The sequence below is a fragment of the Streptococcus sp. ELY_137 genome, assembly GCF_058314515.1.
In genome coordinates, this window is record NZ_JBZFUL010000005.1 from 1 (window position 1) to 115,343 (window position 115,343).

The window sequence follows — 115,343 nt, forward strand, 5'->3', positions numbered from 1 at the left end:
TCGTCAGGCTCTCTAAATTTCTTTGAGTCGCTTAACGGCTTAGTATCTTGGTAATTGAACTCGCCTACGACTCTGTGAAATTAGACTCGCTTTCCTAGAATCTTCAGCGATTCTTCGTCAGGCTCTCTAAATTTCTTTGAGTCGCTTAACGGCTTAGTATCTTAGTAATTGAACTCGCCTACGACTCTGTGAAATTAGACTCGCTTTCCTAGAATCTTCAGCGATTCTTCGTCAGGCTCCCTAAATTTCTTTGAGTCGCTTAACGGCTTAGTATCTTAATAATTGAACACGGGCTGCGGCTTGTGCAAAAAAGATAGTTTCTTCCTAGACGCCAGCGTCTTCGTCGAACCTCCTATTTTTGCTTGATCCGCGGACGCTCTTAGTATCTTAATATAAGGAGGATGCCATATGTCAACACGCCAGAAATTTACCGATGCAGAAATGCGAGCGAATACGCCTTATTTCTCATCCTTGAAAACAATTATCGAGACAGCTTTTTACGAAAATCAGGTTAAGTCTGTTGAGAGTTTAGAAAAAGCTTATGAACTTGCTTCAAAAGCGGCAGGAACAGTCGTTTTAGACATGCCAGTAGCCCACACACAGGAGCTGGGGTTACCTTCTGATGCGCGTGTCTTGCTGACTAATTCTGGGGCTATTGTAGGCCGTACAGCGAGAGCCAGACGCATTTATGGCCGCGATTCCAAAGAGGATCAAACGCTGCAGCCTATTGTACGCGAGGCAGTTTGGCAGGCTCACAGGAAAGCCTTTTATCGTGCTGATGCTGTGGTAGGTCTGGATGAAGAATTTATGGTTCGTGCCCACCTTATGGTCCCAGAAGATGAGATTCCCAACCTCTATTCTTGGCTGCTCAACTTCCAAATATTAGATGAAGAATTTAATAAGCGTTTGACCGCTTCCAAGATCTATGATGAGGATGATATTTTTATCTTTTTTGATCCTGAATGGACTCACCCGGATTATCCAGATGGCTTAGTCTACTTTGATGTCCAGCACAACTGTGCTATAATTCTGGGCTTGCGCTATTTTGGGGAGTTAAAGAAGTCGACTTTGACTCTAGCTTGGAGTACAGCTGCTAGAAATGGCTATGTAGCCTGCCATGGTGGTTTAAAAATTTTCAGAGAAAAAGAAACTGGTAGCTCCAACAATTTTGTCGCTTCCTTCTTTGGTCTGTCAGGTTCTGGTAAGTCTACGCTGACCCATGCTAAGCATGATGATAAGTATGATATTGAAGTACTTCATGATGATGCTTTTGTTATCTCAACGGCAGATGGCTCTTCAATTGCCTTAGAACCTTCGTATTTTGATAAAACAAACGATTATCCGACAGGCCATAAGGAGCAGGATTACTTTATAACTGTACAGAATTGCGGTGTGACTCTGGATCAAGAAGGGCATAAAAAACTCGTAACAGAAGATATTCGCAATGGTAATGGACGGACTGTGAAGTCTCGCTACTCAACTCCTAACCGTGTGGACCGTATTAGTGACCCCATCAAGGCTATCTTTTGGATCATGAAGGATGATAGTCTTCCGCCATTGGTGAAAATTGATGACCCTGTCCTAGCGACGACTATGGGTTGTACTTTGATGACGAAACGCTCCAGTGCTGAAAATACCAAGGGCAATCAGAAGGACTTGATTATTGAGCCGTTCGCTAATCCTTTCCGCGTTTATCCTCTAGCAGAGGATTTTCAAAAATTTAGAACACTCTTTGAATCCGGTGTTGACTGTTATATTATCAATACAGGGCAGTACATGGGCCAAGCCATTCCTAAAGAAGTTTCGCTAGATATTATTGAACATGTTGTTGAAGGTAAAGGTGACTTCAAATCCTTTGGTTCTTTATCTGGCCTATCTTACCTAGAGCTAGAAGGCTATCAGGTACCAGATTTTGGTGATGATTACAAGCAGCTAATTCGAGAAAGAATGCAGGTCAGAAGAGACTTTTTAAGTTCCTTCAATCAAGAAAATCCTGAAAATGCTCTGCCAGCTCAAGCTATTTCTCAAATGGAAGCAGTACTGAAAAGTCTTAACTAGCTTTTGCTTCAGTTGAAAAAACTGTTATTATCGCTAACAAACCCAAGACAGTCCCCCCTATTAGTTTGGTGGGGGCTTTGTCATTTTCTGATAAAGAAGCCCCTCCTCTTCTGTCATGAGGCTATCCCGATGATTTTATATGTTTTTAAGATAATAGCGCTCAAGTTGATGTTTTTTTGAAAGGGCATACAAAAATTTCAAAAATTGAGTTATAATTATTGAAAGTGTTTACAATATGTGATAATATAAATCGTGAAAGCGTGATTTTCATATAGAAGGGAGAGCCCACATGAACACTGATGATACTATTACTATTTATGATGTAGCCCGTGAAGCTGGTGTATCCATGGCAACAGTCAGCCGCGTTGTCAATGGCAATAAAAACGTTAAAGAAAAAACTCGTAAAAAGGTCTTAGAAGTTATTGATCGCTTAGATTATCGGCCAAATGCTGTAGCGCGCGGTTTAGCCAGTAAGAAGACGACAACCGTTGGTGTTGTTATTCCCAATATCGCTAACAGTTACTTTTCTATTTTGGCCAAGGGGATTGATGATATTGCCTCCATGTATAAGTACAATATTGTACTGGCCTCCAGTGATGAAGACGATGATAATGAAGTTAATGTCATCAATACCCTTTTTGCCAAACAAGTAGATGGAATCATTTTTATGGGGCATCGTCTGACTGACAAGGTACGTCTGGAATTTTCGCGTTCCCGTACGCCAGTTGTCTTAGCAGGGACAATTGATTTGGATAAGCAATTTCCGAGTGTTACGATTGATGACGAGGCAGCAGCGGAGGATGTGGTTGCTAATTTGGCCAAGCGGCACCAGAATATCGCTTTTGTATCTGGTCCCTTAATTGATGATATTAATGGTAAGGTTCGTTTGTCCGGCTATAAATCCGGCCTTCAGGCAGCAGGATTGAAATTCCAAGAAAGTCTTATTTTTGAAGCCAAATATAGATATGAAGATGGCTACGCTCTGGCAGAACGTGTCCTTAACTCAGGTGCGACAGCTGCTTACGTTGGTGAAGATGAATTGGCAGCTGGACTCTTAAATGGTCTGTTTGCAGCTGGTGAATCTATTCCTGATGACTTTGAAATTATTACTAGCAACGACTCTCCGATTGTGAAGTATACCCGCCCCAATCTCAGCTCCATCAGCCAGCCTATTTACGATTTAGGGGCTGTTAGTATGCGTATGTTAACCAAAATTATGAACAAGGAAGAGCTGGATGAGCACGATATCACTCTCAATCACAGTATTACTAAGCGTGACTCTAGTAAATAACTCTATCAGATTAAAAAGCCGCTCATAGTGAACGGTTTTTTAATATCCTGTATTTTTATTTGGAATCTGCTATAATGGTCACAGCTTATCAGCTTATATAGGGGAGAAAATGATGATAAATAACACCTTAATGCAGTATTTTGAATGGTATCTGCCAGCTGACGGCAAGCATTGGCAGCGGTTGACCGAGGAAGCCCAGCATTTAAAAGAAATTGGCATTAGCATGGTATGGCTGCCGCCTGCTTTTAAGGGAACCGGCTTTAATGATGTTGGCTATGGGGTATATGATCTTTATGATCTAGGTGAATTTGACCAGAAAGGAACGGTTGTCACCAAGTATGGCAGTAAGGATGATTACCTTAAAGCCATTGAGACCCTTGAAAATTTGGGAATTAAAACCATGGCAGATATCGTCTTGAACCATAAGGCTGGCGGTGACAAGCGAGAGCGCTTTGATGTGATTCAGGTCAATCCTGACAATCGTATGGAAGAAGTTTCGGATACCTTTGAAATTGAAGCTTGGACCGGTTTTGACTTCCCTGGACGTGGCAATACCTACAGTGACTTTAAATGGCACTGGTATCATTTCACTGGTGTGGACTACGATGCCCGAAGCGCTCAGCGCGGTATCTACAGAATTCAGGGGGTTAATAAAGGCTGGGCGGATAGCCATCAAGTCGATGATGAAAATGGTAATTACGACTACCTTATGTTTGATGATATTGATTTTGAACATCCAGAGGTAGTGGCTGAGCTGAAATCTTGGGTTCGGTGGTTTTTGGAAACCAGTCAGGTCTCAGGTTTCCGACTAGATGCCGTCAAGCATATTAAGGCTGATTTTATGACTGATTTCATTGCTGATATTCAAAGGAATGTTAAATCGGATCTCTATGTGTTTGCAGAGTACTGGAAAAACGACGCTCAGGCTAACCTAGACTATATTACTGAGACGAAGGGAACTTTTGATTTAGTTGATGTCGTTCTTCACATGAATCTTTTTGAGGCCAGCCAGCAAAGGGAAAATTATGATCTTAGCCATGTTTTAGAAGGCAGCCTTATGCAGAATGCCCCAACCTTTGCGGTCACTTTTGTTGATAATCACGATTCCCAGCGTGGTCAAGCCTTAGAATCCTGTGTTGAGGAGTGGTTTAAACCTGCAGCCTATGCTCTTATCTTACTGCGCCAAGAGGGTCTGCCTTGCGTCTTCTATGGAGATTACTACGGAATCTCGGGTGATTTTGCCCAGCGATCCTTTGGAGATGAATTAGATACTCTGCTCTATGTCCGGTGCAGTCATGTTTATGGTGAGCAAGTTGATTATTTTGATGATGCCAACTGTATCGGTTGGGTCAACCGCGGTGATGATCGGCACCCTGAAGGAGTAGCTGTCGTCATCAGCAATGGTCCAGCCACCTCTAAACGCATGAATATGGGAAGCTACAATGCTGGTAAAAGCTTTGTTGATTTGATGGGCACCTACTGTGAACCTATTGAGCTTGATGAAGAAGGCTGGGCAGACTTCCCTGTTCAAGACCAGTCTTTATCCGTCTGGGTTAACCAAGAAACCTTTGTGTAAGCTAGTATTGGCCTGCCCTTCTTTCTATATTAACGGCTCATAATCAGCCTTTGGGCTGATTTTTTTAGTGGATCATGAATTTTACCTCAAAATAGGCTATAATAGAGACTATGAAAGTATTACTGTATCTTGAAGGGGAGAACCTGATTGGGAAATCAGGTATCGGTCGGGCAATCAAGCACCAGCAGCAAGCGCTGGAGATAGCTAGAATTCCCTACACGACCGACCCTAAAGATGGGGACTATGATATTGTCCACATCAATACCTACGGACCAAAAAGTCTGGCCCTTTTAAATACCGCTAAAAAGCAGGGGAAGAAAGTCATTGTCCACGGCCACTCGACCATGGAGGATTTTAGGAACTCTTTTATTGGGTCAAATCTAGTAGCCCCTGTGTTCAAGACATATCTAAAGCGCATTTATCAGGCGGCAGATTACATTATCACACCGTCAGATTATTCAAAATCACTGATTGAAAATTATGGAGTTACAACCCCTATCAGTGCAGTTTCAAATGGGATTAATCTGGCCAACTATCAGCCTGACCCAGAAAAGGAAAGAGCCTTCCGGGACTATTTTCACATTGAGGAAGGACAGAAGGTCGTTATCTCAGCTGGTCTTTATTTTAAACGCAAAGGAATCTTTGATTTTGTCAAAGTGGCTCAAGACATGCCTGAGGTTCGCTTTATTTGGTTTGGCAAGATCAATGAACTAGTGATACCAGCAGATATTCGTAAAGTTGTAGAAAAGGACCATCCCGATAATGTTCTATTCCCCGGCTATTTCAAAGGAGATATTTTTGAAGGAGCCATGAGCGGAGCAGATGTCTTCTTTTTCCCATCTTATGAAGAAACGGAAGGTATCGTTGTCCTAGAGGCTCTGGCAAGCTACCAGTCAGTAGTGTTACGGGATATTCCCGTCTATCGAGGCTGGCTCACTGAAGAAGCGGCTGAGCTATGTCACAGCAATGAAGAATTTGTTGACAGCCTCTACCGCACGATTAATGGTGATATTGATAAAACGGCAGCTGGCTACGAAGTTGCTAAAAGTCGTTCGATTGAAAATATTTCAAGAGAATTAGCTGCCGTTTATCAAAAGGTTATGGAGCTATAACATGAGAATAGGTTTATTTACTGATACATATTTTCCCCAAGTATCTGGTGTCGCCACTAGCACTCGCACCTTAAAAGAAGTCTTAGAGGCTATGGGGCATGAAGTTTACATTTTTACAGGGACAGATAAGGGGGTAAAACGTTATGAAGATCCCACGATTATCCGTCTACCTAGTGTCCCATTTGTGTCCTTTTCAGAGCGGCGGGTAGTCTACCGAGGCCTGATGACGACTTATAAAATTGCTAAGGAATATAATTTAGATATTATTCATACTCAAACGGAGTTCAGTCTTGGTCTTTTAGGAAAATGGGTTGGTTCTGCCCTGCATATTCCGGTTGTCCATACTTACCATACCCAGTATGAGGATTATGTTGACTATATTGCCAAGGGTAAGCTGATTCGTCCCAGCATGGTTAAATATATTATGCGCGGCTTTCTCAATGACCTAGATGGAGTTATTTGCCCCAGTCGTATTGTGCTTAACCTCTTGGATGGCTATGGTGTTAAAATCCCTAAACGCATCATTCCGACTGGAATCCCCTTGGAAAATTTTGTCTACGACAGTATCAGTAATGATGAGACGGCTGCTTTGCGGCAGGAGTTAGGCATTGCCAGCGATGAGACCATGTTGCTCAGCCTGTCACGAATCTCATCGGAAAAGAATATCCAAGCTGTTCTCGCTGCTCTGCCCCAAGTCTTGGCAGAAGATGAAAAAGTGAAGCTGGTTATTGTTGGTGATGGCCCTTATCTGGATGATTTAAAAAAGCAAACTGAAATCCTAAATATGACGGATGCTGTTATTTTTACTGGCATGATTCCTCATGAGCAGACGACTATTTACTACAGAGCAGCTGACTTTTTTATCAGTGCTTCGACTAGTGAAACTCAAGGCTTGACCTATATTGAAAGCCTGGCCATGGGAACACCGATTATCGCTCACGGCAATCCTTATCTGGATGATTTGATTACCAATCGGATGTTTGGCAGCTTGTTTTATCATGAGGTTGATCTGGCTGATACCATTTTGGATGCCATTGCTGTGACACCGGATTTAACGCCGGAACAGCTGGAGCGCAAGCGCTATGAAGTATCAGCCCAGCACTTTGGTAAGTCTGTCTATGAATTTTACCTAGATATGCTGATTTCCTACTCGACTCACCGTTCGAGCAAGTTCTCCCTAACGGTTGAGGGCAGTCCGACAGATCGCTCGATTCGTTTAGCTAAATCAGCTGTCCGCCTGCCTAAAAAAGCAGTACAGACCACCGTCAAGACATCGCGTAAGGCTGTCAAGGTCCCGAGCAAAATGGTCAAGTCAATCTGGGAATTTTTGAACTAGGTTTCTCATTAATATTTTGAGGTTCATAAAATGTATGACTTGTCTTGAAATAAAATCAATTCCTGCTATAATAAAGAGCGAAGATAAGTTTCTTGTGTTTGGTCTTCTAGCGAGCGCTTGGTTGGTGAGAAAGCGCAGACCTATCAAGGAATACTCCTTCCTAGATTTTATGCAAACATAAAAGGGTGGTTCCCTTATCGCCAAACATGAGGTTCATGACTTTTTGTCGTGAATAAATGAAGGTGGAACCACGTTGCGACGTCCTTTGAGGATGGCGCTTTTTTATATGATACAAAAAGGACGGTTCGTATATCGAAATTTCCCGACAAGAAAATAGAAATCTGCCCTAGGATGCTTGTATACAAGGAAGATTATCTTTTTCTCGAGGGAAATAGTCCCGAGTTCAAATGTATGATACAAAAAGAGACGGTTTGCACGGTGATTCTTTCAACAAAAATCACCACAAAAAATCGAGAGAAATTAACATGATTCATAAAAAAGGAGACCAAAATGGTAAAAATTACTTTTCCAGATGGCGCTGTGCGCGAATTTGAATCTGGTGTAACAACTGTTGAAATTGCTCAAAGCATCAGCAACTCTCTTGCTAAGAAGGCCTTGGCTGGTAAGCTCAATGGCAAACTGATCGATACGACCCGTGCGATTACCCAAGACGGCAGTCTAGAAATCGTGACACCTGATCACGAAGATGCTCTGCCAATTCTTCGTCACTCTGCTGCCCACCTCTTTGCCCAAGCGGCCCGCCGCCTTTTCCCAGATATTCATTTGGGTGTTGGTCCGGCTATTGAAGATGGTTTTTACTACGATACCGATAACGAAGCCGGCCAAATCTCAAACGAAGACCTGCCGCGTATCGAAGAGGAAATGAAGAAGATCGTTAAAGAAAATTTCCCATCTATTCGTGAAGAAGTAACTAAAGATGAGGCGCGTGAAATCTTTAAAAACGATCCTTACAAGCTCGAACTCATTGAGGAGCACTCAGAAGATGAAGGCGGTTTGACGATTTACCATCAAGGCGAATATGTCGACCTCTGCCGCGGTCCACACGTACCATCAACTGGTCGCATTCAAGTCTTCCACCTGCTCAATGTAGCAGGTGCTTACTGGCGCGGAAACAGCGACAATGCTATGATGCAGCGGATTTACGGTACAGCTTGGTTTGACAAGAAAGATCTCAAAGCTTACCTCAAACGCCTAGAAGAAGCTAAAGAGTGTGACCACCGTAAACTTGGTAAAGAACTTGATCTCTTCATGATTTCCCAAGAAGTCGGACAAGGTCTGCCTTTCTGGCTGCCAAATGGAGCGACTATCCGTCGCATTTTGGAGCGCTATATCACTGATAAAGAGTTGGCAGCTGGCTATCAGCACGTTTATACGCCGCCAGTAGCGTCTGTTGACCTCTACAAGACTTCTGGACACTGGGATCACTACCGTGAGGACATGTTTCCAACCATGGATATGGGTGACGGGGAAGAATTTGTTTTACGACCAATGAACTGCCCCCACCACATCCAAGTTTACAAAAATCATGTGCGTTCCTACCGTGAATTGCCGATTCGTATTGCGGAGCTGGGTATGATGCACCGCTACGAAAAATCTGGTGCCCTCACGGGTCTGCAACGGGTGCGGGAAATGACCCTCAACGATGGTCATACCTTCGTTGCGCCGGAGCAAATCCAAGACGAATTCAAGAAGACCCTTCAGCTCATCATTGATGTCTACGAAGATTTCAATCTGACGGACTACCGTTTCCGCTTGTCCTACCGTGATCCTAAGGATACCCACAAATACTATGATAACGATGAGATGTGGGAAAATGCTCAAAGCATGCTCAAAGGTGCCATGGATGACATGGGCTTAGACTACTTCGAAGCAGAAGGAGAGGCTGCCTTTTACGGTCCTAAGCTTGATATCCAAGTGAAAACTGCTCTAGGCAATGAAGAAACTCTCTCAACCATTCAATTGGACTTCCTCCTGCCAGAGCGCTTCGATCTCAAATATACGGGTGCTGATGGCGAAGAGCACCGTCCAGTCATGATCCACCGCGGGGTTATCTCTACCATGGAGCGCTTTACAGCCATCCTGATTGAGACTTACAAGGGTGCCTTTCCAACCTGGCTGGCACCGCAACAAGTAACGGTTATCCCGATTTCCAATGAAGCCCATGCCGATTATGCTTGGGAAGTGGCAAAGATTTTGCGTGACCGCGGTATCCGCGTGGAAGTGGACGAGCGTAATGAAAAAATGCAGTATAAGATTCGCCAAAGCCAAACCCAAAAAGTCCCTTATCAATTAATCGTTGGTGACAAGGAGATGGCAGACAAGTCGGTTAACGTCCGCCGTTACGGCAGCAAGCAGACCCATACCGAAGCTCTGGATGAATTTGTTGAAAACATCTTAGCGGATATCGCAAGAAAATCGCGTCCAAGCGAAGAAGCAAAATAAGATAAAGAAGAGAAGTCCTGCGGGGCTTCTCAAACTGAAGAAAAAGTCAATTTTTATCAAAAGAACTATTGTGTTATGATACTTTCCTTAGGTAGCGCGGACGGCAAAACCAAACGCCAACGCTATAGCTTTTGACTAGGTTTTGCATTAGATTGCCGTTAGAAATAGTATCGATTTCTAGCGGAAATCGTCGCAGCGACTTCCTTTGGAATTTGATACCTAAGTTCAAGATACAAAGGGCGTCTGCGGATAAAGGCAAAATAGGGAGTGCGCCGCGGAATCGTTAAGATTCTAGGCGGGCTCATCTTTTTGCCACAATCCGCAGCCCGTGTTCAATTAAGATTTTGAGCCCAAGTCTCAAAATCTCCGAACGCCAGAAATGACTCATTTCTGGCGTTTTTGCTACAGTGGAAAGTATCTGAGCCAGGCTCATTCAACTCGCCTATTTTTCTTATAGATTGTGAATTGATATTATCCCAAGATGTGTGTGCTTGTGAAATTCTAACTATAGAGTTTGTCTACAACCTGAGAAGTCCTGTGGGGCTTCTTTTTTTGCTATGATTTTTAACAAAAATTTCTTGTTTTGCCAGTCAACCTTGCTTGAAAGTCGAATAAATTGCCTCTATAATAGGCTTATAAAGAGGTGAGAAAAGTATGATTAGTGAAACGATTCTTCTACTGAGAAAAAAGTTAGGCTATTCTCAGGAAATATTAGCTGAAAAGGTGGGAGTATCCCGCCAAACCCTTAGTAAATGGGAACTGGGAGAGAGTTTACCAGATATTATTTCTTCAAGCCGTTTGGCAGAAATTTTTGACATTAGCTTAGATGAGCTGGTTAATGGTGATGATTCTTTTTTTGCCGGTAAACCTAAGGAAGGAAAGTATATCTTTGGAACGGTAACGGTTGGTGAAAAGGGACAAATTGTCATTCCTGTACGGGCTAGAAAAGTGTTTAACATTAAAAAAGGCGATAGCCTTATGGTTTTAGGTGATATCAATCAAGGTTTAGCCTTGTTAAACAGCGATTTCTTTATTCAGGCTTTTGAAGAAATGGGGTTAATGAATGAAAAAAATTAGCCAGTTTGAGCCTTAGTTTTGCAGCCTTGATATTCTTTTGGCATGTGATTGGCTGCTATGATTTTGTTTAGGCGGCCTATTGACAACTGGTCATGTTCAAAGAAGTTCGTGATAGTTTAAATGTTATAGATATTATTGCCAGTACTGTACCAAAGGAGGAAGAAAATGAAGGCTATTGTCACTAGACAGCTTACGAAAACATATTCTAATATAACTGCTGTAGATAATCTTGATTTAACGGTCGAACAGGGGGAATTGTTTGCCTTGCTTGGTGTAAATGGTGCGGGGAAGACAACAACGATTAAAATGCTGTCTTGTTTAGCCAAGCCCACCAGTGGAGATGCTTTCCTGCTTGGTGACAGTATTGTTTCAACCCCTCGTGCCGTCAAGGAAAAAATCAATATTTCTCCGCAGGAAACAGCAGTAGCCGCTAATTTATCAGTTCTTGAAAATTTGGAGCTCATTGCGGGACTATATGGTCAAAACCGTAAAGCGGCAAAGGAAAATGCCTATGAGATAGCCAAAAAATTTGGTTTGGCAAATGAATTGACCAAAAAAGCCAAACACTTATCAGGAGGAATGCAAAGGAGACTTTCTATTGCTCTGGCTCTCATTTCCAATCCACAAATTTTATTTCTTGATGAACCAACTTTAGGGCTTGATGTACTGGCTCGCCGTCAATTATGGACATCGATTAAATCCTTAAAAGGAAAGGTAACCATTATCCTTACAACTCATTATATGGATGAGGTAGAAATGCTCTCTGATCGTGTGGGTATAATGGCAAAGGGAAAATTAAGAGCAGTTGGGACAATCCCGGAGTTAACAGCAAAAACCGGAACCACAAAGCTGGAGGACGCCTTTGTTATGCTTTCAGGAGGTGTACTATGAGAATGTTTTTGTTTGCAAAACGGAATGCAAAAGAAATTTTGCGCGATCCCATCACTTTCTTTTTCGGTTTGGGATTTCCTATTGTACTGTTAGTTTTGCTGTCTATTATCAACGATGCTATTCCATCTGAAGCAGGCAACACGATGTTTCAAATAGAAAACCTTGCACCAGGTCTAGCAATGTTTGGGAGCGTATTTATGGCGCTATTTGCGGGGATGTTGCTATCAAAAGACCGCACATCATCCTTTTTAGTGCGGCTGTTTACCTCTCCTATGACAGCATTAGATTTTATTTTGGGCTATACTCTGCCCATGCTTGGGATGACAATGGCACAGGCAACAATCACCTTATTGGCAGCAGGAGCCTTTGGGCTTGAAATAACGATTAGTATCCTGTTTACGATTGTTATAACAGCCATGATTTCTTTGTTGTTTGTAGGAATAGGATTATTTTGCGGCAGTCTTGTGAATGACAAGGCGGTTGGTGGTATTTGCGGAGCTTTGCTGACGAATGTTGCTGGGTGGCTGTCTGGCGTATTTATTCCCATTGATTTAATAGGTGGTGCTTTCAAAAAAATAACAAGTATTCTACCGTTTTATCATAGCGTAGAGATAATACGGTCAGCTTTAAACGGTCATTTTAATCATGTACTTCCTCATTTATTGAATGTAATGATTTATACAGTAGCCATTTTTGTATTTGCCATTATTGTTTTTCAGTCTAACATGAGTGGTGATAAACTCTAAAACAAATCAAAAGTGGAACTGAAATTGCGCTGCATGTGAAATAGAGTCAAAGTGCTAGTAAACCTTATTATACAAGGTTTCATAGGATTTCGCCTACAACAGCTGCCAGCAATGGTGGCCTCTGACTTGAGAGTTTGCCCATAAGTCATGTCTGATAGAATCGTGAGTTGCTAAGGAACACTTTACAAGTAAAAATTTTTCCAAGTAAGCTAGCAAGGAGTGAAATAACCCCCTCTCTTATTTATAAGACAGTCGTCTCAAGTCTGAATTAAGATGGCCTAGTATTCTTGAAAGCCAAAAAGCCCTTGTGTTACCAGTTTATCAGTAACACGAGGGCTTTTTGTGATCTTCAATATTGTTCTCAAAAACGAACTAGTAGCCTAATCTTCATCTTCGATAAAGCGATAGCCAGCTACCTTAGTCAAAGCGAATACTACAAAGAAGGTAATCATGGCACTGACACAGACGTCAGATAAGAAGTGGGCTTGAACACGTACACGAGATACAGCCATGAGTGCACCGTAAGTCAGAGCAATCCATGTGGCAAGCTTTTGTCCCTTGATGTTATCGCGGCTGATAAAGAAGGGGAAAAACATAGCACTCATCCCAGCTAAGGTATGGCCTGAAGGAAATGACCGGTGCCCGTTTTCACCATTGATTTGCCACCAGTTGGTAAAATGGGCTCCCTCGGTCTCTTGAAAAACTTCGTAGGGTCTGAAACGTCCCCAAGTTTCTTTCATGCTATCAATGATACTTTCAGATAGGAAATGAAAGGCGATACCGATGAGAGCGATCTTGATCAGGTAGCTGATAGCCTTGGCGTCTTGCTTGATGAGCCATCTGAATTCGGGTAAGGTTCCGACTGCCCAGATAGGCAGGCTCAGGCCATATTTTAGGAGAGCCGAGTATTGAACAGCTCCACCAGTATCATTGTTGGCCGTAGCAATAGGGAGGTCTTGCTTGACGTTGGCTGCTGTACTGTATCCATAGTAAAGCCAATCATCAACCATATGAGAAATAGCCCAGAATGACAGGAGGAGTCCAGCTGCCATCAAAATTATTTTAAGGATATTGGAATGACTGTTACGGTAGCCTGCAAAAGCTAGAATATTAGCGGATAAAAAGAGAACCATAGGTTCTGGGAACATTCCAAAATTTTGAAAAAGTGTTCCAAAGATGGAGTTTTGGCTACTTAGATGCTGGGATATTTCTTGGTCGAAGAAGCTAGCGATAATCAATAAAAGAGCAGTGCAAGTATAGACAATAGTCAGTAAGCCTTTTTCCTGACGGTTAAGATTTAACATAGAATACCTCTCAAAAATTTGATAGTCCTAATATAGCAGAAGACTATCAAATGCTAATCAAGCTTATGTAAAGAAAAAGCAAATTATCACAAGTCCTACTCTTTGAGTGTCAAACTGCTATACCATTAACGCCGCTTTTTCCCTATTTCAGTGGTGCAAGCTGTTGCTTGTCTTATCTCCAGTTTTAAACTCTTCATTGGATAGTGTAAGCTGCTTGCAGCCCATCGCTTAGTTTGGTCTTTGATTTTTTGAGACTCACGTGATTTTACAAAAACTTTACAAAAATAAGGGAATAGATTTGATATTTGGTAAGTACAATTAGAATTGTTCAAGGAACAAATACACAAACGAGGAGAGACAGTCCATTATGAAGAAACGAATACGCCTTTTGCTTTTAGCAATAACAGGTCTAGCGAGTTTAAGCGTTCTGACTGCCTGCGGCGGTGGCGCTAAATCATCATCAAATCAACCGATCAATATCATTACCCGAGAAGACGGTTCAGGGACACGCGGTGCTTTTATTGAATTATTTGGTGTCGAAGAGAAGAAAGATAATGGCGATAAGGCTGATTTGACGACCAATCAAGCGACAGTCACCAACTCAACTTCTGTCATGCTGACAACGGTGGCTGGTGATGAGACTGCCATTGGATATGCGTCGCTCGGATCTATTGACGATAGTGTAAAAGTTCTTGAAGTTGACGGTACAAAGGCCAGTGCTGAGGCGGTCAAGGACGGTAGTTATAAGATTTCACGTCCGTTTAATATTGTGACTAAGGACGATGTTAGCGCTCAGGCTCAAGATTTTATCGATTATATTATGAGTGAAGATGGGCAAAAAGTTGTTGAAGAAAATGGCTATATTTCCCAATCCAATACAGGGGCCTACAAATCCTCTGGAGCAAGCGGAAAAATTGTTATTGCTGGATCGAGTTCGGTGACGCCCGTTATGGAAAAACTCAAGGAAGCCTACCTCAAGGAAAATCCCGATGTGACCATTGAAGTGCAACAAAGTGATTCCTCAACTGGTGTGACAAGCGCGGTCGATGGGACTTGTGATATTGGCATGGTTTCTCGTGAGCTTGATAAGTCTGAAACTTCCAAGGGTGTTAAATCAAGAGCAATCGCTCTTGATGGTATTGCTGTCATTGTCAACAAAAAGAACAAGATTGATGGCCTAAGCAGCGACCAAGTCAAGGACATCTATACAGGCAAGACAACGACTTGGGATGCACTCGCTAAATAAGGAGCTCTAGATGGCACAGACAAAAGAAAAAGTTATGCAAGCGGTATTCTTTCTTACCGCCTGTATTTCTGTTTTATCCGTCATTCTCATTTGTATTTTTCTATTTTCAAGTGGTCTCCCTGCTATTAGTAAAATAGGTTTTGGTAATTTTGTATTTGGGAGGGTTTGGCAGCCAGCCAATAATCTCTACGGTATTTTTCCTATGATCGTAGGCTCTATCTATGTGACTGCTGGGGCTTTGCTAGTGGGCGTTCCAATCGGTATTCTGAGCGCGATTTATATGGCTAAATTCTGCCCAGATAAAGTCTATAAGCCACTTAAAATGGCTATCAATCTTATGGCTGGAATCCCATCTGTTGTTTATGGTTTCTTTGGCTTGGTAGTCTTAGTGCCCTTTATCAGGCAGGAAACGCTTAGTCTGGGAACAGGAGTTTTGACCGCTTCGCTCCTATTAGGTCTTATGATTTTGCCAACCATTATCACGGTGTCAGAGACGGCTATTCGAGCTGTGCCGGATGCCTACTATGAAGGAGGTTTGGCGCTTGGAACCTCACATGAGCGCAGTATCTTCTTTATCGTGGTGCCAGCAGCTAAGCGCAGTATCTTAGCAGCCGTTATTTTAGGGCTAGGCCGCGCCATTGGTGAAACTATGGCCGTCATTATGGTAGCAGGGAATCAAGCGATTATTCCCACCTCTATCACCTCAGGTGTCAGAACCTTGACGACCAATATTGTCATGGAAATGGGCTATTCAACAGGCCTCCATAGACAGGCCCTGATTGGGACTGCTGTCGTCTTGTTTATCTTTGTTTTAATCATCAATGTTAGTTTTTCATTGATTCGTAAAGAGAAGTCCTAAGGATGAAAAGAAAACAATACAATCAACTTTACGAGAAGTGGCAAGCTTATAAAAATGATCCTGTGTCTATGCTCCTCAGTTTCTTAGTTCATCTAGGAATTGCAGTAACGACCGTTGCTATTGTATTTATCGTGGGGTATATTCTAATCAAGGGGATTCCCAACATCACGCCGTCTCTTTTTGCGATGACCTACAATACTAAGAATGTCTCCTTGATGCCAGCCTTGATCAATACTTTATTTATGACAGTCCTTGCCCTTCTGATTGCTATACCTGTGGCTGTTGGGGCTTCTATCTATTTAACGGAGTATGCTAGACGGGACAATCCTTTTGTAGCGGTCATCCGAATTGCCACAGAGACCCTAGCTGGAATTCCCTCCATCATCTACGGCTTGTTCGGTGCGCTTTTCTTTGTGAAATACGCGCATATGGGACTTTCTCTACTTTCTGGAGCCATTACGCTAGCTGTTATGGTCTTGCCGGTTGTTATGAGAACAACAGAAGAAGCCCTGCTGTCGGTGCCCGACAGTTACCGTGAGGGAAGTTTTGCACTAGGAGTCAGTAAGCTACGTACAATTTTTCAAATCGTCTTGCCCAGTGCAACAGCTGGGATTTTCTCAGGGATTATCCTAGCGATCGGCCGTATCGTTGGTGAATCTGCTGCCCTTATTTTTACAGCAGGCACTGTAGCCGAAGTTGCTAAGAGCGTTTTCAGTTCATCCAGAACATTAGCCGTCCACATGTACGCCATCTCAGGTGAGGGACTTTATATCAAGCAGACCTATGCAACAGCGGTGATTTTGCTGGTCTTGGTAATTATCATCAATCTCTTATCTGAATGGGTTTCCAAAAAACTAGAAAGAAGTATCAATGGTGAATAAATTAGTAATCGATCAGTTAAATCTCTACTACGGAGACCATCATGCTCTTAAAGATATCGGGCTAACTATTGCGAAAGGTGAGATTACAGCCTTCATTGGTCCTTCAGGCTGCGGAAAATCAACCCTCCTAAAGAGTCTCAATCGTATGAATGATCTAGTCAAAAACTGTCATATCCAGGGATTAGTAACATTAGATGGTGAGGACATTTACAAAGATGTTGATACCAATATCCTTCGTAAAAAGGTCGGTATGGTCTTTCAAAAGCCCAATCCATTCCCAAAGAGTATTTATGATAACATCGCTTTTGGACCTCGTTCTCACGGTGTTCACAACAAGGCTAAATTGGATGAGATCGTTGAACATTCCCTTCGTCAAGCCGCTATCTGGGATGAAGTCAAGGACCGCCTTAATAAGTCCGCCTTAGGTCTTTCGGGTGGTCAGCAGCAGCGTCTTTGCATTGCTCGTGCTCTGGCTATTGAACCAGAAATCCTCCTTATGGATGAACCAACCAGTGCACTAGACCCAGTTTCTACAGCTAAGATTGAAGAATTGGCCTTAGAGTTAAAAAAAGACTACACCATCGTCATGGTAACCCACAATATGCAGCAAGCAGTGCGCGTGTCTGATAAGACGGCCTTCTTCCTATCAGGAGAATTGATTGAATACGATAGGACTAGTCAGCTTTTCTCAGTCCCTAAGGATAAACGGACCGAAGACTACATCACAGGGAGGTTTGGTTAATGCGTTCAAAATTCGATCATCAGCTTAACGATTTAAATAAGAATTTAATTGTTATGGGGGCTCTATGTGAAGAGGCCATCACGACGTCATTTGAGATTCTAAAAGAGGATGAATTCCATCTCTCAGAACAAGTTGCAGAGACAGCGCGCCGCATCTCTGCAGCCCTCAAAATGGTCTACGATATGAAACGTGTCGGTGCCCAGTCAGGTGAGATGGCTTCCATTATCGCTCAGAAGCATATTATCTCTGGTCAAGAGGTTGATCTTCTTCAAGAGATGACAAAGTGTGTCACCAAGATGGTAACCGAGAGTATCGATGCTTTTGTAAATGAAGACAGGCACAAAGCCCAGCAAGTTATCGTCATGGATGAGCAGGTTAATCAACAATTTGATACAATAAAAGAAAGACTGATTACCTATTTTTCTCAGCCGGATGCTGATGGCGAGTACGCGGTCGATCTCCTGATGGTCGCCAAATATGTCGAGCGTATCGGAGATCACACGGTCAACATTGCCAAATGGGTTCTCTATTCAATCACAGGACAGTTAGATGGAGATACTGCATGATTTATTGCGTTGAAGATGATGAGGACATTCGTGAACTAGTGTTATATACCCTGCATACAGCAGGCTTTGAAGCTCAAGGATTTGCCAGTAGTGGTTCCTTCTGGGAAGCCATGAAAATCCAGAAACCCGAATTGATTCTATTGGATGTCATGCTGCCGGAAGAAGATGGTATTAGTATCTTAGAAAAGCTCAAAACAAACTATCAAACACAAGAGGTTCCGGTTATTATGGCGACAGCCAAAGGAAGAGAGTTTGATAAAGTGAAGGGATTGGATTTGGGGGCGGATGATTATTTGGTTAAACCGTTTGGCATGATGGAGCTGATTTCTCGAATCAAGGCCGTTTTGCGCCGGACTGCTCCCAAATCGTCCCTGCTGCAGCTGGGACAGATTAGCCTCAATCACCAAAGTCACACGGTTCTTATGAATCAGGAACGCTTAGAATTAACACGTAAGGAATTCGACTTGTTGGAGTTAATGATGCGCAACCCTAAACGTGTATTCGGCCGTCAGGAACTCTTGGATGCGGTTTGGGGGGCGCAAGCTATACTGGAAACTCGGACAGTTGATGTCCATATTGGGACTCTGCGCACCAAGCTAAAACAATGTGGAAGCTATATCCAGACCGTTCGCGGCGTTGGCTATCGCATGGAGGTAACTGATGACCCGTAAAATTTTTACATCTACCCTCCTAGCAGCTCTAGGAGTTCTTCTAGCCTCTCTGGCGATGATTTTCGGTGTACTCTATCGCTATTTCACAAACAACCAATTTGACCAACTGCGCACGGAGACAGCCTTGGTGGCACAAGGGATTGATCTTAGTGGCGCTGAGTATTTCGACAGGCTGGACACTTCTGCTATTCGGGTGACTTGGATTGACCAGTCAGGGGCTGTTTTATACGACAGCGAAAAAGAACCAGCAAAAATGGGAAATCACAGCAATCGAAAGGAATTTAAAGAGGCTCTAAAAAAGGGAGACGGAGAGAGCTCGCGCTATTCTTCAACCATGACCCAGCGTTCTCTTTACAGGGCCAAACGCTTAGAAGACGGAACCGTTATCCGTCTATCGGTAACTCAGAATACTGTTTTACTGCTCTTAATCCGTATGATTCAACCGATTTTCTTAGTCGTTTTAATAGCCTTACTCTTATCGATTGCAGTAGCTCGCTATACGGCCAATCGTCTAGTTGAGCCAATTAACAAATTGAACCTGGAAGCGCCCTTAGAAAACGATGCCTATGAAGAATTATCCCCTCTTCTCAGGCGTATCGACCATCACCAAAAAGAAATTCGTAAACGTGAAGATCTCTTGAACCAGCATCAGCAAGAGTTCGATACGATTATTTCTCGAATCAAAGAAGGCATGGTTCTCCTTGGTAAAAACCGCCGCATTATCAGTATCAATAGTGCAGCCCAACAGCTCTTTGAGACAGACGAAACCAGCATCAGCAAGGATATCATTGATCTGTCTCGTGACTACCAGCTTAACCAACTCATCGATCGTGGTCTCACAGGTCAAAAGGGAGATGGCTATCTCGAATTTGATCAGTCTGTTTACCGCATGTTGGTGAGACCTATCAAAGACAATGACCAGATAACAGGAGTGGTTCTCTTACTATTTGACATTACCGATCAACTTCAGGTTGAGCAAATGCGTCGCGAGTTTAGTGCGAATGTTTCCCACGAGCTGAAGACACCGCTTCATGTGATCTCAGGTTACTCAGAGATGCTAGCCAATAATATGGTAGCAGAAAGGGATATTCCTAAGTTTGCCGGTAAGATTCATCAAGAGTCACAGCGTATGATTCAGCTGGTCGAAGATGTTATCAAGCTCTCCCACCTGGATGAAGCTGATCAGGTCGAAACAGAACTGGTTGATCTTTACAAAGTGTCTGAGAGTGTTATAAAGACGCTGACACCTAAGGCCCAAGAAAGGAATGTTGACCTTCACTTAATAGGACAGTCAACTATTATCAAGGCCAACCTCCCTCTGATGGAATCCTTGCTCTACAATCTATGTGACAATGCTATAAAATATAACAAGCATGGCGGTAAGGTCGATATTCGCCTGAGTCAAAAGGCTCACCACACTATTCTAGAGGTTGAAGATAGCGGCATTGGCATGGAGGAGAAAGAACATTCCCGTATTTTTGAGCGTTTCTACCGTATTGATAAGAGTCGTTCCAAAAAAGTTGGTGGGACTGGCTTAGGGCTATCTATTGTCAAGCATGCCCTGCAGATCCATGATGCTAAAATTACGGTAAACAGTCAGCCTGAGAAAGGAACCAAAATGACAGTCGTCTTTAGCGCTAATTCCTAAAATTTGACACTGGTAGATAAACTAAACCGTTATGAATAACCAAGAAGCTAGCTAGATTCTGCTAGCTCTTTTTTTACAAGTCGTGTTATAATATGAGCGTAAAAATAGTTTTATTTTTTAAATACGGGGGTCTGGATTATGAAATACAACCAGCTTGGTGACACAGATATGAAGATCAGTGAAGTGAGCTTTGGAACTTGGGCACTTGGGGGAGACTGGGGAAATGTGGATGAACAGGCAGCCATAAAGGCCCTCCATCATGCAGTAGATAAAGGGGTTAATTTCTTTGATACTGCTGATGTCTACGGGAGTGGCCGCAGTGAGCGTTTGCTGGGACGGCTTTTAAAAGAGCGCTCAGAGACGATTTATATCGCTACTAAATTCGGTCGTCGCGATAATTTTGCAGACTTGTCCAACTATACTTATGATAAGGTGAAAGCTTACTGTGAAGACAGCCTGCACCACCTTGGAGCAGACAGTATTGATCTCTATCAGATACATTGTCCCAGTACCGAAGTTCTAGAAAATATGGGCGTGTTTGCTGTTTTGGAAGACCTGAAAAAAGAGGGTAAAATCCGTTATTACGGTGTCAGTGTTGAAACAGATGCTCAAGGGAAGTTTGTTTTGGAGCATACGGCTGCCAGCAGTTTGCAGGTGATTTTTAATATCCTGCGCCAAAAACCCTTGGATAACATGATTGCACAAGCAGACGCTAAGCATGTCGGTATTCTAGCCCGGGTACCCCTAGCCAGTGGCCTTTTGACGGGTAAGTACAATAAGAATAGCCGTTTTCCTGAAAATGACCACCGTAATTTTAATCGTGATGGAGCAGCCTTCAATGTTGGTGAGACTTTTGGCGGTTTGCCTTTTGCTAAAGCGATTGAATTAGTTGAGGACCTTGCATGGATAGCTGATGGTCGTGGTAGCTTAGCCGATGCAGCCCTGAAATGGATTTTACAGCAATCAGGTGTGACCAGTGTTATCCCCGGCTTCAAATCAGTGCAGCAGATTGATACCAATCTTCAAGCTGCTGATACCAAACCTTTTTCTGAGGACGAGCTCAAGAGAATTTCTGACTTTTATTGGTCCTCAGTTCATGAACATATTCGCGGTGCCTACTAAGGGACAGTGATTTAAATGCCAGTGAAGAAAAAGAGCCCTAGAGTTTGTACCGACCCCCAAAAGTTGGACGAAAAATCTAACGATTGGGGTGCGGTTCAAGTCTGTAAGGGGCTCTTTTTAGTAAGAGTAGGGCAAAAGTGTGGCAAAAGGTCACCTATTGGACTATTTCGCTAACAAATATGATAATATGGAATTAACCTATTTTGTCCAGTTGGCTCATGCTCTGAAGCAGTCTATTGAGCCTATTGAATACTTGAAACCCTAATCGGCTGCCGACAGCCTTAGTCTATACTCAAAATAGAATTCCTGAGGTTGCCCAGATTAACCATTAGGGAGTGACTTAACCCATATTTTCATAAAAGGGGGATAATCTGGGAGAGGACTGCCGATTCTCTGTGCTTAAAAATCAAAAATAAGGAGCTAAAAAAGGACAAAATCGCCCCCAGACAAAGTGCTGTTTTTTGTACATTCTCATTTTTGTCTGGATTGCTTAGTAGGCCTTTTAATAACTAAAATATGAACAGGAACTAGGGACGGTTTTAAAAACAGTAGTTCCCTAAGATTCTTCTTGCCCCTTCTCTTACCCTTGTTTGTGGCCCTACCCTTTTATGTTTTAATAAATGAGAAAGGACAGCGATGGCAAAGATTTATATAGCAGATGATGATAAAAATATTAGAAGTTTGTTGGAAACCTTTCTGTCCGATGCTGGTTTTGACAGTGCCAGTTTTGAAACGGGCGACCAGCTCTTTGTACACTTTATCGAGGAGCCCGCAGATATTGTTATCTTAGATGTTATGATGCCGGGCAGCAGCGGTTTCGACATTGCCCAAAAAATTCGCGAACGTTCTGATGTTCCTATTATTTTATTAACAGCGCGTGATAGTGACAGCGATTATATAGCTGGCTTTGATAGGGGAGCTGATGATTACTTTACCAAGCCGTTTTCTCCTGTTAAGTTAGTGCTGAGGGTCAAAGCCATCTTGGCGCGTCAATCGCAGGCCCTAGCGTCGTCACCAAGGACTATCTTATCCTTTGGCAGTCTGCGTTTATCTCTGGATGAACGTACAGCCTTCTGTCAAGATCATGCCATCAAGCTGACCAATACAGAATTCGAACTGCTCAGAATCCTGCTAGCCTCGCCTTTAAAAACTGTATCGCGCGAAGAGCTGCTAGAAGCCGTTTGGGGATACACTAGTGATGTGGAGACGCGGGTGACAGATGATACGGTCAAGCGTCTGCGTAAAAAATTAAGACAGGTGGAATGCGATGTCCGTATTGAGACAATTTGGGGTTACGGCTTTAAGCTGGTTAAAGATGAACAATCCCTTTAAAAGAAAAAAAGAGCATCGTTTAAGGACGGCTCTTTTCCTGCAGCCTTTAGCCATTATTATCGGAGCCTTTGCGCTGCTGTTTGTGATTTTTAATGTGACAGTACACTATATTATTGACCATGAGACAGAGGTAGCTGTTGAGAGCCGCTTTCATTTTTTAAATCAGTTGTACGTTGGTGAACACCCACATGACAGCGGCGGGGACAACCTTTTTCAAAGCACTTATCTCATCATGGATAATAATGAAAATGTGACCTACGTGTCCAATTCTATTGATGATGTATCAAGTACCCTAGATACTGAGGAACTTTTGGAGTATTTCCAAGAGCACGATGATAACTGGGAAATTTTTGATGATGATAACCATAAAAATTGGTTTATGGATGCTAATACAATGGCAGTCACCCTCAAGGGAAAAACGTATCATGTTATGATGGATAACTACAGGGGCACAATGGCTGACTACTATGTCAAGCAGACTGCTAGGCCGAACCAGGGACAGTCCTACTATATTTTTGTTTTTGTCAATACGACGCCCATGCAGCAGTTTCTGAGAATTATTAACCTTACCCTCCTTATCCTGATGCTCCTTGTCGCCTGCTGCACTTGGTTTTTCATCTATCTTATGGCCAGAAAGGTTGATATCTCCTTTGTTCACCTCAAGGAATACGTTGTCGGATTAGGCCAGCGTAAGCAAGAGTTAGCTCGTCCCCAGCTTGATTACAGCGAATTTAATCAGGTCGGTCAAACAGTTGAGGCCATGAATACCATGATTAACCGCAACCAATACAGCCAAAAGTTATTTTTTCAAAATGCTTCCCATGAACTGAGGACTCCCCTCATGTCCATACAAGGCTATGCAGAAGGCATCAAGGAAGGTGTCATGGATGGTTCCCAGGCTGCAGATGTTATCCTAGCAGAAAGTCTTAGAATGACCGACTTAGTCGATGATATACTAAGTATATCTAAGATGGAAATGATCCAAGGCCATTTTCAATTTGAACCTTTAGACTTAAAACAGCTCCTTCATGATACTAGCTGGCGTTTAAAGTCTAAAATAGATGAGAGAGGCCTCCAGATGATTCATGAATTCCCGCAAAAACATCTAGAGTTAGAGGGTGATGAAGGTTTGCTGGAGCGCGCCTTCCTCAATATTCTGGCCAATGCTGTCCGTTATGCTAGCTCAAAAATAAGAGTGACTGGCCGAGAAGCAGGAGCTAACGTCGTAGTAGAGATAGCCAATGATGGTGAAATGATTGCCAAAGAAGAGCAAAAGCATATTTTTGAGCGGTTTTATAAGGGTAGGGGCGGCCAACACGGCATCGGTCTGGCGTTGGCTAAGGAAATTATCGAAGGCCATAGCGGCAGCATCGCTGTGGATTCTGATGTGAAGCAGACGCTTTTTACAGTCACACTTCCTAAAAGAGGAGGAAACAAAAGTTGAGTCCTTTCGGTTTCACTTACTTTCTGGTTTTTTTAGTGTTCGCCCTGCTTTCCTTGTTTTTGAATTTTGGGCAAGAGCATTATCCATCTATCTTCAGGACTGATACTTTCGGTCCTTTATTTTTGCCCCAGTTTTGCCGCACTTTCCTTACACAAATACCGAGAAGTCCTACCTTTTTTAGACTATACTAAAGCTATAAAAAATAAAAAGAGGTCTGTTTATGAAACGAAAACCATTAGTTATCGTCCTTTCCTTATTAGCTTGTCTGCTTTTGGCAGGTGGTGCCGTAGTTGCCTACCGCCAATCGGGGTATAAGATTTCAGCTGCCCAAGCTAGACGTATTGCGCTTAAAAATGCTAACGTTTCAGCTGATGATGTGACTTTCACACGGACACAAAAAGAGCGTGATGATTGGCGTGCAACCTATGAACTGGAATTTTACACCGATAAGGCCGACTATGATTACACTATTGATGCTTTATCTGGTCATATTCTGGAAAGGGATACAGAAGTTCAGGAAAAAGCGGCAACCGACTCAAGTCCTTCTAGATCCGACTCTAAGACCGCAGACTCCTCATCGAGCTCGCCTGATTCGTCGTCCCAACAAATTTCCGCTGATGAAGCAAAAGCTAAGGCCCTCAAAGATGCCGGACTAGAAGAATCAGCTGTGTCAGACCTTGTTGTCCACAAGGAAGTAGACGATGGTGTGACAGTCTATGAGGTAGATTTTAACGATTTAGCGGCTGGTCTTGACTACGATTACACGATTAATGCTCAAACAGGGGCCATTATTGCAGGGAATTCCGAGCCGATTAATGATTAAAAGAATGGCAGCAAGTGCTAAGAAGGCATGTTTCTGTGAAAAACCGCTTGCGGCCTTTTCTTTTTGCTATAATAGGGCTATGGATTTTATCGTAACAACAAGTCTGAGGCAAGATCAATCTTTGGTGCAGCAGGCTAAGAAACTGGCACAGAAATTTTCGGTCACCTATGTAGAACGGCGCAAGCGCTCACTAAAGCAGCTTTTAGCAGACTACCGTACGGTTTTAATGATCTATCAAGATCAGCTGGTCTTGACATATTCGGATGGCAGTCAGCTCTATTTTCACCCAGATACAGCTATGCTGAGAAGCAAGGCAGCCTACGACCCTCTTGTAGATTTGCTGGCTCCTGCTCCTAAAAGTGTCCTGGATACAACAATGGGCTTAGCCAGCGATAGCATCGTGATGGCTGCAGCAGGCCATCAAGTAACGGCCTTAGAGGTTAACCCCCTGATTCATCTTATCGTCAGTCATGGTCTGCAAACTTTTAAGACCGCTAATGACCGGTTAAATAGAGCCATGCGTTCAATAAAAACGTTCAATCAAGAAGCCCTCTCTTATATGAACCAGTTGCCGAGTAAAAGCGTTGATACTGTTTATGCCGACCCCATGTTTTCACACCGTATTACTGAATCTAACAACCTCAGCGGTCTTATTCCTCTAGCAGATTTTAGGGGCTTATCAGAGCTCTTCATGCAGGAAGCCCAGCGAGTGGCTCGTCAATCTATCATCATTAAAGCCCATTTTCGCGACGATAGTTTCGAGCGTTTTGGCTTTGTACGCCAGATTAGACCCAACCAAAAATTCCACTACGGCATAAGGTATCTATCTTAGTATAAAAACCCAGCATCCATTTTGAATAGATGTTGGGTTTTTTGGGTGAATCGAGATGTCGTTGGCAGGAAAAAATTAATCACAAGCAGCGTTAATCCTGCTTGTGTTTTTCCCGTGCCCGTCTGCGAGCATGAAAATTGAGACGGGGAATAATAAAACAAGTAGCTGCAAGGATTAAGGCGATACCAATATTATAATGACGCAGGATCCACATGGCAATAATCCCCAAGATAACCACTCCGATATAGGGCAGATAGTTGTTTCGGGCAAAGCGGTAGAGACGGCGATTATAAATAGAAGTGGCATAAAGCGCTGGATAGAAGACCAAGAGTCCCAAGCTGAGGAGCATCAAACCGTAGTCAGTATGATGACTGTCAGCTAGACTTTCAATACCGCCAGTTACCATATTAATAGCAATAATGATAGCTAGGTGAGTGTAAATCAAGACTAATCCTCTAGTTTCCTGATGGTGGTTGATAGTGAGAAAGATCTGTGAAATATAAGCCACAAACATGAATGAAATCCCTGTAAAAAAGAGAATACCTAACACAGGTGATTTGTAAAGCGGAAAGGTTTGAATCAGTCCGACTACTGTCTCCCCAAAGGTAATAATCGTAATTAGCTGGAAGCGTTCAACCAGATGGGGAAAATTAAGTCGGCCAATCTCAACCTCCTGACTGAATAAGAAGGGGAAAATCCAAGGAACCAGCCAGAGAAGGAAGAATTTAGCATCACTCGTTTTAAAAAGGTGAAAGACCGTAGCAGCCAGTATTAAAGCTGTAAAATAAAACAGAATCAGCCCCAGTCGCTTCATAGATGCTATCATATCCGCATTAAAACCAATTTTACGTCCCCTCAGATAATACTGAAAGGCAATCAAGCCATGGGCCAGAATCAAAAGACTGTTGTAGAGCAGGTATTCTCGTGTCCCATAGTGATTTAACCCCAGCATAAGTCCGAAGTTTCCAGCGATAAACATGGCAGGAATATTTAAGTAAACATCCAGTCTATCTCTCTCTCCGTACTTATTAAGATAAATCGTCTGATACATCCAGATAGACATCAAAAGACTGCTTGAGACGAGAAAAGAAATCATGCTGTCCCCATCAAAACTGTTAGTATGTAAGAAACTAATTAAGCGTGAGACGGCTAAAACAAAGACAAGATCGTAGAACAATTCATAGTTCGATACTCGCTTAGCAATAATTTTTGACATATACCCTCCCTATTGTCGATGCTAAAAATAGATAGTAATAAAATAGAACTGCCATAATCTGCCAGTTCTTTTCATATGTGATAATTAAGCCCAAGAACAGTTTATTCCTGTTTATTCAAGAGCCTAGGGGTTTAACTCAGTGAGATAGTTTGCGGTCAGCTTCCAGATAAGAAGTGTCATTCCAAGACAGCAACTCAAAATGCTTGCCGTCTATGCTTTCTAAAGTGGTTACACTGCCGTTATCCAATCCGCCGTGATTGCGCAGCTGCCCTGATTCAAAACCTAGCAAGTAATTGACAGCAGCAGTGAAGCAGGCACCGTGACCAATTAATAGGACATTTTGATCATGGTCGTAGTCTAGATTGGCTACAAAGTCGGCAACCCTCTGTGTAGCATGATAAACTGATTCCGCTTCAAAAAAGGTATTATCAAACTTAGCGAGGTTATAGCGAAAAGCCTGCATTTGCTTAGGGTAGATAGCAGCAATAGTAGCTATCTTCTGCCCCTCTAAGCGTCCCAGGTCCCACTCCCGAATGGCCTTTTCTAGGAAAATTTCTGCTGGATACTGGTTTTCTTCCATGATAATAGCAGCCGTCTCTCTGGCGCGCTTAAGATCGCTGGAATAAACTTTATCGAAGTGGGTATCGGAGAGATAGCGCCCCAACTCTTTTAATTCTAGGATAGATTGCTTTAAGAGGGGAGAGTCTCCTTTAGAACCCTGAAAGCGGCCTTCTAGGTTCCACTGAGTTTTACCGTGTCTGACAAAATATAAACGCATATTTAAACTTCCTATTCTTAAATAGTTTTATAATCTGATGTTTAAAAAAGAAAAGCTGACAGTCCGAAAAAACGACTGGAAAAGCAAATCTTTATATGTGTAGAATAAGGGCTTGCCAAGTACTAGCACGCAATCTTTCTGCACGGGAAGGCTGAAATTAAAACACACTAATCTCTTTACTCTTTAATATCAGCAAACTCAGCTGAAACAAAATCAGCGAGCGCCTGGCTGTCAATACGAATAGAGCGCTTGAGCTCGCCAGCCGATACAATTATCTGTCCCAATTCGAGAGCGATATTATCAATATAGATAGGGAATTTATGCTTCTGGCGGATACCAACCGGATTGTTGGCGCCGTGAACATACCCTGTGGTCTTCTCCAGTTCTTTTTGCGGAATCATAGTGATCTTTTTATTGCCGGATACCTTGGCTAACTTTTTTTCTGAAAGATGTTCTGTAATAGGAACAATACCGATAATCGGACCAGTCTTATCTCCCTTCAAAGCTAAGGTTTTGAAAATATCAGAAGGTTCAATACCTTCAGGGTACTGAGCGTCCAAACCATTAAAGTCTAAAGAATCGTGTGGAACTTTGGCCTTGTCCAAAATCTGATCCACCAAGGTCTTTTTTACTTTCGTTTTTTTAGCCATACTTCCTAAAATCTCCAATTATAATCAGATTTATTATAGCATATTCCCTCTAATTAGAATAGGCAGACTACAAAGCTATTGCGCCCTGCACATGAACAGGGAGATCTTTGAATATTGAAATTCAAAAAATATTATTATTGCATAAAAACTTTCATAGATCTGTCCTGTAAAGACCTTGTCTGTATGAAAAAAGACTAGGCCATTTCCTAGTCCAACTACCAAGCTATTCCTTGATTTTTCCAAACAGCTTCTCAAAAGTCTTTCGAGCATCCTTATTAGGATTGATTTGATTCAGATCCAAAATATCATCAAAGCCAGGTAGGCTGCCTTGAGATGTATACTGATGCAAGTCGTAATCGACATCAGTTTGAGGCTGGGCTTCGTAGTAACCGGAATCTGAGCCATAGGTCGGTAACCAAACAGCATCAAATTTCTTAACGGAAATTTCCTGCTCAGTCATGAAGTAGGTACCGATGTAAATACCGACATGCTCGGCTCCCAAACGTTTGAGTTCTGCACGGAAAGCCTCGACCCCTCTGTCCATATTTCTCATCGTGTCCTCTTCGACATCGATCCAGTAATAAGTGGGTTTATAAGGAGAAGCACTGTTATAGAAAATCTTAGCCTCCTCCCTCATTTCCTTTTCAGATCGCCCTAAGGCATAACTGTAAACAGCAACGGGGATATCACGTTTTTGAAATTCCTTAATGTGGGTTTTAAAGGATTTATCGACACCAGTGGAGTGAGCGGCATTACTGTCTTTTGAAATTTGTGATCCTCCGTAAACACGGACGATAGCACCTGAAATATTTTTTGAGAGTGCGTCGTAATCAATTTGCTTAGGCAGCTGCCACCCCGAAATGTCGACAATCGGTTTTAATTCTAATTCGTTGTCTGACGAACTTGACGCAGATGTCTTTGGCAGGCTGGTGGAGCTAGCTGAAGGAATATTTTTCCTAGCTGTTTGCAAGGCTGTGCTGCGAGCATTCATTATCACTACAGACGCAATACTTAAAAAAAGCCCTACCAGAGCCAAAAAGACATAAACGACAATCGGTTTAATTCTTTTTCTCATTACATTTCATTTTAACGTAATTATGCGAAAAAAGCAAAACCGTAAGCCCGATATTCGGCTTGAAAGCTAAAAAACTAAAAATTATTAATTAGTAATATCTTTTTGAGCCCCTTGCTGCTTGCTGCAAAGTTTGACTGATGGGACAAATAAGAGCCAACTTGACTTTATCGCAGTAAAAGTGTTGCTAGCTAACGTATCATCGATTAACTCTGAAAGAGTTCCTCATAAACCAGCGATTGACCTTCTCTTAAACTGACAAGAGGATATAGAAAACAGTTATAAACAAGCATAGAAAATATATATTTTACAACTATAGTAACCGGTGTTAAAATAAAAGCGAGTTTTGAAAATTGTAGACAAAACTGGAAGTGAAACAGGACTGCCCACCCTTTTCGCCAGAACTCTGCGGTGTTCAGCGCTCTAAAGGCAGACTCTTGCTGCTTGATCCGCGGATATCTTTAGCGGCCCTTCATTTGGTTAATCAATTTTACTAACCAAACGAAGTTAGTGGGAGAGGTAGCCAATTCACCATAGTGATTGGCGTTTGTTATCAAGTGCGAAGCGCTTAGATAACAAACCTCTGCCGTATCTTAGTAATTGACCCCGCCTACGACTCTGTGAAATTAGACTCGCCCTCCTAGAATCTTCGGGGATTCTTCGTCAGGCTCCCTAAATTTCTTTGAGTCGCTTAACGGCTTGGTATCTTAGTAAAGGAGTAATATTATGTCTAAAATTCAGTACCATTTCGATCATGTCGGCAGTTATCTGCGTCCTGCGGCTTTGAAAGAAGCGCGTGAGCAATATGCTAAAGGAACTATCAGTCGTGCAGATTTACTGACCCTACAGGATAAACTGGTCGCCGAACTGGTTCAGCATGAGGTTGCTAGCGGTCTAAAAGTTGTATCAGATGGTGAGTTTGGACGTTCTTGGTGGCACCTTGATTTTCTTTGGGATTTAAACGGATTTGAAGCCTATGAGCAAGAGGATTCTTATAAGTTCCATGGGGCTAAAACAAGGACAACGAATGTGCGGCTGACAGGTAAGGTAACTGAAAATCCTGACCACCCTTTTTACCGCGATTTTGCTTATCTTAAGTCTATTACACCTGCTGGTGTTCTACCTAAGGTCACTATTCCCAGTCCTTCTCTGGTTATTAACCGCGACCACCGCTCAGACTTGGCGCTGGACTACTATGAAACATGGACAGACTTTCTGGACGACTTAGCTCAGGCTTATCACGATACTATCAAACATTTTTATGATTTAGGAGCTCGTTATGTTCAACTAGACGACACAACATGGGGCTATCTTATTCAGCAGTTTGAAGACCACAAGGATGATCCAGAAAAAACAAAAGAACTGCAGCAAATCGCCCAAGATGATGTTTATACCATCAACAAGGCCTTGGCTGACTTACCATCTGATCTGACTGTGGCTACTCATGTCTGTCGTGGCAATTTTAAATCGACCTATCTTTTTGAGGGAGGTTACGATTCGATAGCCAAATACTTAGGTCAGCTAAACTATGATCTTTTCTTCCTCGAATATGATGATACCCGCAGTGGCAGCTTTGCTCCTCTTACTGATATTTGGAATAATCGCAAAGGCGTTGAAATTGTACTTGGATTGATAACGTCTAAAGATCCTGCTTTAGAAGATGTAGACCAAGTCATTGCCCGCATCAAAGAAGCTGCCCAACTAGTGCCGCTGGAAAATTTGGGACTTTCAACCCAGTGCGGCTTTGCTTCGACAGAAGAGGGCAATACCCTAACAGAAGCCGATCAGTGGCAGAAACTCCGACTCATCGGCACGATTACGGATAAAGTGTGGCAGTCCTGAGGGCTGTCATATGAAAAAACATAAGACAATTAAGAGAGTCCCAGTAGGCTCTCTTTTAATTAGTCCAGAAAGGTAAACTGCTCTGGTTACAATAGCAGAGCTTACTGGGTTTATTCACACTTTGGATAAGGCTTACCAAATGCCGGTCATAAATTGTTTTGGCGGCTTCATCTGCGAATTGATAGAGCCCACTGTGCTGTAAGCATTGTTTCTCCTAACCGTTTACCAAGCTGTTAAATCAACCATGATGATAAGACGTTATTGCTGCGCAAAAGCTAGACCTTGAATCGCTTATGTCAAGGTCTTTTTTATTGGGGAATTTTTTTCTTTCAGTAATCTGCCTAGTCTATCAAATATCAGAGGGCACATTTTTGAACACTCAAATGTGTGAGTCTTGGTCTTTTGTAAAAGCGCTTACATTGTTAGAATGAAGCCATAAGGAAAAACAAATTATTAGATAAAGGAGTAGGATTATGGCTATACTGCTTGATATTCTGAACTGGTTTTCGCAAAACATTTTGCAAAAACCAGCCTTCTTTGTAGGTATCTTAGTTTTGATTGGATATCTATTATTGAAAAAGCCGCTGCATGATGTATTTGCAGGTTTTATCAAAGCCACCGTCGGCTATATGATCTTAGATGTTGGATCTGGCGGCTTGGTAACAACTTTCCGACCAATCTTGGCGGCTTTAAACTACAAGTTCAAGATTGGTGCTGCTGTTATTGACCCTTATTTCGGATTGACAGCTGTCAATGAAAAAATTGCCCAGGAGCTTCCAAAATTTATCGGGACAGCAACGACAGCTCTTCTAATAGGCTTTTTCTTCAATATTCTTTTGGTTGCTCTTCGTAAGGTCACTAAGATTCGTACCCTATTCATTACTGGTCATATCATGGTGCAGCAGGCCGCTACAGTGACTTTGATGGTCATTCTCTTGATACCAGCTTTTCGTAATCAATTCTGGGGAACAGTGGCTGTGGGTATCTTGTGCGGTCTATACTGGGCTGTTAGTTCTAATATGACAGTTGAACCAACTCAGCGTTTAACTGGTGGCGGTGGCTTTGCAATCGGCCACCAACAACAATTTGCTATTTGGTTTACTGACAAAGTTGCCCCCAAACTGGGTAAAAAAGAAGACAATTTAGACAACCTCAAATTGCCAGCTTTTCTGAATATTTTCCATGATACGGTCGTTGCTTCGGCCACCCTGATGTTGGTCTTCTTCGGAGCCATTCTAGTTATCCTGGGGCCCGATATCATGTCTAATCAAGAGGTTATCACGACAGGTACGCTCTTTGATCCGACAAAACAGTCTTTCTTTATGTACGTCATTCAGACAGCCTTTACCTTCTCAGTTTATCTTTTTGTTTTGATGCAAGGGGTTCGGATGTTTGTCGGTGAGCTGACCAACGCCTTCCAAGGAATTTCTAATAAATTGCTGCCTGGTTCCTTCCCAGCCGTTGATGTTGCTGCTTCCTTTGGATTTGGGTCTGCCAGTGCGGTTCTCTTTGGATTTGCGACCGGTCTTATCGGCCAGCTAGTGACAATTATTCTCTTGATTGTCTTTAAGAATCCGGTTCTTATTATCACTGGATTTGTGCCAGTATTCTTCGATAATGCAGCCATTGCTGTTTACGCTGATAAGCGAGGCGGCTGGAAGGCAGCGGTTATCCTGTCCTTCATCTCAGGTGTCATTCAGGTTGCTGTTGGAGCTCTGGCTGTTGCCCTTCTTGGTCTAGCAGAATTTGGCGGCTATCACGGCAATATTGACTTTGAGATCCCTTGGGTACCCTTTGCTTACCTCTTCAAGTATGCCGGCCTTATTGGCTACATTCTTGTTGCCCTCTTTTTATTGGCTATTCCGCAAATTCAATTTGCCAAAGCCAAAGATAAGGAGGCTTACTATCGTGGTGAAGTAGCTGCAGAAGATTGATGGATCCAATAATTATAAATAAATGAAAGTTAGGAGATATTATTATGGTTAAAGTACTTACAGCATGTGGAAACGGTATGGGTTCCTCAATGGTCATTAAAATGAAAGTTGAAAATGCTCTTCGTCAACTAGGCGTATCTGATATTGAATCGGCTTCCTGTTCAGTTGGTGAAGCTAAAGGCTTAGCCTCCGGTTACGATATTGTTGTTGCCTCCAATCATCTGATTCATGAATTAGATGGGCGCACTAATGGGCATCTGATCGGCCTTGATAACCTCATGGATGATAATGAAATCAAAACCAAGCTCGAAGCAGCCTTGAAATAGTTTCAGATATAGGCGAGAGAAAGGAGGGTACTCCTAGAGAAAGATTTTTCCTTGGAGCAACAAAATAGAAGGGCGAAGAAAAACGATTTCTGTGAATCATGACTTTTTGCAGATAATCTTATGAATTAGATAATTTTTCGGGTGGTAAAAACCATCGTGGCTCTATCGTTCCTTGTCTAAATCTTTTCTGGGTTTTCCAATGCATACTGTGCAAGCTCAGCTTCTATTTCCACTTATCCACTGGATAAGTAGAGCGGCTTAGCGACACTCCGTTTGGTTAGTAATTGGCATAGCAAACTACCATGGTAGTTTGTGTAGTAGAGCAAGACCTAAGGTCTTAGCGATACTTTGTCAATTGAACACGGGCTAAAAGTTCGGGATTTGGATAAGTCTCCTTGTGTGTCAAGCACACGGCGTCGCTCCCCTATTTTCCTATCGGAAATTTTCGCCAAGCGAACCGACCCTTAGTATCTTAATAATTGAACACGGGCTGTGGACTTGGCTAAAAAGATAGCTTCTCCTAGAGTCTTTTGGACTCTGCGTCAAATCTTCTATTTTAGCTGTGTCCACGGGCGCCCTTAGTATCTTGGTAATTGAACTCGCCTACGACTCTGTGAAATTAGACTCGCTTTCCTAGAATCTTCAGCGATTCTTCGTCAGGCTCCCTAAATTTCTTTGAGTCGCTTAACGGCTTAGTATCTTGTAAATTGAACTCGCCTACACTCCTGTGGAATTAGATAAATGTCGCTCGATTCTTAATGAATCGTCACTCCATTTCCTAAATTCCTTTGGAGTGCTTAACGGCTTAGTATCTTAATAATCTAACCCGCCTAGGTTTCTGTGGAATTAGATAAAATTTTCTAGGTGTTTTGTCACCTGCGTCAATTTTCCTAAATTCCTTTGGAGTGCTTAACGGCTTAGTATCTTAATAAAAGGAGTTGGGCATGAATTTAAAACAAGCCTTTATTGAAAATGACTCTATCCGCTTAGGATTGTCAGCATCAACATGGGAAGAAGCCGTGAAACTATCGGTTACTCCTTTGATTGAAAGCGGTGCGGTCAAAGAAGAATACTACCAAGCTATCATTGATTCTACTAAAGAATATGGTCCTTACTATATCTTAATGCCAGGTATGGCCATGCCTCATGCTCGGCCAGAAGCAGGGGTAGAACGAGATGCCTTTTCCCTGATTACTCTTAAAGAACCTGTCCGCTTTTCAGACGGAAAAGAAGTTCAGGTCCTACTAGCTCTTGCGGCCACTAGCTCACAGATTCACACATCGGTAGCTATCCCGCAAATCATAGCCCTCTTTGAACTAGATCACGCGATTGAGCGTCTTGTTGCAGCTAAAAAGGCCGAAGAAGTCCTAGCTATGGTTGATGAATCTAAAAACAGTCCCTATCTAGAGGGCTTGGACTTAGATAGTTAGTATAAAAAACAAGGAGTCCTTCTTTCTATAAGGTGCTGGGCTACTTTGTTTCGTTTGGTAGTTTAGTTTTTCCTTGAGAGGCTAGGTATTATATTTTAGAAAAAGAAAGGAACAAGACAATGTCAAAAACTCTTCCTAATTTACAAGTAGCCCTTGATCACTCAGATTTGCAGGGTGCGATTGCGGCCGCTGTTTCTGTTGGCCAAGAAGTCGATGTTATCGAAGCTGGAACAGTTTGCCTCCTTCAAGTTGGCAGCGAATTAGTAGAAGTTCTGCGCAGTCTCTTCCCTGATAAAATTATTGTCGCAGACACCAAATGTGCTGATGCCGGCGGAACGGTAGCTAAAAACAATGCAGTCCGCGGTGCTGACTGGATGACCTGTATCTGCTGCGCAACGATTCCAACCATGGAAGCAGCCCGCAAGGCTATCGAAGCAGTCCGCGGAGACCGCGGTGAAATTCAGATCGAGCTCTATGGTGACTGGACTTACGACCAAGCACAGCAATGGCTGGACGCTGGAATTTCACAAGCTATTTATCACCAATCGCGCGACGCCCTGCTGGCAGGCGAAACTTGGGGAGAAAAAGATCTTAATAAGGTCAAAAAATTGATTGATATGGGCTTTCGTGTATCTGTTACAGGCGGTCTCAATGTTGATACCCTGAAACTCTTTGAAGGAGTGGATGTCTTTACCTTTATCGCCGGTCGTGGTATTACCGAAGCAGCAGATCCTGCTGCTGCAGCCCGTGCTTTCAAGGACGAAATTAAACGAATCTGGGGGTAGGTTATGACACGTCCAATCGGTATTTACGAAAAAGCCACACCCAAACAGTTTACTTGGCTAGAACGTTTGAATTTTGCTAAGGAGTTGGGCTTTGACTTTGTAGAGTTATCCATTGATGAATCAGATGAACGTTTAGCCCGTCTGGAATGGTCAAAAGAAGAGCGTTTAGACTTAGTTAAAGCTATTTTTGAAACGGGTGTGCGGGTGCCAACCATTACCTTTAGCGGCCACCGCCGTTTCCCGATGGGATCCAATGATCCTGAAAAAGAAGCGCGTGCTATGGACATGATGAAAAAATGCATCATCTTTGCCCAAGATATCGGCATTCGCAATATTCAGCTGGCAGGCTATGATGTCTACTACGAGAAAAAGTCGCCTCAAACGCGGGGGCGCTTCATTAAAAATCTGCGTCAGGCCTGCACTTGGGCAGAAGAGGCTCAAGTCATCCTCTCTATTGAAATCATGGATGATCCTTTCATCAATTCTATTGAAAAATATTTGGCTATTGAAAAGGAAATTGATTCACCCTATCTGTTTGTCTATCCCGATACAGGCAATGTCTCGGCTTGGCACAATGACCTCTGGAGTGAATTTTACAATGGGCACCGCTCTATCGCAGCCCTCCACTTAAAAGACACTTATGCTGTTACAGAAAGCTCAAAAGGGCAGTTCCGTGATGTGCCTTTTGGTCAAGGCTGTGTTGACTGGGAAGCCATGTTTGAGGTGTTAAAGAAGACCAACTACAACGGCCCGTTTTTGATTGAAATGTGGTCAGAAAACTGTGAAACAGTTGAAGAAACACGGGCAGCTATCAAGGAAGCGCAGAATTTCCTTTATCCACTAATTGAGAAAGCGGGGTTACGATAAATGTTAGTACCAGAATTAAGAAAACGTGTCTATGATGCCAATATGGAATTGCCGGAGCATGGCTTGGTAAAATTCACCTGGGGTAATGTGTCAGCCATTGACCGCAAGCAAGGCTATATTGCTATCAAACCATCAGGTGTTGCTTATGACGAACTCTCTCCTGAAAATATGGTCGTGACTGATCTTGATGGCAATATTGTTGAAGGCGATCTCAATCCATCATCTGACCTGCCAACCCATGTTGAGCTTTATAAGGCTTGGCCTGAAATCGGAGGCATTGTCCACACTCACTCAACTGAAGGCGTAGCCTGGGCTCAGGCTGGACGTGATATTCCTTGCTACGGAACCACTCATGCAGATACCTTTTACGGACCTATTCCTTGTGCCAGAGCCTTGACAGCCGAGGAAATTAATGGGGAATATGAAAAAGAAACCGGCAAGGTTATCATCGAAGAATTCGCCAAACGCAGCTTAGAGCCATTAGCCGTTTCAGGTGTTACAGTGCGCAACCACGGACCTTTTTCTTGGGGCAAGGATGAAAAATCCGCTGTTTACAACGCAGTCGTATTAGAAGAAGTAGCACGTATGGCTCGTTATACAGAGGCTGTTGATCCCCAGGTCGAAGAAGTGCCGCAAGCTTTGAAAGACAAACACTATCTGCGCAAACACGGTAAAAATGCTTACTATGGGCAAAAAGGCTTGGAACACTGATCACTAATAGTAAACACCCTCCCAACTGCTGTAGTCAACGTATTTTTCTATGAGAAGACTCAACTGATATGCTTGTTCCAGCTTCTAACTCTTTGTTGTCTTAAGTTTTCCTGCCTTTTTGTTCTTTCCAAGTCAAAGTGATATAATGGCAGAGACATTATAGGAGTGGGGGGAAGACGATGTTTGGTAAGGTGACCATTAACGATATTGCTAAGTTAGTAGGTGTTTCAAAGGCGACAGTATCCTACTACCTTAGTGGAAATTACAAGAAGATGTCACCCGCAACAAAGGAGAAAATTAGGCAGGCCATAGAGGTAACAGGCTATCAGCCAAGTAAAGTTGCCCAGAGTTTAGTAACGCGAGATACTAAAACAATTGGGGTCGTGATTGCTGATATTACTAATCCTTTCATTTCTTTTGTTATGAAAGGAATCAATGATACTTGCACCTTGCATGGCTATGCTGCTACTTTTACAAATTCAGATAACGATTTAAATCAAGAATTAGATAATCTAAGAAGATTAGATCAAGAAAAGGTATCTGGTGTTATTTTAGATTCGGTCGATGCCAATAATCCCATGATTAAAACATTGGATAACCAAAAGATGGTCATGGTCGATCGGCAATCTAAGAACCTAACTCTGGATACCATAGTTTCCGACAATACCTATTCGACCAGTAAATTTTTGAAAAAAATGCAGACTGCCGGCTATGAAGATATCTATTTTGTAACCTTTCCCATTACGGGGATCTCTACACGGGAAGCCCGTTATCGAGGTTTTACAGAGACGGTAAGCAGCGATCCTTCCAAGTTAATTACACTGGGAGAGGCTGAAACAGAAAAAAAGATTTTTTCGATTATTGAAAAGGCGCAAAAGCGGACAGCTTTCTTTATGATGAATGGTCCTACTCTTTTAGAATTTATGAAGATGCTAAACAAAACAGATTATCGCTACCCTGATGATTTTGGTCTGGGCTCATATGAAGATCTTGATTGGATGGAGGTTCTAAATCCCAATATGTCGTGTATCCGTCAAGATTCCTATGGGCTTGGCTGTGTCGCAGCAGAATGCCTGATTGATAAAATTAAGCATGATGACCAGACTTATAAACCTCAGCTGATCGAGGTTCGTAATGATATCGTACTTCGAAAATCTTTTTAATGGGTTTAGAATGGTTTGAGAAAGGGAGGCAGCAGATAATGGTTTCTCCCTTTTCTTTTTCAATTTTAGATAAGAAAACGCTTGCAAAATATTTTTGGTGTGATATACTCGAGATAGTGAAGGAAGGTTAAACGTTTAACCAAAAAACGTTATTTATTTTTTGATGATTTAGTTAAACGATTAACTTTAATTTTGGAAGGAGTGTAGAGTACAAATGGAAGTCAAAAAAATATTATCGGAGCCTTTACAATCTAGCTATTCGGTAGCCCGACTTCAGCATCAAGATGACGATTATTTGCTGGTAGCCTCGGAAGTTGAAGATGCTTGCTTTGCTTATGACCTCAATCGTTCTTTTGAAAGGACGGTCATTTGGGATGAAATCGGAGGAACTATGAGTATCATCCAGATTCCGGGAACTCTTGATTTCCTAGCAACCCAAAAATTTTACCCTGGCTTTAATGCTAAATCATGTCAAATTGTCAGAGGAAGCTTTTCAGAAGGGCGCTGGACAATTTCCAAGCTGGCAGACTTTCCCTATTTACATCGTTTTGATCTCATTGAACAATCTGATGGCAGCCTTCTCTTTGTTGGTTGTACCATTGCCAATTCTAAAAGTTTTGTTGAAGACTGGTCCGATAAAGGAAAAATTGTTGTCGGACGATTCGATAATCAAAATAATCAGCTGACTGATTTACGAACGCTCCCTCTTAGACTTTGTAAAAATCACGGTTACTACAGTGTTAAAGAGGAGGGGTATTCCTTGATAACAGGCGTTGAAGGAATTATAAAGTTAACCTACCCAGAGTATTCGGATACAAATGACTGGCGATTGGATTTGCTCTTTGGTGAAGAAACAAGCGATATCGTCCAGATTGATTTGGACAGTAACGGCGTTAAAGAAAATGTTATCATCCAAGCATTTCATGGTGATAAATTGCGAGTTTTGAATAATGACTTTACAGCAGAAATTTTTCATCATCCCCAAAAGACTCCTTTTGGGCATTCGATCTGGTCAGGCTATTTAGATGGACAGCCAGTGTTTGTATTTGGATGGCGATCTGATCAGGCTGATTTAATGCTCTACCGAAAGGTCGACGATAAAATTCAGATGGAACTGATTGACTCGGGCGCCTCTTCAAGTAACTGCTTAGCTTTTGAAAAAAACAGTAGAAATTACATTTTTTCTGCTAACAATGGACGCCATGAAGTGGCTTTATACCAGATATCTTTCTAAGAGCCTAGTTCGTGTTTTACAGGAGGTGACAGACCACGTATAGAAAGTGTTAGTCTAGCAGATTACCAAGCAGTTGGTAAAGCTTTACAGTTGCTTCAGAAAGGAGAATTTCTCCAAATTGTGGACGGATAGTATCCAAGTAGGATACTTATCTACGAATCCTATCTTATCAATTACTGCGTCAAACTGTTCTAGCTAAAGTAGCTAATATTAAACAGGACTTTTGTCTCAACCTCGTTTGTTTCCAAGTGCTCAGTACTTAGGGAACAAACCTCTGCCGTATCTTAATAAAGGAGATGAACCATGATTCAAACGCTAATGGGAATTTTATTATTACTGGTTTTTCTAGGACTAGTTGTTTATGCTGTCAAAGGCGGTAATCTGATGATTGGTATGCTGATTATGGCTATTCTATGGACCGTTATTCCTTTAATTGGCAATATATTGGTCAAGGATCCTCAGTTTATCGCCGATAACAAAGATGTTGTCACAATGTCTTTTAAAGATGTTTTAACCAATGTCTTTCAAGCAGGGCCGGAAGGCTGGGGACCAGTCTTAGTTAACTTCTGCTTTGGTGCATGGTTTGGCCGTGTTATGCTACAAACCGGCATTGCATCATCGATTATCAAAAAAACTGTTGAGTTGGGCGGCGATAAACCTGCCATAACAGCAACCTTACTCTTGGCAGTAACAACAGCCATCTTTACCAGTATGTTCGGTGCAGGTGCTGTTGTTGCTATCGGTGTTATCGTACTGCCGATTATGCTGACTCTAGGTGTCCCTAAGACTTTTTCCTTAGTTGCTTTTATGCTCTCTATTGGATCAGGACTCTACATCAACCCTTTGATCTTCAATCAGTACCAAGCTTTCTATCTAGGTCCTAAGGGTGAACAAACTTATTTCTACAATGCAACTTACTTACATTGGGGATTCATCGCCTTAGCCATTCAGCTGATAATCGCTATTATGATTATTGTCATTTTTGCAAACCGAAAGAAACGCGTTCACGCCTGGGCTGCCAAAACACCTGCTAAAGAACAAGAAGACAGGGTACCGGCTTTGGCTCTGCTGACACCATTTATTCCGGTTGTATTGGCAATTGGCTTTCAAGTTCCAGTTATTCTTGGTTTCCTTATTGCTAGTTTTTATGCCCTGGCAATCTGCGGCTATCTCAAGAGCTTCAAGGCAACTGGCGATATCTTCAATAAAACCTTCTATGATGGGGTTATTGACACAGCTCCCTTGGTCGGCTTCATGCTGATTATTCCCATGTTTAATAAGGCCTCAGAGCTAGCTGTTCCCTACTTTAATGCTTTGTTAGGAGGGGTTATTCCTCACTCTACCCTTATTATTTGTCTAGCTTTTGCCATTCTAGCACCTTTGGGCTTATTTAGAGGACCGTTTACACTGGCTGGTGCAGGAGCTGCGACTTTAGGCATACTAAAAAGTATTGGTTTTAGTACAAATCTGCTCTTCCCTTTGATGTATACGCCAACGATTACGATGAATATTTCATCTTGTATTACTCAGTCTTGGATTATTTGGGGTATCAACTATACCAAGGTAACGACTAAAGACTTCCTTAAGATTAGTATCCCTAGCGGTTGGGTCATCAGTGCTATTTTAGCTATGGTTACCTACTTTATGTTCGGTTAAAGGGGGATAGGTTATGTCAGGTAGAAAAGTAAGAATGGGAATTGATGTTGGCGGCACCCATACCAAAGCGGTAGCCATTGATAATGATACGCACGAGATCATTGGAAAGTCCTCCGTAAAAACAACCCATGATGATGAATTTGGTGTAGCCACTGGTGTCGTCACTTCCTTTGTCAACTGTATGCAGGAAAATAATATCTCTCCAGAAGATGTTGTGTTTGTGGCCCACAGTACGACTCAAGCAACTAACGCGCTATTGGAAGGAGATGTAGCTAAGGTCGGCGTACTGGGAACTGCCGGCGGTTTCTTTGAATCATTTTTGGCTAAGCGCCAGACTCATCTTGATGATATTGATTTAGGAACGGGGCGCTACATCAGGATTGTTAATGAGTTTCTGCCGGGAAGGGAATTCACCCAAGAAAAGGTTAATAAAAAACTGGATAGCTTAGAAGCACAAGGTGCTCAGGTGATCATAGCTTCCTCTGCTTTCGGGGTTGACGATGCCACCCCTGAACAAAATATTTTAGGTGAAGCTGAGAGCCGGGGGTTAATGGCAAGTACAGCGTCTGAAATCACCAAATTGTACGGTTTGACTCGTCGGACACGGACAGCGGCTATTAACGGCAGTATCCTGCCCAAAATGCTGGATACTGCTAGGCAGACAGAAACAAGCGTCCACAATGCTGGTGTTGAAGTGCCCTTGATGATTATGCGCGGTGATGGCGGTATCATGGACATTTCAGAAATGAAAAAACGGCCTGTTCTTACGATGTTATCGGGTCCTGCAGCCAGTGTCATGGGGGCACTGATGTACTTACGGGCTTCAAATGGAGTTTATTTTGAAGTTGGCGGAACCTCTGTTAATATCGGCGTCATAAAAAATGGCCGGCCGGCGGTTGATTATTCTATTGTTGGCGGTCATAAGACCTATATCAGCTCCTTAGATGTCCGTGTCTTGGGTGTTGCTGGAGGCAGTATGGTACGTGTGTCCAAGGATGGTGTAGTAGATGTCGGGCCCCGCAGTGCCCATATCGCTGGTTTGGATTATGCTGTTTTTTCGGAAACAGAGCGCCTAGAAGATTGTGAATTGGATTTATTCCAGCCTAAGGATGGAGATCCGGAAGATTATGTCCGGCTCCGCCTAAAGGATGGTTCTTATCTGACCATTACTAATAGCTGTGCTGCCAATGTTTTAGGCTTAGTTAGTCCTGATGAGTTTTCTTATGGAAATGTTGAGGCAGCCCGTTTAGCCATGAAACCTGTGGCCGATTACATAGGAACTAGTGTTGAAGAGCTGGCTGAACAAATACTGCATAAAGCTTATGAGAAGATTGAACCTGTCATTATGGAGTTGGCGGAAAAATACAAGCTGGGGCATGACCAAATTTCCTTGATTGGTGTCGGCGGCGGAGCAGCTTCACTGATAGGTTACTGCGCTGATAAGATGGACATCAAATATAAAATTCCAGAAAATGCGGAAGTTATTTCTTCTATTGGGGTAGCTCTTTCCTTGGTTCGCGATGCTGTAGAACGGGTAGTTCCCAATCCAACACCTGAGGATATCCGCTCTATTCGGCAAGAAGCCATTGACAGGGCTGTTGAAAGCGGGGCGGCACCAGCGACAGTTGAGGTGCACGTAGAAATTGATTCCCAAACGTCGAAATTAACAGCCATAGCTTTGGGTTCTACAGAAGTTAAATCCATGGATCTCCTATCTGCTGCGACACAAGAAGAATTGATAGCCTTAGCAGCCGAAGATATGGGCGTGCCAGCAGAAAAGGCTGCTATGAGACTGGATGGTGAGTTCTTTAAGATTATTGGCCGAACAGACGGTGATGAGGCTATTCGTATTTTGGACACCAAAGGCTTTATTAAAGTTCAAAGCAGTTCAGGAACAGCAGTAGAGATCCAGGTAAAAGATTATCAGGAGGCTGTTGCAGATTTTTATGAAAAATTGGCCGTCTTCACGACAGACAGCGTTTTGCGGCCGGACTTTTATATCTGTGTCGGTCCAAGAATCATGGACTTCAATGGCAGTATGGATTTTGAGCAAATTCTCCTTTTAATGTCTGTTGAAATGGACATGCTGGATCCTGACGAAAAAGTTATCTTAGTGGCGGTTAAAACACAATTATGATGAATATGAATATCAAGAAAATTTTCTTTCCTAATTCGCAGGCTCCTCCTAAACCGGAGGCAACAGACGCTGCGAGTGTACCAGACTTTGAGACCTTTGTGGAATTGGTTATGGCGATTCCAGAAGAAAAATTTTATCAGGATGCCCTAAAAGCAGATCCTGTTTATGGGCGTATGACAGAAGAACTGAAGGCAGAACTGATTGCTGAAGCTGTCATCTGGGGTTCTGATTATGCTGAAAGTGTTAAAAAAGAAGCCCCTAATCTTTCTGTCTTATTGGAAAGAGAAGGGATTATTTATACCAATCCACCTAGACCGAATGGCGGTAGCTATCTTATTTTTGCCCAGTATGTAGAACCCAATAAAATCACAGTTTTTCAGGACAGTATTGATAAGTTTTTAAATTTGGTGAGTGGAACCAAATACCAGCATGACTTTTCAGAAAAAGCACTTAAGCAGCTGCTGATTGCTCATGAATATTTCCACTATTTAGAATTTAAAGATGCAGCATCAGTGATTACAAAAACGAAAAAAATGGTTTTATGGTCCCTTCTGGGGTATCGTTATCAGACGACCTTCATTTCCTTAAGTGAAATGAGTGCCATGGCTTTTGCGAAAGCTTATCTGGGGTTAGCGTACTCTCCATTTATTTTGGATTGTCTGCTCACCTACGCTTACAACAAAGAAATGTCTTACCAAATTTATCAAAATATAAGAATGGAGTAGAAATATGATAAAGAAAAAAATTCTTGTAACAGGTATCGTTCCTAAAGAGGGGTTAACAAAACTTTTTGAAAATTTCGATGTAACTTATTCAGATGGCGAACCCTTCTCACGCGAGTATGTGCTGGAGCATTTGCCCGAATATGATGGCTGGTTACTGATGGGGCAAAAGGGCGATAGAGAAATGCTTGATGCTGGTAAAAACTTAGACATCATCTCTTTGAATGCCGTCGGTTTTGATCATGTTGATATCGCTTATGCTAAGGAAAAGGGGATTGTGGTAGCGAATTCCCCCCAAGCCGTTCGAGTTCCAACTGCTGAGATGACTTTTGCTTTGATTTTATCAGCTGTTAAACGTCTGGCCTTTTATGATAAGATTGTCCGCAATGGAGAATGGATTGATCCCAGTGAACGCCGCTACCAAGGTCTAACGCTTGAAGGGGCAACATTAGGGGTTTATGGGTTTGGCCGAATCGGATCGACTGTCGCCAAACTGGCGCAGGCTTTTGGAATGAAAGTCATCTATAATGATGCCTACCGCTTATCAGACGAAAAGGAAAAAGAACTTGGTGTTACTTATGCTGACTTTAATGAACTGGTTGGGACAGCAGATGTTATTACCATTCATGCTCCCTTCCTGCCGTCAACTAAACATAAGTTTAATAGAGAAGTTTTCAAGGCTATGAAGAATCGCAGCTATCTTGTTAATGCTGCGCGCGGCCCGATTGTGTCAGAAGCAGATTTGGTAGAAGCGCTGGAAAAAGGAGAGATTGCCGGTGCCGGTCTGGATGTTTTTGAGTTTGAACCGCATGTTTCAGAAAAACTGCGTGCTCTGGATAATGTTATGATGGCTCCTCATGCGGGCACAGGTACTGTTGAGGGACGTCGGACTTTGGCAGAAGAAGCGGCAGAAAATATTCGTTCCTTTTATGCTGGACATCCTATCAACGTTGTTAATAAATAATTCTTAGATCAAGATTAGCTGTGCTCATCTATTTCGCTATTGACGGTTGTTTGCAAAAGGGGCTTCTGTGGTATGAGCTAAGGGGAAAAGAGAGTTTTAAGAGTACAAGATTTCTTCTCCTTGTGTTAAAAATCCCCCGCTACAGCCGATAGCGCAGGCCCAGCTATATTTTAATAGATAATAACGGAAACTTACCTAAGGAGATGAGGTTATCTTATGTTAGAAGCTCTGCACAATTTTTTTGATGCTTTTGGAGCATCAGTTGTTGTTCCTGTGATGATTTTTATTGTTAGTTTATGCCTAAAGGTTAATGCCAAGAAGGCTTTATTCAGTGCCCTGCGTGCAGGTGTCGGTCTAACAGGATTCAGCTGGATCATTTCCTCTTTTTCCCCCCTTGTCACTAAGTATATCAAAGCCATGGTTGAATCAACTGGTCTGAATCTGCCCATTGTTGATATTGGCTGGCAGACAGGGTCTCTGACCGCTTTTTCTTCAACGATTGGTTTATCATTTTTTGTCATTGGATTAGTAATTGAACTGGTCATCTTTTTGCTGGGGATTACACGCGTCTTTACCCCAGCTAACCTCTGGAACAACTTTGGTTATATGATTTGGGGGACGCTAGCCTATCAAGTGACCCATAATTTCCTTCTTTCCTTTGCCTTTATGGTTTTTGTTCTCCTCTACTCCTTAATCCTATCAGAAACTGTAGCTGACCGCTGGTCCGATTATTTTGGGATTAAGAATGCGACTGTGAACTCCATCCATAATATTGAAACCCTGGTACCTGCTCTTCTTTTGGATCCCTTGTGGAATGCTCTGGGATTGAGCAAGGTTAAGCTCAACCCAGATTCTCTAAAGGCCAAATTAGGTATCTTTGGTGAACCAATGACCCTTGGCTTTATCCTAGGTCTGATTATCGGTGTGTTAGGCAGTATTAGCCACCTAGGAGATATTAAGGCTTGGGGCGGCATTCTCCAATTTGCAGTAGCTCTAGCAGCTGTTATGACGATTTTTCCCTTGATTACCGGAGTTTTTGCTCAAGCCTTTGCACCTCTTGCCCAAGCCGTTGAACACAATAAGAAGAAGGAAAGTGAAGCAGAAGTCGCAGCAGTCAATAAGAAACGGTGGTTTATTGCAGTCGATGATGGTGTCGGCTATGGTGAGCCGGCAACCATTATATCTGGCCTGATTCTTGTTCCTATCATGGTACTTGTTTCCCTTCTATTGCCGGGAAATCGAGCTCTGCCAGTTGTTGATTTGATTGCTATACCCTTTATGGTGGAGTCTATGGTAGCCATCACTAAAGGAAATATTTTAAAAACAATTTTAAATGGCATTATTTGGTTCTCCCTAGGTCTCTATGCGGCCTCCTATCTTGGGCCAATTTATACCCAAGCTGTACAGCAAAACAACGCCTCCTTATTACCAGCTGGCGTGGCTATTATTATGAGTTTTAACCTTTTGGCTCATCCTTTGACAACCTTAATTTTTATAGCCTGGGTATCTGGGAATCCGCTTTGGATAGGCTTAACTATTATAATTTACCTTATCGCTCTGCTTTTGTTACGGACACGCCGTGACTCTATCTACACCTACCTTAATAAGATGGCAGATAAAAATAGTGGTTTTGAAGGAAGTTCTGAAAAAATCGTTCTCAGTGAGGACTGATGAACAAGCTAATGGAGGAAAAAACTATGAAAAAAATTGATGGACACGCTCATATTGTGGATGCTATCGCTGGCTTTAACGGAAAAGGTCGTTTGAATGCCCTTGGCGGCGGCTATGCCATTTGGGACGATGGTGAAGTTATTAAATTGATTGAAGATAATCATGGAGATAAAAATTTTCCAGCAGAATCGCTACTGGATTATATGGATGCTAATGATGTGGAAAAGGCTGTGATTTTGCAGGGGCACCTCAACGGTTATCAGAATTATTACACCTACCAGACCATTAAGAAATACCCTCAACGGTTTACAGGGGCTTTTTCGGTAGACCCTTTTGCAGATAATGCAATAGAAATTGTACAGCGTCATGTTGAAGAGCTAGGCTTCAGAGCACTCAAACTTGAAATCAGTCAGGGTGGAGGTATCCATGGCTATCGCGGCCTCAAGACCCCTTTTCGGTTGGATTCAGACCCGCATGTCAGCAAGATTATGACCTACTTGCTTGATTATCCTGGCTTTGTCATAACTGTTGATTACGGTAACTGGGACCAAATCAGTCATCAGCCGGATGCTATTGCCAACTTGGCGCGCGTTTACCCCAGCCTTGATTTTGTTATCTGCCATCTTTCTTTTCCGCATGCAGATAATCCAAACCGCCTGCGCGCGGAAATTAGCAGCTGGAAAGATCTAGAGAATATTTACACCGATATATCAGCTATTCAGGATATTGACAGGCCCGATAAATTTCCTTTTCCAAAATCGAAGAAGAATGTGCAAATTGCCAAAGAAATTCTCGGTGCTAAGCGCATTATTTGGGGAACGGATTCTCCTTGGTCAGCTACTTTTAACACTTATGAGGAGCTGGCAACGTGGCTGGAACATACCGATCTTTTTACGCGGGAAGAATTAGAAGATGTTCTCTATAACAATGCTGAACGTGTTTACTTTAAGCCAGAATTTGTCAAGGCTAATCACGAGGCTTTTGATCCAGCTACTAAAGACTTGAATTTATAGGCAATAGAGCTGGGAAGATTTCTCAGCTCTATTTATTTTTATAGGAGGTAACATCATGCGATATTTTTTAAGCATTGATTACGGTGGTACCAATACAAAATCTGTCATATTTGATGAAAATGGCCAGCAATTAGCTGTCTCATCTTTTGAAACATTGCGTATCGAAAATAAACCGGGTTACAGAGAAGTTGATCTGGAAGCAACTTGGCAAGCCATCAGCCATGCTACTAGGAAGGTTATTGAAAAATCTGGCATTAACAGTCAGCTTATTTCAGCAGTTGCCTGTATCGGACATGGCAAGGGACTCTATCTACTAGATAAAAAAGGACATCCTTTTAAACGCGGTATTCTTTCGACAGATAACCGAGCTGTAGCCTTAGGCCGGGAATTTGAGCAGCGTGTATCAGAAATTTGGCCCTTGACCCAGCAGCATATGGTTAGTGTCCAGAATCCCATTCTTTTACGGTGGTTAAAGGAACATGAATCAGAGCTTTATCAGGAAATTGGCGCCATCTTATCTGCTAAAGATTTTGTCCGCTTTAAATTGACCGATAAGATCAACCAGGAGTACGGGGATGCTTCGGGAAATCACTGGATTAATTTTAAAACTGGGACCTATGATGAAGCCATTTTAGACTTTTTTGGCATACCTGAGATGAGTTCTGCCCTCCCCCCTCTTGTTGATTATGCTCAAGTTGTAGGTGGCGTCAGCAGGGATGCTGCTCAAATGACTGGTCTGATTGAGGGAACTCCTGTTATTGGCGGTTTATTTGATATTGATGCTTGTGCTATTGGCTCAGGTGTCTTAGACAACGATGTTTTTAGCGTGATTTCAGGGACGTGGAATATCAATACCTATTCCAGCAAAACAGCGGCTGACCAAGTCAGCGGTCATATGAATTCCTACTTTCCTAACCGTGATTTTTTAGTTGAAGCCAGCAGTCCAACATCTGCAGGTAATCTTGATGCGGTTCTTAAAATGCTGATGGCCGAAGAAATCAAAAATAGTCAGCAGGAAGGTGGTTCGATCTACGATAACCTAGAAGTTTTTCTGCAAGAGACCAATGCTTCCTACACCCCTGTCTTATTTTTCCCCTTTCTTTACGGCAGCAATCTCGGTCAGGAAGCCAGAGCCAGTTTTTTTGGCTTAAGTTCAACGACCACCAAGTCTCATCTGATCCGTGCTGTTTATGAAGGGATTGTATTTGCACACAAACAGCATATCGATCAACTTGTAAAAACAAGGGGGCGCAAGCCAAAAAAGATCAGACTATCAGGTGGCGCTACTAATTCAAAAGCCTGGATGCAGATTTTTGCAGATGGTCTGGCCATTCCCATCGAAACTGTTGAAGGGAGTGAGTTGGGTGCCCTAGGAGGTGCGATCGCCTGTTTGCAGGCAATTGAAGGTTTGAGTTTAGGCGAAGCCTGCTGCAAGATGGTGAAACCTAAAGATTACTTTGCCCCATCTGAGGCAGAGCATGCCTGCTATGAAGAAAAATATCGCGTCTACCAGAGTCTAATTAAGGCTATGCAGCCAAACTGGGAATCATTAATTGCTCTGGAGAATCTTAATGAATTAGCCAAAAGGAGTTAGCATGAAAAAAGAGGATATTATCATTAACAGTATCGCCTTTTTAAAGGACTTACAGGCTGGTAAGACTCAGGAAGAATTGCTTGCAGATGTTCATGATTTAGGATTTAGAAGCTTTGAAGTCCGACGTGAATTTATTAATGATAGAAAGACTGAGCTTTCTGGATTAAAGAAAAAAGCTGATAGCTACGGAATATCGCTATTTTACAGTGTTAATGAAGATTTGTTCGTCAACAGCAAAGTTAACCCTTTACTGCCCGATCTTTTTGAGGAAGCAAGGGTTTTAGCAGCTCCTTTTATCAAGTTAAATACAGGTGACAGTCAGGGGGTCACTGGTCAAGAGTTAAAAAAATTATCAGCTTTCCCTCTTGATGAGACCGGTATACGGGTGGAAAATAATCAAACACCTTGTCATGCCAGTCTAGCCAACTGTCAACACACGATGAATATGATAGGGGCTGCGGCCTTGCCTATTAGTTTCGTGTTTGATACGGGCAATTGGGCCTGGGTTCATGAATCCATTGAAGAGGCTAAAGAAGCTTTAGCTTCAGTTACTACCTATCTTCACTGCAAGAATTATAAGCTGGTCAATAATAAGCCTCAGCTGAGCGTCAGTCTATTTGAAGGTGAGTTGGATATCCGTCGGCTTATAGAAGCTTTTCCTTCTTTAGAATATCTGGCTTTAGAGTACCCATCAACTTCTGAGGGGCTTAGGCGTGATGTGAATTGGCTCATTGGCCTTGATTAAAAACAAGAAAGGCTAATTTCCTTTTTGTTTAGAAAGGGAATTCAGGATAAAAACCTATTAGACAAGAAAGATTTCTTAGGGTTTTTAGAGACTCTGTGGGATTCATCTACTTTATAGGAGTTTCTTATACTCTTAAGTATTAATATCCTCGCAAACGATGAGAGGAGAAAAAAGTGATTTTTTTAGATAAACGAAGCTATGCCCTGCTCAATTATTTACTAAAGCTGGAAGAGCCAGAAACGATTATGGGCATATCAAAGGCTTTGAATCAGTCTCGGAGAAAAATTTATTACCATCTTAATAAAATCAATGAGGCTCTGCCCTTTGGAGTAGATAAAATTGTGTCCTATCCTAGGATCGGTATCGTATTGAATGCCCAACAAAAAATGGCCTGCCGTGATTTAATGAGCCGACTGGATGATTACTCTTATGTCATGAGTGTAGAAGAGCGCCAGCAGCTGATACTGCTCTATATCAGTGTAGCATCAGTCCGAGTAACAATTGATAGAATAATGAGTTTGACCGACGTTTCTCGCAATACAGTTCTAAATGACCTCCAAGAAATACGGCAGCAATTAGCGGATGATACCTTTGGAATTAATCTTCAAGTGAGCAAATCAGAAGGGTACTTTTTGGCCTGCCCAGCCCTGATCAAAATCCAATTTTCCTACAAACTCTTGCAAACCATTATTTATAAAGGTAGTGAGGCCTTCAAGGATATTGTTTACCTAAAAATTAAGGAATATTCGCCCAATAATCTTTATTTTTCTGAAAAAATGCGTGATTATTTAAGTGAGCAGGTAGAAAGACTGAGCGACAAATTGGGAAAAAAAGTCAATCGCTACGATCGTCAGTTTATGGCTAGGGCTCTCCCCTATTTACTAAGTGCTTATCGCAACATGGTCTTATCTAAGGAGGATAAACTTGCCTTCAAACGTGAGTTTACCCTAGCTCGGGAGCGTAAGGAGTACAGTTTGGTGCAAGATTTAGCAGATGGGGTTTATCAGACCTTTAATCTTCGGTTGGATGAATTGGAAAAATCCATTGTAGCTCTTTTAATTCTGTCTTTTCGCAAGGATCGTGATGAACATGCGGACAGCCATGATTATGATGATATGCGCCAGCAGCTGGATCTATTTCTAAAAAAATTTGAAACTCTCTATTATTATGATGGCTTTGAGCACAGGGAGCTGCTTCTAGACCAATTAGTTGCCCATTGTAAATCGATGCTTTATCGGAAAACCTTTAATATTCCTTCCATTAATCCTTTGACCAAGCAGATAAAAGCGACCTACGGGCAACTCTTTGCCCAGACAAAATCCTGTGCAGATATTTTAGAAAGGGCGTGGATTATTAGCTTGACAGACGATGATATCGCCTATTTAACCGTTCATCTGGGCGGAGAATTGGAAAGGGAAAACCAGACTGAAGCGCGGTTTGATAAAGTCAGAGTAACCTTGGTCTGTGATGATGGTGTCGGTGTCCAAAGATTCTTCCTGTGCCAGTGCCAGCGGTTACTTCCTCATACTCAAATTGAGGCCGTCTTTACATCAGAGCAGTTTCATAGCATTCATGATCTGTTAACATCAAGCTTTGTCATCACGACTACGGATTCAACAGTTTTAGAGTCACCAGTACCAGTCTTGCAGGTGCACGCTATCCTAACGGATGAGGACAGTGTCAGGATGATCCGCTTTATTCGAGGAGAACACGAGAAAGACAGCAGCCTTGAGGAGACTTTGCGGGCCTCTGTTCATCCCTATGTGAAGGATACCAAGGATGCCTATGCTCTGGTCAAAGAGATAGAAAAGATCTTTTATCAGGAGTTACTGAAAGATGTTAAAAATATATGAGGTTTCCCCAATCGACAGCCTAGTTTTGAACACAAAAAAGTGTGAGACTTGGTCTTTTGTCCAGTTATACCCAATAGTATACTGAGATTATAAGAAAACTATTTTTTGGAGGTATTAAAATGGCCAATGTAAAGGATATTACACGTGAGTCTTGGATTCTTTCGACTTTTCCAGAATGGGGAACTTGGCTCAATGAAGAAATTGAAGAAGAGGTGGTCCCAGAAGGCAACTTTGCTATGTGGTGGCTGGGTAACTGCGGTGTCTGGATCAAGACACCGGGCGGTGCCAATGTTGTCATGGATTTGTGGTCAAACCGCGGTAAACACACGAAACAGGTAAAGGATATGGTACGCGGTCACCAGATGGCTAATATGGCCGGTGTGCGCAAATTGCAGCCCAACCTGCGCGTGCAACCCATGGTTATTGACCCCTTTGCCATCAATGAATTAGACTACTACCTCGTTTCTCATTTCCACAGCGACCATATCGATATCAATACGGCTGCAGCTATTGTCAATAATCCTAAATTGGATCATGTTAAATTTGTCGGTCCTTATGAATGCGGTGAAATTTGGAAAAAATGGGGCGTTCCCGAAGATCGTATCATTATCATCAAACCGGGCGAATCTTTTGAATTTAAAGACATCAAGGTAACAGCTGTTGAATCTTTTGATCGGACCTGCTTGGTAACCCTACCGGTTGAAGGAGCAAACCAGCAAGATGGCGAATTAAAAGGTCTGGCTGTAACAGACGAAGAAATGGCTCGTAAGGCTGTCAACTATGTCTTTGAAACTCCTGGTGGAACGATTTATCACGGTGCAGATTCGCACTTCTCGAATTATTTTGCTAAACACGGTAAGGATTTCAACATCGATGTTGCTATTAATAACTATGGGGACAATCCAGTTGGTATCCAAGATAAGATGACCTCTATTGATCTTTTACGCATGGCTGAAAATCTGCGTGCTAAAGTTATCATCCCAGTTCACTACGATATCTGGTCTAACTTCATGGCATCAACCGATGAAATCTTAGCCCTCTGGAAGATGCGTAAAGAACGGCTGCAGTATCAATTCCATCCATTTATTTGGGAAGTCGGCGGCAAATATACCTATCCGCAGGATAAGGATAGGATCGAATACCATCACCCACGCGGTTTCGATGACTGTTTCGAACATGATTCCAATATTCAATTCAAGGCTCTGCTTTGATGTGACCCTTTGAAAATCCTAGATAATCAAGAAAAAACTTGACTTTAGATGGGACTGAGACAAGAGTCTCAGCTCCTCTTTTATTAGTAAGAAAAAATCCAATATAAAGAGCTAAGCTCAAGTTATATGAACTAGTTAGTTACTAAATAGAAAGAAGTGATACTATGACAAAATTTGATAGCAAGGGTTACCTTGCTAAAGTCGATGCTTGGTGGCGGGCGGCCAACTATATTTCCGTGGCTCAGATGTACCTAAAAGATAATCCTCTGCTTCGTCGTGAAGTAAGTAAAGAGGATGTCAAGGTCCATCCTATCGGCCACTGGGGGACTATTGCTGGACAAAATTTTATCTATGCCCACCTCAATCGTGTTATCAATAAGTATGATTTGGACATGTTTTACATTGAAGGTCCCGGTCACGGCGGTCAGGTCATGGTGTCTAACTCTTATATTGATGGTTCTTACACCGAGCGCTACCCCAATATTACTCAGGATGAAGATGGCCTTAAACAGCTTTGTAAAATTTTCTCATTTCCTGGCGGCATTGCCTCTCATGCAGCACCTGAAACACCAGGCTCTATCCACGAAGGTGGTGAGTTAGGTTATGCTCTGTCGCATGCTACAGGGGCTGTTTTGGATAATCCCGATGTCATTGCAGCGACAGTCATCGGTGATGGAGAAGCAGAGACAGGTCCGCTCAATGCTGGCTGGTTCTCCAATACCTTTATTAACCCAGTCAATGATGGGGCTGTTTTACCGATTCTTTATCTTAATGGCGGTAAAATTCATAATCCAACTATTTTATCCCGTAAGACGGACGAAGCATTAACCCATCTTTTCAAAGGACTAGGCTGGGAACCCTATTTTGTCGAAGGAAATGATCCTGAAATCATTCATAGTCAAATGGCTGAAACTTTGGATAAGGTTATTGAGAAAATCAAGGCCATTCAAACTCAGGCCCGCCAGAAATCAGCCGAGGAAGCTCAGCAAGCCCAATGGCCTGTTCTTATTGTACGAACACCTAAAGGCTGGACTGGTCCTAAAGAATGGAACGGTGAACCGATTGAAGGCGGGTTCCGAGCTCATCAGGTTCCTATTCCTGTTGAAGCTGGGCACATGGAAAATATTGATGTCCTGATAGATTGGCTCAAGTCCTATCGTCCAGAGGAACTTTTTGATGAAAAGGGCTATGTCAGAGAGGAAATTCGTGTGATTTCGCCCAAGGGCAATCGTCGCATGTCCATGAACCCTATCACCAATGCGGGGGTTGTCAAAAAACTTGATTTGGCAGATTGGCGCAAGCATGCCATTGATACGTCAAAACCTGGCAGTGTCATGAAGCAAGACATGATTGAATTTGGTAAGTATGCTGCTGATTTAGTCAAGGCCAATCCTGACAATTTCCGTATCTTCGGGCCAGACGAAACCAAGTCCAACCGCTTAAATAATGTCTTTACAGCGACTAATCGCCAATGGCTGGCCCCTCGTGACAAATCCTATGATGAATGGATTTCACCTGTGGGCCGTGTTATTGATTCCCAGCTCTCTGAGCATCAAGCAGAAGGTTTCTTAGAAGGTTATGTTTTGACCGGTCGTCATGGTTTCTTTGCTTCTTATGAATCCTTCCTGCGAGTGGTTGATTCTATGATCACCCAGCACTTCAAATGGCTACGAAAATCCAAGACCCATACGGATTGGCGTAAAAATTATCCATCTCTCAACTTGATTGCCACATCGACCGTCTTCCAACAAGACCACAATGGCTATACCCACCAAGATCCGGGATTGCTGACTCATTTGGCTGAGAAGACGCCTGAATACGTTCGTGAATACCTACCAGCCGATTCTAACTCCCTCTTTGCAGTCATGGAATACGCCTTAGCTGATGAAGATAAGGTCAATGTCATTGTCACTTCAAAGCACCCGCGTCCACAGTTTTACTCTGTTGCGGAAGCGCAAGAGTTAGTCAAGGAAGGTTACAAGGTCATTGACTGGGCTTCTAATGACCACGACGGAGAACCTGACATTGTCTTTGCAGCTGCAGGTACTGAACCTAATCTAGAGGTGTTAGCAGGAATTTCGCTTCTTCACAAGGCTTTTCCAGAAGTGAAAATTCGCTTTATCAATGTTGTAGATATCTTAAAACTCCGCTCACCTAAGGTTGATCCGCGTGGCTTGTCTGATGAAGCCTTTAACAAACTCTTCACTATAGATAAGCCGATCGTCTTTGCTTATCACGGTTATGAAGGCCAAATTCGCGATCTCTTCTTTAACCGCGACAATCACAAGGTTTACATCCATGGTTACCGTGAAAATGGGGACATTACAACGCCATTTGATATGCGAGTCATGTCTGAAATGGATCGCTTCCATATCGCTAAAGAGGCAGCCCAAGCTGTCCTTGGTGATAAAGCCCAAGGTTTTGCCCAAGAGATGGCAGACAAACTAGTCTATCACACCGCCTATATTCGTGAACATGGTGATGATATCCCAGAAGTCCAAAACTGGCAGTGGGAAAATATTGGCTAATATTAACAGAAGCAGGATTGAAAGATGATCCTGCTTTTTTAAGTATAGGTATTAGAATACCAGTAATTAAAAATCAGAAAAAACCTAGAAATTCTGCTACAATAACTATAAGTAATTCTTAAAATAGGAGAGTATTGTGCCAGATTTTAAATTAGTTGCAACAGATATGGATGGAACCTTTTTGCGGGACGATCGAGGATTTGATAAAGAGCGTCTGCACCGCCTGTTACCAAAATTTAGAGAACAAAATATTCTTTTTACTGTAGCCAGTGGACGTGCCATGTTGGCCTTAGAAAAGGTTTTTGAAGGATTTGAAAAGGACATCGCCTTTGTAGCTGAAAATGGCTCCTTTGTTCAGTATCAAGATGAGATTCTATTCGAAGCCCAGATGGATAAGGATTTCTATCTTGCTATTATTCAACTAATTGAAAAACTTCCTGACCTAAGTGGTTTTCTTTTATCGGGCCGCAAAGGGGCTTATACGTCTGAGAAAGCGCCTAATAGATATGTTACCTTTGCCAAATACTATTATGAAAATGTTCAACGTGTGTCGGATTTCTCTGCCCTTGATGATGATATTTTCAAAATTACAGTCAATTTTACAGAAAAAACAATCCATGAGCGTGAAGCTTGGCTCAATGAAACTTTGCACGGCGCAACTGCTATGACAACAGGTTTCCAGTCTCTGGATATCGTTCTTTCTAATGTTGATAAGTCAACAGGTCTGAGGGCGATGTGTCAGCAGTTAGGCTTACAGGCAGAGCAGGTTTTGGCTTTTGGTGACAATATGAATGATTACCAAATGATGACATATGCTGGAACAGCCATTGCTCCAGCGAATGCCCGTCAGGAAATCAAGGCCATCTCCAATGCTATTATTGGTCACTGCAATGAAGAATCGGTTATTGCTTATATGGAAGGATTAGTCAAATAAATGTCGGATATTAAACTATTAGCTTTGGACTTGGATGGTACCCTATTCAACAGCAAGAAGGAAATCAGCTCTGAAAACCGCAGAGCCTTAAGAGAAGCACATCTGCAAGGGATAAAGGTTGTGATTACTACGGGTCGCCCTCTCCCTGCTATCGGTAACCTCCTAGAGGAACTAGGGCTAATTAATTCAGATGATTATAGTATCACCTTCAACGGCGGGCTAGTTCAGCGTAATACAGGTGATATTTTAGCTAAACATGAATTAGCATTTACAGATGTTGAAAAAATTCATAGCATCCTAGAGCCACTCGGTCTTCCCGTAGATATTCTCAGTGACGGCCTTGTTTATAGCATCCCCAGTCAAGGGCATAAATCTCAGTACCACAAAGCTAATCCCCTCTTAACCTTTGTGGAAATTTCAGGCTTGTCTGCCTTGCCTAGAGACATCGTTTATAATAAAATAGTGACCGTGTGTGATAGCGATTATCTAGATCAACAAATTGCCAAGTTACCAGTATCGCTCTCTCACAGCTATGAAGTTTTCAAATCGCGAGACATCATCCTCGAAATTATGCCCAAGGGTGTTCATAAAGCGGTAGGCCTGCAGCTACTCTGCGATTTTCTCAATTTAGATCGCAGGCAAGTCATGGCTGTTGGTGATGAAGAAAACGACTTATCTATGTTAGCTTGGGCAGGCTTAGGTGTTGCTATGGCTAACGGTATTCCTAAAGTTAAGGAGACAGCTAATGTTGTCACAAGAAGAACAAATGAAGAATCTGGTGTAGCAGAAGCCATTGACCAGTATATTTTAAAGAAATAAGGAGATATTTATGGGATTATTTGATCGACTATTTGGCAGAAAAAAAGACAGGCAAGAGGAAGGTTATGCCTCAACAGAAGTGTCTGAATCCTTAGAGCAAGTGGGAACAGCTTCTTCTGAATCTTCTGAAACCAAAGAGCTAACAACTAGGTCCGACAGCCCACAGTTCTTTGAGGTTGGAGAAAAGCTTCAAGTGGAAGATGAGTCTGCTTTAACCCAACTTCCCCAGGATGAAAGCCAAAATGTGGATCCAAACTGGGTTGAGGATGTTTTGAGTTCCGAAAATTTTATGGCAGACTACAATGCCTTGAAATCTTCACTAGCTCAAGACAACGAGCTGTTGTCTGAAAATACCGCTGCCACCTCCGAAGCTTTGGCAGAGCTAGAAGATCAAGGCAGTGAAGATGGGGGTAAAGATGAGAGATTTAGTACTCTGTCGAATCAGGAAAAGACGAACCCCCTTGATCTTCAGCCTTCCCTTGAAGAAGATGAAGCTGTCTCGCCGGTGGCCGATAGTAATGGAGTGAGCGATCAGCTAGCGGATAACATTGATTTTCAGGAAACAGTAGTTGATCCACATCAAGCAGGAGAATCTACCCAAGATGCCACTCAGGTCTCTGAGGAAGTTACTTCTCCCCCCAATCAATCAGGACCTTCTCCCTCATCAATTAGTCAGGAAAGTGAGCAAGAAAAGTACAATCGCAGCCTCAAGAAAACACGAACTGGCTTTGGTGCTCGTCTCAATGCTTTCTTTGCGAACTTTCGCCGTGTTGACGAGGATTTCTTTGAGGACTTAGAGGAACTCCTGATTCTTTCAGATGTAGGAGTACAGGTGGCAACCAATTTGACCGAGGAGTTGCGTTATGAAGTGAAGTTGGAAAACGCGAAAAAGTCAGAAGATGTCCGTCGTGTCGTCATTGAAAAATTAGTTGATATTTATGAAAAAGATGGGCAATTCAATGAAGCCATCAACTTTCAGGAAGATCTAACGGTTATGCTCTTTGTTGGTGTCAATGGGGTTGGTAAAACCACTTCTATCGGCAAACTAGCCTATAAATATAAACAAGAGGGCAAAAAGGTTATGCTAGTCGCAGCTGACACTTTTCGTGCAGGTGCTGTCGCCCAGTTAGTTGAATGGGGGCGCCGTGTTGATGTTCCCGTTATCACTGGTCCCGAAAAAGCTGACCCAGCCAGTGTTGTCTTTGATGGGATACAGAAGGCTGTCATGGAAAGAGCTGATATCCTAATGATTGATACCGCTGGCCGCTTGCAAAACAAGGATAATCTCATGGCTGAGTTAGAAAAAATTGGCCGTATTATTAAGCGTGTTATTCCTGAAGCACCGCATGAGACCCTTCTAGCTCTTGATGCTTCAACAGGACAGAATGCCCTTAGCCAAGCCAAGGAATTCTCAAAAATCACCCCTCTAACTGGTTTGGTTCTAACGAAAATTGACGGTACAGCTAAGGGGGGGGTTGTCCTAGCTATTCGTGAAGAGCTAGATATTCCAGTTAAATTTATTGGATTTGGTGAGAAGATTGATGACATTGGGGAGTTCCACTCAGAAGAATTCATGCAGGGACTTCTAGAAGGCTTACTTTAATAAGATGGTACGAAAAAAACGACTGCTTTTATTATATTAAACTCAGTCGTTTTTTTCTCGGTCTTGTCATCTGCCTCTCTAACTGGCGCAGTGCTATGTACGCTGACCTTATTTTCAGAAGATATCACAGCAAAATTTCGCTTTCTTATCTTTCGGTATCAGACCAGTGATAAGTATAAAAAAAGTCTGCCTTTTAAAGCAGACCTTTTTTACTGCCTCATTGGAGAAGCGAGACAGTAAAGAAGTAGTAGTTAGGATGTAATATTTATTATTAGTTTAGATTACTCTTAAAGGTCAAATTAGGAAAGAATGATTACATTGGAAAAAAAATAAAAGTAACCTAGTCTATAATTTATAAATGTTACACCTACTAATAGTATAGCGAAATACTAAAATATGACGATAGGAAAATCCTAAAATGTTATTTTTTACTCTTGAAATGTTATTTTATGATATTTTAATACTAAAATATCATAGGATGGCGGCTTATTCAAAAAACACGGTAGACATAAGGATTTTCTGGCTTAGAAACTTCTTTACAGTCCTCAATGTTTAGAACTGGCAAACTTTGCTGGAGGGTCTGATTATACTCGATACGGATTGTTCCTTTGGCCTCAACCCAAGTGTTGTTGGCAAAGTGTTGGGAACTACCAGTTGTTGAAAGGCCATAAACACCAGAGTCAGCAATACAATGAATAATACCAAAGCGAAAAAGGAACTGATAATCTTTTTGGTTTTGATCATTGTAAATAAAACCAGTATAGCGAACACTTTTACCGACAAATTTATCAGGATAAAGATAAATCAGTTCCATGACTTCCATATAATTCTCAGTTGTAATCGTAATTTCATCTGTTTTCAGATAAGGCTGTATTTCTTTTTGCATCTCAGCCTCGTAAGCTGAGGATGTAAAATAGGCTGACGTATCAGGTTTCAGATATTGGACAGTAGTACCGTCTGCACTAGTTCCTCTAGACGAGCCAGCCGCCAGAGGGAAGCTGTATCCCTTAGCTGATACGGTCGTTGAATTAAGAGTTACAGTCGGAACCAACAAACCAACAGCAACGGGGAAGACTAGTATGACAGGACTGGTTAACTTGGCCCAGTAACCCTTCAAATGACTGTGCAGCTTCATATTTTTCATCCAAATGACCAACTGCACGATGGCTAGGATAAAAGAGAGTACCATAGAGAGATAGGCTAAATAGGAGTAGTGAACATTGATATACTGATTGAGCTTGCCGGAGAGTTGCAAATACATGGTTAACTCAAAATAACCGGCTAAGATTAAAAAGCGAATCATTTATATCACCCCCACAAATAAGCAATACAGAATAATCACAATGCTGGATACGCCGACAAATTGTCCGATAAATCTGGTCTTGAAAGATTTAACCATCATCATAAGATTTTTAATGTCTACCATAGGTCCAATGAGTAAAAAGGCTAAGACAGGTCCGACTCCAAAGGTTGATAGGAGACTGGCGCCAATAAAAGCATCCGCTTCGCTACACAGAGATAGAATAAAAGCCATCAGCATCATAACGAGAATAGCTAGAAGTGGTGTGCTGCCTACGGTATGCAACAATCGGGTTGAGATGTAAATCTGCATGCTGGAAGCGACCAAGCTGCCAAAGATGAGGTAGCGGCCAGTGTCAAAAAACTCGTCGACAGCATGTGCTAAAGCCCGAAAAATTTTCTGTCCGAATCCTAACTGACTAAAGTCCTCCTGCTCATGACCAACAAAGTTATCCTTCAAAATTTTATCATCAACAAAAAAACCAAGCAAGATTCCCAGACTGACCGCCACGATGACTGCTCCTAGCAGACGTAAACTTAAGATATAAAAAGAGTTTCCAAAAGCTGAATAGGTAGCAAAGAGGACGATGGGATTAATAATGGGAGCCGTTGTCAGAAAAGGAACGGCTGTATAGCTGGGAACCTTCTTTTCCAAGAAACGGGTGATGATAGGTACAATTCCACACTCACAGGATGGGAAAATGAAACCAATGAAAGTCCCAAAAATAATTTTCAAAAATTTCTGTTTTGGGAGATACTTATTAACCCGCTCCGGTGTTAGATAGACTTCAATAAAACCTGACAAAATGGATCCTAAAAGGACAAAAGGCAGTGCCTCAATGATAATGGACAAAAAGATGGCCAACCATTGAAGGACACTGTCTGGTAAATTCTGAAAAATAGCCATAAGATTTACTTCTTATCCGCCTGTTTATCTTGCTTTTGCTTGGATTTAGGGTCATCGCCGCCTTCAAAATCAGGGAAGGATGCGAAGTCTTCTAGCATTTTTTCGAGCTCATCTGTTTTTTTATATTGAATAGCCATAACTTACCTCCATATTCTTAGACTCCATTATACTATAAAATACCTGTGAAAGTCTGTTTAAAATCACATAGCCGCTTTGCACTAAAATCACGACAACTTATAGGGATTTATGCCACTGTTGTAAGTAAGCAGTCTCTATCATTATTCACTAAGGGCTTTAAAGAAAAACCTAAATCAAAACTATAACGCAAAATTTTTCTATGATATAATAGACGGTAATCAAATAAGTAAGGTATGAGTGAGTTATGAATCAAAAAGAATGGATAGAGCTTTTTCAGTCAGTCAATGGCCGAAAACCAACTAAGGACGAACTTGTAGCGGCCGCCAAGGCAGGAGTCATAGCTAATGGTAAGAAGCAGCAGCCTGCTAAAGATGCAGCAGATAAGGACCAAAAGAAGGGTGCAGTTTTTTCGAGACCGCCAGTAGACGAGCCTGCTTGGCAGTCTGAACAACATCAGCAACCGCAGACGGCGAGCCAGAAGGAAGTTGAGTCTGCTAAAGCGAAGAAAAGTACCAAAACTACACAGGCTGGTCAAGGTCAGATGAAGTCTCCTTCTGCTAGCAAACAGCAGGAGGCCTACCAAGGGGAATCATCTTCGCTTAACCAGCAGACCTCTAGCCATCGGCAGTCCCCTCAAAATCCTAAGCAGACGGCTCCCAATGCTTCACAGCAGGCAGCAGCTAATCCATCTGGACAATCCATTCGCAGGGCGAGCTTTGGCGGTGTGCACAGGGCTCCGAATACAGCCGCTCAGCCTACACAACCTGTAAATGCTTCATCTGTTCAGGCAGCGACCGCACAAGACCAGCAGCCCTTTAGGCAGCAAGGGCAATCTGTCAGTCAAGCTCAGAAAAAGGCCAAGTGGCCTAAAGTTCTCGCAGCTCTTGTGGCCTTGATTTTTCTAGGTTTGGCTGGTTTAGGCAGTTATGCTTGGTGGCGCAATGATTCCGGTAATATCCAAGGAACCTGGCAGTTGACTAAGTGGGATTATTATAATAAGGAAGAAGGCAGCTGGATGAATGTTCTCAAGCAGTATGAGGATAGTGGCTATACCTATGTTGATTTTATCACTGTTGATGCCGATAAAAGCTTTCAGGAAGATTCTTACTATTATGACAATGGCTATCCATCGCGCCCCTATCTTTCGCTGGGCAGTTACCTAGATAACGCTTACCGAGTGAATCAGTGGGATAAGAAGGTCGAAATCCCATCCTCAGCCAAGGCCTATCGTCAAAAAGTTTCCAATATACTGAAGACTGAATTGAAGGGCTACTATGATTATTTAGATACTGCTGATGTCAATGATGATATTGATAGTATAACAGATACTTATGATTACACTCGTCACTATAAGAAAAAAGACAATACTCTCACCATTACGACTCAGGATAAGAACGGTCGGACTATCTCTAAGGCAGTCTATAGGCGGTTAAGCAGCAGTAAGGCTAAAAAATTAACCAAGACCTTTCAAAATATTCGCCAAAAATTTGAGAAAAACTACCATATAAAATAAGGAACAGCTAATAATTTTAAGAAAGATAGATGAATCAGCGAGAGTAGATCAATCTTTTTACGGTAGTCAAGAACCCTAAGTCCACTCAGGAGCAATTAGCCAAGCTAAAAAATTGGAGCTATTATAATTGAATTAAAAGCTCAGTCTGGTAATTAGATACAGCTAGAAAGCCTTTAGCTGAATAAAGTTATGCTGCTGTCGCTTGTAAATGCTGCGTATACAGTGATTGTAAAACTAATACTCTTTAAGTAGTGTGCAGAAAAGAAAGGCGTCAAGCTGATAATTTCCCGGAAATTCTCTAGCTTAGCGCTTCTTTTTTCAAGCTTACTTTTGTGGTATAATAAGCTGTTGCGAAGTCAAATGATTTCGGGATTCTGATTAAATAGGCCTTGCCGAGGCCAGCTGAGTAATGGTTTCTATGCCCCCTCAGCGATTGAAAGGAAGTCACATGTCTGATAAAACATTTTATATAACCACCCCTATTTACTATCCATCAGGGAAATTGCATATCGGCTCAGCCTATACGACTATTGCCTGTGATGTTTTGGCGCGCTACAAGCGTATGATGAACTATGATGTTTTTTATCTGACGGGGCTGGATGAGCACGGTCAAAAAATTCAGCAAAAAGCTGAAGAAGCTGGCATCACGCCTCAGGCATATGTAGATGGTATGGCAGTAGGGGTCAAGGAACTTTGGAAACTCCTTGATATCTCTTATGACAAGTTTATCCGCACAACTGATGATTATCATGAAAAGGTTGTGGCTGATGTTTTTGAAAAATTGCTGGCGCAAGATGATATTTACTTAGGTGAGTATTCTGGCTGGTACTCTGTCTCTGACGAGGAATTTTTCACGGAAAGCCAACTAGAAGAAGTCTTCCGTGATAAAGATGGTGAGGTCATTGGAGGAATTGCACCATCAGGCCACGAAGTAGAGTGGGTGTCAGAAGAATCTTATTTTCTTCGCTTGGGCAAGTATGCTGATAAATTACTTGATTTTTTCCGCGCGCATCCTGATTTTATCCAGCCGGACGGCCGCATGAATGAAATCATCAAAAACTTCATCGAACCTGGGCTAGAAGATCTGGCGGTATCGCGGACGTCATTCACATGGGGGGTTAAAGTACCATCGAATCCTAAACACGTCGTTTATGTCTGGATTGATGCTTTGCTTAACTATGCGACAGCTTTGGGTTACGGCCAAGAAAACCATGCTAACTTTGATAAATTTTGGAACGGTACCGTTTTTCACATGGTTGGGAAAGACATCTTGCGCTTCCATTCTATCTACTGGCCAATCATGCTCATGATGCTGGATATGAAATTGCCTGAGCGTCTCATTGCCCACGGCTGGTTTGTCATGAAAGATGGTAAGATGTCTAAATCTAAGGGCAATGTCGTCTATCCAGAAATGCTGGTAGAGCGTTATGGACTTGATCCGCTTCGCTATTATCTCATGCGTTCATTGCCAGTCGGATCAGATGGTACTTTCACACCAGAAGATTATGTTGGCCGTATCAACTATGAATTGGCTAATGACCTTGGAAATCTGCTTAACCGTACGGTGGCCATGATTAACAAGTATTTCGGTGGTGAAATTCCTGCTTACGTGGAAAATGTGACAGCCTTTGATGCTGATTTGGCAGCAGTTGTCGCTGAAAACTTGGCAGAGTACCACAAGCAAATGAATGCTGTGGATTATCCGCGTGCGCTTGAAGCGGTTTGGAATATTATTTCTCGCACCAATAAGTATATCGACGAAACGACTCCTTGGGTATTGGCTAAAGATGATGCCAAACGTGATGAATTAGCGGCAGTTATGGCCCACTTGGCAGCCAGCCTGCGCGTGGTAGCTCATCTCATTCAGCCGTTTATGATGACCACCTCAGACGCCATTATGGAGCAGCTCGGTTTGGCTGGCCAATTTGACCTTGAGCATCTTGAGCTTGCAGGACTGCCAGCAGGTGTCAAGGTGGTAACCAAAGGCACACCGATCTTCCCACGTCTGGATATGGACGAGGAAATCGCCTATATCAAAGAGCAAATGGGCGACAGCTCTGCCATGGCTCAAGAGGAAGAAAAGAAATGGGATCCAAGCGAAGTTGAGCTCAAAAACGAGAAAAAAGCCATCAAGTTTGATGACTTTGACAAGGTGGAAATCCGTGTGGCTGAGGTCAAGGAAGTATCAAAAGTAGAAGGCTCTGACAAACTGCTTAAGTTCCGCTTGGATGCAGGTGATGATGAAGACCGCCAGATCCTCTCAGGGATTGCGAAATACTATCCAAATGAACAAGAACTGCTTGGAAAGAAAGTTCAAATCGTTGCCAACCTCAAGCCGCGTAAGATGATGGGCTTGGTTAGCCAAGGCATGATTCTCTCTGCCGAACACGATGATAAGTTGACTCTTTTGACAGTTGATGAATCAGTACCCAACGGCTCAATAATTGGATGATAAAAAGCTTCGGTTACCTAGAGTAAGTAGCCGAAGTTTTTATGCAATTTTAGCTACATTAAAAATCATTTATTTACCTAACCGATAGTGAAAGTTTTCTCCTTAAAATAAAATTATCAAGAACTCTAAAGAAGAGAGACAGGCAAGGATGACGAAGCTAACATAGGAGTTTATTCTAACCTCTCTTAAAAAATGAGAGGAGCTCCTAAAGAAAACGTATCCTTCTCTTAAAGCTATACCGTTTGTGTTATAATAAGTGTACTTCGAATATTAATAATCTTTTAGGAGAAAACAATGAAAAAGAAAATGGTATTAGCTATACTTTTAGGTGCTGTTTTATTACTAATGGCTGGCTGTGGTATTAAAAGGGCGGATTTCAAAGGTAAATGGCATACTCAAAATGAAGCCGGAGAAAAAAGTGTCATGGTCGTTAAGAATAGGACAATAAGTATAACCGGCACTACTGTTGATTATAAATACACTGGCCGCGGAAACAATAATGGCAGCCGCTATATTACCTTTGAATCTGAAGGGAGGTCTTTTACAGTCTTTTTTCCTGAAAAAGACAACAAGACCGCAATTTTACTGCATACCGATGGCAAGGAAGAATTAAAGGGTGATCTACCTTGTGATGAGTAAGTCTGAAAGACCAGATTACGATCAGTATATTAAAAAGTATATGACATTGGCAGAGGATAAATAAGCCCCGTTTGCCCTGCCCGATGGTTGATAATCGGCAAACGGTGACGGACCGGACAACCATGAGATGATACCACAACCCAGAGAGATGAGAAGCGCTAAAAACTTTTGTCAGGGTATACTTTTAGTGGGAGCCTTATGACTAAAAAAATTTTATCCCAGTCCTTCTTTACTATCAAATAGGAAACAAAGTTTTAGGTCAATATCATTGAGACTTGAGAAGCCCTATCATATACTTGTATTTTGAGAGTAACTTCAGCCTAAACGCAAGAGAGGTAAAAAGATGGCAGAAAGACCAGATTTTAGTCCAGAATTATCAAGAGAGCAATTTCAATCATACTACTGGTATAAGGCAGAATTAGAGACGATTTGCCGCCGCTACCACCTGCCGGCCTATGGGACTAAGTCGGAGTTGACCGACTATCTTGGCCGTTTTCTTGATGGTCAATCTCCTGAAGATATTAAAGCAGTGCGGCAACCACCAACATCAAAGACAAGTTTAAGGGCTGATCAAATCACATTGGGCACCAAGCTTTTAGGCAGCGGTTTTAGATTGAATAATCAAGCTCGCCAGTTTTTTGCCACTTACTTTGGCCTTGAAAAATTTTCCTTTAAAAAGGCTATGGCCGTCAAAATGAGAGACGTTCAGGCGAGTCACGATAGGGAAGCCACCGTAGCGGATTTAATCGCTGTTTTGGAAAATCCCACTTCCCTTTCATCTGAACAGCCAGAGGAAAAAACCTATCAGTGGAATCAGTTTGTCAGGGATTTTAGAAGAGATCCGCAATCTAAGAAATACCAATCTCCCCTGACTGTAGCTGCTATTTTGTGGCGTCTCGTGCGCGATTCCCAGTGCGAGAAAGTATATACACCCCAGTTGTTGTTAGAAAATGAGTTTAGGCTTGTCCCTTATTTGAAATCGGAAAAAAGCAACTAAACTAGGTTTTCTATGTTGGCACTGTCTTTCTTAGCCAAGTAAATCATTAGCTCTACTATTTTCCAACACTACAATTAGTCATGTTCATGATAATCATTCTATATTGGAGGAAGCAGATGAAATTAGCCTTATTAGGAACTGGTATGATTGTTAAGGAAGTTTTGCCAGTCTTGCAAACACTTAAAGGAATTGACCTAGTATCAATTCTGTCAACACCGCGCTCCATCGCAAAAGCAGAAGCACTAGCCCAAGCCTATGGTTTGTCGCAAGCAACCAGTAATTATCAAGAAATTCTGAATAACCCTGATGTAGATACCATCTATATCGGTACGCCCAACCATACTCATTATGATTATGCCAAAGAAGCACTCTTAGCTGGGAAGCATGTTATTTGTGAGAAACCCTTTACAATGAAAGCTTCAGAATTGGTCGATTTATCGGCCATCGCTCAGAAGTACCATCTCTTTTTGCTAGAAGCTATCACCAACCAATATTTGGATAATTTTAGCATTATCAAAAGTAGCCTGGAGCAGCTGGGTGAGATTAAAATAGTTGAATGCAATTATTCTCAATACTCATCACGTTATGATGCCTTCAAGCGCGGGGAGATTGCGCCTGCCTTTAATCCCGAAATGGGCGGCGGAGCGCTGCGCGATTTGAATATCTATAATATCCACCTCTTAGTTGGCCTCTTTGGTAAACCTAAGACAGTTCACTACCTGCCAAATATTGAGCGAGGGGTAGATACTTCTGGTATGCTGGCCCTTGATTTTGATCAATTTAAGGCAGTCAGTATCGGAGCCAAGGATTGTACAGCAGATATTCGCACGACTATTCAAGGAACCAAGGGGAATATAAGCCTGATCGGTCCTACCAACAGCATGCCCAAAGTGCTCCTAACCCTCAACGGTCAAGAATCGCAAGACATCACACAGACTGATCCCCACCACCGGATGTATCAAGAATTCCTAGCTTTTGAAAAGATGATCCGCAATCGTGATTTTACCGCAGCTCACCGTGCTCTTAAACATAGTCAAGCAGTGATGGATGTTTTGGATCAGGCTGCAGCAGTTATGTAAACCGGAGCTCTCTTAAAAGAAAGCAGCTGCTTCAGAAATAAGATGGCTATTTAGGAAGAGGTTGAGACAAAAGGCCTCAGCCTTATTTATTTGCAATTCTATGAACTTTGTTCATCTTATTTCCAACTTCCAAAGGTCCCCCGGACCTTTGGAGCTATACGGAGGTGGGTTAAAAAGGTCTACTAGACCTTTTTAATTGAGAAATAAAGCTTGTAAAGCAAGTGTCAAAATGCTCTAGTGGAGTTTGGCAGTCTGGGGATAGACTGCCAAAGCCTGCCACCTAAAAACAGGAAAATGGCAGAAGCCTGAGCCTTAAAATAAGAGAGCGGGACAGAAATCAATAATTCGTGATAAAATCACGATTTTGATTGTCCTCGCTCTCTTATTTTTGCTAGCCTCTCTAGCTGGGGCAAACTAGGAAATTAGCCGAAAATATGATAGACTAGTAGCGATTAAATGAAACTGTATGAATAAGAGCACAAAAAGCCCAAAAGCTCTGTCTTATTGAAAGGAAGAAAATCATGACAAACTATGCAATAATTCTGGCAGCAGGTAAAGGAACTCGTATGAAATCGGACCTGCCTAAGGTACTTCACAAGGTTGCCGGAATTACCATGTTGGAGCATGTCTTTAGAAGTGTCTCTGCAATTTCACCAGCTAAGAATGTAACGGTCATCGGTCACAAAGCAGATATGGTGGAGGAAGTCCTCAAAGACAAGTCTCGATTTGCTCTCCAGACCGAGCAGCTTGGAACAGGACACGCAGTCATGATGGCTCAGGCTGAATTATCGAATTTGGAAGGTCAAACCTTAGTAATTGCAGGGGATACCCCTTTGATTACTGGAGAAAGTCTCCAAGAGTTGATTGATTTTCACGTTAATCATAAGAATGTGGCTACGATCCTAACTGCAACGGCAGACAACCCCTTTGGCTACGGCCGTATTATCCGTAATCAAAATGGGGAAGTCACCAAAATTGTCGAGCAAAAGGATGCAACTGAATTTGAGCAGCAGGTCAAGGAGATTAATACAGGTACCTATGTATTTGACAATAAGCGTCTTTTTGAAGCGCTCAAAAGTATTAATACTGATAATGCTCAAGGAGAGTACTACCTTACGGATGTTATTTCCGTTTTTCGCCAGAGCGGTGAAAAGGTAGGTGCCTTTACTCTGCGCGATTTTGATGAAAGTTTAGGCGTTAATGACCGTGTTGCTCTGGCTACAGCTGAGAACATTATGCGGCGTCGAATCAACCATCAGCATATGGTCAATGGAGTGACCTTTCAAGATCCAGAGACTACCTATGTTGAAGTTGATGTCGAAATTGCCCCAGAGGTGACTGTTGAAGCTAACGTCACCCTCAAAGGTCAGACGAAAATTGGTAGTCGAGCTGTCCTTACAAATGGTAGCTACATCGTGGATTCACAGATTGGTCCTGATGCCATTATCACCAACTCTATGATTGAGCAGTCCACTGTTGAGTCTGGTGTTACCGTCGGTCCTTATGCCCATCTGCGCCCCGACTCTTACCTTAAAGAGGGAGCTCATGTTGGTAATTTTGTTGAAGTTAAGGCATCGACCTTGGGTAAAGAAGTTAAGGCGGGGCACCTGACCTATATTGGTAACGCAGAGGTGGGCAGCGAAGTTAATTTTGGAGCTGGTACTATCATTGCCAACTACGATGGTCAAAGTAAGTATCAAACGACTATCGGTAATAATGTTTTTATCGGCAGCAATTCAACCTTGATTGCCCCTGTCGAATTAGGTGATAATGCTCTGAGCGCAGCAGGTTCTGTCATTTATGAAGATGTACCAGCTGACAGTGTTGCCATTGCCCGTAGTCATCAAGTCAATAAAGAAGGTTACGCAGTCAAAAAACCGCATCACCCATCGCAGAAACAAGGGTAGACTGGCAGAAAGAAGGCAGTGTATGGAATTTGAAGAGAAAACTCTTAGCCGCGAAACAATTTTTGAAGGACAGATTATTACAGTAGCCAAAGATCAGGTGCTGCTGGCAGATGGGCAAACAGCCGGTCGTGAATTGGTCTTTCATAATGGAGCGGTTGCAGTCTTGGCTGTGACGCCGGAGGACAAAATTATCATTGTTAAGCAGTACCGCAAGGCTATTGAACAGGTATCTTATGAAATCCCTGCAGGCAAGTTAGAAGTTGGCGAAGCTGGTCAGGAAGCAGCGGCAGCCCTCCGGGAATTAGAAGAAGAAACGGGTTATACTGGTCGGTTAGAACTCCTCTACCAATTTTATTCAGCCATTGGTTTTTGCAATGAACATATTAAACTCTACTTGGCTAAAGACCTGCAGATTGTTGAAAATCCGCGGGCACAGGATGACGATGAATTTCTTGAACTCTTGGAGCTGAGCTATGAGGAGTGTATGGATCTAGTAAAGTCTGGCCATATTCAGGATGCTAAAACAATCATCGCTCTTCAGTACTTTGCCCTGCATAAAGAAAGTAATAACTAGAAAGGAATCTGCTTATGGGACGGCCCTTGTTAACAGATGAAATGATTAAGCGTGCCAATCGTGGTGAAAGCCTTGATGATGAGTATGTTGATGGTCAAGATACTCAAGTTTTCACAGATTTGGGAGATGGTTATATTGAAGAATGGGATGGTGATTCTCGCTATACTACCTATAAAAGCCGCCGTATTGAAAATGCTAAGCGCGGCGCCTTCCAGTCGAAGTTAAACAAGATTTTGCTTATTGTTCTTATTCTTTTAGCTATCCTTGTTTACGCCATTTTTAAACTCTGAGGAATATCATGAAAATTGGAATTATTGCTGCTATGGAGCAGGAGCTAGAGCTTCTGGTGGAGAAACTTAAACATAAAGAGCAAGAAAAGGTCTTATCGAGTACCTACTATACTGGTAGTCTCGGTCAGCATGATGTTGTTTTAGTCCAGTCAGGTGTGGGTAAGGTGATGTCAGCTATGGCTGTTGCTATTTTAGCAGATCACTTCGCCGTTGATGCGGTTATTAATACTGGTTCGGCTGGTGCGGTAGCAACAGGACTTAATATCGGTGATGTTGTTGTTGCTGATCGTTTGGCCTATCACGATGTAGACCTGACCGCCTTCGGTTACGACTACGGTCAGATGTCTCAGCAGCCTCTTTACTTTGAGAGCGATGCAGAGTTTGTTGCAACCTTCGAGCGGGTCTTAAGGTATCACCACCGGAGTAGTCAGGTGGGGCTAATTACAACCAGTGATAGCTTTATTGCTGGACAAGATAAGATTGAGGCAATTAAATCTCAATTTCCTGATACCTTGGCGGTAGAGATGGAAGGGGCAGCGGTGGCTCAAGCAGCTCACGCTGCGGGCAAGCCCTTCATTGTTATCCGCGCGATGAGTGATACAGCAGCCCACGATGCCAATATCACCTTTGATGAGTTTATTGTTCAAGCAGGTCAAGACTCAGCAGCCGTATTGCTCGATTTCTTAAAGGTGCTCGATTAATTCTTCAGAAAATGCTTTTTAGAATATACCGGCAGATATAACTGCAGAAAAGAAGCTTTCTTTTTCGGGTCCCTGTACTAGCTGTAATGGCTGACGAAAAACTAACAGTTTGAGAGGATCTTTTGATCTTCTTTTATTTTTTTATTCTTTGAAAATCAAAATGGTAGACTGTTGATTTCATTTTACCGTATTTCAGGACACAAGCAGAACTTAAATTGTTTCCACTCTCAATACCCCTCAGATAATTTAAGCTATCTACCGCTTTTTACCTAGCTTGATTTTGATTTTTTTGGGTATTATAACTATCCATGACAAGAAATTAAGATTATATAACAAAAAATTGAAAATCAGCACATTTTCGGATTTTTTATGATATAATACCTTCTGAATAACTCTGCCTAAATGAGGTTAGGGTCATTAGATAAGTAAATAAGAACGGAAAGTTAGAGAGGTCGAGTGAATGGCTAGAAATGGCTTTTTTACAGGTTTGGATATAGGAACAAGCTCGATTAAAGTATTGGTTGCCGAATGGGTTGACGGCCAGATGAATGTCATCGGTGTCAGTAACGTACCAAGTTCGGGTGTGAAAGACGGGATTATTGTTGATATTGAAGCCGCTGCTAATGCTATCAAAGAAGGTATTGAGCAGGCAGAGGAAAAAGCAGGAATCAGCATTGACAAGGTTAATGTCGGCTTACCGGCAAACCTACTACAAATTGAGCCTACCCAAGGTATGATTCCAGTTATTACTGAATCAAAAGAGATTAAAGATGAAGATATAGAGCGTGTAGTGCAGTCAGCCCTGACTAAGAGCATTACACCGGAACGTGAGGTTATTTCGCTGGTTCCGGAAGAATTTATCGTCGATGGCTTCCAAGGAATTCGTGATCCGCGTGGCATGATGGGAATCCGCTTAGAGATGCGCGGCTTGATTTACACAGGTCCAAGCACCATTTTGCACAATCTTCGCACAACAGTTGAACGTGCTGGTGTTTCTGTGGAAACGATTATTATTACCCCGCTGTCTTTAGCCAAGTCTGTCCTAAATGAAGGGGAACGTGAGTTCGGTGCTACAGTGATTGACATGGGGGGTGGCCAAACGACGGTTGCCTCTATGAGAGCACAAGAGCTACAGTACACCAATATCTATCCAGAGGGCGGAGATTTTGTCACTAAGGATATTTCTAAGGTACTGCAAACCTCTATTCAAACAGCTGAAGCTCTCAAGTTTAATTTTGGGACTGCTAACCTAGCCGAAGCTAGTAATAAAGAAACAGCTCAAGTTGAGTGTGTTGGCAGTGATGAGCCGGTTGAAGTGACTGAGCGCTATCTAGCTGAGATTATCACAGCACGTGTTCGCCATATTTTTGACCGTGTAAAACAAGATTTAGAACGTGGGCGACTGCTTGACCTACCAGGCGGTATCGTTTTGGTTGGTGGTGCAGCGATGTTACCAGGTGTCGTTGAGCTGGCTCAAGAAATGTTTGGTACCCAAGTTAAGTTGCATATTCCAAATCAAGTTGGAATTCGCAACCCTATGTTTGCCAATGTTATCAGTTTGGTAGAATATGTCGGTATTATGAGCGAAGTTGACATTATTGCTCAAGGTGCAGTGCTTGGTGAAGAAATGCTGAGACGTAAACCAGTTGTTCCTGTGACGCCCAATGTAGCGCCTCAAACGGTTCAGCCCCAGCCAGCACCCGCTGCCCAGCCGCAACAGCCACAGGCCCCTGCAGGTAATTTCGCAGTTCCTGATCCAGTTCAAGAACAGTCTGCACCGCAGCAGGAGAGTAAGCCAAAGCCTAAAATGGCTGACCGTGTTCGCGGTATCTTTGGCAGCATGTTTGATTAATTTTAAGTGAGGAAGTAAAATGGCATTTTCATTCGATGCTGCATCTGTTCAAGGTGCAGTCATTAAAGTTATAGGTGTCGGTGGTGGCGGTGGAAACGCCATTAACCGTATGATTGAAGAGGGTGTTGCAGGTGTTGAATTTATCGCCGCCAACACTGATATTCAGGCTTTGAGTTCATCAAAAGCAGAAACTGTTATTCAGCTTGGTCCTAAATTAACTCGTGGTCTCGGTGCTGGAGGACAGCCAGAAGTTGGTCGCAAGGCTGCTGAAGAAAGTGAAGAAGTCCTTAACGATGCCTTGCAAGGGGCTGATATGGTCTTCATTACTGCTGGAATGGGCGGTGGTTCTGGTACAGGTGCTGCACCGGTCATTGCCCGTATTGCTAAGGGAATCGGTGCGCTAACCGTAGCCGTTGTTACCCGCCCCTTTGGATTTGAAGGAAATAAACGTGGTAATTTTGCTATCGAGGGTATCAATGAACTGCGTGAGCAAGTTGACACTCTCTTAATTATCTCCAATAATAATCTGCTTGAAATCGTTGATAAAAAGACGCCCCTGCTGGAAGCGCTCAGTGAAGCGGATAATGTGCTTCGTCAAGGGGTTCAAGGGATCACAGATTTGATCACTAGTCCTGGTTTGATTAATCTTGACTTTGCTGATGTTAAGACTGTTATGGCAAACAAAGGTAACGCTTTGATGGGGATCGGTATTGGTTCCGGTGAAGAGCGGATTATTGAAGCCTCTCGCAAGGCCATCTACTCACCATTACTGGAAACAACTATCGATGGAGCAGAAGATGTCATTGTCAACGTTACCGGTGGTTTGGACATGACCTTGACCGAAGCAGAAGAGGCTTCTGAAATTGTTAGCCAAGCAGCCGGTCAGGGTGTTAATATCTGGCTTGGTACGGCTATTGATGAAAGCATGAAGGATGAAATTCGTGTGACAGTCGTTGCTACTGGTGTCCGTCCGGATAAGGTTGAAAAAGTGTCAGGCGTATCGCAGCAGCGAGTTTTCCGCCAAGGCAGCGCTAATCCGGCAGAACCAAGTAGCCCGAGCGGTGGTTTTGAACGCCGCCCATCGAATTTTGAGTTCGATATGGCTGAGCGTCGTGAAATGCCTCAGGCGGCACCGCGTCAGCCCCAGCCTAACCACCAAAGCTCAGCCTTTGGTGACTGGGATCTGCGTCGTGACAACATCAGTCGCCCGACAGAAAATGAACTGGATAGTCAGCTTGATGTTTCTTCATTCTCAGCATCTGATGTTGATACTGGTGATGATGAACTTGAGACACCACCATTCTTCAAAAATCGTTAAGCAATGATGGATTTGCAAGCAAACAAGAATGCGGTTTACGAGCAAGTAGCACAAGCTTGTCATGATGCACAGCGTTCTGCCAGTGATGTGTCAATCCTTGCTGTGACTAAGTATGTTGACAGTGAGACCGCTGGACGCTTAGTGGAACTTGGAGTTAACCACATTGCTGAGAATCGGGTTGACAAATTTCTTGATAAATATCAGAGTCTAAAGGGCAAAGATGTCACTTGGCATCTGATTGGTACCTTGCAAAGGCGCAAGGTTAGAGACATCATTAATTTGGTCGACTATTTTCATGCCTTAGACTCAGTGAAACTTGCCGCAGAGATTCAAAAGCGTGCGGAGCATCCCATCAAGTGTTTCTTACAAGTGAATATATCGGGTGAGCCCAGTAAACATGGCTTTAATCCGGAAGAAGTACAAGAAACTGTCGAACAGCTAGCTGAGTTTGACAGGATTGAGCTTGTTGGTTTGATGACCATGGCACCCATTGATGCTAGTCCAGAAGAATTAGATAGTATATTTAGACAGACAAATGAGTTGAGACAAGTTCTCAAGGAGAGAAAGATAAAGAATATGCCTTTCGATGATTTGAGCATGGGGATGAGCAGGGACTTCCCAATCGCTATCCGCAACGGTTCAACATTTGTCCGAATCGGAACATCATTCTTTAAAGAATAGGAGAGAATATGGCTATAAAAGACAGATTAGATAAACTCGTTTCCTACTTTGATACGGATGATGCTAGCGAAGTAGAAGAAACTCAAGAGGAGGCGCCGCAGGGGCCTCGCCCTGTGCGTTCACCTCAGCAGCAGCAATCACCGCGTCCGCAACAGTCAGCGGCTCAGCCTCAGCAAACTCGACCGCAGCGTGAACGCCCAGTTCAGTCGCAACCGCGTTCGCAGACTCAAGCGCAAACTCGACCAGCACAGGAGGATAATGTTAGAACGATGTCACGCCCTGCTGATGTATCCATTCCGGCTGCAGGTGGAACTACAATTGCTTTGAAATTCCCTAGAAAATATGAGGATGCTCAAGAAATTGTGGATTTACTTATCAAGCACGAATGTGTCTTAATTGATTTTCAATATATGTTAGAAGCACAAGCCCGCCGCTGTTTGGACTTTATTGACGGTGCAAGCCGTGTCCTCTACGGTAGTTTGCAAAAAGTTGGTTCGTCCATGTATCTACTGACTCCTAAAGATGTTGTTGTAGATACCGAAGAGATGAATCTTGCTAATGCTAGTCAAGAGGTCTCTTTTGACTATGATATGAAACGCCGTTAACAATGATTTTTATTATTATAGTTTGTCATCGCTTGATTGAGTTCCTAAGTCTCGTCTTGGTTATTTACGCCCTACTATCGTGGTTTCCAGGGGCGCGAGAGTCACAACTAGGGCGGATTTTAGATAGTTTTGTTGAACCGATTCTGAGACCTTTTCGGCGCTTACCACTACAGTTCGCCGGTCTTGATTTTACAATTGTAGTTGTACTCTTTCTCTTGCAGCTACTGGATCGGCTTATAGCACAACTGATACTCTTCGTGTAATGGCAGAAAGTGATATTTACCAGCATTTCCGCAAGGAAGAAAGAACTTTTATTGATAAGATATTCGACTTGGCCAAAAGGGTTGAGGATACTTACGTTTTTCAAGTGACGGATTTTCTTGACCCTAGGCAAGTTCAGATCGCTCGCAGTGTTCTGGGGCAGATAGGTATAGCTTACTTTGTATCTAGTGATATATATCCGACTGAGTATGCTAAGATTATCTTAGCACCCGATTATTATCAGTTGGATTTAAAAGACTTCAATCTAGCGCTCTTAGAGATAAGTTATAATACCAAATTTAACTATCTGACCCATTCTCAAATTATGGGAAGTTTTATCCATAAACTAGGTATCCAGAGGACCGTTTTTGGTGATATTATCTTAGCTGATGGTTGCGCTCAAATTATTGTTAACCGTTCTATGCTTGGTTACTTTATGATGGTCAAAAAAATTGGCAAAGCGGCAGTAACCATTAAGGAAGTGGATTTTTCACAATTATTGAACAGGGAGCATAAGGTCAAAGAACTTGATATCTTAGTATCTAGTATGAGGCTTGATAAGGTGCTTGCGTCAGTCTTTAAATTATCTCGTGCTCAAGCTACTAAGCTCATTGAGCAAGAGAAGGTTAAGTTAAATTATGGTGTTATAACAAGACCAGCAGAATTGTTGGAATTGGGAGATTTGGTCAGTGTACGAGGCTTTGGCCGCTTTGAGCTTGACCATGATAATGGCTTGTCCAAGAATCAAAAGTATAAGCTGTCTATCAAAAAATACGCCAATAAATAAGGGGATTAGCTTGCTTCGACTTCCTGGCAAGGGAGACGAAAAGGGTTAGAAAACAGGAAAAGGATAGAAGGCGGTACTTGCAAGTTTGCCCAGAGCTCGCTTGTTTGGGAGATAAGCCTGCTTGGCTTAGTTTGGCCGTCGAGTTTTATAGGATAACAGCTTATATTTTTATGTAGGCAAAAATTAAAAATAAATAAGGAGGGTGACATGGCAATTACAGCACTCGATATTAAAGACAAAACTTTCCACACTAAATTTCGCGGTTACAATGAACGTGAGGTTGATGCCTTTCTCGACGATATCGTTGATGGCTTTGAGGAATTAACTCATAAAAATCGTGAATTAGACACAAAACTGAAAAACCTTGAAGAAAAATTAGTTTACTTTGAAGAAATGAAGGAATCCCTGAGTCAATCTGTTATCTTGGCTCAGGAAACTGCTGAAAAAGTTAAATTCTCAGCAAATACACAGGCGACAAACCTACTCAGTAAAGCGAACTATGATGCCAATCAACTGATTGATGAGGCTAAAACACGTGCTAATAAGATTTTGCGCGATGCAACTGATGAAGCCAAGGCTGTTGCTATTGAGACAGAAGCTTTGAAACGTCAAAGTCGAGTTTTCCACCAACGCTTGCTTAGCACCATCGAAGGTCAGTTGAATATGATCAATTCGCAAGAATGGAATGACCTCTTGCAACCGACAGCAGTTTACCTACAAAATTCAGATGAAGCCTTCAAGGAAGTTGTAGAAAAAGTTTTAGATGACAATCAAGTCTTAACGAGTGCTGGCACAACGGTGCAGACAGCTGCAGATTCTGACTCTGCTGATGATGCAACTCGTCAATTTACAGAATCAGAAATGGCTGAATTGCAACGCCGTGTTGAAGAGAGTAACCGTATCCTTGAAGAAACACAAAAATTAGATTTGGGAGAAATTTCAGCCGCTATTGATGCAGCTGATGATAATAACTCGAAAACGGATCTGAATAGTCCAATTCAGGATACATCCGAAATGTCAGCTAGTGAGTTAGCTGGTGGTGAGGCTCAAACCTTTAAATTAAATATTCAAGACTAATGAAAATACAATAAGGCGCTTATATTTCCAGCGAGCAGGTGTCGGTGCAAGTCCTGTATTCCCTAACCGTTCTTGTTATCATTTCACAGTTTTTCTGCCCCAATAAAATTAGTAAGGCAGAAGGTTGATAACCTTATCATCGCAAGAGGGACTGGATGCTTTTATCCAGTCCAAAGTAAGGTGGTACCACGAGCTCTCGTCCTTTGCGATGAGGGCTTTTTATTTTATAATATCTTACTTAAAATGTTTTAAGGGATTTCTTGATAGATAAGGCAAGCCTATGCTCAAAGGATCCTGGCTGCTATCTACTTTTGTTAGTGTATCATTTTAGAAGGAGTAATCATGAAACTAAAAGAAACTTTGAATCTTGGGAAAACCGCTTTTCCTATGCGAGCAGGTCTTCCTAATAAGGAACCTCAGTGGCAGGCAGCTTGGTTGGAAGCTGATGTTTACGGGAAACGTCAAGCCTTAAATGCCAATAAACCGGCCTTTTTCCTCCACGACGGCCCGCCCTATGCTAATGGTAATATCCATGTTGGACATGCTATGAACCATATTTCTAAAGACATTATCATCCGCGCTAAGTCTATGATGGGTTTTCGTGCTCCCTATAATCCAGGTTGGGATACGCATGGACTGCCTATCGAGCAAGTTTTAGCCAAAAAGGGTGTTAAACGTAAGGAGCTAGACCGTGCTGAATATCTAAAGATGTGTCGTGATTATGCCCTTTCCCAAGTGGATAAACAGCGTGAGGATTTTAAACGCCTCGGAATGTCGGCCGATTGGGACAATCCCTATGTAACCTTGACGCCTGACTATGAAGCAGCTCAGATTCGTGTCTTCGGGGCTATGGCAGATAAGGGCTATATCTATCGTGGAGCCAAGCCAGTTTACTGGTCCTGGTCATCAGAATCAGCTCTGGCTGAAGCTGAGATTGAGTATCATGATCTCGTTTCTACCTCACTCTTTTATGCCAATAAAGTCACCGACGGTAAGGGAATTTTGGATACTGACACCTATATCGTTGTTTGGACAACAACACCATTTACAATCACAGCTTCTCGCGGTTTGACAGTCGGGGCTGACTTTGTATATGCGACTGTCAAAGTTGTTGGTGATGATCGTAAATTTATCGTAGCTGAAGAATTACTCCCAAGTTTGGCGGACAAATTTGGCTGGGAAGCTTATGAAGTCATTGAGCGTCACGATGGTTCAGAATTGGAATATATCAAAACCGCCCATCCGTGGGATAGCCATGTTGAAGAACTTGTCATGGTTGGAGACCACGTTACACTGGATTCCGGTACAGGAATTGTCCACACGGCTCCTGGCTTTGGTGAAGATGACTATAATGTCGGTATTAAATATGGACTCGAAGTTTCTGTAACAGTTGATAGTCGCGGTATCATGACGCAAGAAGCAGGGGATGACTTCCAAGGTCAATTCTATGACAAGGTCCTGCCAACTGTCCTTGAAAAGTTAGGTGATCTTCTTCTTGCACAAGAAGAGATCACTCACTCCTATCCATTTGACTGGCGGACTAAGAAGCCGATCATCTGGCGGGCTGTTCCCCAATGGTTTGCTTCTGTTTCTAAATTCCGTCAAGAAATTCTTGATGAGATTGAAAAAACGGAATTTAATCCATCATGGGGGAAAACGCGCCTCTACAATATGATCCGCGACCGTGGTGATTGGGTTATTTCGCGTCAGCGCGCTTGGGGTGTTCCCCTCCCAATCTTCTATGCAGAAGATGGTACAGCTATCATGACTAAGGATGTGACAGATCATGTGGCTGACCTCTTTGCTGAATATGGTTCAGTCATCTGGTGGGAGTGGTCTGCTAAAGCTCTTTTGCCAGAAAGCTATACCCACCCAGGTTCACCAAATGGTGAATTTACCAAAGAAACGGATATCATGGATGTCTGGTTCGACTCTGGATCCTCTTGGAATGGCGTCATGAACCAGCGTGAAGGTCTCGGTTATCCAGCTGATCTTTATTTGGAAGGATCTGACCAGTATCGTGGTTGGTTCAATTCATCCTTGATTACCTCAGTTGCGGTTAACGGCCATGCGCCTTACAAAGCTATCTTATCACAAGGGTTCGTACTTGATGGTAAAGGTGAAAAGATGTCTAAATCACTTGGTAACACTATCCTTCCGAGTGATGTTGAAAAACAATTCGGCGCTGAAATCCTACGCCTCTGGGTAACAACTGTAGATACCAGCAATGATGTTCGTATTTCTATGGATATTTTGAAGCAGACCTCCGAAAGCTATCGTAAGATTCGCAATACACTTCGCTTCTTGGTGGCGAATACATCTGACTTTAAAAAAGAGGATACGCTTGCTTATGAGGAACTTCGCCCGGTTGATCAATATGTGACTATCAAGTTCAACAATTTGGTTGCAACTATACGAGAGGCTTACAATCAATACGATTTTATGGCTGTTTATAAGGCAGTTAATAATTTCTTGACAGTTGACTTATCAGCGTTCTACTTAGATTTTGCTAAAGATGTTGTCTATATTGAGGCAGCGGACAGTCATGTTCGCCACCAGATGCAAACTGTCTTCTATGATATTTTAGTAAAAATCACCAAGCTATTGACACCAATTCTGCCTCATACTGCTGAAGAAATTTGGTCCTATTTAGATCAAGAATCTGAGGATTTTGTCCAATTAGCTGAGATGCCAGAAGCTCAAACCTTCGCAGGTCAAGAGCAGGTTCTTGAAAGATGGGAAGCCTTTATGGCCCTTCGTACCCAGGCGCAAAAAGCCTTGGAAGAAGCTCGCAATGACAAGTTAATTGGCAAGTCCTTGGAAGCTCACTTGACAATCTATGCTGATCAAGAAACACTGACTCTTCTTGAGAGCCTTCAAAGCGATATCGCTCAGCTTCTGATTGTCTCACAATTAACAGTGACTGACCAAACAGCACCAGCTGATGCTGTCAGCTTTGATGGTATAGCCTTTAGTGTTGAACATGCAGCTGGAGCAGTTTGTGACCGTTGCCGTCGCACAGATGAAACTACTAAGGAACGTTCTTATGGCGTAACCATCTGTGACCACTGTGCAGAAATTATCGAAAGCAATTTCCCAGAAGCTGTCGCCCAAGGTTTTGAAGTGCAAGCAAAATAACTGTGGATAACTAAATAACGGCTTATTTTCAGCTGTTGTGAGTGGCCTACAACGAAACACGAGAGAAAATAAGATTATACTCCCCTTATAGTAAACAGTGAGAAAGCAAAAATTCACTAGAAACTATAAGGGGCTTTTTCATATAGCGAATTGTTAAAATACTTTGAAATTTCTGCTGATTATCCCTTAGGTTTGTAAAGTGGACAATACCATTTGTGAAGCAATAAGGGAGACTTCATTCTATAGTGTGGATATTTGGGACCTGTTGAATTCTTACTCACTGGCAAAGCAGAAGCTAACTGGAATTAATTTTAGTTAGCTTTTTTGGTAACCTAAAAGGAACCGACCAAATGTAATCAATTCCTTGTTTTTTGTAAATTATGAGATTAGGCCAACGATTAAAACTGTCTCAAATAGAGTTTCTTGTTCAATAATCCTTTAGTTGTCAGTCAATGGCAGTGTAATAGTGACAACAAGACCCGGCTGGTTATCAGTGAAGCTAATTTTACCGTGATGAAGGGAAATGACTTGTTTAGTGATGATGGTTCCCATGCCGTGGGTATCGTAGTTGCGGGATTTCTGGTTGAGTTCGCGAATTTTCTCAGTGCTAATCTGCCCATTATCACGAATCAGCAACAGGGCTTGCTGATTGTTAAGAGTCAGGGACAGACTTAGCTGAGGCTTATTGTTATGCGTAAGGCTGTTAAGGAGCAGGTTATTAACTGCACGAGTTAACAGGGTCTTGTTTCCAGAAATCACGGTCGCCTCGTCTGGTAGATCGAAGGTCAAGTCTAGGTCTTCGTAGGTATTGTAAAGGTCTGCAATGACTTGTCTAAGCAGGCCATTGAGATCAAAGCTGGTCATCTCCTGCTCAATATCTTGGTTTTCTAGGAGATAACTCATGTTTAGATTGGAAATGATGTGTTCCATCTTATGGATATTAGCCTCGATCTGTCGGGTCTGTTTGTTGCTGCCATTAAGATTCTCTAACTGACTGGTGTAACCTAAAATAAGAGTCAGGGGATTGCGCAAATCATGGCTAATACCACGAATCCAATGGTTGCGTGTATCCTTGTTTTTTATGAGAAGCTGGGAGGTCTGGTTGAGAGCAGTTTTAATTTCAGACAGGTTGCCACCTTCATCAAGAGCGATGGGCTGGTTATCAGACAAGTCTGACAAGGCCTGAGTAATGGGCTTGAATTCTCTGCGAAAGCGCCACTGAGAACGAAGATAGATAAGGAGCAAAATCACGAGGATGCCTAAGAAAATACCTAAAGATAGCTTAGCAATATCAAAGAAATTTTGTGCATTGTAATAATTGGCTGGAAATTTAGCGTAGGCGCCTTTAGGGTATCCTATGATAAGCAGTTTCTTGCCTACTACAAAGGTAAAGACAGGATAGTCGTCCAGATACCAGCGTGACGCACGCGCAATATCTGCCATGCCATAGCGATGGTTGAGTTTGTCTGGCAACTGATAGGACTGCTTAATCTCTCCCTCTTCAGACAGCAGCATGAACCAGATCTTTTGCTTGTCTAAGACCTTCTTATTCTGAGCGGTTAAGGTCAGTTTGTCATGACTGATGAGAGTCTGCGCTAGAGTAGTAGGTTCTTCAGCCCTCTGTCTCATATTGTCAATGATATGAGAACTACCAAATAAAAAGATAAAAATAGCAGTAACTCCCAGAAAAACCACGGTCGCAAAATAGGTCAGCAAGACTTTGGAAAAATATTTAAAAGTTGTCATCTAATTCACCCGCAACTGGTAGCCCAGTCCTTTAATGGTAATCAAGTGGACAGGTTTGGAAGGGTTAGCCTCGATCTTCTGCCGTACCTTACGGATGTGCGCCATGAGCGTATTTTCATAACCCTGATAATTGTTGCCCCAGACCTTGCTCAAGAGCTGGTCAAAAGTGACGATTTTATTTTTGTGGTCGTAAAGGACCTTAAGCAGGCTATATTCCTTAGCGGTCAGTGGGATTTCCCCGTCTTTTCTGAGAATGGCTGCACGCTCAAAATCAATCTGGCAGGCACTTAGTTCGACTAGCTCATCCTGCTGGGGATAGCTACGCCTGAGAATGGACAGCAGACGCAGCTCCAGCTCTTTAGGGCGAAAAGGTTTGACGATGTAGTCATCCGCTCCCAGCTCAAAGCCTTGGTATTGCTTTTCAATGTCAGACACTGCCGACAGGAAAAGGACTGGCATAGCAGAAGTCTTTCGGATTTCTTTTAACACCTCAAAGCCAGAACCATCCGGCAGCATGATATCTAAAATGGCCAAGTCAAACGATTCCTTTTCCAGAAGATCTAAAGCTTCTTTTTTACTCGCTGCAGTGGTTAGCTGCTTAAATCCTGCAATGGACAGACTTTCTGTAACCATATCTAAGATATCAGAATTATCATCTAAAATGAGTAGTTTTCTGTCTTTTTCGCTCATATCTCTTACCTCAAACCTAGTATAGCATAATCAAAAGGGTGGCTCTGCTATTTTCCAAAAAATTAAGGAAGAAGTAAGGAGAGCAACAAGGAGAGATAAGGTGGGGACACTATACTAGAGGTATCAATGGGGAAAACCAACAATCGAAAAGGAGACTGTCATGAGCGACTATATTATTGAAACGGATCATCTAAGTAAGGATTTCACTGGAGAATTATCTGTCAATCAGCTGTCTATCCATGTCAAGAAAAACGAAATTTATGGCTTCCTTGGACCAAATGGTGCTGGAAAGTCAACAACAATGAAAATGTTTCTGGGGCTTTTACAACCAACCCAAGGCTCAATCAAATTATTTGGCAAAGAGTTTTCTAATAATCAAATTGCCGTATTGTCAGATGTAGGATCCCTCATTGAAGAGCCTTCTTATTATGCCAATCTGACCGGCTATGAAAATTTACAAATCATTCAGCGCTTACTCAAACTGCCCAAAGAAAATATTGACAAGGTGCTGAAGATTGTCAAGCTTTACGATCAAAAGGATAAGTTGGTTAAAAATTACTCATTGGGTATGAAGCAGCGGTTAGGAATTGCCTTAGCCATTGTCAAATTTCCTAAATTATTAATTCTAGATGAGCCAACCAACGGACTGGACCCTGCTGGTATTCAGGAAATCCGCGAACTCATCAAGTCCCTGCCACAAAAATACGACATGACGATCATTATTTCCAGCCACATTCTATCAGAGATTGAACAGATGGCTACGACTGTTGGTATTATCAATAAAGGAACGCTACTTTTTGAAGGGGATCTCACTGACCTTGAAGAAGATGAAAAATACCTTTTTGAGACTAGTGATGATGCAGCAGCTAAACAACTGCTAATAAGTAAAGGTTTTGAACTAGAGGAAAATCAGAGCTTGGTACTTAAGGATTATAACAAGAGCAATATTGCAACAGCTGTCAAATTTTTGGTGGCAAATGACGTTGATATTTACCAAGTTCGCATGATTCGTAAATCATTGGAAGAGGTCTTCCTTGATATGACAGGACGTGAAGGAGGTGTCTTGTAATGCTCAATCTACGCTTAGAATTTACCAAATTAAAAAGGCGCTCTTTCTTGCTGTCCTTGATTGTCATTGTTGTTATAGAATTAGTCTGGAGCAGTCTAATTATCAATCATGAGTTGCCGGAAACGCGGGAGGCCCACAACGCCATCTTTGACATGGCTTATATGAACGACCTTATCCTTCCGATTTTTCTTGCTGTTTTGGCCTCTAGATTACTGGAGATGGAGCATTTGGGTAAGACATTTAAAATGTTGCAAACCAGCAATGAAAGTCCTTGGCAACTTTTTAGGGCTAAACTAACCTTGATGGCCGCTTTTGCCTTTGTAGTCAGTTTGCTACAAAATATCTTTTTAAAATTCATTATCCAAGCTGCACAAGTCCAGGTAACACTCACTCAATTAAGTCTCTCTTTACTGACAACTTTTTTAGTCTGTATTTTCTTATCTTGCCTTCATCTATGTTTGGCTTTTATCTATGAAAAAGCAAGTGTGACGGTAGTAACAGGCCTAATTGGTGCCTTTCTATCATTTGTTGGTATTGGTGCTTTGCCTTTGCCTATTCGTTTCTTTGTTCCGTGGCAATACTTCTCTATGATGGGAATTGCTAAGCGAATAACAGGAGCCCACACCTACCTTTTCCAATACGATAGTAGCTATCCTTTTAAATTAGTTATTCTGCTGCTTATCATACTTTTAACTCTCCTTGTCAGTAAAAAGATCATCGGAAAGGCGGATTTATTATGATGGCATTTGAATTTAAAAAAATCAGGAAAAGCGCTATTCCGATAATACTTATCTTCTTCAATCTTGTCGGAACCTTATTGGGAACAATGCTATTCGCCCTTAATCGCAAGTACCTTATTGATGGGACAGAAGCTCTTATCCTCTGGGGGCAAACGGTTTTCTACGCCTCACAAATTTTCACTCCTATTTTGATTGGAATCATCTGTTCTATCTCTTGTCAATTTGAAGAAACTAATAAAAACTGGCAGCGGCTCTTGAGCATTCCCGTCACACCTAGCCGCATTATTTTAGCAAAAATCGCTAGCTTATCAGTGGTTATGGCTATCAGCCAATTATTGGTACTCTGCTTTTATATGCTTAGTGCTGTCGTTTTGAAAGTACCCTTTGTGACTTATCTGACAGACTTTTTATTCTGGTCCATTACAGGATGGCTGGCGACCGTTACTATTGTTACCATTCAAGTTTTTATCAGTATTCGCCGGAAAAATTTTGCAGTACCCATTCTTATCTCAGCTATTTTGGCAATGGCAGGTCTTATGACTCTCTTTGTTGGGAATAGTCTATTTACTATCTTTCCCTATACTCAAGTTGCAGTAGGCCTCCGATCTCGCGATTTAGCACCTTTTCCCTTGTCAGAATTAGCCTTGTTCTTAGGGCTCAATGCCCTTTACATTATTCTCTTTTATGGTTTAGCAGTCAGACAGCTTAGAAAACGTTTCATTTAGGTGGTTTGTTTAAAAAGGATTAAACAAAGTTTGCTCTGCCATTTTGCAAAAAATTAAAGGAGGCAGCCTAAGGATTGTTCTTCGGGAATGAAACATCACTTAGCTCTTAATTCCGCTTTGATACAAAACTGCTATTATTAGACGAGTAAACAAATGGTTTGGCTCCAGCAGGAATTCACAAAATTCGGAAATTGATCATTAGACTAACTAAATCAGTGTGAACCCTGTTATAAGGTAACTATATCTGAGACAAGCTTTGTCAAGAAGTATTGCCAAGTTTTTGAGTTAGTAAGACAGGCCAACTGTAGTGAGCGGTCATATAACTAAGTACGAGAGGGAACCAAATTGATTCTCTCTTTTCTACTATTTATCAAAGATAATGCGACTTTCCAGTCCCTAAATTTTTTCTGGAGATTTTTTAGAGATTTATTAATGCATAAGCGACATTAAGGATGCAGAGTTTGGAGGGCTCACAGACTTTAAATACTGGTTTAGAATTGGGGAGTAGCTTGTGGGTCTATACTCGTGATTAGCTCAATAAATCCTCTCCTCCTAGAAATAAAAAAGAGGAAGCAAACTGGCGTCTACATTCCTCATTAATAAAAAATACCGCTCGTTTGGGCGGTAACTGGCTATAATCTCAGATCCACTTTAATTTATTATTGGAATTGAGATTTCAATCAACTTTTCTGTATGACTCGATTTGATTTGATCGGGAATAACGATATCCGGATTAATTTTGCGCTTGAAGAAGAACTCACGGATCTTCTCAATTTCTTCATCTTTAATAGCACGATGACGATTTGAAATCAAGAGCTCATAATGACCAGGTGCTTTAGAAAAAATAACATCACTGTTGCCGGCCGAATACACCTCAACTAACTTAGCGTCAGTATTGCGCAGCTGGTTGCGAACAAGATCAGGATGGCTACTTGTAGTATTGATAAGTCTCATGACTATCCTCCTTAAGGGATTTGCATATTACCATTATAGCACGATTTTATTAAAATGGCGGTGCTTGATTATTTTTTATAAACCCTTTTCCACTGCTCAACCCCCCATTTATGGCTTCCTCGCTTAAGCTTACTGACTGCTTCATCAATTGAAAACCAAGCTAGATTATTAAAATCTTCTAAGGGTTTGCCTGTATCTACAAAGTCTGTAACTTCATAGATGTAGGCCGGATTATAAAAATAAGTGTCTCGATGACTGGAATAGAAGTATTCATCAGCCTGGCCGTAATAAGTTCCGAACCGAGCTGTAAAGCCTAGCTCTTCAATCAATTCACGGCTGAGAGCCTGAAGATGGTCTTCACCCTCTTCAATTTCACCCCCCGGTAAAAACCAAGCGCCGTTAGGAGCTTGCACCAAGATAATTTTTGTCTGGTTTGGATTAGGTATGACAGCATAGACACCGTAACGGCTAACGTAGTCTTTACCAGTAATTTTTTCTCCATAAGTAGGGTTAGTCATTCTATTGCCTCGTCTCTAATTAGTTTATACTGATTATACCAAGAAAACGGCCTGAAAACATTTCAGACCGTTTAAGTTTTACAATGATTTATTCTGCAAGGGAAGCTTCTTCCTTAAGGGGGGAATCTTCATCCTTCTTAGCCCCCTTGATAGTGATTTTACCATTAGAAGTCATGACAGCCTTGAAATGCTTTTCATTTGGATTATCGAGATAAAAATCGGTAATCGCATCTTCAATATGCTCCTGAATGGTACGACGCAAAGGTCTCGCCCCCATCTTAGGATCATAGCCAAGATCAACTAATTTTTCTTTAACCTTAGCTGTGACATCAAGATGGAGTCCATTGGTAGCTAGACGATTATTAACATCTTCCAGCATCAAATCAACAATCGTCAGTAAGTTTTCCTTACTGAGGGCTTGGAATTCAACGATACCATCGAAACGGTTCATAAATTCTGGACTAAAGAAGTTACCCAACTCTCCCAGAACGGAATTAGTACGACCCTCACGAGCCGCTCCAAACCCGACTGAAGCTTCCACTTTACCAGTACCAGCATTTGAAGTCATGATGATAATAGTATCTTTGAAGCTGACTGTACGGCCTTGACCGTCTGTCAGACGACCATCATCCAGCACCTGCAAGAACATATGCATGACATCTGGGTGAGCTTTTTCGACTTCGTCTAAAAGGATAAGCGAATAAGGATTGCGGCGAACTTGTTCAGTTAATTGACCAGCTTCTTCGTAGCCAACGTATCCTGGAGGAGCTCCAACTAGCTTAGCTACGGCATGTTTTTCCATATATTCAGACATGTCGAAACGGATCATACTGTCGGCAGAACCAAAGAGTTCAATCGCCAACTGTTTGGACAGCTCAGTCTTACCAACGCCGGTTGGGCCGACAAAAAGGAAACTACCAATAGGACGATTCGGAGCTCCCAGACCGACACGGTTACGGCGAATGGCTTTGGCAATCTTATCAACAGCAGCATCTTGACCGATAACATGAGATTTCAAATCATCTGCTAGGTTGACCAACTGAGATTGCTCTTTTTCTTTCAAATCACCGACAGGAATATTGGTCTTTTCTTCCACAATTGCTTCGATATGCTTTTCAGTGATAACCGGAATATCTTGATCCGATAATTGCTGAGCCTGCATTTCTTTATATTTAGCAATTTGATCGCGGAAATAGGCTGCTTTTTCAAAGTCTTCTTCACGTGTAGCCTGTGCCTTGAGATTTTCCGCCTCAACTAAACGCTTGTCGATATCCTTAGGATCGACAAAGTTGAGTGTTAAATTCATCTTGGAGCCGGCCTCATCCAAAAGGTCAATAGCCTTATCAGGCAAGAAGCGATCTTGGATGTAGCGGTTAGAAAGAACGGCAGCCGCTTCAATAGCGTCATCTGTGTACTTAACATGATGATAATCCTGATATTTAGGCTGAATACCGCGTAAAATCGTAATGGTCTCTTCAACAGACGGTTCGTCAACCTTAACTGGCTGCATCCGTCGTTCAAGTGCAGCATCTTTCTCAATAATTCGATATTCATTGAGCGTGGTAGCTCCGACTAGTTGCAGATCACCGCGGGCAAGAGCCGGTTTCAGGATATTGCCTGCATCCATACTGCCATCGGTTGTTCCTCCAGCCCCAACAATTTCATGGATTTCATCAATAAAGAGAATCACATCTTGGCGCTGACGGATTTCTTCCATCAACTTTTGCATGCGTTCTTCAAATTGCCCTCGGATACCTGTTCCTTGTACTAGACTGACAACATCCAAACGGATAACCTGTTTGTTTTGTAGTTTCTGAGGAACATTGCCATCGACAATTTTTTGAGCTAAGCCCTCGACGACAGCAGTCTTACCTACACCGGGTTCCCCGATCAAAACCGGATTGTTTTTTGTCCGACGGTTGAGGATTTCAATTACTCGCACGATCTCTTGGTCGCGCCCAATAACAGGATCAATATCACCGCGACGGGCAATGTCTGTGACGTTAATACCAAATTCCTCCAAGATTCCTTGAGGTTGCTGAGGTGCTTGGGGCTGCGGACGGCGTCTGCGGTTGTTGCCGCCTCCACTGTTGTTGCCATTTCCATTGCCGCCTGATCTACCAGCTTCTGTTTGAGGAGCGTTAGGCAGTTCTTGGTTAAAGGCGCGAAAATTGTTTAAATCACCAAAGAAATCATCAAAGAAAGAATCCATGGATTGGTTAGTGGGGTTACTATTGAGAATATTTTCTGGATCGGCTTTCATAATCTGGTAGCAGTTCTGGCAGAGATCAATCTGCTTTTGCTGCCCGTTGACATTTGTGTATAGATGTATGCTAGCATCGTTAAGTTGACAATTTTGACATAACATAGGATTACCTCCAATCTGACTGATTTGGCCTTATAGTCAATAAAGGTCAAATTCTATGATGTTATTATAACACTCATGACTTAGAAATCAAGTAAAAAGATTATAATTTTAGCAGAGGAAGAGTGAGAGTGCTAATTTTATAAAAATGAATAAAATACAGTTTATTCTTGACAAAAACGCAAAATATTATAGAATTATTGTATAAAAATACAAAAGAGGTAACCATGGCAAAATCATTTTTAAAAGAAATAGACTTCACAAAACAGGAACTGCTAGATTTAATTACCCAGTCTGCTAAGTTTAAGCAGCTCAAAAAGGATAAGGTTCCTCATAACTATCTAGAAGGACAAAATATTGCTCTCATTTTTGAAAAGACTTCTACTAGAACACGTTCAGCCTTTACAGTGGCAGGACAAGATTTGGGAATGAACATTACCTATCTAGGTGCTGGTGAAATCCAGCTGGGTAAAAAAGAATCAATTATTGATACAGCCAGAGTTCTCGGTTCTATGTTCGATGGCATCGAATATCGCGGATTCAGGCAGGAAGATATTGAGACCTTAGCCGTCCATGCCAACGTTCCAGTTTGGAACGGTTTGACAGACACCTGGCATCCTACCCAGATGATAGCGGACTTTTTGACTCTGACGGAGCACTTTGGCAGCCTTGATGGTTTGAGTATCGCCTACCTAGGAGATGGCCGCAATAATATGGCTAATTCCCTTCTGGTAACATCAGCCATTCTCGGTGTCAACTGTACCATTATTGCCCCCAAAGACTTACAGCCTAGTAAGGCTATCATTGATTTAGCACACCTGCACAATACAGGTGCTGTATTAAAAGTGACGGATGATGTGACAGACGTAAAAGGGGTCGATATGATTTATACGGATGTCTGGGTGTCCATGGGAGAAGAAGTCGATTTTAAGGACAGAATTGACTTGCTCCTGCCTTATCAGGTCAACAAAGAGCTGCTTGATTTGGCTGATAATCCTGATCTGATTGTTATGCACTGCTTGCCAGCTTTCCACGATACCAATACCGATATTGGTTATAGCATTTACGAGCAGTACGGTTATAGTGAATTAGAGATTACCGATGAAGTCTTCCAAAAGTACAGCTCGGTTATCTTCCAAGAGGCGGAAAATCGTATGCATGCTATCAAAGCAATTCTTTACCAATCCTACCAAGAGAATTAATAATGTAAAAATCACAGTGATTTCCGGCTTTTCATCTATCTCAATCTTTTACTTTATGGTAAAATAGGGATAGTTAAAAACATTATGATGCAAGAGTTCCTGAAATTCATACGATATTTTGCGGATTTGTATCTTAGTTAAGGAGAATCTACATGGAATCACATTTGGTGAGAATTATTGATCGTCTGAATTTGATGACGACAGATGGAGGCAACTTAAAGAGGAATTTTGAACGTGACGGCCTCGTTGTTGCAGAAGTTTCTTTTGCTAACGACCCCGAAAATGGCCCTGTTTTCACATTGCGTGATATTAAGGCGCGTGAAACCTACACCTTTGACAGCATTGACTTGATTGCTATGGAAATCTATGATCTGCTCTACTAATTAAAAACAAAATAGAAATTAAAAAGATAATTGAATTGATCTTCAGGAGTTGGATTTAAAATCTAACACCTCGGAGGTCTTTTTCTTATCTTTAAACTAGCCTTGCCTGCTGTTCAAATCCAAAAGCAGGGGCCTGTGTGTCCAGGATAAAATTTTTCGGCACCTATAATCTCTTATAATAGCTCTGTGCAGTGATCAGTTGGAAGCTCCGCGTTTCGGTTTTTAGTTCCCTATTTTATTAAGTCTGCTGGACTATTAAGGGAGTAAAATGGAGTCAACTTTACTGATCCCTAATCCTAGTTTTGCTGTGAATCTCTCACTCTACTAGCCAATATAGGCTTTCGATAGTCCGAATAATCTTTAATTCCTTTTTAATAGGGAGAACTAATTTTATAAACAGATATTGTATTATTATTCATTTTATGATAGAATTGGTTATAAAATTATTGATAAGCAGCTAAAATTTAAAACATATCTAGCTGGCCTTTAAGAATGGCTCAAAGCCGTATAATAGGAGTAAATCTGTGAATTTTGATTTTTCGTTTTTACCCAAATATTGGGGTTACTTTAACTATGGCGTGATTGTCACCATCATGATTTCTATCTGTGTCGTTTTATTTGGAACCATCTTGGGTGTTCTGGTGGCCCTTGCCAAACGCTCGCACATCAAGTTACTGAACTGGCTGGTTAGCTTTTATGTCTGGGTCTTTCGTGGAACACCTATGGTTGTTCAAATCATGATTGCCTTTCTTTGGATGGACTTTAAAAATGCACCGTCAATTGGTTTTGGTACGGTTGAGTTAGACTTTTCCCGCTTGATTCCAGGTATTATTATTCTGTCTTTAAATAGCGGTGCCTATATTTCAGAAATCGTTCGTGCTGGGATTGAAGCAGTTCCTAAAGGTCAGACCGAAGCGGCTTATTCGCTGGGAATTAAGCCAGCCAAGGCAATGCGTTACGTGGTGTTGCCTCAGGCTTTTAAAAATATCCTGCCTGCCTTGGGAAATGAATTTATCACCATTATTAAAGACAGTTCACTCTTGCAGACTATTGGTATCATGGAATTGTGGAACGGCGCCCAAACGGTCTTAGCGACAACCTATATTCCACTGGAACCCCTCTTGTTCGCTGCTTTCTACTATTTGGTGCTGACAACTATTTTGACAGCTGGACAAAAGTCACTTGAAAACCGTCTTGGGAAAGGACAAAAATAATGACAGATACATTGATTAGTATTAAAAATCTGCATAAATATTTTGGCAATAACGAAGTTCTCAAAGGAATAGATTTAGAAATTAAAAAAGGAGAAGTTGTTGCCATCATCGGTCCGTCGGGATCAGGGAAATCTACTTTCCTGCGTGCCATGAACCTGCTGGAAGTGCCGACTAAAGGAACGATCAGCTTTGAAGGTGTTGATATTACAGATAAAAGGAACGACGTTTTCAAGATGCGTGAGAAAATGGGAATGGTGTTCCAACAATTTAACCTCTTTCCTAATATGAATGTACTGGAAAATATTACTTTAGCACCAACGAAAATCAAAGGACAGTCTCGACCTCAGGCAGAAGAAAAAGCCTATGAATTACTGGACAAGGTTGGACTGAAAGATAAGGCCAAAGCCAATCCAACATCGTTATCAGGAGGTCAGCAGCAGCGGATTGCAATTGCACGCGGTTTAGCCATGGATCCAGATGTTCTCCTCTTTGATGAACCCACATCAGCTCTCGATCCCGAAATGGTTGGGGAAGTGCTCGCTGTTATCCAAGACTTGGCTAAGTCCGGTATGACCATGGTTATCGTCACCCACGAAATGGGATTTGCCAAAGAAGTCGCAGATCGTGTTATCTTTATGGATGGCGGTGTCATCGTAGAAGAAGGGAGTCCGCAGCAGGTTTTTGATCAAACAAAGGAAGAGCGGACCAAGGACTTCTTAGGTAAAGTCTTATGAGAGTTTAGTAAGTAGGAGAATAGAGAAGGACTCAATTTCCCTCGTCTTTCTATTTTACCGCTGGGATAAACAGAAAAAAGGCAAGTTCTTATAACGCGTTTGTATAAAGAGGCTGAGAATTTTTATCTTGGCTTTTTTTAATTGTATTAGTTACACAGCTGGTCGATGCTAGGCAAGTTTTCTTATCATATTTTGATTGTGACTTCTTTTTCTGAGGATTCATTATCAATGGAAAAAACGTATTATGCTCAATTTATAGTTGAAAAGTATTTTACAGTTTAAATCTGGAATAAGAACTGTTAAGAGCACCCTATTATAACCATTCTAATCTATTGAAAACAGGCGAATTTACAGCTTTTCTGTGCTATAATAAGGACAAATAAAACTAGTATTTATATTGGTTATTAAAGCACTCCAAAGACTCTGTGAAGCCGTTGTCTAAAAATTAGAAAGCTGCGATAATGGGAAAGGAAGAAATGATTACTGAGCAATTAGAGATTCTGGTTACCTTGCTTTCCTTTGGGTCTTTCATTGATGCCTTGCTTTGCGAGCTTAATTTCCAACTTCTGATCAGCTACTGGATAAGTAGAGCGGTTTTGCGACACGATATTTGGTTAGTTGATTTAACTAACCAAATGGTGTTAGCAAGAGGGGAGCCTATTAACCCTAGTACTTGGTCTTTGTTATCTGCGGAGCGCTTAGATAATAAGCTTCTGCCATAGCTTAATAAAAGGAGAACAAAACTGTGATTTTGCAAGAAGCTAAACTTAATATTCCTTACCAAATCATCAGTATTGACTTGCCTAAGGATAGTTTACGTCACCTATCTAATTTGGGACTCAAGGTTGGTACTCAGTTGGAACTGATCTCTAGGACTAAAAGCAGCGCTATTGTACTTTTAAAAGCTAACCGTCTAGCCTTTGATGCTTCAATTCTGAGTTGCATTGACGTAGCTGAAGTCCATGAGGACACCAGCATCTTGCCCTTATCAGAATTACAGGTTGGTGAGTCCGCTTATATTGCTAATATTTTTGCGCTTAATGAGGCCAAACGGCGCTTGATGGACATGGGGTTAACCAAGCATACAAAAGTTCATCTTCGAAAGGTAGCTCCTCTGGGGGATCCTATCGAACTTACTGTACGGGGTTACGAACTTACTCTTAGAAAATCAGAAGCTCAAATGATCAGTGTCGTTAGAATTAAAAATTAGAATGGCGGTGAGATGATGATAGAAGTAGCTTTAATTGGCAATCCTAATAGCGGTAAAACCAGCCTTTTCAACCTACTGACAGGAACTAGCCAGCGCGTTGGTAATTGGCCAGGGGTAACAGTTGAGCGAAAGAGCGGCCAAGTAAAACAGTTGCGGCAGGTTGCTGTTCAGGATTTGCCTGGAATTTATTCCATGTCTCCTTACAGTCCAGAAGAGAAAGTGGCGCGTGATTACCTCTTGAGCAACCAGCCCGATGCTATTCTAGATGTTGTTGATGCGACTAATTTGGAGCGCAACCTTTATTTAACGACTCAATTGATTGAAACTGGTATTCCTGTCACTATTGCCCTTAATATGAGTGATATTCTTAAGGGACAGAAGAAAACTATAGATCTGGAAAAACTGTCCTACCAGTTGGGAGTCCCTGTCATTGCGACCAGTGCCTTGAAGAATACGGGCGTGGATAAGGCTATTAAAAAAGCTTGTCAAACGACCAAAAGCACAGTTGAAACTGTGCAATACCCTACTTACGATGACAAGTTTGAAGCGGCTCTCGCTCAAATTGTGGACGTTTTAGGTCAGACGGTACCGGAGATGTCCAACCGATTTTATGCCATAAAGCTTTTTGAACGTGATCAGTTGGTTCAAGATGAACTTGATCTGTCTCCTTTTCAAAGGAAAGAAATCGATGAAATTATCAGGATCACAGAGGAAATCTTTACCGAAGATTCTGAGTCTCTGGTCGTCAATCAGCGCTATGCCTTTATTGAAAAAGTTAGCCAGATGGCCCAGAGTCAAAAGGATGATTTCAAGCTCTCTTTATCAGATAAAGTTGATAAGGTTATTACCAACCGAATTTTGGCCTTGCCGATTTTTGCTGCAGTGATGTTTTCGGTTTATTACCTATCTATCCAAACGGTAGGAACCATGGGGACTGACTGGGTCAATGATGTCCTTTTTGGTCAGTATGTCCCTGATGCTGTGGCAGCTATCTTACAAGATTTAAAAGTGGCTGATTGGCTTCAGTCGCTGATTATTGATGGCATTGTTGCCGGTATCGGAACGGTCTTAGGATTTTTACCGCAAATTTTTGTCCTCTTTGTTTGTTTAGGGATTTTAGAGGACATTGGTTATATGAGTCGAATCGCCTTTGTCATGGATCGCATTTTTAGACGATTTGGACTATCCGGTAAATCTTTTATTCCTATGCTAATTTCGACTGGCTGTGGCGTGCCGGGGATTATGGCGAGCCGAACCATTGAAAATGAACGGGATCGTCGTATTACCATCATGACAGCAACCTTTATGCCCTGTTCTGCTAAATTATCCATTATAGCCTTGATTGCTGGAGCCTTTTTCCCGCACAATCCTTGGATTGCACCGAGTGCCTACTTTATGGGGATGGTGGCCATTATTCTATCGGGAATAGCTCTCAAAAAAACCAGTGTTCTGGGAGGCTATACCAGTCCCTTTATTATGGAGTTGCCAAGTTATCACCTGCCCAAGGTCAATGCTGTTTTGCGCTATGCTTTAGGAAAAGCAAAGAGCTTTGTCAAACGAGCTGGGACCATTATTTTTAGCCTGACAGTCTTAATTTGGTTTATGTCTTCCTATAATTTTGCCCTTCAGGCAGTCGAAACTGAGAATAGTATCTTGGCCGGCCTCGGTCGCTTATTGGCTTGGATTTTTACACCGTTGGGCTTTGGCAACTGGCGGGCGACTGTTGCAGCGATCACAGGACTGGCGGCCAAAGAAACGGTTGTCGCAACCTTTGGAATTCTCTATCACAATCCTGATGCTACAGAGACCAGTCACGCTCTGTGGACTAGTTTACGGGGAGACTACACAGCATTGGCAGCCTACTCTTTCTTAACTTTTAATCTCCTGTGTGCTCCTTGCTTTGCCGCTATTGGTGCTATCAAGCGGGAGATGGGCAATCTCAAATGGACCCTACTGGCTATAGGCTTTCAAACAGGATTAGCCTACTTGGTCAGCCTAATTATGTATCAGTTTGGCTTGGTTCTGCTATATGGAAAAGCGGTGACTTCCTGGACAGTCATAGCAGCTGTGCTTCTCGCTTTTATGAGTTACTTCATTCTAAGAAAACCGCGTCAAGTCAAGGAGACTGTTATCACCTTGGAATCTTTGCCGTTGGCACAAGAACAATAATCGAGGAGGTATTAAGATGTCAACAATTATCATTGCCAGTTTAATTGTCCTAGCAATGCTAGGCGGTATTAGGCACTATATCAAACAAAAAGGTTCCTGTGGTGATTGTGATTGTGCCTGTCCGATCAAGGATGAGATGCATAAAGTTGCTAAGACTAATCACCATTTATCTTAATTGAATAAGATAGGAGTACTGAAATAAGGCGTAGTTTACCTAGGCCTTTTTTGGTATAATAAAGAAAAGTACTTATTGATAGTAGGGAGAGAACAATGTCAGGAAAATTAATTGATGGTAGAGCCCTAGCTCAGAAAAAGCAAGCTGAGTTAGCCGATAAAGTTGTTCAGTTTAAGTCGGAACATGGCTTTGTGCCAGGCCTAGTTGTGATTCTTGTAGGGGATGATCCAGCTAGTCAAGTTTATGTACGTAATAAAGAACGGGCAGCTCTGGCAGCGGGATTTAGAAGTGAAACCCTTCGTTTGTCTGATGCCACTAGTGAGGAAGAGTTGCTCGAGTTAATCGCTAAATATAATCAAGATCCAGCTTATCACGGGATTCTGGTTCAGCTGCCCTTGCCCCATCATATCAATGATAAACGTGTGATTTTAGCTATTGACCCTCACAAGGATGTCGACGGGTTTCACCCTATGAATACAGGCCATTTATGGTCAGGTCGACCGTTGATGGTGCCTTGTACACCTGCTGGTATCATGGAAATGCTGCGCGAGTATGAAGTAGACCTAGAGGGTAAGACGGCAGTCATCGTCGGGCGTTCTAATATTGTTGGTAAACCTATGGCTCAGCTCCTCTTGGGTAAAAATGCTACAGTAACCCTTACTCATTCGCGAACCCGTCATTTGGCGGATGTTTGCAAACAGGCAGATATTTTGATTGTAGCTATAGGTCAGGGCCAATTTGTAACCAAGGATTTTGTCAAGGAAGGAGCAGTAGTTATTGATGTCGGGATGAATCGTGATGACGATGGTAAGCTCATCGGTGATGTGAAATTTGACGAAGTTGTAGAGCTAGCTAGCCTCATTACTCCCGTTCCAGGGGGTGTTGGTCCCATGACCATTACTATGCTTCTCGAACAAACTTATCAAGCAGCGCTAAGAAGTGTGACACTATGATTATTGATGACATATTAGCAAGGAAAATAATACAGCCCCGTCCCCTTAAGAGTCATAAGGGGACTTTTGGCCGTGTCCTCCTTATCGGCGGCCTCTACCCTTATGGCGGGGCTATCATAATGGCAGCCCTAGCAACTGTCAAGAGCGGAGCAGGTTTAGTCACAGTTGCAACTGATCAGACCAATATTTCTGCTTTACATGCCCATTTACCAGAAACTATGGCTTTTAATGTGACAGACAGAAAACGATTGACTCAACAAATTCAAGCTGCAGACCTTGTTTTAATAGGTCCAGGACTGGGTGATAGTGAGGCAGGCAAAGCAGCCTTAAGTGCTGTTCAAGCTGTTGCCCGCGCAAATCAGGTATTAGTAGTAGATGGTTCAGCGATCGATTTATTGGCCGAACAAAGTCCGATTAGTTGGCCTATCGGTAAGCTAATCCTAACGCCTCATCAAAAGGAATGGGAACGATTGTCTGGTATCAGTATTTCGGAGCAAACAGTGGAGAATACACAGGCGGCCCTTACTCAATTTCCGCCAGCGACTATTCTCGTTGCAAAATCACACCAAACCAAGATTTTTGATCAAAAGGGGCATCTAGGCGAATTGCGCGTGGGCGGTCCCTATCAGGCAACTGGGGGTATGGGAGATACCTTAGCCGGCATGATTGCAGGTCTTGCTGCTCAGTTTAGAGACAATCTATTTGAGACTGTTGCAACTGCGGTTTATCTTCACTCAGCGATCGCAGATGATCTCTCTAAGGATAATTATGTCGTTCTCCCTACCGCCATCAGCAGGGAGCTGCCCAAGTGGATGAAAGAGATGAGTGGCAAGAAGCCCATTTAAAACTCCTTTTGATGCTAATAAGGTGACCATATTGCCATCAAGACCATTTCCACCATATAAGCCAGACTAAGAAAGGGGACAAATGCTAGAGGTCCCTTTTTCTTTTGGAGAAGAAGTGCAAAAATAGCTAAAAGACTGCCCATCTGGATGATCCAAAGCAAGTTTCGTAAGTCTAAACTAATAGCTAAAAGAGCAAGATAGTAACAGTCACCGGTACCTATTCCCAAGGGAATTAACTGGCAGATAATTCCCATTAATATAAAAAAGCCAAAAAGCAAATTTCCGTGATAAAAAAATAGTAAGATTAAACCAGCTAACAGCACAATAATTAGGGGATAACTTTGATTGCGAATGTCGTAGAGACTTAGGGTTAGACTGGTGAAGACCAAAAAGATTTGCGACCAATCCAATTCGCCCTGCCAGCCCAGCCAAAAAATCAGAGCACAGTTAACTTCCAGCAAGCTGTATGTTAAAGGGAGGCTTTGACCGCAGAACCGGCAGCGAAAGCGATTGATAAGTTGTGAGAAAATAGGAATCAGATCCCTAATAGGCAAGGTTTGGCCGCAATAATTACAATGACTGCGCGGTTTTATAATAGATTCTTCTGGGAACCGATCGACAATTAAACCGATAAAAGAACCTAGACTGGCACCCAAGGCCATAATCAATATACTCTCCATACCTATCTATCCGAAAAAAGTTCAAATAGTTGCACTTAGCTGTGAAAAAACCTATAATAAAGGTGTTACCAGATAAGAATCATTCTAAATAAGGTTTCTAAAATAGGTAACTATTCGTTATTTAAGCAGTTTTACAACTGCCTAGCCTTTATTCTGAGGAGGAGTTATATATGGCAAATTCTGTTGAAACTATTTATGAAAGCCTAACTGAAAATATAGACCCACAAGCAGCTGACTCGCGCGCTAAAACAAAAGCTGTTCTCAATCAAGCGGTAGCTGACTTATCTAAAGCAGTTTCTATTGTTCACCAGGTTCATTGGTATATGCGCGGAGCAGGATTTTTATATCTGCATCCTAAGATGGATGAACTTATGGATACCCTCAATGCAAGTTTGGATGAAATCAGTGAGCGCTTGATTACACTTGGCGGATCTCCCTATTCAACGCTGAGAGAATTTGATCAGCAATCAAAACTCATTGAAGAAAAGGGTACTTGGTCCAAATCTATGTCGGAACACCTAGTGCGCTTAGTAGAGGTTTATACCTATTTAGATAAGCTCTATCAAGTTGGTCTGGATGTTACCGATGAAGAAGGTGACAATCCATCGAATGATATTTTTACAGCAGCCCAAGCAGATGCTGAGAAGACCATCTGGATGCTGCAGGCTGAACTAGGTCACGCACCAGAGCTGTGAGCTAGAAACTAGATTAATATGTCCAAGGTTGGGTCGTCCCAACCTTATTTTTGTCTATTGAGCAAGTCCCAAGGGCTGGAGGGGTCTTTGTCAAATGGATAGTGAAATGATTAAAAACAGACTAAGGTTTGTACTGAATTTTGAGCGACATAAGTGATCTTTCATTAGGCTGAAAAATTCCCAAAGCTTGTCATAGCAGTCTTGAAAGCGGTCGCTTTTTTTGTTACAATCATTGTTATGAAAACTTTATACGATGTTCAGCAGCTGCTCAAACGCTTTGGTATAATCGTTTATTTGGGTAAGCGTCTGTATGATATTGAGATGATGAAAATTGAACTGGAAGGCCTCTATCAGGGCGGTCTTCTAGAAAAAGAGGATTATCTAAAAGCTGAGTTGATCTTGCGGCGGGAACATCGCTTGGAAAAAGAAAGACTAGAAAAGGCAGGACATACGAATGGCTAAAAAATTGCTGGGAATTGACCTAGGTGGGACAACAATTAAGTTTGGTATTCTGACAACTGAAGGTGACATTCAGGAAAAGTGGGCAATTGAGACTAATATTTTGGAAGATGGGAAGCACATTGTCCCTGACATTGTAGAATCACTCAAGCATCGATTGAATCTCTATGGTCTGACGAGCGAGGATTTCATTGGCATTGGCATGGGATCGCCAGGGGCTGTTGACCGTGATAAGAAAACTGTCACGGGAGCTTTTAATCTTAATTGGGCTGACAAACAAGAAGTTGGTTCAGTCATCGAAAAAGAAACCGGCATTCCTTTTGCCATTGACAACGATGCTAATGTAGCTGCCTTAGGAGAGGCTTGGACTGGTGCTGGCGGCAATCAGCCGGACGTTATCCTTGTGACTTTGGGAACTGGTGTTGGCGGCGGTATTATCGCTGATGGTAATCTGATTCACGGTGTTGCTGGTGCTGGTGGTGAAATTGGTCACATTAATGTTGAACCTCAAACGGGCTTTGAGTGCACTTGCGGCAACCGAGGCTGTCTTGAAACTGTAGCATCAGCTACGGGCGTAGTACGCCTAGCTCGCCAGCTGGCTGAAGCTTATGAAGGTGACTCCAATATAAAAGCAGCTATTGATAATGGTGATGATGTTACCAGCAAGGATATCTTCACTGCAGCTGCGGCTGGGGATAAGTTTTCGGATGCAGTTGTTGAGAAAGTTGCTTTCTACCTTGGATTAGCAGCAGCTAACTTAGGAAACACTCTTAACCCAGATTCTGTTGTACTTGGTGGCGGTGTGTCTGCTTCTGGAGAATTTCTGCGCAGCCGTGTAGAAAAATATTTCTTGCAGTTTGCCTTTCCAGCCGTTAAAATGTCTACTAAAATTAAAATCGCTGAACTGGGCAACGATGCCGGCATTATCGGAGCGGCAAGTTTAGCTCGTCAATTTGCCTAATTTAAATAGAAATTAATCTTAAATAGCTCGCAGGGTAGAGCTATTTTATCATCTAGCTAGCCACTACTTTTCTTGCAGTTTTGCCTAAGCACGGAGATTTTTGACCAAATTATTTCAATTAAAAATTTTCGCTAAGGCGAATCAGCCCTTTGTACCTTATAAAAAAGGAGTATTTGTTTTATGTCGCAAACGACTATCAACTGGATTTTCACTGCTATTATTTTACTGGCCTTCATAGGTTGGTCCGCTTGGCGCTACCTGCGAATTCGTCGTGCTGCTAAGTTCATCGGCAACAGCGAATTTCAAGGACTTATGCATGGCGGCCAAATTATTGATCTACGCAGTTCATCAGCTTTTCAAACGAAACATATTCTAGGAGCTCGCAATTTCCAGATTGAGCAATTTAAAGAATCACTATCAGCCCTGCGTAAGGATAAGCCTGTCTTACTTTACGATAATATGCGCAGTCAGGCTATTGCCCGTGCTGTGCCCATACTCAAAAAGGCTGGCTACAAGGAAATCTACGTCTTAGAAAGTGGCTTTGAAAATTGGGATGGTAAGACTAAGTAAGAATCTGAAACACCTAGTAAGTTTTTCAGATTTATACCTTGTCAGAAATTAACGACTATGATATTATAATTAGGTGGCCGCTGTAGTTAAATGGTATAATAGAGCAATAAGTTAATTATTTATGCTTAACAGGTGTTCCTTAAGTATTTGAATATAGAATCTGATTTAAGCACCAATTTGAGCACCAAATTATTTGGCATGTGTCAGCATATTATGAATATAATATAAGGAATATCAGATGAGCTTGGTATTCTTTTCTTGTATTTATTGTAAATAGTGTCAGTTATTTGAGGTGGACTGCCATTTGAATTAAAAAAGGAATCAAATAGTATGACAGATCAGGAACTAGAAGATTTAATCCTGACAAAACTTGAGAAAAGAAAGATTGACTTTGGTAATCCTGATGATGTTTCGGAATTTTTTGATGAAGAATTTCCGGAGTATGAGGTGAGCAATGGTTGATGATATGCAGCGTTATGATATTTTGATTGCTCGGATACCTTTTGATGATGGGACAGGTTCAAAAGTTCGTCCTGGTATGCTTGTTAAATTTAATGATGAAACCTTAAAGGTTTTAAAGGTGACGTCTCAATTTGATAGGAAGTCAGCTGATATTCAAGATAAATATTTTGAGATTATTGATTGGTTTAAAGCTGGTTTGAAAAGACCATTTTGGATTGATACAGTCAGGTATTATGAAGTTGATAATGGCTATAATTTTGCTATTTTAGGACATTTAACTGATAGAGATATTGAACGCTTTAAGGCCTTTATATTGGAAAGATTGGGCTAAGGAGGTATTTATATGAAAAAAATATTTGGATTAGTGATGTTAGCGGTGGCAGCAGTAGTCTTGGTAGCCTGTTCAGGTGGTGAGGATCATACTAAGCCTGCTAAATCACATGCTATTAGTATGGATGGTGTTTATCATGAGTTTGGTAAAGCCTCAAACAGAGATTCAACTTTTTTAACAAAGAGTGATGATTTTGCAGTAGTGGTTGATGGTGATACCTTAACTTTCAATGAAGGAGATCATCAGTATTCTATTGATAAAAAGAATCATACTATTACGGGTAATAATGAAACGTTGTCTTATTCTTATAAGGACGATGTATTAACTATTGATGGGGACACTTATGTTAAAGAAGGTACTAATAAATATGATGAAATAAAGGCAGAAGCGGATAAAAATTAAGCGGCTAGATAGTTTCTAGTCGCTTTTTTAATGAATTATTTAATATTGATGTATTTTTACTTCTTCTGTGTGTCGGCATCTTGGATAATTTGAACAAGCTCTGAAGGCTTGGCCAAATTTATCCTTTTTGTTTATCATTACGCCTTTCCAACAGTGATTACATTTTTCTAAAATATTATCGTGTAATTCTAAATTGAAAAGGTATTCTGAATAGAATTCTGGTACTAACTGTTGAATTAGGACGAATAGGCCACGTCTATCAATAAAAGTGATATCGGGGTAATCTTCTTTCTTCACATTTCCAGTAAAGAAAGAAGTGGTAATAAACATTTTCTTTCCCTTAAGAGGTGTTCCATTTAGTTTTCTTACTTCTGCATCACCGACTAGTTTTGGAAAATAGTTAGTGATGGAGTAATTTTTACATTGAATAAGAAGCTTCTCTCCATCTTTATCTGTGACAATAACATCAACTCCTTTGTCGTTTATAGGAGTTGTTTCTGCTTGGTAGCCAGCTAGTCTGTATAGAGAACAGATGAAGTATTCGAGGCGTTTTCCAGTAGAATGCGGATTATCAAGATGTTGATTGGGGTCTAGTAAAAAATTTTCAAATATATATTGATCATCCTGATAATCTTTATTGGGCCTAAAATTTTTAAGGCGTAAAGAATCAATGGTTAGATTTTTTTGAAATGGGATGATTTTTGAGAACCCTAATGATTCTTTTTGTGCTTTTGGAGTATCGGTATTACTTTGTGATTGTTTTTGATCATATTGTAAATTCTTAATTTGTCGTTTTAGTTGGAAGTTAGTTTGTTGATAGTGTTCTACATTTTCTAGTAGTTGCTTTTCTTTTTCTTTAAATATAGTGAAGATTATTGCAAAAGTAACGAAAGTGGTAAGTAATACTGTAAAAATAATCATCTTGTTTTTCCTTTCTTGTTATTATTAAAGAGTTTTCTGGCTTCTTCTTTCACTAAGTTTTCAAACTTATTAGGTATAAAGGCATTTTTCATATAGTCGATATAGTTAAAGCTTTCGTCAATGGGATATTCTGTATTAATTAAGTTTAGAAAATCAATGATTCGGTTTTCTTCAGCTTCTTTTTCAATATGGTGAGAAAAAGTTTTGCTTTGGCTGAGAACATTTTGGGTATCTTGATTAAGGAGATGAGCCTTTTCGTGGAGTAAGACATTAATTTTTTCAATGTTGGATAAACTTTCATCTATCAAAATAAAAAGATTGTCAAAAGCGCTGAGGTGCCTGCCTTTTGCTTTTCGCAAGGGACAGAAGATAACAGTAGCACCAAGTTTTTCAACGCTTTTGACAATCTCTGATAGATTCATGTTATTTATTTTTCTGATTTTGGAAGTAGTTTCTGAGGACGTCTTTAATAATTTCACGGTCTTCATCGGATAGAGGCTCGCCTTCATAACCGACGGACGTTTCAATAGCACGATCCAGTTCTTTTTCTAGTTCTTCACCTTCTGGTATATCATGTCTGAGATTTGAATTGCCAAGAAGGTAGTCGGTTGAGACATTGAAGTAATTAGAGAGTATTTCTAGGGTTTTTCTACTAGGCTTAGATACAGAATTTTCCCATCTTGAATAACTTTGTTGTTTTATCTGTAATTTTTCAGCTATTTCCTTTTGGGTTAAGCCAGCTTCTAAACGTAGGGCTTTTAGGCGTTCTGGGAACATATTTTATCCTTTAAAAATTTTTTTAAATTTTTTCCAAAAAAACTATTGACAGTACAACAAAACTGATGTATTATATAAACAACAACAGAAATGTTGTAAAAAATCTAATTCATCAAATCAGAAAGTCTTGTAAAGTATAGAGTTTGAAAAAGTGCTGATGAGATGAATGATATAGATTTTCTTAGTTCTTTGAAAATTAAATAAAAAGCGTGTAGACACTCCTGTTGGCAGGACTGAATAACACACTAATTTAACTTAGACACTTAGATTATACGTTATTTTGGTTGAAATGTCAAAGTGGGGTTGACTATGTGCTGGGCTTTGTCTAGTGTGCCTGCTTGGATGAAACACTAGGAAGTGCTGGCCTTGGTAGGTCGGAGGCAGGACTAGAGTAACGCAGAGTGAGATGTATTCTTTAGAAATGCGGGCGCTAGGTAGAGTATCTACTGAAAAGAGTGTGCGAGGATAAGAGCATGCAATAAGCAAATAAATGAAGTAAAAGATGTGTAGTCAACTACATATTTGGTAAGTTAAGTATTATGTGAAATTGATAGGTGTATGATGGTGCATATCTTAAGCGGGATAATTTGAAATTATTCAGATTGTCCTTTTTTTGTTTGTGATAATTGAATAGGAAAATGGTCTACCTAACAAGTGTTAGGGGACTTGTAAGAGAGATTAAATTAACAGGATTTAATCTTTCTTATAAGTTTAGTATTAAAGAGAACAGTAGTTTTTATGGTTTGTAATTATATTATGATAGAATGGAGGAAAATTTATGATAGAAGGTTATTCAATTATGGATTGGGTTACGTTAGGCGGTATTGTAACAGTTATAGGTTCGGTTGTGACTGTCATTATTAGAAATGATAGAGATACTGCCATGTTCAAAGATAAGATGGCTGATTTATCTAAAGAGCATGAAAAAATGTCAGTTGAGTTATCAAAGATGGAAGATAGATTGAATGGTAATAATCGTGATTCATTTGGTCGTTTAAAAGAAAAAGTTGTTGATGAACGCCAAAAAACTACGATTGAGACTAGAGCTATCAAATCTGATACTAAAGAGATTAAGGATACAATGTTGGAAGAAAAATGGGCTCGTGCAAGTTTATATGATAATACTTCTAAAGCTCAAGAAATCTTAGATACATTGGATCTTATTCGAGAGGTTGTTGATAGGAATTATGAATTGTCTGTTCGGAATAAAAATTTAGCTGCTAAAACTATCAGTTTAAATGATGAAATTGCTGATTTAAAATCTCAAAATCAAAAGATTATGATGGAACAAAAAATGGCAGATCAAAAGCATAATAATTCTAAACAGTTGTTTGGTTCTATTAAAAGTTTTGAGAATCGTTTGGCTGAATTTGAGATGTATGGGGAGTCAGAAGAAATTCGAGGTGCCTTAAAGAAAATTAGGGATGAATTATCTGGTTATGTTGATTAATGTGCAAGCGATATTGTACATTTTTTGTTTTGAAAGGAAGTGGTGAAAATTGAAATTAAAGTGGTAAAGAAGAGTATGTATGTTGATGATCCAAAGGTGACAGTATATCCAAGTTTTTATGGCTTAGAAGTTATACCCGAAGCTAATGAAAAATTAGCTATTATGCCCTTGTATCCATTTACAACTGATTTGAGCAAGCGTAGTAAAAAAGCATTGGAAGAATTTATTGATCAGTACGAGTATGAGTTATCATTGTTTTATCAGGGTAAAGGGCAGTATGCTAGTAAATCGATCATGGTTTCGCTTTTTGGCTTTGATACGGAATTGAAGGAGAAAGTAAAAAATCGTTGGTTTAAAAAGGGAGTCATCTTAAATTAAGATGGCTTTTTTGATGAAAGGAATGGTGTTATGAATCGTGAAGAATATTTAGAAATGGGAAAATATCGGACATTGGAATTGGGAAAAGAGACAATTTCAAGGTTGCGTGAACCCATTTTGCAGGAGTTGTTAGCAGGAGAAAAAATATCAGATGTGCAATCGGGTTATTTGAAAGGCTTATCTGATATTGAAGATGTTATTTTAAGTGAGATGGAGAAGTTAGAGTATGAGTAGTGCGCAAAATTATAAGTCATTGGTAAAGACTTTGCAGGGAGTTGTATTATTACGTAGTTATGTATTTGAGAAGTTTGTATTGACTTTTGGTGAATTATCTGATGATCGTTTTAATGATTACGTTGATGAGCTTCGTATTTTATTTGAATTGGAAGATGAAATTATTGAGGATTTAGTAAGATTGGATGGTGATGGTGTTTGTGATTCATGAAGTTAAATTGTCTGATGAATATTGGGGAGATGTTTTGAATGGCTGTAAAACTTTTGAGCTTAGGAAAAATGATAGGAACTATCAAGTAGGAGATTATCTTTGGTTGAGAAGGGTAGATGATTCATTAGAGAGATGTTTAGTTGAGATTATTTATAAGCTAGAACATTATGTTGGTCTTGAAGAAGGTTATTGTATATTGGGGATTAAATTGGTATGAAGGTGATTAAGGAGTTTATGATGTTAATATTTTTTGTTGGTGATGAAAGGAAAATAAAATGCAAAAGAAGGTTAAGTTTCGATTTTATTTTGATTTGACTAATCGTGATATGTTTTGGGCGATAAATGTAGGGATGTGGGCTTTTGGTTTACATTATCTTATTTTTGATGATGTTGTATATGCTTTGGGTTTTGGGATGTTCTTTGCTTTTGTATATTGTTTGATAGTTGGTTGGAAGTTTGAGAAGTATTTGCTTGAATCATCGGATGCAGCAGTATCTAATGATAGGTCTTCAGAATTGATTCCTTCTTTTGGTGTTCATTTAGTGGTTAGATTTACAGATGGACGTATTTGGGAGAAAGATATTTTAGAAGAAAATAAAGAGGTATTGGAGGAAAAGTTTAAATCTATTGTTGGTGAGTCATTTAGTTTTATGGTAAGAGATCAAGATTCTTTTGTTGTTATTAATGGTCAGGATATTAGTTGTGTTAGTGTTAGTCGTATTTTAAGGAGGAAACTTTGAATAGTGAGTTTTAAAGAATAGGTATGGAAAGAAGGAGTAGGAGGCGTTGGTATGCTGACTTTTTTAGTATGCTTCTTTTTGATGTTTATTTTGGTAGGAATTCGGGAGATTGGCTGTTTAGCTTGCATTGGGAGTCTTATTTTTTGGAGTGTAATAATTGTTTTGCTGGTAATTATGTTGGTTTAGGAGTGGATATGAATGTTGAAAATATAAAGCAGTGGTGGAATAGGTGGAAGCTGTTAATGGCTTTAAAAGGGACTAAAGATAATTTTGTTTCGGTGTTTTTTCTTGAAAATGAAGTTGTTTTTGTGGTTTCTAGGAAAGCATACAATGAGTTTTTTAGAGTGTCATTACCTGATTATGAGTTGGCTTTGATGGAGAATATGGTTGATGATGGGGAATTTATTGTTTTTGGAGGAAGGGTGACTAGTTCAGTTGTTGATTATATTTTAGGAAATTATAAAAAGTGGGGAAGTATAGAATGTTGGTCTGAGTAAGGTGATACTTTTAGTATTTTAATACTTAGTTTTTGAGGTGAGATATATGATATTGGTGAGAGCACCTGTTTAGAAGGAAATATAGTTATGGAAAATAGAGGAAGTAGATTTTATCAAAGGGTGATGAAACAGGAAGCTAAAAAGCGAGAAAGACAGAGTGGGTCTGTTGTTCTTGATGTTATTGGTATTTTTGTTATAGTTTTGTTTCTTTTTTGTTTTTTTGGCTTTAACTTAATTGCAGACTTTTTTGAATTAGTACTAAAAATGCTTGAGGCTGGTTAGTTGTTTTTTGAAGATAATGTGAGACCTGGACAAGTCTTTAAACTGTCTTTTTTTATTTAACAAAAAGAAATGAGGTAATTATTTATGGAACCAAAGAGTTTAAAGATGAATCCTGATTTTATCGGGACAGTGTGGTATGAAAAGTTGGGAACGGCTCCTCGCCGTGTGTTTGGTGAAGCTGGACAGTATCAGCGACATGTTGTAAGCAATGAAAAACATGGATTGTTTCATGTCATTACGCCTGCTTCTAGTCAGGTTTTTGAAGAAGATAGTCAGGTTCGATTGGTGAACCCTATTTTTTACCCAGATTATGCAGTGAATGGTCGTAATGTGGCGCCAGCATTGAATGTGTTTGCGGAAAAATTGGAAGTTGTTAAGTAAGGAAGGTGATAAAGTATGGCTAGAATTGGATTAAACATGGGAGAAAAGCTCCCCATTGCAGGTAAAAATTATCGTGTTGTGGATGGTTTGAAGGTGAATGAATTACTTGGTGGTTTGTTCTATATCGAAAATGTTGGACCTGATATTGTTTATGAGGAGGACACTAGTCAGCCTCGTCGTCAGGATGGTACTTATCCTGAGATTTCTACTGGTGAAGTTCGTGGGGTAGTATTGAATATTAAGTCTAGTGTTCAGCATGAACCTATTAGTATTACAATTACAGATATGCTTGTATCAGAAATTGAAGCTCTTGGTTTAAACTTTCGTGAACCTGTTGAATTGGAAGATATCGTGGTGACCTATTCTTCTATCAGTGGTAGTGATAACTATAAGTTGTTTGCCAGCAAGATTAAAAAGATTGGGAATCAGTCTAAGTCTTCATCAGCTGGTAAGCCAGTAGAGAAGAAGTGAAAATTTGCTAAGGAGGTAGTGAATTGAGATTATTACCTCAGTATAGAGGTGTCAGGGTAAGACCGTATATGCGGTTTTATAATGCTATTTTATTTGGTGGATTCTTTTCTTTTGGTTTAGCTGGTGCAGTTAGTTATAGTTATTTGGATTGGGCTTCTGTGTCCTCTTTGAATAGAATTTCTTTAATTATTTTAGCTGTTTTGCTTGGGGTGAGTGCTGGGGCTGCCGCCTATTTAACTTGGTTTTTGCAAGAAGCAACACCTTTTTTTAAAAAGGTTGATCGTTTAAAGACTATGGCTAAATATTTGTATAGTCATGGCTATTATATTGAGAAACAAAAAAGATCTAAAAGGAAGTCTGGTGGTGTACGAACTAAGATAAAATTTCCCAAAGTTTATTTGAAACAAGGCAAGTATGATTTAGAAGCTGCTTTTGAAATGGCAGGCAGTAAATTTCAGGAAAAGTTTAAAAAGATTGGTTCAGAGCTTGAGACAACGCTTTTTATGGACTTTATGGAAGCGACTGACGAGCCAAAATTTAAAGTTTATAAAATGGCTTATTCGGCTCTTCTTAATCGGATTGGCGTAACGGATGTCACTTATGATCCTGAAAAAGGCGTTAAATTGATGAATGGTTTTTATTGGGATTTTGCTTCAGATCCTCATTTGCTGGTTGCTGGTGGTACTGGTGGCGGTAAAACGGTTTTTTTAAGGTGTTTAGTATTAGTGTTGTCTAAGATTGGTGTCGTTGATATTTGTGATCCTAAGCGAGCGGATTTTGTGACGATGGGTGATATTCCAGCGTTTAAAAATCGAGTGTCTTTTGATTTGGAAGCTATTGTTGAGCAATTTGAACGGTCAGTCGTGACTATGTTTGCCCGGTATGATTATGTTCGTCAAGAGATGAAACGTTTAGGGCATAAGGATATGAAGAAGTTTTATGAGTACGGTTTAGAACCGTACTTTTTGGTTTGTGATGAATTCAATGCTTTAAAAGCAGCGTTGGAAGGCAATTATAAATTGCGAGACCGATTAGATAGGGCTTTGACTCAGTATGTTTTGCTTGGCCGTCAAGTAGGGTGTCATGCCATTATTGCTATGCAAAAGCCAGCGGCTGAAGATTTGCCTACTAAGATTAGAGCTAATATGATGATGCATATATCTGTGGGCCGGTTAGATGAATATGGCTATGACGCTATGTTTGGCCAAGAAAATAAAAACAAAGAGTTTAAATTTGTTAAATATGTTTCTGGCCGTCGTGTCTATGGCCGTGGTTATGCGGGCGTATTTGGCGAAGTGGCTCGTGAGTTTTACTCGCCGCTTTTGCCTAAGAAATTTTCTTTCTTTGATGAATTTGAAAAGGTTGAACGGCGGGATAATCCATTTGATCCTAGAGAAAATGAGGAAGTCTCAGCTGATTTGGTGAATGATGAAGGCTTAAACAATTTTGTTGAACAAATCAAGACAGGGACTATTGTTCAGTCTAGTTCAGATGATACTTTTGATGATAGATCCAGTGTTGCTGATTTTGCTGCCAGTGTAGAGGTTAAACCTGCGACAGTGCGGTTTCTTATTGGTGAGATCGAAAAAGCGGGTTATAACACGTTTACACGTGTAGATGGAAAACACTCTTTGACACTTGAGGACTGTTTGATGCTGGAAGGATTGTTGAGTCAAAAAGAAAATTTTGACGGAACCTGGAAGGAATTGTTGGCGTTGTATTTTGATGAAGACCTAGAGCTGGAAGAGGCGTGAGCTACAAGCTACAAGGGGGTGCGGTAAGCACCCCGCCGTAGCGCCGTAGTAGCCTTTTTCAGCTCTAGGCATTTGAATAGCAACCCCCTATTTCTAATAGGGGGGTTAAGATTTGCAAAAATCAAAAAACAACCAGCCTCAAACGTAGGCGGGTCAAGGGATTTCGTGATTTTAAAAAGTGCGCCATTTTGGCGATTTTTCGCGCGCAACTTTTAAGGTTTTTGGAAAGGAGAAAAAAGATTATTAGTGAAAACGATTAGTGCTTTGAGTTTAAAAGAGTTTAGACTGTCGACTGGCATGAATCAAAAACAGTTTGCTGAATGTGTGGGTGTGCATAGACGTACTTATCGAGCCTATGAAAATGGTGCCCGTGGGTTGCCTTATGAGCGATTTAAAGTTATGAAGGAAAAACTTGGCTATCTTTATGACGGAACTGGTCAGAATTTACGTGGCATGATTGACTATTTGCGGATTACGTTTAAAGAGGTTTATGATTTGAAGTCTTTTGTTAGTAACTATTTGCATTGTAGTCTTAAGGATTTTAATGTCGCTCCTACGGGGTTGCTGTCTTATAATCGTGTTCGGCGTCGAGGTAATATTTGGCTGTTTGATTATGCGGATAAAAAAGAGCGTGGAAATTATCAGGTGACGGTACAGCTATCTGGTCAAGGGTGCCGAGAAATGGAACTTATTTTAGAAAGTCAAAATCTTACTTGGTATGAACTGATATCTAAGATGTCTGAACGATCAGATATGCAAGTGACACGGTTAGATGTGGCTTTAGATGAGGTATATCGAGGATATGGTCATGAAGATGAACATATCCAGTTGTCAGATATTATGGCCAAAGTTTATAAAAAAGAAGTGGTTTGTAAGAATATTCGGACTTGGAATCATGTTGGTGGAGGTTCGTTGAAAGAAAATGATAACGACGATCGTCAAGGAATTTCTTTATATTTTGGCTCTCGTCAAAGCAATCTCTACTTTAATTTTTACGAAAAGCGATATGAAATCGCTAAACGTGAAGGAATTGATGTTTGGGAGGCTTTAGAAGTTTTTGGTATTTGGAACCGTTATGAATTGCGATTTTCCCAAGGCAAAGCTCAAAGCGTTATTGAAGAATTTTTAGACGGTGTTGATATAGCTGAGGTGGCTCGTAGTGTTTTAAACTATGAAATAGCGGTTTATGACGGTATCAATAAGTATGGCGCTTATAAACCTGATCAGAAATGGCAGTTGCTGTTTGGTGGTGCTGAACCTTTGAAATTGACGGTTAAAGCAGAACCCTATAACATTAATCGCACGGTTAAGTGGCTGGTAAATCAAGTAGCAGATACTTATGCCATGGTAGATGAGATTGATAAGTTAATGAATACAGAATACCTGGAAATGTTTCGGAATTCGGGGAAGATCAATGATCGTGGAGAACAAATTATTAAGGATCTAAAAAATACTCATAAATTGGAGGTAAGTTGATGGGGGCTGTAGAACAATTTCTGTTTGATCGCTACTTAAATTTAGATCCTATTGTTTATCAGGTGGTGGCCTTAATTCCTGATAGAGAGTTCTATAAGGATGAATTATCAGGTAGTGTTTTACGCCGTATGCGACGGGAGTTAGATGGTCTAATCTATCAAAAAAATAAAAATCCTGATAATAAAGTTGTTCAGCAGTTGTACCAAGAGAAGCTTGAGCGGTACGATTTGTATTTAAATCAAATAGCTTCTGAAAATCGGGAAGCTGCTCTGAAAAAACTGTTATCTTATGGACATGATAAGAAGCTAAAACTTTTGTTGGAGTTGATTAGTCGGTATCGCTTGTTGAAATATTTGGATAGGAAGGAGTAATGAATGATAGTACAAAATCGCAGTCCGACAAAAAAGTCAGCTAAATAGCTGACCTAAAACAGAATAGTAATAGTGTATCATAAATTGAAAGTTGAGGAAATATTATGGCAAATGAAGAAAAAGAAGTGTATTTGAAGAATGTTAAAAAAACGTCTGTAAAATTGGGGGAACTAATTCAACAGGAGAATTGGGAAGAAGCGGATAAGGTTTCTAGTGATTTGAATGAACTTTTAAAGGCTCAGCCTGATGATTTAACGCGTGGTGAAATGGTTAAATATCACTTTGAAGAAATGAGCCAAGAGCTTCGTAAATTTTGGTATTTCCATAAGGAACTTTTAAAAACGCTGGGAGCGCTTCGCAAGAAGGGTGAACGTTTTGTTGAATGGGGCTCCTCAAAATAAAAGCTAAACACTTGTTTTATACACCTATTAGATGTATAATAGGTGTATAAATAACAAGTGGGGTACTAAAAATGTCTAAGGTAAGATTGAATATCAATATTGATTCTGATGTGAAGGACAGGGCTAGTCAAGTTTTTTCTGACTTGGGACTTGATATGACGACGGCTGTTACCATTTATCTTAATCAGGTGATTCAAAAGAATGGTATTCCTTTTGATCTAACGCTTGAAAAGAGCCATTATACTGCTGATGAAGTTTTTGGATCTAATTGGCGGGAAGGCCTTGAAACAGTAGAGGATGAATGGGAATGACTTATCAAGTAGAGTTTACAAATGAATCTGTTAAAGATTTGAAACAATTAGATAATAGCCAGCAGATACAAATTCGTAAGTCTCTTGTTAAATTAGAAAAGTTTGGCATGGAAGCTGGTCAGGCCTTACATGGGGCATTGGCTGGCTGTCGTAAGCTGAAACATAGGCGTTTGGGCTTACGGATTGTTTTTCGCCAGAAATCAACAGGTATTGAAGTTGTAGAAATCGTTGCTATTGGTAAACGCAGTGATAGTGAGGTGTATAAGATAGCAGAGAAGCGGATTTCGAAGGGGTAAATCATTGAAAGATTTACTCCTTTTTTATGTTTGACTAAAAGGTAAGCGGTTAGTTTTAAAAGAGCTAATCGCTTTTTTTGTTTGAAGGGGCGGTGGAGAATAATGCTGAAAATATCTGGTGAAGGACATTTTATAAATAGTATAGAACCACTTGAAGATTATGATGTCCTTATTAGTGGGGAGATTAGTTTATATTCAGAATTTGAGGGATGTTATTGTTACGTTAAATTTAAAGGTGTTTTTACTCTAAAAATATCTGGTTCAAAAGTGGTTGGTGTGTATGATAAATGGACAGATTGTCAGTCAGATTATGACGGATGGGAGGAATCGGATTTTTATAGTGAGCTATTAGATGAATTACAAGAATGTTTTTACTTTAAGGAGTTATAGTTATGAAATTTAAACGCTTTAGTAGAGATTATTCGCTAAGTGGGGATAATGTATTTG

At 41.5% G+C, this 115,343-nt stretch carries 116 protein-coding genes and 1 pseudogene (1 of these 117 running past the window's edge); 100 read left to right on the forward strand and 17 right to left on the reverse strand.

Annotated features, from left to right (window positions below; translation table 11 throughout):
* The first annotated feature begins 408 nt into the window (after positions 1–408).
* The 9 genes from AC4HAO_RS05005 to AC4HAO_RS05045 all read left to right on the forward strand — a co-directional run bounded on the left by AC4HAO_RS05005 (position 409) and on the right by AC4HAO_RS05045 (position 12,550).
* On the forward strand, positions 409–2,058 hold the full coding sequence (locus AC4HAO_RS05005; RefSeq protein WP_491134760.1) for a phosphoenolpyruvate carboxykinase (ATP): 1,650 nt from the start codon (positions 409–411) through the stop codon (positions 2,056–2,058).
* Positions 2,059–2,347: 289 nt separating this feature from the next.
* Entirely contained in the window at positions 2,348–3,349 is a 1,002-nt protein-coding gene (gene ccpA, locus AC4HAO_RS05010; protein ID WP_491134761.1) for a catabolite control protein A, read from the forward strand.
* A gap of 112 nt (positions 3,350–3,461) precedes the next feature.
* Positions 3,462–4,925, forward strand: a complete 1,464-nt coding sequence (locus AC4HAO_RS05015) for an alpha-amylase (RefSeq protein WP_491134856.1) — start codon at positions 3,462–3,464, stop codon at positions 4,923–4,925.
* A 110-nt stretch (positions 4,926–5,035) separates the two neighbouring features.
* Entirely contained in the window at positions 5,036–6,037 is a 1,002-nt protein-coding gene (locus tag AC4HAO_RS05020; RefSeq protein WP_491134762.1) for an LTA glycolipid anchor biosynthesis glycosyltransferase, IagA/BgsA family, read from the forward strand.
* Position 6,038: 1 nt separating this feature from the next.
* The gene (locus AC4HAO_RS05025; RefSeq protein WP_491092628.1) at positions 6,039–7,373 is read left to right on the forward strand and encodes a glycosyltransferase family 4 protein; all 1,335 of its coding nucleotides are present in this window, start codon (positions 6,039–6,041) and stop codon (positions 7,371–7,373) included.
* A gap of 510 nt (positions 7,374–7,883) precedes the next feature.
* Complete coding sequence (thrS, locus tag AC4HAO_RS05030) at positions 7,884–9,836, forward strand: threonine--tRNA ligase (RefSeq protein WP_491134763.1); 1,953 nt, start codon at positions 7,884–7,886, stop codon at positions 9,834–9,836.
* A 654-nt stretch (positions 9,837–10,490) separates the two neighbouring features.
* On the forward strand, positions 10,491–10,913 hold the full coding sequence (locus AC4HAO_RS05035; protein WP_491092626.1) for a helix-turn-helix domain-containing protein: 423 nt from the start codon (positions 10,491–10,493) through the stop codon (positions 10,911–10,913).
* A gap of 165 nt (positions 10,914–11,078) precedes the next feature.
* Positions 11,079–11,804 (forward strand): ABC transporter ATP-binding protein, encoded by a 726-nt coding sequence (locus tag AC4HAO_RS05040; RefSeq protein ID WP_491134764.1) that lies wholly within the window; start codon positions 11,079–11,081, stop codon positions 11,802–11,804.
* A complete protein-coding gene (locus tag AC4HAO_RS05045; protein WP_491092624.1) occupies positions 11,801–12,550 on the forward strand; it encodes an ABC transporter permease in 750 nt (249 codons plus the stop codon). Before AC4HAO_RS05040 ends, AC4HAO_RS05045 begins: the two co-directional genes overlap by 4 nt.
* 380 nt (positions 12,551–12,930) lie before the next feature.
* Here the strand turns inward: AC4HAO_RS05045 and AC4HAO_RS05050 are convergent, their stop codons facing one another.
* The gene (locus AC4HAO_RS05050) at positions 12,931–13,854 is read right to left on the reverse strand and encodes a phosphatase PAP2 family protein (protein WP_491092623.1); all 924 of its coding nucleotides are present in this window, start codon (positions 13,852–13,854) and stop codon (positions 12,931–12,933) included.
* A 367-nt stretch (positions 13,855–14,221) separates the two neighbouring features.
* Here AC4HAO_RS05050 and AC4HAO_RS05055 point away from each other — a divergent pair, with 367 nt between their 5' ends.
* From AC4HAO_RS05055 to AC4HAO_RS05115, 13 genes are all read left to right on the forward strand, one after another.
* Positions 14,222–15,100 carry a substrate-binding domain-containing protein gene (locus AC4HAO_RS05055; protein WP_491134765.1) on the forward strand — a complete coding sequence of 293 codons (879 nt, stop codon included), beginning with the start codon at positions 14,222–14,224 and terminating at the stop codon, positions 15,098–15,100.
* A 10-nt stretch (positions 15,101–15,110) separates the two neighbouring features.
* A complete protein-coding gene (gene pstC / locus AC4HAO_RS05060) occupies positions 15,111–15,959 on the forward strand; it encodes a phosphate ABC transporter permease subunit PstC (RefSeq protein ID WP_491134766.1) in 849 nt (282 codons plus the stop codon).
* Positions 15,960–15,961: 2 nt separating this feature from the next.
* Positions 15,962–16,840: a phosphate ABC transporter permease PstA gene (gene pstA, locus AC4HAO_RS05065; RefSeq protein ID WP_491092620.1), complete on the forward strand. Its 879-nt coding sequence runs from the start codon at positions 15,962–15,964 to the stop codon at positions 16,838–16,840.
* A complete protein-coding gene (pstB, locus tag AC4HAO_RS05070; protein WP_491134857.1) occupies positions 16,833–17,582 on the forward strand; it encodes a phosphate ABC transporter ATP-binding protein PstB in 750 nt (249 codons plus the stop codon). Before pstA ends, pstB begins: the two co-directional genes overlap by 8 nt.
* Positions 17,582–18,148, forward strand: coding sequence for a PhoU domain-containing protein (locus AC4HAO_RS05075; protein ID WP_491134767.1), 567 nt, complete (start codon positions 17,582–17,584; stop codon positions 18,146–18,148). The genes pstB and AC4HAO_RS05075 overlap by 1 nt, the downstream gene beginning before the upstream one ends.
* Positions 18,145–18,819, forward strand: coding sequence for a winged helix-turn-helix domain-containing protein (locus AC4HAO_RS05080; protein WP_491092617.1), 675 nt, complete (start codon positions 18,145–18,147; stop codon positions 18,817–18,819). Before AC4HAO_RS05075 ends, AC4HAO_RS05080 begins: the two co-directional genes overlap by 4 nt.
* Positions 18,809–20,467: a sensor histidine kinase gene (locus tag AC4HAO_RS05085; RefSeq protein ID WP_491092616.1), complete on the forward strand. Its 1,659-nt coding sequence runs from the start codon at positions 18,809–18,811 to the stop codon at positions 20,465–20,467. The genes AC4HAO_RS05080 and AC4HAO_RS05085 overlap by 11 nt, the downstream gene beginning before the upstream one ends.
* Positions 20,468–20,605: 138 nt before the next feature.
* Complete coding sequence (locus AC4HAO_RS05090) at positions 20,606–21,589, forward strand: aldo/keto reductase (RefSeq protein ID WP_491092615.1); 984 nt, start codon at positions 20,606–20,608, stop codon at positions 21,587–21,589.
* Positions 21,590–21,728: 139 nt separating this feature from the next.
* Positions 21,729–21,854, forward strand: a complete 126-nt coding sequence (locus tag AC4HAO_RS05095) for a hypothetical protein (protein ID WP_491092614.1) — start codon at positions 21,729–21,731, stop codon at positions 21,852–21,854.
* A 371-nt stretch (positions 21,855–22,225) separates the two neighbouring features.
* Positions 22,226–22,921, forward strand: coding sequence for a response regulator transcription factor (locus tag AC4HAO_RS05100; protein WP_491134768.1), 696 nt, complete (start codon positions 22,226–22,228; stop codon positions 22,919–22,921).
* Positions 22,857–24,365, forward strand: coding sequence for a sensor histidine kinase (locus AC4HAO_RS05105; protein WP_491134769.1), 1,509 nt, complete (start codon positions 22,857–22,859; stop codon positions 24,363–24,365). Before AC4HAO_RS05100 ends, AC4HAO_RS05105 begins: the two co-directional genes overlap by 65 nt.
* A 220-nt stretch (positions 24,366–24,585) precedes the next feature.
* Positions 24,586–25,188, forward strand: coding sequence for a PepSY domain-containing protein (locus AC4HAO_RS05110; RefSeq protein ID WP_491134770.1), 603 nt, complete (start codon positions 24,586–24,588; stop codon positions 25,186–25,188).
* Positions 25,189–25,267: 79 nt separating this feature from the next.
* Positions 25,268–26,020: a class I SAM-dependent methyltransferase gene (locus tag AC4HAO_RS05115; protein WP_491134858.1), complete on the forward strand. Its 753-nt coding sequence runs from the start codon at positions 25,268–25,270 to the stop codon at positions 26,018–26,020.
* 91 nt (positions 26,021–26,111) lie between these two features.
* Here AC4HAO_RS05115 and AC4HAO_RS05120 read toward each other — a convergent pair whose 3' ends face one another.
* The 4 genes from AC4HAO_RS05120 to AC4HAO_RS05135 all read right to left on the reverse strand — a co-directional run bounded on the left by AC4HAO_RS05120 (position 26,112) and on the right by AC4HAO_RS05135 (position 29,739).
* Complete coding sequence (locus tag AC4HAO_RS05120; protein ID WP_491092609.1) at positions 26,112–27,236, reverse strand: low temperature requirement protein A; 1,125 nt, start codon at positions 27,234–27,236, stop codon at positions 26,112–26,114.
* A gap of 136 nt (positions 27,237–27,372) precedes the next feature.
* The gene (locus AC4HAO_RS05125; protein ID WP_491134771.1) at positions 27,373–28,014 is read right to left on the reverse strand and encodes a histidine phosphatase family protein; all 642 of its coding nucleotides are present in this window, start codon (positions 28,012–28,014) and stop codon (positions 27,373–27,375) included.
* A 176-nt stretch (positions 28,015–28,190) separates the two neighbouring features.
* The gene (locus AC4HAO_RS05130) at positions 28,191–28,664 is read right to left on the reverse strand and encodes an aminoacyl-tRNA deacylase (protein WP_491134772.1); all 474 of its coding nucleotides are present in this window, start codon (positions 28,662–28,664) and stop codon (positions 28,191–28,193) included.
* A 223-nt stretch (positions 28,665–28,887) separates the two neighbouring features.
* The gene (locus AC4HAO_RS05135) at positions 28,888–29,739 is read right to left on the reverse strand and encodes a glycoside hydrolase family 25 protein (RefSeq protein WP_491092606.1); all 852 of its coding nucleotides are present in this window, start codon (positions 29,737–29,739) and stop codon (positions 28,888–28,890) included.
* Between the two features lie 723 nt (positions 29,740–30,462).
* On the opposite strand from AC4HAO_RS05135, the gene AC4HAO_RS05140 reads away from it, so the two are divergent.
* The 23 genes and pseudogenes from AC4HAO_RS05140 to ftsY form a co-directional block, all read left to right on the forward strand.
* A complete protein-coding gene (locus tag AC4HAO_RS05140) occupies positions 30,463–31,578 on the forward strand; it encodes a vitamin B12 independent methionine synthase (RefSeq protein WP_491134773.1) in 1,116 nt (371 codons plus the stop codon).
* A gap of 473 nt (positions 31,579–32,051) precedes the next feature.
* Positions 32,052–33,512 carry a PTS ascorbate transporter subunit IIC gene (gene ulaA / locus AC4HAO_RS05145; protein ID WP_491134774.1) on the forward strand — a complete coding sequence of 487 codons (1,461 nt, stop codon included), beginning with the start codon at positions 32,052–32,054 and terminating at the stop codon, positions 33,510–33,512.
* A 44-nt stretch (positions 33,513–33,556) separates the two neighbouring features.
* Positions 33,557–33,838, forward strand: a complete 282-nt coding sequence (locus tag AC4HAO_RS05150; RefSeq protein ID WP_447451612.1) for a PTS sugar transporter subunit IIB — start codon at positions 33,557–33,559, stop codon at positions 33,836–33,838.
* 944 nt (positions 33,839–34,782) lie between these two features.
* Entirely contained in the window at positions 34,783–35,268 is a 486-nt protein-coding gene (locus AC4HAO_RS05155) for a PTS sugar transporter subunit IIA (RefSeq protein WP_491092603.1), read from the forward strand.
* Positions 35,269–35,387: 119 nt separating this feature from the next.
* On the forward strand, positions 35,388–36,053 hold the full coding sequence (locus AC4HAO_RS05160) for a 3-keto-L-gulonate-6-phosphate decarboxylase UlaD (protein WP_491134775.1): 666 nt from the start codon (positions 35,388–35,390) through the stop codon (positions 36,051–36,053).
* A gap of 3 nt (positions 36,054–36,056) precedes the next feature.
* Positions 36,057–36,920, forward strand: a complete 864-nt coding sequence (locus AC4HAO_RS05165; protein WP_491134776.1) for an L-ribulose-5-phosphate 3-epimerase — start codon at positions 36,057–36,059, stop codon at positions 36,918–36,920.
* On the forward strand, positions 36,921–37,631 hold the full coding sequence (locus AC4HAO_RS05170) for an L-ribulose-5-phosphate 4-epimerase (protein WP_491092599.1): 711 nt from the start codon (positions 36,921–36,923) through the stop codon (positions 37,629–37,631).
* Positions 37,632–37,810: 179 nt separating this feature from the next.
* The gene (locus tag AC4HAO_RS05175; protein WP_491134777.1) at positions 37,811–38,794 is read left to right on the forward strand and encodes a LacI family DNA-binding transcriptional regulator; all 984 of its coding nucleotides are present in this window, start codon (positions 37,811–37,813) and stop codon (positions 38,792–38,794) included.
* Between the two features lie 214 nt (positions 38,795–39,008).
* Positions 39,009–40,028 carry a hypothetical protein gene (locus AC4HAO_RS05180; RefSeq protein ID WP_491134778.1) on the forward strand — a complete coding sequence of 340 codons (1,020 nt, stop codon included), beginning with the start codon at positions 39,009–39,011 and terminating at the stop codon, positions 40,026–40,028.
* A 303-nt stretch (positions 40,029–40,331) separates the two neighbouring features.
* Positions 40,332–41,684: a citrate transporter gene (locus AC4HAO_RS05185; protein ID WP_491092595.1), complete on the forward strand. Its 1,353-nt coding sequence runs from the start codon at positions 40,332–40,334 to the stop codon at positions 41,682–41,684.
* A gap of 13 nt (positions 41,685–41,697) precedes the next feature.
* On the forward strand, positions 41,698–43,821 hold the full coding sequence (locus tag AC4HAO_RS05190; protein WP_491134779.1) for a hydantoinase/oxoprolinase family protein: 2,124 nt from the start codon (positions 41,698–41,700) through the stop codon (positions 43,819–43,821).
* Positions 43,818–44,546, forward strand: coding sequence for a hypothetical protein (locus AC4HAO_RS05195; RefSeq protein WP_491134780.1), 729 nt, complete (start codon positions 43,818–43,820; stop codon positions 44,544–44,546). Before AC4HAO_RS05190 ends, AC4HAO_RS05195 begins: the two co-directional genes overlap by 4 nt.
* Before the next feature lie 4 nt (positions 44,547–44,550).
* Positions 44,551–45,507, forward strand: coding sequence for an NAD(P)-dependent oxidoreductase (locus AC4HAO_RS05200; protein WP_491134781.1), 957 nt, complete (start codon positions 44,551–44,553; stop codon positions 45,505–45,507).
* A gap of 216 nt (positions 45,508–45,723) precedes the next feature.
* Complete coding sequence (locus tag AC4HAO_RS05205) at positions 45,724–47,178, forward strand: PTS galactitol transporter subunit IIC (protein WP_447451601.1); 1,455 nt, start codon at positions 45,724–45,726, stop codon at positions 47,176–47,178.
* A 26-nt stretch (positions 47,179–47,204) separates the two neighbouring features.
* Positions 47,205–48,191 (forward strand): amidohydrolase family protein, encoded by a 987-nt coding sequence (locus AC4HAO_RS05210; RefSeq protein ID WP_491134782.1) that lies wholly within the window; start codon positions 47,205–47,207, stop codon positions 48,189–48,191.
* A gap of 55 nt (positions 48,192–48,246) precedes the next feature.
* Positions 48,247–49,785: an FGGY-family carbohydrate kinase gene (locus AC4HAO_RS05215; RefSeq protein ID WP_491134783.1), complete on the forward strand. Its 1,539-nt coding sequence runs from the start codon at positions 48,247–48,249 to the stop codon at positions 49,783–49,785.
* Between the two features lies 1 nt (position 49,786).
* Entirely contained in the window at positions 49,787–50,530 is a 744-nt protein-coding gene (locus AC4HAO_RS05220) for a sugar phosphate isomerase/epimerase family protein (protein WP_491134784.1), read from the forward strand.
* Positions 50,531–50,703: 173 nt separating this feature from the next.
* On the forward strand, positions 50,704–52,383 hold the full coding sequence (locus AC4HAO_RS05225; RefSeq protein ID WP_491134785.1) for a BglG family transcription antiterminator: 1,680 nt from the start codon (positions 50,704–50,706) through the stop codon (positions 52,381–52,383).
* A gap of 119 nt (positions 52,384–52,502) precedes the next feature.
* The gene (ulaG, locus tag AC4HAO_RS05230) at positions 52,503–53,594 is read left to right on the forward strand and encodes an L-ascorbate 6-phosphate lactonase (protein WP_491134786.1); all 1,092 of its coding nucleotides are present in this window, start codon (positions 52,503–52,505) and stop codon (positions 53,592–53,594) included.
* A gap of 164 nt (positions 53,595–53,758) precedes the next feature.
* Positions 53,759–56,122, forward strand: a complete 2,364-nt coding sequence (locus AC4HAO_RS05235) for a phosphoketolase family protein (protein ID WP_491134787.1) — start codon at positions 53,759–53,761, stop codon at positions 56,120–56,122.
* A 136-nt stretch (positions 56,123–56,258) separates the two neighbouring features.
* Complete coding sequence (locus AC4HAO_RS05240) at positions 56,259–57,056, forward strand: Cof-type HAD-IIB family hydrolase (protein ID WP_491092584.1); 798 nt, start codon at positions 56,259–56,261, stop codon at positions 57,054–57,056.
* A complete protein-coding gene (locus tag AC4HAO_RS05245; RefSeq protein ID WP_491092582.1) occupies positions 57,057–57,875 on the forward strand; it encodes a Cof-type HAD-IIB family hydrolase in 819 nt (272 codons plus the stop codon). It begins immediately after the preceding gene.
* 667 nt (positions 57,876–58,542) lie between these two features.
* Positions 58,543–59,478 (forward strand): annotated as a pseudogene (ftsY, locus tag AC4HAO_RS05250) (signal recognition particle-docking protein FtsY); the annotation flags it as partial.
* A 490-nt stretch (positions 59,479–59,968) separates the two neighbouring features.
* Here ftsY and AC4HAO_RS05255 read toward each other — a convergent pair.
* From AC4HAO_RS05255 to AC4HAO_RS05265, 3 genes are read right to left on the reverse strand one after another with little or no spacing between them, the layout of a single operon-like run.
* Entirely contained in the window at positions 59,969–60,781 is an 813-nt protein-coding gene (locus AC4HAO_RS05255; RefSeq protein WP_491092581.1) for a TIGR03943 family putative permease subunit, read from the reverse strand.
* Entirely contained in the window at positions 60,782–61,684 is a 903-nt protein-coding gene (locus AC4HAO_RS05260; protein WP_491134788.1) for a permease, read from the reverse strand.
* Between the two features lie 5 nt (positions 61,685–61,689).
* Positions 61,690–61,821 (reverse strand): SPJ_0845 family protein, encoded by a 132-nt coding sequence (locus AC4HAO_RS05265; RefSeq protein ID WP_491092578.1) that lies wholly within the window; start codon positions 61,819–61,821, stop codon positions 61,690–61,692.
* A 245-nt stretch (positions 61,822–62,066) separates the two neighbouring features.
* Between AC4HAO_RS05265 and AC4HAO_RS05270 the strand changes: the two genes are divergently transcribed.
* The 17 genes from AC4HAO_RS05270 (at position 62,067) to ileS (ending at position 81,693) form a co-directional block, all read left to right on the forward strand.
* Positions 62,067–63,335 (forward strand): hypothetical protein, encoded by a 1,269-nt coding sequence (locus AC4HAO_RS05270; protein WP_491134789.1) that lies wholly within the window; start codon positions 62,067–62,069, stop codon positions 63,333–63,335.
* A gap of 448 nt (positions 63,336–63,783) precedes the next feature.
* Positions 63,784–65,787 (forward strand): methionine--tRNA ligase, encoded by a 2,004-nt coding sequence (gene metG / locus AC4HAO_RS05275; RefSeq protein WP_491134790.1) that lies wholly within the window; start codon positions 63,784–63,786, stop codon positions 65,785–65,787.
* A gap of 294 nt (positions 65,788–66,081) precedes the next feature.
* Entirely contained in the window at positions 66,082–66,426 is a 345-nt protein-coding gene (locus tag AC4HAO_RS05280) for a hypothetical protein (protein WP_491134791.1), read from the forward strand.
* Between the two features lie 343 nt (positions 66,427–66,769).
* The gene (locus AC4HAO_RS05285) at positions 66,770–67,423 is read left to right on the forward strand and encodes an SAP domain-containing protein (protein WP_491134792.1); all 654 of its coding nucleotides are present in this window, start codon (positions 66,770–66,772) and stop codon (positions 67,421–67,423) included.
* A 116-nt stretch (positions 67,424–67,539) separates the two neighbouring features.
* A complete protein-coding gene (locus tag AC4HAO_RS05290) occupies positions 67,540–68,502 on the forward strand; it encodes a Gfo/Idh/MocA family protein (RefSeq protein WP_491092572.1) in 963 nt (320 codons plus the stop codon).
* Positions 68,503–69,023: 521 nt separating this feature from the next.
* Positions 69,024–70,409 carry a bifunctional UDP-N-acetylglucosamine diphosphorylase/glucosamine-1-phosphate N-acetyltransferase GlmU gene (gene glmU / locus AC4HAO_RS05295; RefSeq protein ID WP_491092571.1) on the forward strand — a complete coding sequence of 462 codons (1,386 nt, stop codon included), beginning with the start codon at positions 69,024–69,026 and terminating at the stop codon, positions 70,407–70,409.
* 22 nt (positions 70,410–70,431) lie between these two features.
* Positions 70,432–70,983, forward strand: a complete 552-nt coding sequence (locus AC4HAO_RS05300) for an NUDIX domain-containing protein (protein ID WP_491134793.1) — start codon at positions 70,432–70,434, stop codon at positions 70,981–70,983.
* Positions 70,984–71,024: 41 nt separating this feature from the next.
* Positions 71,025–71,273, forward strand: coding sequence for a cell wall synthase accessory phosphoprotein MacP (macP, locus tag AC4HAO_RS05305; RefSeq protein WP_491134859.1), 249 nt, complete (start codon positions 71,025–71,027; stop codon positions 71,271–71,273).
* 8 nt (positions 71,274–71,281) lie between these two features.
* The gene (locus tag AC4HAO_RS05310; RefSeq protein WP_491092568.1) at positions 71,282–71,974 is read left to right on the forward strand and encodes a 5'-methylthioadenosine/adenosylhomocysteine nucleosidase; all 693 of its coding nucleotides are present in this window, start codon (positions 71,282–71,284) and stop codon (positions 71,972–71,974) included.
* Positions 71,975–72,434: 460 nt separating this feature from the next.
* Positions 72,435–73,826 (forward strand): cell division protein FtsA, encoded by a 1,392-nt coding sequence (gene ftsA, locus AC4HAO_RS05315; RefSeq protein WP_491092567.1) that lies wholly within the window; start codon positions 72,435–72,437, stop codon positions 73,824–73,826.
* 19 nt (positions 73,827–73,845) lie between these two features.
* Positions 73,846–75,144 carry a cell division protein FtsZ gene (gene ftsZ / locus AC4HAO_RS05320; RefSeq protein WP_447451575.1) on the forward strand — a complete coding sequence of 433 codons (1,299 nt, stop codon included), beginning with the start codon at positions 73,846–73,848 and terminating at the stop codon, positions 75,142–75,144.
* Positions 75,145–75,150: 6 nt separating this feature from the next.
* Positions 75,151–75,825 (forward strand): YggS family pyridoxal phosphate-dependent enzyme, encoded by a 675-nt coding sequence (locus AC4HAO_RS05325; protein ID WP_491134860.1) that lies wholly within the window; start codon positions 75,151–75,153, stop codon positions 75,823–75,825.
* Positions 75,826–75,833: 8 nt separating this feature from the next.
* On the forward strand, positions 75,834–76,430 hold the full coding sequence (locus tag AC4HAO_RS05330) for a cell division protein SepF (RefSeq protein WP_491092566.1): 597 nt from the start codon (positions 75,834–75,836) through the stop codon (positions 76,428–76,430).
* A gap of 2 nt (positions 76,431–76,432) precedes the next feature.
* The gene (locus AC4HAO_RS05335) at positions 76,433–76,693 is read left to right on the forward strand and encodes a YggT family protein (protein ID WP_447451573.1); all 261 of its coding nucleotides are present in this window, start codon (positions 76,433–76,435) and stop codon (positions 76,691–76,693) included.
* Positions 76,693–77,478 carry a YlmH family RNA-binding protein gene (locus AC4HAO_RS05340; protein WP_491092565.1) on the forward strand — a complete coding sequence of 262 codons (786 nt, stop codon included), beginning with the start codon at positions 76,693–76,695 and terminating at the stop codon, positions 77,476–77,478. Before AC4HAO_RS05335 ends, AC4HAO_RS05340 begins: the two co-directional genes overlap by 1 nt.
* Before the next feature lie 207 nt (positions 77,479–77,685).
* Positions 77,686–78,555 (forward strand): DivIVA domain-containing protein, encoded by an 870-nt coding sequence (locus tag AC4HAO_RS05345; RefSeq protein ID WP_447451571.1) that lies wholly within the window; start codon positions 77,686–77,688, stop codon positions 78,553–78,555.
* Positions 78,556–78,897: 342 nt separating this feature from the next.
* The gene (ileS, locus tag AC4HAO_RS05350; protein ID WP_491134794.1) at positions 78,898–81,693 is read left to right on the forward strand and encodes an isoleucine--tRNA ligase; all 2,796 of its coding nucleotides are present in this window, start codon (positions 78,898–78,900) and stop codon (positions 81,691–81,693) included.
* A 438-nt stretch (positions 81,694–82,131) separates the two neighbouring features.
* Here the strand turns inward: ileS and AC4HAO_RS05355 are convergent, their stop codons facing one another.
* Complete coding sequence (locus AC4HAO_RS05355) at positions 82,132–83,439, reverse strand: sensor histidine kinase (protein ID WP_491134795.1); 1,308 nt, start codon at positions 83,437–83,439, stop codon at positions 82,132–82,134.
* Positions 83,440–84,129 carry a response regulator transcription factor gene (locus tag AC4HAO_RS05360; protein ID WP_491134796.1) on the reverse strand — a complete coding sequence of 230 codons (690 nt, stop codon included), beginning with the start codon at positions 84,127–84,129 and terminating at the stop codon, positions 83,440–83,442.
* A 160-nt stretch (positions 84,130–84,289) separates the two neighbouring features.
* Here AC4HAO_RS05360 and AC4HAO_RS05365 point away from each other — a divergent pair, with 160 nt between their 5' ends.
* The 3 genes from AC4HAO_RS05365 to AC4HAO_RS05375 are packed head-to-tail and all read left to right on the forward strand — an operon-like array spanning position 84,290 to position 86,663.
* The gene (locus AC4HAO_RS05365; RefSeq protein WP_491134797.1) at positions 84,290–85,198 is read left to right on the forward strand and encodes an ABC transporter ATP-binding protein; all 909 of its coding nucleotides are present in this window, start codon (positions 84,290–84,292) and stop codon (positions 85,196–85,198) included.
* Positions 85,198–85,938 (forward strand): ABC transporter permease, encoded by a 741-nt coding sequence (locus AC4HAO_RS05370; protein WP_491134798.1) that lies wholly within the window; start codon positions 85,198–85,200, stop codon positions 85,936–85,938. Before AC4HAO_RS05365 ends, AC4HAO_RS05370 begins: the two co-directional genes overlap by 1 nt.
* A complete protein-coding gene (locus AC4HAO_RS05375) occupies positions 85,935–86,663 on the forward strand; it encodes an ABC transporter permease (RefSeq protein WP_491134799.1) in 729 nt (242 codons plus the stop codon). Before AC4HAO_RS05370 ends, AC4HAO_RS05375 begins: the two co-directional genes overlap by 4 nt.
* A gap of 651 nt (positions 86,664–87,314) precedes the next feature.
* On the opposite strand, the gene AC4HAO_RS05380 is transcribed toward AC4HAO_RS05375, so the two are convergent.
* The 3 genes from AC4HAO_RS05380 to AC4HAO_RS05390 form a co-directional block, all read right to left on the reverse strand.
* Entirely contained in the window at positions 87,315–87,617 is a 303-nt protein-coding gene (locus AC4HAO_RS05380) for a DUF1827 family protein (protein ID WP_491134800.1), read from the reverse strand.
* Between the two features lie 68 nt (positions 87,618–87,685).
* Positions 87,686–88,135 (reverse strand): NUDIX hydrolase, encoded by a 450-nt coding sequence (locus AC4HAO_RS05385; protein ID WP_447451568.1) that lies wholly within the window; start codon positions 88,133–88,135, stop codon positions 87,686–87,688.
* Positions 88,136–88,223: 88 nt separating this feature from the next.
* Positions 88,224–90,503, reverse strand: a complete 2,280-nt coding sequence (locus tag AC4HAO_RS05390; RefSeq protein ID WP_491134801.1) for an ATP-dependent Clp protease ATP-binding subunit — start codon at positions 90,501–90,503, stop codon at positions 88,224–88,226.
* Positions 90,504–90,727: 224 nt separating this feature from the next.
* On the opposite strand from AC4HAO_RS05390, the gene argF reads away from it, so the two are divergent.
* The 10 genes from argF to AC4HAO_RS05440 all read left to right on the forward strand — a co-directional run bounded on the left by argF (position 90,728) and on the right by AC4HAO_RS05440 (position 99,385).
* Positions 90,728–91,702 carry an ornithine carbamoyltransferase gene (gene argF / locus AC4HAO_RS05395; protein WP_491134802.1) on the forward strand — a complete coding sequence of 325 codons (975 nt, stop codon included), beginning with the start codon at positions 90,728–90,730 and terminating at the stop codon, positions 91,700–91,702.
* A 152-nt stretch (positions 91,703–91,854) separates the two neighbouring features.
* A complete protein-coding gene (locus AC4HAO_RS05400) occupies positions 91,855–92,085 on the forward strand; it encodes a DUF1797 family protein (RefSeq protein WP_447451565.1) in 231 nt (76 codons plus the stop codon).
* Positions 92,086–92,609: 524 nt separating this feature from the next.
* Positions 92,610–93,299, forward strand: coding sequence for an amino acid ABC transporter permease (locus AC4HAO_RS05405; protein ID WP_447451564.1), 690 nt, complete (start codon positions 92,610–92,612; stop codon positions 93,297–93,299).
* Positions 93,299–94,033 carry an amino acid ABC transporter ATP-binding protein gene (locus AC4HAO_RS05410; protein ID WP_447451563.1) on the forward strand — a complete coding sequence of 245 codons (735 nt, stop codon included), beginning with the start codon at positions 93,299–93,301 and terminating at the stop codon, positions 94,031–94,033. The genes AC4HAO_RS05405 and AC4HAO_RS05410 overlap by 1 nt, the downstream gene beginning before the upstream one ends.
* Positions 94,034–94,494: 461 nt before the next feature.
* On the forward strand, positions 94,495–94,755 hold the full coding sequence (locus AC4HAO_RS05415) for a hypothetical protein (protein ID WP_491092559.1): 261 nt from the start codon (positions 94,495–94,497) through the stop codon (positions 94,753–94,755).
* A gap of 23 nt (positions 94,756–94,778) precedes the next feature.
* Positions 94,779–95,243 carry a ferrous iron transport protein A gene (locus AC4HAO_RS05420; RefSeq protein WP_491092557.1) on the forward strand — a complete coding sequence of 155 codons (465 nt, stop codon included), beginning with the start codon at positions 94,779–94,781 and terminating at the stop codon, positions 95,241–95,243.
* A gap of 15 nt (positions 95,244–95,258) precedes the next feature.
* Positions 95,259–97,412 (forward strand): ferrous iron transport protein B, encoded by a 2,154-nt coding sequence (feoB, locus tag AC4HAO_RS05425; RefSeq protein ID WP_491134861.1) that lies wholly within the window; start codon positions 95,259–95,261, stop codon positions 97,410–97,412.
* Positions 97,413–97,428: 16 nt separating this feature from the next.
* On the forward strand, positions 97,429–97,587 hold the full coding sequence (locus AC4HAO_RS05430) for a FeoB-associated Cys-rich membrane protein (RefSeq protein WP_491092556.1): 159 nt from the start codon (positions 97,429–97,431) through the stop codon (positions 97,585–97,587).
* 95 nt (positions 97,588–97,682) lie between these two features.
* Positions 97,683–98,540, forward strand: coding sequence for a bifunctional methylenetetrahydrofolate dehydrogenase/methenyltetrahydrofolate cyclohydrolase (locus tag AC4HAO_RS05435; protein WP_491134803.1), 858 nt, complete (start codon positions 97,683–97,685; stop codon positions 98,538–98,540).
* On the forward strand, positions 98,537–99,385 hold the full coding sequence (locus AC4HAO_RS05440; RefSeq protein WP_491092554.1) for an NAD(P)H-hydrate dehydratase: 849 nt from the start codon (positions 98,537–98,539) through the stop codon (positions 99,383–99,385). Before AC4HAO_RS05435 ends, AC4HAO_RS05440 begins: the two co-directional genes overlap by 4 nt.
* Positions 99,386–99,399: 14 nt before the next feature.
* Here the strand turns inward: AC4HAO_RS05440 and AC4HAO_RS05445 are convergent, their stop codons facing one another.
* Complete coding sequence (locus tag AC4HAO_RS05445; protein ID WP_491092552.1) at positions 99,400–100,065, reverse strand: prepilin peptidase; 666 nt, start codon at positions 100,063–100,065, stop codon at positions 99,400–99,402.
* Between the two features lie 170 nt (positions 100,066–100,235).
* Here AC4HAO_RS05445 and AC4HAO_RS05450 point away from each other — a divergent pair, with 170 nt between their 5' ends.
* The 7 genes from AC4HAO_RS05450 (at position 100,236) to AC4HAO_RS05480 (ending at position 103,945) form a co-directional block, all read left to right on the forward strand.
* Positions 100,236–100,760, forward strand: coding sequence for a Dps family protein (locus AC4HAO_RS05450; protein ID WP_491134804.1), 525 nt, complete (start codon positions 100,236–100,238; stop codon positions 100,758–100,760).
* Between the two features lie 237 nt (positions 100,761–100,997).
* Entirely contained in the window at positions 100,998–101,222 is a 225-nt protein-coding gene (locus AC4HAO_RS05455; protein WP_447451556.1) for a YqgQ family protein, read from the forward strand.
* The gene (locus AC4HAO_RS05460) at positions 101,215–102,180 is read left to right on the forward strand and encodes an ROK family glucokinase (protein WP_491134805.1); all 966 of its coding nucleotides are present in this window, start codon (positions 101,215–101,217) and stop codon (positions 102,178–102,180) included. Before AC4HAO_RS05455 ends, AC4HAO_RS05460 begins: the two co-directional genes overlap by 8 nt.
* A gap of 180 nt (positions 102,181–102,360) precedes the next feature.
* Complete coding sequence (locus tag AC4HAO_RS05465; RefSeq protein WP_447451554.1) at positions 102,361–102,750, forward strand: rhodanese-like domain-containing protein; 390 nt, start codon at positions 102,361–102,363, stop codon at positions 102,748–102,750.
* A gap of 330 nt (positions 102,751–103,080) precedes the next feature.
* A complete protein-coding gene (locus AC4HAO_RS05470) occupies positions 103,081–103,212 on the forward strand; it encodes a hypothetical protein (protein ID WP_491134806.1) in 132 nt (43 codons plus the stop codon).
* Complete coding sequence (locus AC4HAO_RS05475) at positions 103,205–103,543, forward strand: hypothetical protein (protein ID WP_491134807.1); 339 nt, start codon at positions 103,205–103,207, stop codon at positions 103,541–103,543. The genes AC4HAO_RS05470 and AC4HAO_RS05475 overlap by 8 nt, the downstream gene beginning before the upstream one ends.
* 12 nt (positions 103,544–103,555) lie before the next feature.
* Positions 103,556–103,945 (forward strand): hypothetical protein, encoded by a 390-nt coding sequence (locus AC4HAO_RS05480; protein WP_491134808.1) that lies wholly within the window; start codon positions 103,556–103,558, stop codon positions 103,943–103,945.
* Between the two features lie 39 nt (positions 103,946–103,984).
* On the opposite strand, the gene AC4HAO_RS05485 is transcribed toward AC4HAO_RS05480, so the two are convergent.
* From AC4HAO_RS05485 to AC4HAO_RS05495, 3 genes are read right to left on the reverse strand one after another with little or no spacing between them, the layout of a single operon-like run.
* Positions 103,985–104,866, reverse strand: coding sequence for a restriction endonuclease (locus AC4HAO_RS05485; RefSeq protein ID WP_491134809.1), 882 nt, complete (start codon positions 104,864–104,866; stop codon positions 103,985–103,987).
* The gene (locus AC4HAO_RS05490; RefSeq protein ID WP_491134810.1) at positions 104,863–105,288 is read right to left on the reverse strand and encodes an ImmA/IrrE family metallo-endopeptidase; all 426 of its coding nucleotides are present in this window, start codon (positions 105,286–105,288) and stop codon (positions 104,863–104,865) included. Before AC4HAO_RS05490 ends, AC4HAO_RS05485 begins: the two co-directional genes overlap by 4 nt.
* A gap of 1 nt (position 105,289) precedes the next feature.
* Entirely contained in the window at positions 105,290–105,643 is a 354-nt protein-coding gene (locus AC4HAO_RS05495) for a helix-turn-helix domain-containing protein (RefSeq protein ID WP_491134811.1), read from the reverse strand.
* A 778-nt stretch (positions 105,644–106,421) separates the two neighbouring features.
* On the opposite strand from AC4HAO_RS05495, the gene AC4HAO_RS05500 reads away from it, so the two are divergent.
* The 18 genes from AC4HAO_RS05500 to AC4HAO_RS05585 form a co-directional block, all read left to right on the forward strand.
* The gene (locus AC4HAO_RS05500) at positions 106,422–107,093 is read left to right on the forward strand and encodes a hypothetical protein (RefSeq protein WP_491134812.1); all 672 of its coding nucleotides are present in this window, start codon (positions 106,422–106,424) and stop codon (positions 107,091–107,093) included.
* A gap of 42 nt (positions 107,094–107,135) precedes the next feature.
* Entirely contained in the window at positions 107,136–107,471 is a 336-nt protein-coding gene (locus AC4HAO_RS05505) for a hypothetical protein (protein WP_491134813.1), read from the forward strand.
* Positions 107,472–107,501: 30 nt separating this feature from the next.
* Positions 107,502–107,705 carry a hypothetical protein gene (locus AC4HAO_RS05510; protein WP_491134814.1) on the forward strand — a complete coding sequence of 68 codons (204 nt, stop codon included), beginning with the start codon at positions 107,502–107,504 and terminating at the stop codon, positions 107,703–107,705.
* Positions 107,698–107,916: a hypothetical protein gene (locus tag AC4HAO_RS05515; protein ID WP_491134815.1), complete on the forward strand. Its 219-nt coding sequence runs from the start codon at positions 107,698–107,700 to the stop codon at positions 107,914–107,916. The genes AC4HAO_RS05510 and AC4HAO_RS05515 overlap by 8 nt, the downstream gene beginning before the upstream one ends.
* Positions 107,906–108,133 (forward strand): DUF3850 domain-containing protein, encoded by a 228-nt coding sequence (locus AC4HAO_RS05520; RefSeq protein ID WP_491134816.1) that lies wholly within the window; start codon positions 107,906–107,908, stop codon positions 108,131–108,133. Before AC4HAO_RS05515 ends, AC4HAO_RS05520 begins: the two co-directional genes overlap by 11 nt.
* 58 nt (positions 108,134–108,191) lie before the next feature.
* Positions 108,192–108,656, forward strand: coding sequence for a hypothetical protein (locus AC4HAO_RS05525; protein WP_491134817.1), 465 nt, complete (start codon positions 108,192–108,194; stop codon positions 108,654–108,656).
* A 23-nt stretch (positions 108,657–108,679) separates the two neighbouring features.
* On the forward strand, positions 108,680–109,153 hold the full coding sequence (locus tag AC4HAO_RS05530; protein ID WP_491134818.1) for a hypothetical protein: 474 nt from the start codon (positions 108,680–108,682) through the stop codon (positions 109,151–109,153).
* A gap of 87 nt (positions 109,154–109,240) precedes the next feature.
* Positions 109,241–109,435 (forward strand): hypothetical protein, encoded by a 195-nt coding sequence (locus AC4HAO_RS05535; RefSeq protein ID WP_491134819.1) that lies wholly within the window; start codon positions 109,241–109,243, stop codon positions 109,433–109,435.
* 84 nt (positions 109,436–109,519) lie between these two features.
* Complete coding sequence (locus tag AC4HAO_RS05540; RefSeq protein ID WP_491134820.1) at positions 109,520–109,816, forward strand: cytoplasmic protein; 297 nt, start codon at positions 109,520–109,522, stop codon at positions 109,814–109,816.
* Positions 109,817–109,831: 15 nt separating this feature from the next.
* Complete coding sequence (locus AC4HAO_RS05545; protein ID WP_491134821.1) at positions 109,832–110,287, forward strand: conjugal transfer protein; 456 nt, start codon at positions 109,832–109,834, stop codon at positions 110,285–110,287.
* A 68-nt stretch (positions 110,288–110,355) separates the two neighbouring features.
* Positions 110,356–112,041, forward strand: a complete 1,686-nt coding sequence (locus AC4HAO_RS05550; protein ID WP_491134862.1) for an FtsK/SpoIIIE domain-containing protein — start codon at positions 110,356–110,358, stop codon at positions 112,039–112,041.
* A gap of 246 nt (positions 112,042–112,287) precedes the next feature.
* Positions 112,288–113,517 (forward strand): replication initiation factor domain-containing protein, encoded by a 1,230-nt coding sequence (locus AC4HAO_RS05555; RefSeq protein ID WP_491134822.1) that lies wholly within the window; start codon positions 112,288–112,290, stop codon positions 113,515–113,517.
* Positions 113,517–113,888, forward strand: a complete 372-nt coding sequence (locus AC4HAO_RS05560; protein WP_491134823.1) for a hypothetical protein — start codon at positions 113,517–113,519, stop codon at positions 113,886–113,888. The genes AC4HAO_RS05555 and AC4HAO_RS05560 overlap by 1 nt, the downstream gene beginning before the upstream one ends.
* 104 nt (positions 113,889–113,992) lie before the next feature.
* Entirely contained in the window at positions 113,993–114,289 is a 297-nt protein-coding gene (locus tag AC4HAO_RS05565; RefSeq protein WP_491134824.1) for a hypothetical protein, read from the forward strand.
* A 71-nt stretch (positions 114,290–114,360) separates the two neighbouring features.
* Positions 114,361–114,600 carry a type II toxin-antitoxin system RelB/DinJ family antitoxin gene (locus AC4HAO_RS05570; RefSeq protein WP_491134825.1) on the forward strand — a complete coding sequence of 80 codons (240 nt, stop codon included), beginning with the start codon at positions 114,361–114,363 and terminating at the stop codon, positions 114,598–114,600.
* A complete protein-coding gene (locus AC4HAO_RS05575) occupies positions 114,597–114,896 on the forward strand; it encodes a type II toxin-antitoxin system RelE family toxin (protein WP_491134826.1) in 300 nt (99 codons plus the stop codon). The genes AC4HAO_RS05570 and AC4HAO_RS05575 overlap by 4 nt, the downstream gene beginning before the upstream one ends.
* Before the next feature lie 102 nt (positions 114,897–114,998).
* Positions 114,999–115,286, forward strand: coding sequence for a hypothetical protein (locus AC4HAO_RS05580; protein ID WP_491134827.1), 288 nt, complete (start codon positions 114,999–115,001; stop codon positions 115,284–115,286).
* Between the two features lie 2 nt (positions 115,287–115,288).
* A protein-coding gene (locus AC4HAO_RS05585; RefSeq protein WP_491134828.1) for a hypothetical protein crosses the window boundary here: on the forward strand, positions 115,289–115,343 show its 5' portion. 188 nt of this gene lie beyond the right edge of the window; the window shows 55 of its 243 coding nt (coding positions 1–55); the start codon lies at positions 115,289–115,291; its stop codon lies beyond the right edge, outside the window.

Bases quoted from the DNA above. Each gene is read 5' to 3' on its own strand.
- AC4HAO_RS05200 (WP_491134781.1), top strand. From the start codon at position 44,551: ATGATAAAGAAAAAAATTCTTGTAACAGGTATCGTTCCTAAAGAGGGG.
- ulaG (WP_491134786.1), top strand. From the start codon at position 52,503: ATGGCCAATGTAAAGGATATTACACGTGAGTCTTGGATTCTTTCGACT.
- AC4HAO_RS05130 (WP_491134772.1), bottom strand. From the start codon at position 28,664: ATGGCTAAAAAAACGAAAGTAAAAAAGACCTTGGTGGATCAGATTTTG.
- AC4HAO_RS05580 (WP_491134827.1), top strand. From the start codon at position 114,999: ATGCTGAAAATATCTGGTGAAGGACATTTTATAAATAGTATAGAACCA.
- AC4HAO_RS05500 (WP_491134812.1), top strand. From the start codon at position 106,422: ATGATAGAAGGTTATTCAATTATGGATTGGGTTACGTTAGGCGGTATT.
- AC4HAO_RS05265 (WP_491092578.1), bottom strand. From the start codon at position 61,821: ATGGCTATTCAATATAAAAAAACAGATGAGCTCGAAAAAATGCTAGAA.
- AC4HAO_RS05175 (WP_491134777.1), top strand. From the start codon at position 37,811: ATGTTTGGTAAGGTGACCATTAACGATATTGCTAAGTTAGTAGGTGTT.
- AC4HAO_RS05380 (WP_491134800.1), bottom strand. From the start codon at position 87,617: ATGAGACTTATCAATACTACAAGTAGCCATCCTGATCTTGTTCGCAAC.
- AC4HAO_RS05215 (WP_491134783.1), top strand. From the start codon at position 48,247: ATGCGATATTTTTTAAGCATTGATTACGGTGGTACCAATACAAAATCT.
- AC4HAO_RS05460 (WP_491134805.1), top strand. From the start codon at position 101,215: ATGGCTAAAAAATTGCTGGGAATTGACCTAGGTGGGACAACAATTAAG.
- thrS (WP_491134763.1), top strand. From the start codon at position 7,884: ATGGTAAAAATTACTTTTCCAGATGGCGCTGTGCGCGAATTTGAATCT.
- argF (WP_491134802.1), top strand. From the start codon at position 90,728: ATGGCAAAATCATTTTTAAAAGAAATAGACTTCACAAAACAGGAACTG.
- macP (WP_491134859.1), top strand. From the start codon at position 71,025: ATGATTAAGCGTGCCAATCGTGGTGAAAGCCTTGATGATGAGTATGTT.
- AC4HAO_RS05115 (WP_491134858.1), top strand. From the start codon at position 25,268: ATGGATTTTATCGTAACAACAAGTCTGAGGCAAGATCAATCTTTGGTG.
- AC4HAO_RS05170 (WP_491092599.1), top strand. From the start codon at position 36,921: ATGTTAGTACCAGAATTAAGAAAACGTGTCTATGATGCCAATATGGAA.
- pstC (WP_491134766.1), top strand. From the start codon at position 15,111: ATGGCACAGACAAAAGAAAAAGTTATGCAAGCGGTATTCTTTCTTACC.
- AC4HAO_RS05165 (WP_491134776.1), top strand. From the start codon at position 36,057: ATGACACGTCCAATCGGTATTTACGAAAAAGCCACACCCAAACAGTTT.
- AC4HAO_RS05270 (WP_491134789.1), top strand. From the start codon at position 62,067: ATGAATCAAAAAGAATGGATAGAGCTTTTTCAGTCAGTCAATGGCCGA.
- AC4HAO_RS05080 (WP_491092617.1), top strand. From the start codon at position 18,145: ATGATTTATTGCGTTGAAGATGATGAGGACATTCGTGAACTAGTGTTA.
- AC4HAO_RS05490 (WP_491134810.1), bottom strand. From the start codon at position 105,288: ATGAATCTATCAGAGATTGTCAAAAGCGTTGAAAAACTTGGTGCTACT.
- AC4HAO_RS05120 (WP_491092609.1), bottom strand. From the start codon at position 27,236: ATGTCAAAAATTATTGCTAAGCGAGTATCGAACTATGAATTGTTCTAC.
- AC4HAO_RS05035 (WP_491092626.1), top strand. From the start codon at position 10,491: ATGATTAGTGAAACGATTCTTCTACTGAGAAAAAAGTTAGGCTATTCT.
- AC4HAO_RS05455 (WP_447451556.1), top strand. From the start codon at position 100,998: ATGAAAACTTTATACGATGTTCAGCAGCTGCTCAAACGCTTTGGTATA.
- AC4HAO_RS05220 (WP_491134784.1), top strand. From the start codon at position 49,787: ATGAAAAAAGAGGATATTATCATTAACAGTATCGCCTTTTTAAAGGAC.
- AC4HAO_RS05300 (WP_491134793.1), top strand. From the start codon at position 70,432: ATGGAATTTGAAGAGAAAACTCTTAGCCGCGAAACAATTTTTGAAGGA.
- AC4HAO_RS05330 (WP_491092566.1), top strand. From the start codon at position 75,834: ATGGCTATAAAAGACAGATTAGATAAACTCGTTTCCTACTTTGATACG.
- AC4HAO_RS05260 (WP_491134788.1), bottom strand. From the start codon at position 61,684: ATGGCTATTTTTCAGAATTTACCAGACAGTGTCCTTCAATGGTTGGCC.
- AC4HAO_RS05545 (WP_491134821.1), top strand. From the start codon at position 109,832: ATGGCTAGAATTGGATTAAACATGGGAGAAAAGCTCCCCATTGCAGGT.
- pstA (WP_491092620.1), top strand. From the start codon at position 15,962: ATGAAAAGAAAACAATACAATCAACTTTACGAGAAGTGGCAAGCTTAT.
- AC4HAO_RS05570 (WP_491134825.1), top strand. From the start codon at position 114,361: ATGTCTAAGGTAAGATTGAATATCAATATTGATTCTGATGTGAAGGAC.
- AC4HAO_RS05390 (WP_491134801.1), bottom strand. From the start codon at position 90,503: ATGTTATGTCAAAATTGTCAACTTAACGATGCTAGCATACATCTATAC.
- AC4HAO_RS05435 (WP_491134803.1), top strand. From the start codon at position 97,683: ATGTCAGGAAAATTAATTGATGGTAGAGCCCTAGCTCAGAAAAAGCAA.
- AC4HAO_RS05255 (WP_491092581.1), bottom strand. From the start codon at position 60,781: ATGATTCGCTTTTTAATCTTAGCCGGTTATTTTGAGTTAACCATGTAT.
- AC4HAO_RS05450 (WP_491134804.1), top strand. From the start codon at position 100,236: ATGGCAAATTCTGTTGAAACTATTTATGAAAGCCTAACTGAAAATATA.
- AC4HAO_RS05410 (WP_447451563.1), top strand. From the start codon at position 93,299: ATGACAGATACATTGATTAGTATTAAAAATCTGCATAAATATTTTGGC.
- AC4HAO_RS05495 (WP_491134811.1), bottom strand. From the start codon at position 105,643: ATGTTCCCAGAACGCCTAAAAGCCCTACGTTTAGAAGCTGGCTTAACC.
- AC4HAO_RS05480 (WP_491134808.1), top strand. From the start codon at position 103,556: ATGAAAAAAATATTTGGATTAGTGATGTTAGCGGTGGCAGCAGTAGTC.
- AC4HAO_RS05475 (WP_491134807.1), top strand. From the start codon at position 103,205: ATGGTTGATGATATGCAGCGTTATGATATTTTGATTGCTCGGATACCT.
- AC4HAO_RS05465 (WP_447451554.1), top strand. From the start codon at position 102,361: ATGTCGCAAACGACTATCAACTGGATTTTCACTGCTATTATTTTACTG.
- AC4HAO_RS05235 (WP_491134787.1), top strand. From the start codon at position 53,759: ATGACAAAATTTGATAGCAAGGGTTACCTTGCTAAAGTCGATGCTTGG.
- AC4HAO_RS05150 (WP_447451612.1), top strand. From the start codon at position 33,557: ATGGTTAAAGTACTTACAGCATGTGGAAACGGTATGGGTTCCTCAATG.
- AC4HAO_RS05535 (WP_491134819.1), top strand. From the start codon at position 109,241: ATGGAAAATAGAGGAAGTAGATTTTATCAAAGGGTGATGAAACAGGAA.
- AC4HAO_RS05125 (WP_491134771.1), bottom strand. From the start codon at position 28,014: ATGCGTTTATATTTTGTCAGACACGGTAAAACTCAGTGGAACCTAGAA.
- AC4HAO_RS05205 (WP_447451601.1), top strand. From the start codon at position 45,724: ATGTTAGAAGCTCTGCACAATTTTTTTGATGCTTTTGGAGCATCAGTT.
- AC4HAO_RS05040 (WP_491134764.1), top strand. From the start codon at position 11,079: ATGAAGGCTATTGTCACTAGACAGCTTACGAAAACATATTCTAATATA.
- AC4HAO_RS05055 (WP_491134765.1), top strand. From the start codon at position 14,222: ATGAAGAAACGAATACGCCTTTTGCTTTTAGCAATAACAGGTCTAGCG.
- AC4HAO_RS05370 (WP_491134798.1), top strand. From the start codon at position 85,198: ATGCTCAATCTACGCTTAGAATTTACCAAATTAAAAAGGCGCTCTTTC.
- AC4HAO_RS05530 (WP_491134818.1), top strand. From the start codon at position 108,680: ATGGAAAGAAGGAGTAGGAGGCGTTGGTATGCTGACTTTTTTAGTATG.
- AC4HAO_RS05440 (WP_491092554.1), top strand. From the start codon at position 98,537: ATGATTATTGATGACATATTAGCAAGGAAAATAATACAGCCCCGTCCC.
- AC4HAO_RS05075 (WP_491134767.1), top strand. From the start codon at position 17,582: ATGCGTTCAAAATTCGATCATCAGCTTAACGATTTAAATAAGAATTTA.
- AC4HAO_RS05185 (WP_491092595.1), top strand. From the start codon at position 40,332: ATGATTCAAACGCTAATGGGAATTTTATTATTACTGGTTTTTCTAGGA.
- AC4HAO_RS05045 (WP_491092624.1), top strand. From the start codon at position 11,801: ATGAGAATGTTTTTGTTTGCAAAACGGAATGCAAAAGAAATTTTGCGC.
- AC4HAO_RS05560 (WP_491134823.1), top strand. From the start codon at position 113,517: ATGGGGGCTGTAGAACAATTTCTGTTTGATCGCTACTTAAATTTAGAT.
- AC4HAO_RS05190 (WP_491134779.1), top strand. From the start codon at position 41,698: ATGTCAGGTAGAAAAGTAAGAATGGGAATTGATGTTGGCGGCACCCAT.
- AC4HAO_RS05340 (WP_491092565.1), top strand. From the start codon at position 76,693: ATGGCAGAAAGTGATATTTACCAGCATTTCCGCAAGGAAGAAAGAACT.
- AC4HAO_RS05085 (WP_491092616.1), top strand. From the start codon at position 18,809: ATGACCCGTAAAATTTTTACATCTACCCTCCTAGCAGCTCTAGGAGTT.
- AC4HAO_RS05005 (WP_491134760.1), top strand. From the start codon at position 409: ATGTCAACACGCCAGAAATTTACCGATGCAGAAATGCGAGCGAATACG.
- AC4HAO_RS05025 (WP_491092628.1), top strand. From the start codon at position 6,039: ATGAGAATAGGTTTATTTACTGATACATATTTTCCCCAAGTATCTGGT.
- AC4HAO_RS05100 (WP_491134768.1), top strand. From the start codon at position 22,226: ATGGCAAAGATTTATATAGCAGATGATGATAAAAATATTAGAAGTTTG.
- AC4HAO_RS05335 (WP_447451573.1), top strand. From the start codon at position 76,433: ATGATTTTTATTATTATAGTTTGTCATCGCTTGATTGAGTTCCTAAGT.
- glmU (WP_491092571.1), top strand. From the start codon at position 69,024: ATGACAAACTATGCAATAATTCTGGCAGCAGGTAAAGGAACTCGTATG.
- AC4HAO_RS05375 (WP_491134799.1), top strand. From the start codon at position 85,935: ATGATGGCATTTGAATTTAAAAAAATCAGGAAAAGCGCTATTCCGATA.
- AC4HAO_RS05310 (WP_491092568.1), top strand. From the start codon at position 71,282: ATGAAAATTGGAATTATTGCTGCTATGGAGCAGGAGCTAGAGCTTCTG.
- AC4HAO_RS05565 (WP_491134824.1), top strand. From the start codon at position 113,993: ATGGCAAATGAAGAAAAAGAAGTGTATTTGAAGAATGTTAAAAAAACG.
- ftsZ (WP_447451575.1), top strand. From the start codon at position 73,846: ATGGCATTTTCATTCGATGCTGCATCTGTTCAAGGTGCAGTCATTAAA.
- AC4HAO_RS05180 (WP_491134778.1), top strand. From the start codon at position 39,009: ATGGAAGTCAAAAAAATATTATCGGAGCCTTTACAATCTAGCTATTCG.
- AC4HAO_RS05400 (WP_447451565.1), top strand. From the start codon at position 91,855: ATGGAATCACATTTGGTGAGAATTATTGATCGTCTGAATTTGATGACG.
- AC4HAO_RS05285 (WP_491134792.1), top strand. From the start codon at position 66,770: ATGGCAGAAAGACCAGATTTTAGTCCAGAATTATCAAGAGAGCAATTT.
- AC4HAO_RS05155 (WP_491092603.1), top strand. From the start codon at position 34,783: ATGAATTTAAAACAAGCCTTTATTGAAAATGACTCTATCCGCTTAGGA.
- ulaA (WP_491134774.1), top strand. From the start codon at position 32,052: ATGGCTATACTGCTTGATATTCTGAACTGGTTTTCGCAAAACATTTTG.
- AC4HAO_RS05110 (WP_491134770.1), top strand. From the start codon at position 24,586: ATGAAACGAAAACCATTAGTTATCGTCCTTTCCTTATTAGCTTGTCTG.
- AC4HAO_RS05050 (WP_491092623.1), bottom strand. From the start codon at position 13,854: ATGTTAAATCTTAACCGTCAGGAAAAAGGCTTACTGACTATTGTCTAT.
- AC4HAO_RS05515 (WP_491134815.1), top strand. From the start codon at position 107,698: ATGAGTAGTGCGCAAAATTATAAGTCATTGGTAAAGACTTTGCAGGGA.
- AC4HAO_RS05015 (WP_491134856.1), top strand. From the start codon at position 3,462: ATGATAAATAACACCTTAATGCAGTATTTTGAATGGTATCTGCCAGCT.
- AC4HAO_RS05360 (WP_491134796.1), bottom strand. From the start codon at position 84,129: ATGAGCGAAAAAGACAGAAAACTACTCATTTTAGATGATAATTCTGAT.
- AC4HAO_RS05385 (WP_447451568.1), bottom strand. From the start codon at position 88,135: ATGACTAACCCTACTTATGGAGAAAAAATTACTGGTAAAGACTACGTT.
- AC4HAO_RS05105 (WP_491134769.1), top strand. From the start codon at position 22,857: ATGTCCGTATTGAGACAATTTGGGGTTACGGCTTTAAGCTGGTTAAAG.
- AC4HAO_RS05550 (WP_491134862.1), top strand. From the start codon at position 110,356: ATGCGGTTTTATAATGCTATTTTATTTGGTGGATTCTTTTCTTTTGGT.
- AC4HAO_RS05575 (WP_491134826.1), top strand. From the start codon at position 114,597: ATGACTTATCAAGTAGAGTTTACAAATGAATCTGTTAAAGATTTGAAA.
- AC4HAO_RS05135 (WP_491092606.1), bottom strand. From the start codon at position 29,739: ATGAGAAAAAGAATTAAACCGATTGTCGTTTATGTCTTTTTGGCTCTG.
- AC4HAO_RS05415 (WP_491092559.1), top strand. From the start codon at position 94,495: ATGGGAAAGGAAGAAATGATTACTGAGCAATTAGAGATTCTGGTTACC.
- AC4HAO_RS05195 (WP_491134780.1), top strand. From the start codon at position 43,818: ATGATGAATATGAATATCAAGAAAATTTTCTTTCCTAATTCGCAGGCT.
- AC4HAO_RS05430 (WP_491092556.1), top strand. From the start codon at position 97,429: ATGTCAACAATTATCATTGCCAGTTTAATTGTCCTAGCAATGCTAGGC.
- AC4HAO_RS05540 (WP_491134820.1), top strand. From the start codon at position 109,520: ATGGAACCAAAGAGTTTAAAGATGAATCCTGATTTTATCGGGACAGTG.
- AC4HAO_RS05020 (WP_491134762.1), top strand. From the start codon at position 5,036: ATGAAAGTATTACTGTATCTTGAAGGGGAGAACCTGATTGGGAAATCA.
- AC4HAO_RS05140 (WP_491134773.1), top strand. From the start codon at position 30,463: ATGTCTAAAATTCAGTACCATTTCGATCATGTCGGCAGTTATCTGCGT.
- AC4HAO_RS05355 (WP_491134795.1), bottom strand. From the start codon at position 83,439: ATGACAACTTTTAAATATTTTTCCAAAGTCTTGCTGACCTATTTTGCG.
- AC4HAO_RS05525 (WP_491134817.1), top strand. From the start codon at position 108,192: ATGCAAAAGAAGGTTAAGTTTCGATTTTATTTTGATTTGACTAATCGT.
- ftsA (WP_491092567.1), top strand. From the start codon at position 72,435: ATGGCTAGAAATGGCTTTTTTACAGGTTTGGATATAGGAACAAGCTCG.
- AC4HAO_RS05325 (WP_491134860.1), top strand. From the start codon at position 75,151: ATGGATTTGCAAGCAAACAAGAATGCGGTTTACGAGCAAGTAGCACAA.
- AC4HAO_RS05210 (WP_491134782.1), top strand. From the start codon at position 47,205: ATGAAAAAAATTGATGGACACGCTCATATTGTGGATGCTATCGCTGGC.
- AC4HAO_RS05245 (WP_491092582.1), top strand. From the start codon at position 57,057: ATGTCGGATATTAAACTATTAGCTTTGGACTTGGATGGTACCCTATTC.
- metG (WP_491134790.1), top strand. From the start codon at position 63,784: ATGTCTGATAAAACATTTTATATAACCACCCCTATTTACTATCCATCA.
- ileS (WP_491134794.1), top strand. From the start codon at position 78,898: ATGAAACTAAAAGAAACTTTGAATCTTGGGAAAACCGCTTTTCCTATG.
- AC4HAO_RS05470 (WP_491134806.1), top strand. From the start codon at position 103,081: ATGACAGATCAGGAACTAGAAGATTTAATCCTGACAAAACTTGAGAAA.
- AC4HAO_RS05510 (WP_491134814.1), top strand. From the start codon at position 107,502: ATGAATCGTGAAGAATATTTAGAAATGGGAAAATATCGGACATTGGAA.
- feoB (WP_491134861.1), top strand. From the start codon at position 95,259: ATGATAGAAGTAGCTTTAATTGGCAATCCTAATAGCGGTAAAACCAGC.
- AC4HAO_RS05160 (WP_491134775.1), top strand. From the start codon at position 35,388: ATGTCAAAAACTCTTCCTAATTTACAAGTAGCCCTTGATCACTCAGAT.
- AC4HAO_RS05290 (WP_491092572.1), top strand. From the start codon at position 67,540: ATGAAATTAGCCTTATTAGGAACTGGTATGATTGTTAAGGAAGTTTTG.
- AC4HAO_RS05280 (WP_491134791.1), top strand. From the start codon at position 66,082: ATGAAAAAGAAAATGGTATTAGCTATACTTTTAGGTGCTGTTTTATTA.
- AC4HAO_RS05445 (WP_491092552.1), bottom strand. From the start codon at position 100,065: ATGGAGAGTATATTGATTATGGCCTTGGGTGCCAGTCTAGGTTCTTTT.
- AC4HAO_RS05090 (WP_491092615.1), top strand. From the start codon at position 20,606: ATGAAATACAACCAGCTTGGTGACACAGATATGAAGATCAGTGAAGTG.
- AC4HAO_RS05485 (WP_491134809.1), bottom strand. From the start codon at position 104,866: ATGATTATTTTTACAGTATTACTTACCACTTTCGTTACTTTTGCAATA.
- ccpA (WP_491134761.1), top strand. From the start codon at position 2,348: ATGAACACTGATGATACTATTACTATTTATGATGTAGCCCGTGAAGCT.
- AC4HAO_RS05365 (WP_491134797.1), top strand. From the start codon at position 84,290: ATGAGCGACTATATTATTGAAACGGATCATCTAAGTAAGGATTTCACT.
- AC4HAO_RS05345 (WP_447451571.1), top strand. From the start codon at position 77,686: ATGGCAATTACAGCACTCGATATTAAAGACAAAACTTTCCACACTAAA.